Genomic DNA, 115343 nt, shown 5'->3' with positions numbered 1-115343 from the left:
TGGGGGGTGCGGGACCCGCCTCGAACCCGTAGAGGGATGGCCTCGGGTCAGCGGCCGGCCAGGAGAAGAAGAAAGACTGGTGAATTCCGATCAGCCCTGCGTCGACAGTCGGTCACACCGCGTGTGGGTGTGATGATAGCGGCCCTCTTTGACCTTTCAAGATTGACCAGCCGGTAATCTCCCTCGCCGGGCGAGGGCCCAACTCGCGCCCCGGAAGCGCTCCTTCCACGCCCCGGTCAGTCCTCCAGGTGGTCGATCTGGCGCAGTTTGTTGGTGGCGTCCAGTGCCGCGACCTTGTACGACTCGGCCAGCGTCGGGTAGTTGAAGACGGCGTCGACCAGGTAGTCGACCGTACCGCCGCAGCCCATCACGGACTGCCCGATGTGGATCAGCTCGGTGGCCCCCGTACCGAAGCAGTGCACACCGAGCAGCGTGCGGTCCTCGGGGGAGACCAGCAGCTTGAGCATGCCGTGGGAGTCGCCGATGATCTGCCCCCGGGCCAGTTCCCGGTAGCGGGCGATGCCGACCTCGAAGGGCACGCAGTCCTCGGTGAGCTGGTCCTCGGTGCGGCCCACGAAGCTGATCTCCGGAATGGTGTAGATGCCGATCGGCTGCAGGTTGTGCATGCGTCCGACGGGCTCCCCGAAGGCGTCGTACGCGGCCGCCCTGCCCTGTTCCATCGAGGTCGCGGCGAGCGCCGGGAAGCCGATGACGTCGCCGACGGCATAGATGTGCGGGACCTCGGTGCGGTAGTGCTCGTCCACCCGGATCCGGCCGCGCGGGTCCGCGGCCAGCCCCGCCTTGGCCAGGTCGAGTTCATCGGTGAGGCCCTGGCGTCCCGCGGAGTACATCACCGCGTCGGCGGGGATCTTCTTGCCGCTCTCCAGGACGGTCAGGGTGCCACGGGCGTGCCGCTCCACGGCGGCGACGGTCTCCCCGAAGCGGAAGGTGACGGCGAGGTCCCGCAGGTGGTACTTGAGCGACTCGATGACCTCTACGTCGCACAGGTCCAGCATCCCCGGGCGCTTCTCCACCACGGTCACCTTGCTGCCCAGCGCGGCGAACATGGAGGCGTACTCCATGCCGATCACCCCCGCGCCGACGATGACCATGGACCGCGGCACCCGCTCCAGCGTGAGCACATTGTCCGAGTCCATGATCGTGCGCCCGTCGAACTCGACGCTGTCCGGCCGGGCGGGCCGGGTGCCGGTGGCGATCACGATGTGCTCCGCGCTCAACAGCCTTTCGTGGCCGGTGACTTCGCGCAGGCCGATGGTGTGCGGGTCGACGAAGCGGCCCGTACCGGCGTAGAGGGAGACATGGTTGCGGGACAGCTGGCTGCGGATGACGTCGACCTCCCGGCCGACCACGTGCTGGGTGCGCGCGGTCAGATCGGCGACGGTGATGTCCTCCTTCAGCCGGTAGCTCTGCCCGTACAGATCGCGCTGGGTGAGACCGGTGAGATACAGCACCGCCTCGCGCAGGGTCTTGGAGGGGATGGTGCCGGTGTGGATGGAGACCCCACCGACCATGTCGGGGCGGTCGACGACGGCGACCCGGCGGCCGAGTTTGGCCGCGGCGATGGCGGCCTTCTGGCCGCCCGGGCCGGATCCGATGACGAGCATGTCGAAGTCGGGCACCTTCCGGAGTGTGTCAGCCCTCGGGCTCTCTTCGAAAGGGTGAACGGGAAACCATCGTCCCGAACGGAACCCGCATCCGCCTCGCGGGAGTTGCCCGACCCCGACTCCGCCCCCGACCCCGACCCCGTCGAGGTTCTCGCCGTACCGCACCCGCCGGAGGGACAATACGGCCATGGGCCGTCGACTCGACGATGTGAGCGCACCCGCCCGGCTGGCCGGACCCGAGGAGGGCATCGGCCCGGACGAACTCGCGCTCGCCGCCCGCAACCACGGACTCCCGCTGGAAGCCCTGCGCCACGACATCACCCCGCCCGGCCTGCACTACGTCCTCACCCACTACGACATCCCGTACGTCCCCGACGCCACCCGCTGGCGCCTGACGGTGGACGGCCTGGTCCGCCGCCCGCTCCGGCTCACCCCGGCCGACCTGCGGGCGTTCCCCGCGGTCACCACCCGGGTGACCCTGGAGTGCGCCGGAAACGGCCGTGCCCTGCTGGCGCCCCGCCCGGTGAGCCAGCCCTGGCTGGTCGAGGCCGTCGGCACGGCCGAGTGGACCGGCGTGCCGCTGCGGCTGCTGCTCGCCGAGGCGGGCGTGGACCCGGCGGCCGTCGACGTGGTCTTCACCGGAGCCGACCACGGAGTGGAGCGCGGGATCGAGCAGGACTACCAGCGCGCCCTGCCGGTGGGCGTGGCCCTGGGCGACGACCCCGAGGTGCTGGTGGCGTACGGCATGAACGGCGCCCCGCTGCCCCCGCAGCACGGCCACCCGATCCGGCTGGTGGTGCCCGGCTGGTACGGCATGGCGCAGGTGAAGTGGCTGCGGGAGATCACGATGAGTGCGCGACCGTTCACGGGATTCCAGCAGGCCGTGGCCTACCGGCTCCGGCAGCGCCCCGGGGACGAGGGCGAGCCGGTCACCCGTATCGCGCCGCGGGCCCTGCTGGTCCCGCCGGGCTTCCCGGACTTCATGTCCCGGACACGGGTGGTCCGGCCGGGACCGGTACCGCTGGAGGGCCGGGCCTGGTCCGGGCAGGCGCCGGTGACGGCGGTCGAGATCAGCACCGACGGGGGAGCGAACTGGCACCCGGCCGGCCTCGCCCCGGCGGACGGGCACCGCTGGGCCTGGCGCCGCTGGCACTGGACCTGGACGGCCACCTCGGGACCCCATGTCCTCGCCGCCCGCGCGACCGACGCCGACGGCCACACCCAGCCCGCGGACCAGCACTGGAACCGCGGCGGCTTCGCCAACAACGCGATCCACCGCGTCCGCGTCGTCTGCGTGCCCGCGGACGACGCCGGTGAGGGCAACGGCTGCCGGTGAGGGCAACGGCTGGTGCCCCCGCATCCGCCCCCAGGACTGCGCCGAGCGCCCGGTCCGCGTCTTCGGTGGAGTCGTGGGCCGGGCGCGTGCCGCGTCTCCGGTCGGTCGTGCCGAGCCGGTTTCCCCCCGTCTGTGAGTTGACCCCGGACGGCCCTCAGGGGAGCAGCTTCTCGATGGCTATCGGGCCCTCGGTCTCCAGCTTGCGCCGTGCCCATTCGAGATTGGCCGGTGTGATGTCCCGGCCGGTGGCGAGTACCAGATCCTCGGGCGCCACGCCCGTGCCGGGGCAGGTGTGGAGCAGGGCGTCCGGGGTCGCCCGGTCGTCGGCGGACCGGGACTCTTCGGGTTGTGACGTCGACATGATGCCTCCTCCTCCGGACCGGCCGCCCGCACCGCTGCCGGTGCCGCGAAACCGGCCCACTCTCACGATTCACCGCCGGAGCCCGCCCTGCATCCGGAAGAGCCCACGGCCCCCTTCCCTCCTAAGCTGGAGACAGTCCGCACGCCCCTATCCGGGAGGCTGCCGCGATGACCGAGACGCCGTACCAGGACGCACCCGGGAGTCCCCGCTATCTGCCGATCGCCGAGCACGGACTGATCGGCGACCTGCGGAGCGTGGCCCTGGTGGGCAGCAACGGCACGATCGACTGGTACTGCAGCCCGTCCTTCGACTCCCCGAGCGTCTTCGCGTCGATCCTGGACGCGGAGCGCGGCGGCTGCTTCGAGCTCGCCGCCTCCGTGCCGGCCCGTACCAAGCAGTTCTACTTCCCCGACACCAATGTGCTGATCACCCGGTTCTTCACCGACGACGGGGTCGGCGAGGTCCAGGACTTCATGCCCGTCACCGGAGAGTCCGCGGAGGCCGACCGGCACCGTCTGATCCGCCGCGTCCTGTGCGTCCGCGGCACCGTCCCCTTCCGGGTCCGGGTGGCTCCGCGCTTCGACTACGGCGCCGCCCCGCACACGCTGAAGCTGCTCGGCGACACGGCCGTCTTCGAGTCCCCGGAGATGGCCCTCGCGCTCACCTCCACGGTGACCCTGGAGAGCGACGGCGTGGACGCGCGCGCCGACTTCAAGCTCGCCGAGGGCGAGTCCGCGGTGTTCGCCCTCGACCGGGTCGGCGACGCCATAGCGCCCCGCGGCTGCGCCCGCATCGAGGCCGAGCACGAATTCGAGGCCACGGTCCGCTACTGGCGGCGCTGGCTGCACCAGTCCCGCTACCGCGGGCGCTGGCGGGAGATGGTGCACCGCTCCGCCCTCACCCTGAAACTGCTCACCTACGCGCCGACCGGCGCCATCGTGGCCGCGCCGACCACCAGCCTGCCCGAACAGCTCGGCGGCGAGCGCAACTGGGACTACCGCTATGTGTGGATCCGGGACGCCGCGTTCTGCGTCTACGCGCTGCTGCGGCTGGGCTTCAGCGGTGAGGCCCGGGCGTTCATGAACTTCCTGACCGGCCTCATCGGCCCGGGCGACGGCTCGTCCTCGGGCCCGCTGCAGATCATGTACGGCATCGACGGCCGCACCGATCTGCCCGAACGCGAACTCGATCATCTGGAGGGCCACCTGGGATCAGCGCCGGTCCGGGTCGGCAACGCCGCCGCCGACCAGCTCCAGCTCGACATCTACGGCGCCCTCATCGACTCGATCTACCTCTACGACAAGTGGGCCGAGCCCATCTCCAGCGACCAGTGGGACAACGTCTCCCGGCTGGTCGACTGGGTCTGCGACCACTGGGACCAGCCCGACGAGGGCGTGTGGGAGACCCGCGGCGGCCGCAAGAACTTCCTGTACTCGCGCCTGATGTGCTGGGTGGCGATCGAGCGCGCCATCCGGCTCGCCAACCGGCGTGGCCTGCCGGCCGACCACCGCCGCTGGCGGACGAGCCGTGACGCCATCTACCGGCGGATCATGGACCTCGGCTGGTCGCCGGTGCGCCGCGCCTTCGTCCAGCACGAGGGCGGCGAGGTCCTCGACGCGTCGCTCCTGATGATGCCGCTGGCGAAGTTCATCGCACCCACCGACCCCAAGTGGCTGTCCACCCTGGACGCCCTCACCGACGACCTGGTCTCCGACTCCCTCGTCTACCGCTACGACCCCCAGGCCAGCCCCGACGGGCTCCGCGGCGACGAGGGCACCTTCTCGATCTGCTCCTTCTGGTACGTCGAGGCGCTGGTGCGCGCCGGGCGGCTGGACGAGGCGCGGCTGGCCTTCGAGAAGATGCTCACCTACGCCAACCATCTCGGCCTGTACGCCGAGGAGATCGGCCGCACCGGTGAGCAGCAGGGCAACTTCCCCCAGGCGTTCACCCACCTGGCACTGATCAGCGCCGCGTTCAACCTGGACCGCGCCCTCGGCTGACCTCCCCGAGGTGAGGGGGCCTTTCGGCACCGCGGGGGGAGTCCAACGGGCCCATACCTACCCCGCCCGGCCCATGCCGCCGACGGTCGCCCGGCCTAGGCTCGCGGGGCGCGTGCCGTACACCGCCGCGCCGCACACTGTCCGCCGTAACCAGCGAGGCCCCCGGGTGAACCGTCGTCGTGATCTGCCCCTTGTCTACTCCTGCTCGGGTTGTTCGAGCGCGGCCCAGATGACCAACTGGATCGCCGTGCAGCTCGACCGGCGCGGCATCGCCGAGATGTCGTGCATCGCCGGTGTCGGCGGGGACGTGCCGAGTCTGGTCCGCAAGGCCCGCAGCGGTCGCCCCGTCATCGCCGTGGACGGCTGTGTGCTCCAGTGCGCCCGCAACTGCCTCGCCCGGCACGAGGTGCAGCCGGTGGTGCACCATCTCCTCAGCGACGACGGGGTGCGCAAGCGGCTGGGCGAGGACTTCGACCCGGAACAGGCCGAGCAGGTGCTCGACGGGCTGATCGCCCGCATCGCCGAGGAGACCGGCTCGGCGGCGCACACCTGACAGAAGCTCAGGCCCCCTCGGCGCGCCGCAGGGTGGCCACGCACAGGTGCGGGGTGACGAAGGGCTCCAGGCTCTTGGCGGTCAGCGGGGCCCGCAGCGTCTCCACCGTGCCCTGCATCAGGCCGAGATGGATCGCGCAGACGATGTCGGGGCGACGCTGGGCCACCTCACGGAACGGGCAGTGGTGCAGAAGCAGTCGCCGGTCGGTGGTTCTGGCCTCCGGCTCCGTGCCCGCCTCGGGTTCCCGCTCCCGCTCCTGCGCGTGCTCCTGCTCCTGCTCCTGCGCGTGCTCCTGCTCCTGCGCGTGCTCCTGCTCCGCTTCCGTGACGAAGCCCATGCCCTCCAGGGTCGCCACCAGCCGGCGCTCCCCTTCCTCCGCGCCGATCCGCTCGGTGGGCGCGGGAGGGGCGGTCAGGTACGAGCCCCAGGAACGGCCGGCCCGGGTCGCCGCGGCCACCGGGTCCTCCACCGAGGAGGACACGACACCGAGCAGAATGTCCGACAGCAACTGGAAACTGCGCGACCCGTCCGACCCGTCCGAGGCGACGGCCGAGTAGACGATCTTCGGTCGCCCCGGCTCACTGCGGGGCGCGCTGTCACGGACCGCCAGGCCGTCGGCGACCAGCGCGTCCAGATGGAAGCGGGCGGTGTTGAGGTGGACCCCGACCCGCTCGGCGATCTCGGCCACGCCCAGCGGGCGGCCGTCCTGCGCGCGCAGCAGTTGCAGGACGGCAGCGCGCCTTCCCCTTTGCACCGGAGCGCCGGTACCCGCGTCGGTGAGCTGTCGTCGTGGAGCCATGGAGAAATGATACGACCGCGAGGGTTAGAAACAATAAGTCTCGTTTCTAACCCTCGCGGCAGGATGGTGACGCGTCGGTCACTCCGGTGGCGAGACCTTGGCGTGCCGCAGTCTTCGGCCCAGCAGGGCGAGCAGCACGCCGTGCGGGAGGGCCACCGCCGCGAGGAGCGCGAGCTCCGCCGGAGCGTGGTGACGGAGTGCCTCCCCGCCCGCCAGGACGAGCGCGACCACGGACACGAACAGTGACACGGCCCGGTGGAAGCGGTGCACCTCCGAGTGCGGCCACGCGTCGCGGCTGACCGGTTCGGGGCTCTGCCCGGCCGCCCGGTGGTAGCCGGTGAAGATGCGCGACTCCCAGGCGCCGGTGCTCTGCCGGCCGTAGAGGTCGAGGCCGATCACGACCAGCAGGAGCACCCCCAGGTATCCGGCGGTGAGCAGGGTCTCCCCGCTCACGGGGCCACCGCCGCCGCGGCGGGCGGTTCGGGGGAGCGCCCGTCGTCCTCGTACGGGTCGTCGTCCGACCCGCTGCCCTCGGCCCCGGCCGGGGCGGGTCCCACCGCGGTGAACAGCAGGCTCAGCTCGGCGTCCGCCGGCTGCCTGGTCCGGCCGGCGCGATGACGCACGCCCAGCCAGGTCAGCCACAGCAGCGGCAGTACGCCGCCGACCAGGAACACCACGTCTCCTGGCAGGCGCAGCCACTCCAGGAAGACATTGGTGTCCCCCTGCAGATAGCCGAGGCTGCGCGCGTCCGCGTAGCCGCTCTCGACGACCTTGTACAGCTGAAGGGCGCCACCGGGCAGCAGCGTGGCGAACGACATCCACGCCAGGCCGAGGTTGAGCGACCAGAACGCCATCCGGGGCCAGCGGTCCGACCACCGGTTCTCGGGGATGAGGTAGCGCAGCGCGAACACCGCGAAGCCGACCGCCAGCATGCCGTACACGCCCATCATCGCGGCGTGCGCGTGGTTCGCCGTCAGGCCCGTGCCCATCTCGTAGTACGACACGATGGGCAGGTTGACCAGGAAGCCGAACACACCGGCGCCCAGGAAGTTCCAGAAGCCGACCGCGGCCAGGAACATCACGGCCCAGCGGTGCGGGAACGGTGTGCTCGACGGGCTGTGCCGGCGGGCGCCGATCTGCAGGAAGCTCCACGCCTCGACGGTGAGGAAGAGCAGCGGCACCACTTCGAGGGCGGAGAACGTCGCGCCCAGTGCCAGGTGCTCGGCGGGCTCACCCGAGAAGTACAGGTGGTGCATGGTGCCGATCACGCCGCCCGCGCCGTACAGCACGATGTCGAGGAAGATCACGGACAGTGCCACCCGCTCCCGGACGACACCCAGCAGCACGAACAGGTAGGCGACGGTCGCGGTGGTGAAGAGCTCCATGAAGTCCTCGACCCACAGGTGGACCACGATGAAACGCCAGAAGTCGGCCGCGGTGAACTGCGATTCGGGACTGGCCAGCAGGCCGACGGCGTAGAACGCGGGCAGCGCGAGCGCGGCCAGGAAGAACAGCCACGGCATGTTGGCGACGCTCTCCCGGCGCAGCCTGCGGCGCAGTCCGCGGAAGAGGATCACGACCCAGATCACCATGCCGCCGGTCAGCAGGACCTGCCACACCCGGCCGAGGTCCAGATACTCCCAGCCCTGGTTGCCCAGCGCGCTCCACAGGTTGCCGAGCCAGCCGCGCTGTCCGGCCAGTTCGCCCAGCAGGCTGCCGACGACCACGACGACCAGCGCGCCGAGCAGGATCCTGCTGAGCAGGGCCTGCTTGCGGGGCTCCCAGCCGCGGGCGATCAGCGGGGTGATGAAGATACCGATGGCCAGGAACGAGGTGACCACCCAGAAGATCGCCAGCTGGGTGTGCCAGGTGCGGACCAGGTTGTACGGCAGCCAGCGGTCGAGCGGGATGCCGAAGAAACTGCCGAGGTCGGCCCGGTAGTGCTGGGCGGCCGCACCCAGCAGCGCCTGGGCCAGGAACAGTCCGGCCATCGCGAAGAAGAACCAGGCCGTGGTCCGCTGCGCCGGGGTGAGCCGGACGCTGTCGGGCGCGTGGAAGCGCAGTTCCCGGTGGTCGCGCCGGTGCCAGCCCAGGAAGTTCCAGCGTCCGAAGGCGGCGAACAGCGCGCCGGTGCCCACGAGCAGGAAGATCAGCGACAGCACGCTCCAGGTCACGGCGTGACCGGTCGGCTTGTTGTGGACCAGGGGTTCCGACGGCCAGTTGTTGGTGTACGAGTAGTCGTGGCCGGGGCGGTCGGCCGCGGAGGTCCACGCCGTCCAGCCGAAGTAGGCCGTGACGTCGTGGATCTCGCCCGGATCGGTGATCGCGTCCGGCCTGAGGCCCTGCTTGCCGTCGGGCCGGCCGAGCAGGTCGGCGTAGTGCTTGGTCAGCTCGGTGAAGGCGGCAGCCTGGGCGTCGCTCCACACCAGGGTGCCGGTCGCCTTGTCGTAGCGGTTGGTCCGGTACTCCGCGGCGGTCCGCTCGTCGGCGTTCGCGACGCCGGAATCGGTGTACTGCTTGTGCACCATGGTGGCGCTGCGGTGCAGGTAGTCGGCCGTGAAGTCCGGTCCCAGATAGGCGCCGTGGCCGTAGATCGAGCCGTACTGCATCAGGCCGGCGCGCAGGAACACCTTCTGGCCGTCGCGGACGTCGTCACCGGTGAAGACGACCTGGCCGGAGGCGGTGACGGTCCGTTCCGGTATCGGGGGCTGGGCCTGGTAGGTCCGCATCGCCAGCAGCCCGAGGACCAAGAATCCGCCGAGCGTGACGAGGACCGCCGCCTGGACCCATCCCCGGGCGATCATCCGTGGCCGCTTGTCTTCACCGGGGCTGCCGCCCGCTGGTGATCTTCCCATCTCCTGTGCCTCCTCGAGATCCGGCACCCGTCGACGCGGGTGTCGCGCACTCCAGGGAGAGTAATACCAATCAGGATTGGTATTTAACAGGGGGCCTCGTCTAAACTGGCCGACAGGTGGCCACGGCGTGACGGCGGAGAGGAGAGCCTCTGAAGGGACGCAGGAAGGCCGGGAGGTTTCCCTCGCCACGGGATGCCTCGGTGCGGATGGACGGCGGAGCGCCCCCGGCGCGATACGGGGGTGCTCCCCGTGTCTGTGCTCCCCGCGTCCGCGCTCCGCCGGAGTTGTCACCAAATCGTCACAGCCCTTCGCGGCGCCACAACTCCCTCCGGGACCCCCGTGTCGAACCCGGTGTCGGCAAGACCAGCTGACCTGACGACCCATCAACATCCCACGGGGGAAACGAAGATGAGCAGCACCGCACGCCCTGCCCACCGCTTTGGAGTCTCCACCGCCGTCACCGCGGCCTCCTTCCTGCTGCTGGCCGGCGCCGGCATCCTGGCCGCGCCGTCCGCGTTCGCGGGCGTCCCGGGCGGCACCTTTGCCGCCGACCGCAACAGCGACTTCAACGGCGACGGCTACACCGACATCCTCACCGGCGTCCCGGAAGGCACCGTGGACGGCAAGGAGGGCGCCGGGTACGTCACCGTGCAGTACGGCGCCCCCAACGGCATCGGTACCAACACGACCGTGCCCAAGGGCCGTACGGCGGTCATCAGCCAGTCCACCAAGGGGGTGCCCGGCACCTCCGAGGCCTGGGACGACTTCGGGCAGGCCGTCGCCACCGGCGACCTGGACGGCGACGGCTACGACGACGCGATCATCGGCGCGCCCGGCGAGGACGAGGGCAGCGTCGCGGACGCCGGCCGGGTGACCGTCCTGTACGGCTCCAAGGCCGGCCTGGGCGCCGTGCGCACCGCCTCCGTCACCGCCGCCAAGCCGGCCGCGGGCGCCCGGTTCGGCCTCGGGGCGGCCGCCGCCCGGTTCACCGGGGACACCGACGCCGACCAGCTCGTCGTGGCCGACCAGAAGGTGGGCCTGCACGTCTTCACGTACCACGCGGGCGTCCTGCGACTCGTCGGCGCACCGCACTCCACCGGCCACAGGCTCCAGCCCGGGTATCTGACCACCGGTGACTACGACCACAACGGCTTCGCCGACCTGGTCGTCTCCGGCTACCGCCCCGACGACGACTACACCAAGGGCTGGTCCGCGTACTACGCGGGCGGCAGCGACGGCCTGACCTACCGGCGGGACCTGCCCGGCGGCCTGGGGACCGCCTCCGGCGACATCGACAAGGACGGCTTCGACGACCTGGTCGTCGGCCGGCTCAGCAGCGCCGACGACGAGGCGGAGGGCGACGCGGGCGGCAAGATCGGCGTGTACTACGGCGGCGAGGACGGCCCCGCGGGCGTGGACGGCCCCGGCACCGGCCCGCAGTGGTGGTCGCAGAACTCCCCGGGTGTCCCGGGCTCGTCCGAGGCCGGGGACGCCTGGGGCGCCGACCTGTCCGTCGCCGACGTGAACGGCGACGGCTACGCGGACGTGGCGGTCGGCGCGCCGGGCGAGGACGTGGGCACCGTCGCCGACGCCGGCGCGGTCTGGCTGCTGCGCGGCTCCCGCGAGGGCCTGACCGCGGCACATGCCCAGTCCTTCGACCAGAACACCCCGCACATCCCCGGCACCGCGGAGATGGACGACGCCTGGGGCGCCCAGGTACGGCTGGCGGACACCGACGCGGACGGCCGCGCCGAACTCCTCGCGGCGGCCCCCGGCGAGAACGCGGGCGACGGCGCACTGTGGCTCCTGCCCGCGAGCAACAGCGGCCTACTGGCCCCCGGTTCATGGTCGTACGCCGCCGGATCCCTCGGCGGAAACGCCCACGCGGCCCGCTTCGGCGCGGTGATCGACGAGTAGTAAGGGCGCCGCGATTCGTGTGCCCGCGCTTGCATGGTGGCAGGTGCGGGCGCTGTCGTTGGTTTCAGGGGGAGTGCGGGGGTGGTGGGTCGCCATCGGGCGATGGCGGCGGTGCCCTCACCGGGGGGCGGAGTTGCCCACGCCGGCCGTTTCGGTGCCGTGATCGACGAGTGGGCCGCGTGCCCGCACCGGGTCAGTAGCCGGTGCGGGTGCTGGCGTTGTTCTCCGGTGTGTCTCAGGTGAAGCGGGAGCTGGGGACCGGGCCCGAGGACGACAGGCGGGCCCGGTCGCCGCGCAGCCAGGTGGTGCGTGTTGCCGTGACGAAGGCCGTGAACGCCTCGTCCGAGTCGCGCGGAGCCTCCCCGTCGGCCTCGTCCGGGGTCGGGTCCGCGCCGGTGATCTCGGCGGCGAGTTCCGGCTCCGGGCGGTCGTCGGCCGGTGCCTGCTCGACGTCGCCGTCGGCCCCCTGGCGCAGCTGCTCGCCCCACGGTGCCACCACCGACTGGTGGAGCAGTGTCACGCTGTCGGCGGTGACGACCGGGGTGTCGGTCCAGGAGCTCGCGTGCTCGTGCAGCACCTGCCCCGGGGTCCGCTCGAAGAGCTGCCCGAGGATCTCGGGGCCCTCGTCCTCCCCGGCGACGTCGTTCAGGTCGTACGCCACGACGACGGTGTCCTCACGCCCGGCCGCGAACGGCTCCGCCGGCAGCCCCAGCACCTCGGCGGCGGCCAGACCGAGGATCCGCGAGCCCCGGTCGGGCAGCAGCGACACGGACCGCGGGCGCACCTCGGCGGCATCGAGCAGTGTCCGCAGCCGCAGCAGGCCGCGCAGGCACTGGTCGGGGGTGTCCTGCAGCCAGGCGTAACGCCCCGTCATCCCCGCGTCGAAGCCGTACGGGGAGAGCGTGCCGAGCACGGTGCCGCCGAGCACGTACTGCCAGCCGCGCAGATCGGTGAGGTCCAGCGCGGTCGCGGCTCCGACGGCGGCGGCGCGTTCCAGCATGCGGCTCTGCCGGGCCTGCGTGGGCAGCCACATGGGGTCCTCCGGGTCCCGCAGCAGCGCGTGCTGGCGCCGGGCCAGCGCGAGATCACCCGACATGATCGCGTTGAACACCAGGAGGTAGCGGTCCGGCCAGTCGGCGAAGTCGGCCTCGTGCCGGGCCAGTTCCTCGGCCGCCTCGCGGTGCCGCCCCTCGCGTTCGTACGCCGACACCAGCTCCCGCACGACGCCGAGGCGGCCCGGGTTGCCGCGCAGGACCTCGCGCAGGGCGGGGATCGCCAGGTAGGACAGCCCGCGTTCGACGCACGCGTACCCGAAGTCGAAGAGGGCCTGGGCATGTTCGGGCCGGGCCACCAGCGCCGCCGCGGCCTGCTGAAGATCGTCGAAGCCCGCAGCGCCCGCGGCCCGGCCGACCACGAGGGCCACCTCACCGAGGGGCTGCTCCTCCCCGCCGGCCCTCAACTGCCGCAGCGCCCCGGGTATGTCTCCGGAGTCCAGGCACTCCCAGGCCTTGAGCAGTTCGGGGGTCTTGGGGCGGCGATTCCTGCGCGAGAACATGACGGAGATCATCTCCGATCCCATGACCGGCCCTCAACACAATTCCGCGCCCGCTGCGACGGCCTCAGGGCAGGGCCTGCTCGGCCCAGATGACCTTGCCTCCGGGGATGTACCGGGTGCCCCAGCGCTCGGCGAGCTGCGCGACCAGGAAGAGGCCGCGACCACCCTCGTCCGTGGTCGCCGCGTAGCGCAGATGCGGTGAGGTCGTACTGCAGTCGGAGACCTCGCAGATGAGGGTGCGGTCGAGCAGCAGTCGTACCCGGATGGGCGCACGGCCGTAGCGGATCGCGTTGGTCACCAGCTCACTGAGGACCAGCTCCGTGGTGAACGTGAGCTCCTCCAGCTCCCACCGCGCCAACTGCCGTGTCACCGAGGCCCGTATCTCGGAGACGGCCGCCGGATCGGACGGCACCTGCCACTGCGCGACCCGGTCGAGCCCGAGCACGCGGGTGCGGGCGACGATCAGGGCGACGTCGTCGCCGGGCCGCTCCGGCAGCAGGTCGAGTACGGCCCGGCAGGTGTCCTCGGGCCCGTCGCCGGACTGCTCCAGGGCGGTGCGCAGCAGCTCCAGCCCCTCGTCGATGTCCCGGTCCCGGTCCTCGACGAGCCCGTCGGTGTACAGGACCAGGCGGCTGCCCTCCGCCAGCTCCAGCTCGGCCGTCTCGAACGGCAGGCCCCCCAGACCCAGCGGAGGCCCCGCGGGCACCTCGGGGAACTCCACGCTGCCGTCGGGCCGGATCACGGCCGGCGGCGGATGGCCGGCCCGGGCGACGGTGCAGCTCCGGGCGGCCGGATCGTAGATCGCGTACAGACAGGTCGCGCCGGTGACCGCCGCGGCGCCGTCCGCGGGTGTCTCGTCCTGGTCGATGCGGCCCACCAACTCGTCCAGGAGACTCAGCAGTTCATCGGGCGGCAGATCGAGGGCGGTGAAATTGTGCACCGCCGTGCGCAGCCGTCCCATGGTGGCCGCGGCGTGCAGCCCGTGCCCCACGACGTCCCCGACCACGAGGGCCACCCGGGTGCCGGACAGCGGCAGTACGTCGAACCAGTCGCCGCCCACCCCCGCCTGCGCGGGCAGATAGCGGTAGGCGATCTCCAGGGCGCTCTGCTCGGGCAGGCTGCGCGGCAGCAGACTGCGCTGCAGCGTCACCGCCATGCCGTGCTCGCGGGTGTAGCGGCGGGCGTTGTCGATGGACACCGCGGCGCGGGCGGCGAGCTCCTCGGCGAGGGCCAGCTCGTCCGTGTCGAACGGCTCGGGCTTCTCCGAGCGCCAGAAGTTGGCCACGCCCAGGACCAGGTTGCCCGCGCGCAGCGGCACGGTGATCAGCGAGTGGATGCCGTACTCCACCACCCGCTCGGTGCGTTCGACGTCCTGTGCGAGCCAGCCCGGCGCCTCGCGCAGCCGTGGCTCGACCACGGACCGGCCGGAGGTCAGGCTGTGGGCCTGCGGCGAGGACTCCACGAACCGGATGTGCTCGCCGACCGGGTAGAGCGGGGCGTCCTTGTGGATACCGCTGGAAGCCGCCCGGCGCAGCGCGTTCCCGGGCTGCGGCTCCTCCCCGCGCAGCACCGCGTCGTACAGGTCGACGGTGGCGAAGTCCGCGAACCGGGGCACGGCCAGCTCGGCCAGCTCCCCCGCGGTACGCGTCACGTCCAGGCTGGTGCCGATGCCGACACCGGCGTCGTACAGCATGTCGAGGCGTTCGCGTGCCACCTCCGCGCGGCCGGACAGGGCACGCAGTTCCGTGGAGTCGCGCAGTGTGGTGACGCTGCCGGGCGGGCCGCCGCGCGCGTCCGTGGGCCGCTGGTTGATGGCCAGCAGCCGGTCCTTGACGAGGTGCACCTCGTCGGTGGCCTCGCGTCCCGAGGCCAGCAGCTCCGCCGTGTCGGCGTCCAGGCCCAGCTCCCGCACATCGCGCCGCTCGGCGTCCTCGGGCAGCTCCAGCAGGCGGTTCGCCTCGTCGTTGGCGAGCAGCAGACGGCCCTCGCCGCTGACGATGAGCACGCCCTCCCGCACGGCGTGCAGCACCGCGTCGTGGTGTTCGTACATCCGGGTCATCTCGTGCGGGCCCAGGCCGTGCGTCTGCCGCAGCAGCCGTCTGCTCACCAGTGCCGTGCCCGCCGTGGCCAGGGCCATCGCCGCCGCGGCCGCGCCGAGCAGGAGCGGCAGTTGCTGGTCGGCGGTGCCGCCCACGTGCTCGGTCGTGATGCCGGACGAGACCAGGCCCACCACGGTGCCGTCGGCCGCCTTGACCGGGACCACGACCTGGACCAGCCGTCCGATGGTCCCGTTGATCTCCTCTTCGACGGTTCCGCCGGCCACCGCGGGCGCGATGGTCCCCACGAACTTCATGCCGATGCGGTCCGGCTTGGGATGGGTGTAGCGGATCCCCTCGGTGTTCATCACGACGATGAAGTCCACCCCGGACGCCTTGCGGGCGGCCTCGGCCTTCGGCTGGAGGATCGCCGTCGGGTCGGGACTGCGCAACGCCGCGACCGTGCCCGGTGCGTTGGCGAAGGTCTCGGCGACCGCGAGGGAGCGGTTGAGGGCCTCCTGGTTGATGTCGTGCCGTACTTGCAGAACCTGTGCCACCACGGCCGACGCGACCAGCAGCAGCACGATCACCACTTGCAGTACGAACACCTGTCCGGCGAGGCTTCGGCCGCTCACCGCCGACCACAGTCTCCCGGCCCAGGTGCGGCGCGGCCCGGTCTCCTTCTGCTGACGCGCGTCGAGCGCTGCATGCGGATCCCCGGGGCGACGGGTCGGCCGGGTATCGGGCCGGCCGGGCAGTCGGACCATGTGCCATGTCTACACTGCCCGGCCCCTGTAGGCGAGGGGCGTTGCACGAGGTGACCGCACTGATCCGGCGGATCTCGTGGCGGGTCAGCGGCGTTGCCGGGGCGCGGTGTGCCGGGTGGCGAGCAGCAGTGCCACGTCGTCGGGCCGGTCGGTGGCCTGCCGGGCCGTCGCGGTGAGCCGGTCGGCGACCATCGCCAGCGAGCGGCCGCCGCGCCGCCCGGCGAGCGTTCCGGCCTTCTCCAGAACCGTGCGCAGCGCGGCGATGCCCTCGTCGATGTCGGTGTCGGGCTTCTCGACGAGCCCGTCGGTGTACAGCGCGAGGATGGCGTCGGGCTCCAGGCGCAGCCGCGCCACCGGGTAGTGCGCGTGCGGGTCCACCCCGAGCACCACGCCGCCGGGTATCTGCAGCACATGGGTCCGGCCGTCGGGGGTGCGCAGCAGCGGAGGGAGATGTCCGGCGCGGGCGACCCGGGCCAGACCGGTGACCGGGTCGAGCCGGAGGTAGCAGCAGCTCGCGAACTGGCCGGGATCGAGGTCGATGAGCAGGCGGTTCGTGCCGCTCATGACCTCGTCGGGCGGATGGTCGCCGAGCGCGAAGGCCCGTACGGCGCTGCGGAGCTGGCCCATGGTGGCGGCCGCCTGGACGCCGTGTCCCTGGACGTCGCCGATGACCAGCGCCAGTCCGTCCCCGGCCTCGACGACGTCGTACCAGTCGCCGCCCACGTCCATGCCCTGGGTGCCGGGCAGATAGCGTCCGGCGGTCTCCACCAGCGGGTGCGCGGACAGCCGCCGGGGCAGCAGGGCCTGCTGGAGGCCGCGGGCGAGGGCGGCCTCGGTGTCGTAGCGCTGCGCCTTCTCCATCGCGTGCGCGATCAGCCCGGCGAGCGCGGTCAGGAGCGTACGTTCCTCCGCGCTGAAGCTGCGGGAGCGGTCGAAGCCGAGGATGCAGGAGCCCACCGGCCGCCCGGAGGCGATCAGCGGGAGGAAGGCGCGGGCGCCCTCGACCGCGTCCAGGGGTATGCCGGGGTAGGCGGCGGCCAGCTGCTGCATGGATTCGAAGAAGATCGGGCGGCCGTGGGTGAGCGTCTCCACACCCGGCAGATGCGCGTCGAGGCCGACGCCTTCGAAGGGCGCGAGGAAGCCCTGGGGGAAGCCGGTCTCCCAGGCCAGGAAGAGATGCCGCTCCTGGAGCAGATAGATGGCGAGGCGGCGGCCGTCGAACGCGGGGAGCAGTTCCTGGGTGACGACCGCCGACACCTGGCGGGCGGTGACCGCGTCGGTCAGCGCGATGGCCAGGGCGATCGGCCGGTACAGCGGGGCCATCGAGGGGCCCGCGGCCACGGTGGGGTCGGTGCCGGGCACCACGGCCGTCGCGGGGTCGACGGGCGTCAGGCCGACCGGGGTGTCCACGCGGTTCGCGGCCACGACGGTGCAGGTGAGGATGTCGGCGCCCGGATGGAGGGACAGCGCGAGCCAGTCGGGCTCGTCGTCGGCCGGGCGCCGGACGTGGAAGTACACCGGGTCCGGGGAGAGCAGGGCGCCGCGGAGGTGGTCCTCGTACGGGGTCTGGTTCAGCCAGGGCAGGGCCTCCCACAGGGGGCGGCCCAGCAGCTCGGCGCGGTCGGGGCCCAGCAGGCGTTCCGCGGCCGGGTTGGCGTACACGATCAGGCCCATCCGGTCCAGGCAGAACACACCCTGCGGGAGCAGGTCGGCCGCACCGTCGGCGGACTGCCCCGGACCCGGGTCGAGGACGATCCCGCTCACCACGCACGAGTCGGCCGGGCTCGGCGCGGGCCACAGCTCCAGCAGACGCGGGCTGCCGTCCTCGGCCCGCACCTGGAGCGGTGCGGGCGGGGGTTTTCCGGCGGCCGTGTCGCTCAGCGCGGCCAGCAGCTGATGGGCGTTCGCGGGCGCGACGGCGTCCGCCAGCGCCTGCGCGGTGCCGGCGAAGTCGCCCGGCCGCACCCCCAGCAGGTCGTGCAGCCGGTCGTCCACGGTCACCGCCGAGCTGGCCGGATCCCAGGTGAACCGGCCGATGCGCCCCACCGTGGGACGCGCCGCGGGCGGCCGCACGCACAGCGGCTCGTCGTCCCACAGAACCGACGGCTCGTCCCCCTCGGCGAGGCCGCGCATCCCGGCGCCCAGATCCTCGGCCAGCTGGCTGAGGATCTCCTGGCCGGGAATCTCGTCGACCGAGTCCTGGGCCGACGGGCGCAGCACCGTGAGCACGCCGTAGGGCGTCGACGGTCCCGGCACGGGCACGTAGACCGAGCCGAACTGGAACGGCAGACCGGCCGCGAACTGCGGATAGCGGCGCACCATCTCCGTGGCGTTCGGCAGGGTGACCTGAACGCCCAGCCGGTAGGCGTCGGCGACGGGGAACGGAGCGTTCACGTGCAGCCGCCACCAGGGGCGGAACAGTTGGCCGGGGAGCCCCACGAGTACCGCGAGGCGCAGCATGCCGGGGGTGCCCGAGCGCAGGTACACCCCCCCGACGCGGCCGTCGGCCGCGTCGAGTGCCCGGGTGGAGGCGTCGACCAGCAGCGCGGCCAGCATTCCGCGCGTCCGGCCTGAGTCCTCCCCGCTCCCAGCCATCGGTCCTACCTCGTCCGTACGCCGCCCGAGTGGGTGACACAGCAAGAATGCGTCACGACGCCCGCGGACCGCACCTGGGCGGACAGGACGCGACAGCCGCACCGGCACCCGTCGGGTTCGGCCTCCTCGCGAGGGCCGCCTGCCGGGTGGTCCTGAGCCGGGTGGGGTTCGTGCGACGCGCGACCGTGGGCGCGGGCCGTGTGTGGCGGCCTTCGGGGCCGTGATCGCCCTGTATGCCGCTCGGGATCCGGCCCCTAGGCTGGCGGGACTGGTCGGCCCAGTCATCGAGAGGAGGCCGCGTTCCGTGGCGGAGCCAGCTGACTTTCCCAAGCGCACGGACCCGGCACGCATACGTCTCACTCTGCGCACGGCGGACCTCGACGAGGCCCGTGCCGCGATCGGTGCCATGTTCTACGACACCGTCATGGACCTGCTGGAGCCGGGGGAGAGCCTCGACGCGGACTTCGAGATGGCCCGCCTCGGCCCGCTGACCCTCGGTGAGCTGCGCTGCGGCGCGGACGTGCGGATGCGCTTCGACGACCTCGGCGCCTACCACGTCGACGTCCCCCTGACGGGTCGCCTGGCCTGGCGGCAGGCCGCACAGGACGTGGCGGTGGCCGGCCCCGCACGGGCCGGGGTGTTCCAGCCGGAGGGGCGGACGACGCTGGAGCGGTGGGACCGCCACTGCCGGCTGCTCGCCGTGAAGATAGAGCCCCGAGCGCTCGTACGGCACCTGGAGGCGCTCACCGGCGACGCGGTCGGCCCCTCGCTGCGGCTGGCACGGACCATGGACCTCACCACCGGGCCGGGTCGCACCTGGGCGCGGCTGCTGCGGCTCGTGGTCGACGAGACCATCGACGACCGCGGGCTCCTGCGGCAGCCGCTGCTCGCCGCCCGGATGCGGGACTCGCTGCTGACCGGACTGCTGCTGGCCACCGACCACGCCTATCGGGAGGCCCTGGACCGGCCCGTCCCGAGCGGCTTCGCCCGGCCGGTCAAGCGCGTCGTGGACGCCATCCACGCCCGGCCGGAGCACCCGTACACCACCACGGAACTCGCGGACCTCGCCGGGGTGAGCGCGCGCTGGCTGCAGGAGGTGTTCCGCCGTCAGGTCGGCAGTTCGCCCATGACCTATCTGCGGGACGTGCGCATGGACCGGGTCCGCGTCGAACTCGCTGCCGCCGACCCCGACGCGACGACCGTGGGCGCGGTGGCCTACCGCTGGGGCTTCGGCCATCTGGGCCGGTTCGCCGAGAAGTACCGCGCCCGGTTCGGTGAACTCCCCTCGGAGACACTGCGCTCACGCTGACGGCACCGGGCAGGTCAGCGCGGCTACTCGCTCTTCACCGGGCGCAGCACCAGGTGGTTGTCCTCCCGGGCGGCCGCCATGGCGAACGGGAAGGTGTCCACCTCCAGGCACAGGTCCACGTCCTCGGCGTGGACACCGCCCCAGCCGCGGCGCACCCCGTCGGTGAGTCGTGCGGCGGCGTCCGAGCGTCTGGCCCGGCCGACGAACGGTGCGGCGTCGGTGGGGCCGGACACGGCCCGTGTCGCGATGTACTGCGCGCACGCCAGGTCCTCCTCCGCCTGTCCGCCGTCCCCCGTGACCACGTAGGTGACCGCGTCCGGCCGCGCGCGCCGCAGCACCCGCGCCGTCGCCTCCGCCACCACGAAGCTCGCACAGAGCAGGAGCCGGGCGTCGGCCACCGCCAGGGCGCCCACGGTCCCGGCGGTGGTCTTCTGCACCACCGTGCGGCCCGCGACGTCGAGCGACCGCAGCCGGGCAGGTGAGTTGGCGAGGTCGAACCCGGGCACCGGTGGACCGTCCTGGAAGGCCGGCCAGCCCGGGTTGCGGGCCTTCAGCTCCAGGGCCTCGTCGAGCGTGCCGGTGAAGACGATCTTCTCCGCCCCGCGCCGGAAGGCCCAGGCGGCCACGGTGAACGCGCGCATCACATCGACGACCACGGCGACTTCGGGCGTCGCGGAGAGACCGGACACACCGGTGAAGGTCGGTTGCATCACCCCATGGTGAGGCACCCGGGAGCGTGGCGGGTGCGCGAGTTCAGGACTCGGCCCCGTCCGTCGGCAGCGTGCGGGCGGCGCGCAGGGAGCGCAGGGCCAGCAGCAGGACGCCGATGTCGTCCAGATACACCGGGTCGGGCAGCAGGTCGGTCGGCAGCACCAGATAGAGGACGGCACCCCAGAAGACCCAGCGCGGCCCCGTCGGCAGTCCGGCCCGCCGCAGGGTGCGCCGGGCACCGACCAGCCGCACCAGCAGGCGTACGGCCACGACGAGCAGGGCCGCCGCGACCACGGCGGCGACCACGAGCACGGTCGTGGTGGTGTCCATGGGGCCTCCTGACCTCTACGACGCCTGGTCGGCCTCGCCGGTGTCGTCCCCGTCCCGCGAGGGATCAGCGGTGGTGGGCGCCGGGGGCAGCCCTTTGGCGGTGCCCTTCCACCGTTCAAAGGTACGTGTCAGCTGCCGGAACGGGGAGGCCGCCGGGGTGCCGGGCCGACCGGCGGGTGGGGCCGGCGTGTCCTTGTAGGCCGCCAGGGCCTCGTGGGCCCTCTCGGCGGCGTCCCGGTAGAGGTCCCGGGACCTGGTCATCGCCTCCAGCGCTTCGGCGTACATGGCCACGAGACTGCGTTCGCGGGCCAGCTCCTCCTCCAGGGTCAGCAGCGTCCACCGCTCGCGCAGCCCGGTCAGCGCCTCCTCGACGCCCCGCGGCATCGGCTTCGCCATTGCCTGGAAGCGCCGCAGCACGTCCAGCAGTTCGGTGGGTTCGGAGCCGTCCAGGAACACGCTGCGCACCGAGTACTCCGGGCCGTCGTAGCCGGCCGGTGCCGGATCGGGGGGCACGATCACGGCTCCGCCGCGCGGCACCCAGACGCCGAGGTCGCGCAGCGCCCAGTTGACGGCGCGCAGCTGCTGCGGCGCGGCACGGTGCTCCACCACGCGGTGCCGCAGCCCCGGCGGCAGCAACTGCGCCAGCGGCTGCCGGCCGCGCTCGTCCGGGGTCATGGCCTCGTGCACGACGACGTTGACGGACCAGGAGTCCCGCGCGGCGTTCCGGATGACGCGCCGCATGGCCTTGTCGTCGGACGGGAGCAGGCCGACACCGCCCAGGCGCAGGCCGGTCACGGCATGGTGGTGGTCCCAGGAGGCCTCGTCCTCGTCGGGCCAGAACAGGGTGGCGGGGGAGGGCCACCACTCGCTCCAGGGCTGCTCCGCCTCGGCCAGGAGCTGCCACACCCGCCCCTCTTCCTGTTCCTGCGGGGGCGCGAGCGTCAGGCGAGCCCGCACCGTCACCTCGTCGGCGACCCGCCAGCGCGCCTCGAAGACCCGCTCCGGGTCGTCCTCGCTCGTCTTGGGTTCCGTGAAGTCGTCGAGGACCTCGTCGTCTTTGAGCCGGCGCAGGTGCCGCCGCAGGACGTCCTCGGCGTCGGGGCCGATGTGGCGGCCGCGGGCGGGCCACACCGTGTCAGGGGTCGTGGGGCTGTCGGTGGCGGAGTTCGACATGGGCCAATCTGCGTCGAGGGTGGGTGGGCCTTCCAGTATCACTCTCGGCGATCGTGGCACGTCGTCGGGGGGTCGTCCGCGGCGGGTCGTCCGCGGCGGGTCCGGAGCGCCGAGGCGCCGCACCTTACGGGACCCGGCCCGGTACACACGGGAAGTGCGCGCCGCACTCGGGGTGCGTATGCCGCACTTCACGTGATCGTCGTTCACTCATGCCGATGACCTGTCCGGACCACGACAATGGGTGCGGTGAACGGGGCCCACCCGCCCATCCGCTTAGGGGAGGGCCCTGTTCGCTTGCCGTGCCACGTGTGGCCGTCGTCGCCCCTCAGTGCGGGAAGGCCCGGGGCGGCCGCTGCCGCGGCAGTTCGTCGCGGAACTCCGCGATGAGCGTGCTGATCTGCCGCATCAGGGATGTCTTGGCCAGGCGGTCGAGGTAGAGGTTGCGCCGGGCGAGTCCGGGCAGGTCCACGCAGAAGTACAGGGCCATCAGCGGGTTGACGAACAACTCGCTGTTCCTGGTCCGCTCGGTGAAACGCACGTCACCGAAGTCGCCGCGCACGGCGGCGGCGACGGACCCCTGGACAATGCTGGGATGGCTCGCGGTGGCCTGCTGGGCGTGGGCCACCGCGTCGAGGTAGAGGGCGCCCTCGCGGCTCTCCCTGGGGAGCGAGAACGCGCCCAGGTAGGCGCCCTCGCGGTCCAGGGCGGCCAGGTTCTCCAGGACCAGCGAGTGGTTGACGCCGTGATACGCGTCCACGCCGAAGCCCAGGCACGCCACCAGCCGGTGCGGGACCTCGTCGAGCCCGTCCACGGCGGCCAGGCTGGCCATGTCCTCCTCCGGAGTGCCCAGCCCGTGCTCGTCGCCCCGCATCAGGATGTCCGTCCCGCCGTCCACCAGCACGACGGCGTCGACACCGCCCAGATGCGCGAGGAGCGCGCGGTAGGCGGCCCGCAGCGGGCCGACACCCGTGCGGGCGAACGCGTACACGGTGGACGGCAGCTCCTGCGCCGCCAGCCACTGGGCGAGCGCCCGCTCCGGGAAGTAGTCGCCGCGCAGCGGTGTGTCCGGGCGGACCGCCGCGACGTCCTGGTCCACCCACACATCCAGGTCCAGGCCGTACAGGTCGGCGAAGGACAGGTTCGCCAGATGCACCTCCTTGCCCTCCGCCCGCAGGGCGAGGGCCAGCGGAAGTCCGGCGTAGACGTCGAAGCCGCCGCCCGCTCCGACGACGAGCACCCGCCGCGCGTCGCGCAGGCGGGTGAAGAAGGCGGGTTCACGAAGGGAGAACACCGCAGGACGTTAACAGACCTCCGGAACAGGGACGTTGGAGTTTTCCACAGGCCCGGACGGGCTGTCGGTGGCGCATGTCAAGATCGGTCGCATGCTCACTCACGCCCTGCTGCGCGCGGAACCGAACAGGTCCACGACGTACCCCGACTGGGTCAAGATCCACGACCCGGGGGCGGAGAGCGCCGCGCTCGCGGTGCTCGACGAGGTGCGTACGGCCGTGTCGTCCGCGTATCCGAAGACGGGGCGCTGTCTCGACCGGCTGGAGCGGCGTGCCCGCGCGCTGCCCCCGGCCCATCTGCCGTGGTTCTGCGCGCGGTGGACCCCGACACCGTGCGCATGCTCCTGGCCGCGGCCGTCGCCGCCCCGGACGACGAGGACCTGCGGGCGCAGACGACCGCGCTCCTGCCCCGGGTCGCCGACCCCCGGGTGCTGGACGGGGTGGTGCGGGCCGCACGGCCGGCCGCCGGTGTGCTGCGGCGCCGCGCGGACCTGGCCCGGCGGGTGGCCATCATGCGCGCCGGACCGGTCGTGGAACTCCCCGCCGACGTACCCGACACCACCCTCGCGCCCGCACTGTCCGGTCTGCTGCCCGACCTCCGTGCGTACGAGGCCCATGTCCCCGAGCGGCACGCCGGCACCCTGACCGCGATCGCCGCCGACGGCCGTCATCTGCGCGGTGAGATCGACGACGAGACCCGGCGACTGGCACCGCCCGCACGGCCGGCCGAGTGGCAGGTCCTCCTGGGCCGGATCGACGCCGTCGGCTGGCGGGCCGCGGTGGAGACCACACCCGAGGACGAACGCGGCGCGCTGTCGGCCCTGTTGACCACCTGGAGCGGCCAGCCGTTCGCCGACCCCGGCACCACCTGGCGCACCGGCCGCGCTCCCGAGCGGGAACCGGCCGCCTGCCGCGCGGAGGGACGGACGGTGGCGGGCGGCCCCGACCGCAGGGGCCTGGCCCGCTTCGTCCAGCCGGCGGCCGACCCGGCACCCGCCGAGGCCGAGGAGTGCGAGACCGTCACCGGCGACGACGGCGCAGTGGCAGACCCTGCACGCGCCCCATCTGCCGGTCGAGAGCCGCAAGTTGTCCACCCATCTGGTTGGAGTTGTGGGCAAGGACGCGCGCGGCCCGTTCACCCGGCTCCTGCCACCGGTGCCGCTGCACGAACTGTTCGCCCGGGCCGTAAGGGAGTGATGGACGAGTGGGGGCCGGCGGCACCTGCCGCCGGCCCCGCCGCACATCCGGTCCGGGAGTTACGCCCCGCTCTCCCGGAGCATGTCCTCACGCTCGACGATCTTCACGCGCTCGCGGCCCTGCGGCTCGCCCAGCGCCTTCTCGGCGGCGTCGAGGCGGTACCAGCCCTCCCAGGTGGTGAAGCGGACGTCCCGCTCGGCGAGGAAGGCGTCCACGGCCTGGGGCTCGGGCGAGGCGGGCGTGTGCAGACGGCCGCCCGCGAAGTCGTCCAGCAGGTTGGACACCGTCTCGTTGGCGTCGCCCTTGGTGTGGCCGATCAGACCGATCGGGCCGCGCCGGATCCAGCCGGTGACGTAGGTGGACTGCAGGTGCGCGCCGCCGTCCTCGACGACACGGCCGCCCTCGTCCGGGACCGTGCCGGAGTCGAGGTCCCAGGGCAGCTTGGGCAGCTTCTCGGACAGATAGCCGACGGCGCGGTAGACGGCCGTGACGTCCCAGTCCTTGAACTCGCCGGTGCCCTTGACGTTGCCGGTGCCGTCGAGTGCGGTGCGCTCGGTGCGCAGGCCGACGACCTTGCCGTCCTCGCCGAGGATCTCGGCGGGCGACTCGAAGAGGTGCAGGAACAGCTTGTGCGGCCGGTCGCCGACATCGCGGATGGCCCAGTTCTCCAGGGTCTTGGCGACCATGTCGGCCTGCTTGTTGCCGCGCCGCGTCTCGATCGAACCCGCGTCGTAGTCGATGTCCTCGGGATCGACGATGACCTCGATGGTGGGGGAGTGGTCCAGCTCCCGCAGCTCCATCGGGCTGAACTTCGCCTGCGCCGGGCCGCGTCGGCCGAAGACATGGATCTCCAGCGCCTTGTTGGCCTTGAGGCCGTCGTAGACGTTCGGCGGGATCTCCGTCGGCAGCAGCTCGTCGGCCGTCTTGGCCAGGATGCGGGCCACGTCCAGGGCGACGTTGCCGACGCCGAGGACCGCGACCTTCTCCGCCTCCAGCGGCCAGGTGCGCGGCACGTCCGGGTGGCCGTCGTACCAGGAGACGAAGTCCGCGGCGCCGTAGGAGCCGTCGAGGTCGATGCCGGGTATGGACAGGTCGCGGTCGGCCGTCGCGCCGGTCGAGAAGATCACGGCGTCGTAGAAGGCGCGCAGATCGTCGAGGTTGAGGTCCGTCGGGTAGTCGACGTTGCCGAACAGGCGGATCTGCGGCTTGTCGAGCACCTGGTGCAGGGCCGTGACGATGCCCTTGATGCGGGGGTGGTCGGGAGCGACGCCGTAGCGGATCAGGCCGAAGGGGGCGGGCATCCGCTCGAAGAGGTCGACGGACACGCCGGGCTCGGCGGCCACCTCGGACTTGAGCAGGGCGTCGGCGGCGTAGATCCCGGCGGGGCCGGCTCCGACGATGGCTACCCGCAGGGGGCGCGGCATGATCAGGTTCCCTTCGAGCGAAAACAGGCGACTCGTACGGGGAGCCTAAGCTGAGGCAGCCCTAAGTCAGTACGCGGGTCCGGTCTATGACCCCATAAGTCGATCTTATGCCCCTTGGGGAGACGCGCAGGTCGCGGGGCCCGCGCAGGCGGGTGGACACCGGTCATGGGCATGCCCGAGGCTGGGCCCGGGACCGGGATCATCCCGCTCCACGACGAACCGCCGGCCGGAACCTAGGAGTGACAGCGTGGGTGGACGCGGGGAGACGACCGTCGCGGTGACCGGCGGCAGCGGGTTCGTCGGCAGCCATCTCGTACGGCGTCTGCTGGAGCAGGGGTACCGGGTCCACACCACCGTACGCAACACCGCGAACCCGGCGAAGGTACGGCCGCTGTGGGACCTGCAGGAGGCGTTCCCCGACCGACTCGCCCTCTTCCAGGCCGACTTGCTGACCGAGGGCTCCTTCGACGAGGCGTTGCGCGGCTGCTCGGTCGTCTTCCATGTCGCCTCGCCGTTCTTCATGCCGGAGAAGATCGAGGACGGCCAACGGGACATGGTGGACCCTGCCCTGCTCGGCACCCGCAACGTCCTGGGCGGCGTGGAGCGGACGCCGACCGTGGCGACACTGGTCTTCACCTCGACGGTCGGGGCGATGTTCGGCGACTACGCGGACGTCCTCGACATGGACGAACAGGTGCTCTCGGAGCGCTACTTCAACACCACCAGCACGGTGGCCAACAACCCCTACCACTACGCCAAGACTGTCGCCGAACGCGCCGCCTGGGAGGCCGAGGCCGCCCAGGACCGCTGGCGCATGGTCTCGATCAACCCCGGCCTGATCCTGGGCCCTTCACTCACCCCGGCCTCGGAGTCCGGCAGCCTGTTCCTGCTCGACGAGCTGTTCAAGGGCTACTTCTGCTACGGCGCCCCGGACTTCAGCTTCACGACGGCGGACGTACGCGACGTGGCCGACGCGCACATAGCGGCGGCGGAGAACCCCGAAGCCAAGGGGCGTTACATCGTCGCGGCCGAGACCATGACGTCCTTCCACGAGATGTCCCGCATCATCCGCACCCGCCATCCCCGCGACCTCCGTCTGCCGCGCACCGCGCTCCCGCACTGGCCGGTGCGCGTCCTGGGCCCCGCCTTCGGCCTGACCCAGGACTACATCCGCAAACACCTCGGCATCCGCTTCCGGGTGGACAACGGCAGGAGCGTGCGCGAACTGGGCATCACCTACCGCCCGATCGAGGAGACCCTCCTGGACCACCACGAGAGCTGGCGCGCCCGACGCAGGTGAGCGGCACCCGGCACGACCGCGCCCCCACGCCTCACGCGGGCCGGATCACCTGGTGGATCGCCGACTCCCCGGCGCCGTAGATCGACTCCTCGCGGATGGACGAGCCCGGGCCCGGCGCGTGGATCATCATTCCGTTGCCGGTGCAGAAACCGACATGGCTCGCGTTGTCGAAGAAGACGACGAGGTCACCGATCTGGATGTCGGCCACCGCGATCGGCGTCCCCGCGTGGGCCTGCTCCGCCGCGGCACGCGGCAGCGCGACCCCGGCGGCCTTCCACGCGGCCTGGGTGAGGCTGGAGCAGTCGTACGAGTCCGGCCCCATCGCGCCCCAGACACACGGCCTGCCGATCTGCGCGCGGGCGAAGGCGAGCGCCTTCATGGCCTTGCCGCCGTACGCCGACTCCGACACGCCACCCGCGCCGACGGGGGCGGCGAAGGAACCGGTGTCCGTGAGGGCGCCGGTGGCGAAGGAGCCGGTTGCGTAGGGGTCGGTTGCGTAGGGGTCGGCCGTGACGGCGGGCATGTCCGTCTGCATGGGCAGGGTGCCGGTCGCGAAGGAGCCCGTGCCGGTGAGGGGGTCCGTGGCGAACGGGGTCATCGCCGCGCCGGGGACGGCCGGTTGGACGGGCAGGGTGCCGGTGGCGAAGGAGTCCGTCGTGCCGAGGGCCGACTGCGGGAACCAGGATTCCTGTGCGGGCGGCAGGGACTCGATCGCGGCGATCGGGGCGCTGCTCCGGGCGGCGTACCGGCTCAGGAGGTCGCGCGCCGCGGTGAGCTTGCGCTGGTTCTGCCCCTTGGAGTCGGCCGGTGAGGGCCGACGCGGCCCGGGGGCGGGCGCGGGAAGCAGCGCGCCGGGGGCCGCCTCCAGCTCCAGCCGCCGCTCGGGTGCGGCCGGCAGTGCCGCGACCGGCCGGGCGGTCAACTCGGCGATGGGACGGCCGGGCAGCTCCGGCACGGACCGGCCGGGCAGCTCCGCGATGGGCCGGCCGCTCAACCCGGCGGTCAGCTCCGGCGGCAGAGGCCGCGCGGCCTTCTCCAGCTCACCACCGGGGAAGCCACCCCGTGCCGGAGCGGCGCCGCGATTCCCGGACGAGCGCTGCTGGAGCCTCCGGTCGGCAGGCAGTACGGCGGGCACGGTCGGACCCAGCTTGGAGCGCGCCGCGTCGAACCACTGACGGGTCACCTGGTCGAGTTCGGGATCGGCGCCCCCGCCCGGCCGCTTGCGGAGCGGAACTCCGCGGCCACGGTTCCCCGCGGACATCGCGCGGGTCGCGTTGTAGTTCCCCGTGGCGTTCTCGGCCCGGTCGTAGAGGTTGTCGATCCGCTGCCGAACCTCGTCGCGGCTCTCCGTCGCCATGGGAGACGTACTCCTTCCGTACTCCACTCCGCCCCCCGAGTCAGCTGTCGGGTCCGGGCGGTCGAGCCGTGCGGCCTGGTCGTCAACCTAGCCAACTTGTGTGCCTCGCGTGAAGGTTGACGTGTGAAATGTCCGATACGTATTTGTGACATTCGCTTGGAGGTTCGGTACTGGGGGTCCTCGGTGACACAGAGCCGTACGACGATCAACACCGCGTCGTCGCCGGTGTCCCCGTTCTCTGTGAGGTTGCGATGAATCTCTGGGGCCGTTGAACACGGTCGCCTTCGGGTCCGTATGAGGCGGGGGATTTCCATGCCGAGCCGGCCTCGACGAGACCAGAGGTACTTCCGTGGGACGCAATACGCGCAGACGCCCGACAGGCGCACGACGCGCGACCTTCGCAGCGGTCGCACTGATGCTGGGCGGAGGGGGGTTGATCGCGGCGAACGTCTACGCCTCCGCCACCGAGAGCGGCTCGGACCAGTCGAGCCAGACCGGCCAGGTGCTGGCCGCCGGCGCGACGATCGACTGCCCGGACGTGGGCAGCCGGTTGACGGATGTGCCGGACGGGGCGAAGGAGAGCGTCGACAAGGAACTCGCCCTCCTCGACCAGCAGGTTGCCGCGGCCTACCAGCAACTGCAGCAGTGGGGACAGGCCAAGCAGCAGAACTCCGGGTCCGCCGACGACGCGATCATGAACCCGCTGAAGGAGAAGCGCACCGAGGCCATCGGGCGCATCTCGGACGCCATCGACCAGGTGGGTGACCGTCCGCAGGGTCTGGACGACATGGCGGCGTGCACACTGCAGCCTTCCGGCAACCAGAGCCAGACCGGCGGCGACACGGGGCAGGGCGCCCCCAGCCAGAGCCCGGCCGACGGCGGCCAGGGGCAGACCGGGGGCGGCCAGGGCAACGGCGGCCAAGGCAACGGCGGCCAGGCCGGCAACGGCCCCGTGGTCGCGGACTACGCGGACATCACCTCCGTCCAGCCCAACGCGCAGACCCCGGCCCCGCAGTCCGACGCCTCCCGCGGCACCTTCAGCAGCAGCTGCGGCGTCAACGCGAACGGCCTGTTCAACTCCGACAACGTGATCGTCGCCCCCGGAGTCTCCAACGGCGCCCACCACTTCCACGACTACGTCGGAAACCAGGCCAACAACGCCTTCGCCAGTGACGACGACCTGGCGAACGGCGACACGACGTGTGTGGACAAGGGCGACCGGTCCACGTACTACTGGCCCGTGCTGCGCCTGCAGAACGGCAAGCAGGAGCGGGACGCCGGCGCTCCCGGCGGCGGAACCGAAGGCAACGCCGGTCAGATCGTCACGCCCAAGCAGGTCACGCTGACCTTCGTGGGCAACCCCCGCAGCAAGGTCACGGAGATGCCGCGCCTGCTGCGCATCATCACCGGCGACGCCAAGGCGTTCGTCAACGGCCCCGCCAACGCCAACGCGTCGTGGAGCTGCACCGGGTTCGAGGACCGGCAGCTCAAGGACAAGTACCCGCTGTGCCCCTCCGGCAGCGACGTCGTGCGCACGTTCAAGTTCCAGAGCTGCTGGGACGGCCGCAACATCGACAGCGCCAACCACCGTACCCATGTGGCGTTCGCCGACGCCGAGGGCAACTGCCCGAACGGGTTCGAGGCCATTCCGCAGCTGGTGCAGCGCATCGTCTACGACGTCGACGCGCCGAGCCTCCAGGACGGCGGCCGGACGGTGCCGCTGTTCGCCGTGGACTCCTTCCCCGAGCAGCTGCACAAGCCGGTCACGGACCACGGCGACTTCATCAACGTCTTCGACGAGAACCTGATGAAGGAGATGGTCGACTGCATCAACTCCGGTCGCACGTGCGGTGCCGGCGCCGACCCCGGTCAGGACCCGAGCGGGAACCCCAGCGAGCCGCCGGCCTCCAGCCCGGCCTCGCCCGGCAATGGCAACGGTGCGGAGCCGGCTCCCGGCGACACCGCGACCGAACAGCCCACTCAGGCCCCGGCCGACCCGCCGTCCGCCGAGCCGACGGACGCCGGTACGGCGACGGCTCCCGCCAGTGAGCTGCCGCGGGTGTACAGCTCCTCGTCACCCACGCACGGCACCTCGGACAAGGGCCACTCCGGCAAGGGCGGTTCGCAGAACTCCGGCTCCGGCAAGGGCGGTTCCGACAAGACCGACTCGGGCACGAGCGGTTCGGACAAGGGCAGCGGAGGTCAGGCGACCCAGCCCGCCGAGATCGGTGAGCCGGCCCAGACTCCGGCCGCCGCGGCGAACAACCCGTCGGCAGCCGCCGTGCAGACCCAGCCGCAGGCCCAGGGCGGACTCGCTCAGACGGGCGCCAACCTGTGGCCCGCCGGGCTCGGCGCGCTGCTGGTGATCGCGGGCTTCGTGGTGCTGCGCCGGATGGGACGCCGTTCCGTGTGACGTCCGCCGCCGACGGTCGGCCGTCGTGGTCCGGGTGCACGAAGGGGCACCCGGACCGCTCAGGCCACGCGCAGCGTGCGCTTGGCGAGTTCGTACGCCGGGAGCATCGCCTCGTGCTCCTCCGTGTCCAGCCCGCCGAGGTGCAGCACGACCGGCCCGTCCGGAGTGCTGACGGCGAGGGCGCGTTCCTTCTTCACCTCGTCCAGGAGCTTGCTGGTGTAGAGGTACTCCACCTCGACGCCGGAGAGGTCGCCCGCCTTGAACGTGCGGTACTTCTCCTTGCTCGTGTTGTCCTCGGCCGCCACGAAGGCCCGCAGTACGGTGCGTGCGTCGGCGTCGGCCGACGAGCCGGTCCACACGCGCAGGAAGCCGATGTTCCCCGCGGGCTTGGCGTCGATCTCGCACGCGGCCGTCACGGGACCCTGGTGGAGGAGAGCGTCGGCGACATCCTCCGCGAGCTCGTTGTCGGAGCCGCCCGAACTGCCCGACGCCGCACCGGAGTCGACGGCCTTGGCCTTCCAGCCCTTGGCGAGGGCGAAGGTGACCGGCAGCTCACAGGCCGAGCCGGCGGCGCCGATGGTGCCACCGCTCTTGGCCGCCGCGCCCGTCGTCTCTTCGGCCCGAGCCGTCGCCGGAGGCTTCGGGTCCTGCTCCGGCGACTCGCCGCAACCCGTCAGCACACCCGCCAGCAACAGCACAGGGGCCAGTCCGCCCCGCACGGTCCCCATCGTGATCCGCAACACCGTCTCCCACCCCATCGATCCAGGTGGGACACTGTATCCAAGGGTACCGACAGCGCCGCACCGCCGTTTGCGGGCGGAAGGGCCGCCACGGCAGGGTTCGGGGTGTGGCTACCTTGCTGATCGTTCATCACACGCCGTCGCCCAACTGCCAGGCGATGCTGGAGGCCGTCGTGTCCGGTGCGACGACGCCCGAGATCGAGGGTGTACGGGTCGTGCGGCGGGCGGCGCTGTCGGCGACCGCGTCCGACGTGCTCGCCGCCGACGGCTATCTGCTCGGCACGCCGGCGAACCTCGGCTATATGTCGGGCGCCCTCAAGCACTTCTTCGACCAGGTCTACTACCCCTGCCTGGACGAGACCCGGGGCCGGCCCTTCGGCTACTACGTGCACGGCGGCAACGACGTCACCGGAGCCGTGCGGGGGATCGAGTCGATCACCACGGGCCTCGGCTGGCGGCGTGCGGCGGACGCGGTGACCGTGACCGGTGAGCCCGCCAAGTCCGACATCGAGGCGTGCTGGGAACTGGGCGCGACCATCGCGGCGGGACTGATGTCCGAGGGCTGACGAGCCGGACCCGGTCAGCCGCCGCGGCTCGCGTCGTGACCGGTCCGGCAGGACCGTTCCCGCATCCGGGTGGTAGCGCGTTCGCCTCTCGGCCGAACGGAGTGGCCCAAGCGGGCGGAAGCGCACGGGCCATCGATAATCACCGCTCATGCAGCTGGTGAATCCACGGCGTTCCCTGCGGCGGCCGCCGGTGGCCGTCACGGGTCTGGGGCTGGTCACTCCGGCCGGTGTCGGCAGGAACGAGGCCTGGGCGGGGCTCTGCGCCGGGATCTCCACCGCCACGGCCGACCCGGGCCTCCACGGGCTGCCCGTCGCCTTCTCCTGCCGGGTTCCCGACGTCGACGTACGCACCCTGCTGGGGCACCGGCTCAGCCGCCGCCTCGACCGCTTCACCACCTTCGCGCTGCTCGCCGCCCGGGAGGCCGTGGCCGACGCCGGGCTCCGCCCGGCGGGCTGGGACGGAGCGCGCGTGGGCGTCGTGATGGGCGTCGGTACCGGGTCCATGCAGAGCTGGCAGGCCGAGTTCGACCGGCTCGCGGACCTGGAGCCGGAACGGATCTCACCCCTCGCCCTGCCCCGCAGCGTGCCCAACATGGCCGCGGCCGAGATCGCGCTCGACCTCGGCGCGACCGGCCCCAACATGGCCGTCAGCACCGCGTGCGCCTCGGGCACCAGCGCCATCGGCCTGGCCCGCGACTGGCTGCTGTCCGGTCACTGCGACCTCGTACTCGCCGGGGGCAGCGAGTCGGCCCGGCTGCGGATGACCGCCGCCTGCTTCGCCCAGATGCGGGCCCTGTCCCGCCGGGCGGGCGAGCCGCGGGCGGCATCGCGCCCGTTCGACCGGGACCGCGACGGATTCGTGCTCGGCGAAGGGGCCGCGGTCCTCGTCCTGGAGCGCACCGAGGACGCCCGCGCCCGGGGCGTACGCCCGCAGGCCCTGCTGTCCGGCTTCGGCGCGTCCTGCGACGCCCACCACTTCACCTCCCCGCACCCCGAGGGCGACGGCGCGGCACGCGCCATCAGCGGCGCCCTGACCGACGCCGGACTGGCCCCCGAGGACATCGATCACATCAATGCCCACGGCACCTCCACACCTCAGGGAGACACGGCCGAACACAACGCGCTCCGCCAGGTCTTCCGCCGCCCGCCGCCCGTCACCGCCGTCAAGGGCACCATCGGCCATGCCATCGGCGGCGCCGGCGCCATCGAGGCGGCCTGTACCGTGCTGACGCTCCGGCACCAGGTCATCCCTCCCACCGCCAACCTCGACACGCTCGACCCGGCCATGGACCTGGACGTCGTGGCCAAGGCGCCCCGGTCGCACCGGATGGAGCACGCGGTGAGCAACTCCTTCGGATTCGGCGGGCAGAACGCCGTACTCGCCTTCACGGCCGCCTCACCGGTACCGCTCTAGGCCCAGCGCATGCCGAGGTCGGTCAGCTGCCGCATCCGTTCGGGGGCGAGCGCGGCGGCGCGGCTGCGCTGGTTGCTGATCCAGGCGCCGAGCTTGACCTGGCGGTCCTCGCCGGAGCCGACGGTGACGGTCTCCACGTGCTTGCGCGGGACACCGAGATGGCCCTCGCGCTCGAAGAACTGCGCGGCGGCGGCCAGGTTGACCGCCCATGTGGCCGCGTGCGACACACGTGGCTTCGGCCGTTCCTCCGCGGCGGCGGGCCCGATCCCCAGAACGTTTTCGCACAGCCACTGCTGACCGACGGTCAGCCCCTCCCAGCCGAGGCGCTGTGCGCCCACCCACCGGCCGAGGTCCTCTCCCTGTCGTACGGCCTCACCCGCGGCGGTGGGCAGCTGTCCGCCCTCCTGCAGATGGAGCCGGGTGAGATGGAAGCGGCGTTGCCACTCCACCGGCCAGGCGGGGCACCAGGCGGGGTCGATCTCGTCGAGCTGCTCGCGCCGCTCCTCGGACAGCGCACCCGCCGCCGGTGCCGCCGTCGCGTCCTCGTCCGGCCGCTCCTCGTCCTCGGCCGCCTTCCGCGCGGCGGCGCGTTGGTTCTTCAGCCAGATACCGATCCTGAACCCCTGGTGTGTGGCGTCATGGGGCGCCAGAAGGTGCCCGTGCTCGGCCGCCCACGCGCGGGCGGCGGTGAGCCCCTCCTCCCAGGCGAGGTCGAAGTGGGACCAGACCATGCCGAGCTGTTCGAGCAGACGGGCGCGGTCGTCGTCGAGGGTGCCGCGGGTACGGAAGCGGCGGGCGTCGGCGATCCACTGTCCGAGCGGGAACCCGGCGAGCGAGACCGGCCACCCCTCGGCCGCCGCCTCCTCGCCCCCGGGCACCCGGAACGTGAACGGCACCCGCAGGTCGCCGTGCACGCGCGCGTAGAGGCCGGCCGCCTCGACGCCGCGCCGCCAGTGCGCGTGCTCCGGGTTGATCACCCGCAGTTCGATGAAGGCGGCCAGCCGGGCCGGATCACGCGGGGTGGAGAACTTCAGCAGGGCCCTGGCCGGGGCGCTCACGCCCGGGAGTTCCGCGCCGCCGGGCTCCTCGCCCGCCCCGCCCACGTTGCGGCCCTTGGGGGAGTGGCTGGGCACCTGCGGCTCCGCCAGGCGCTCCACGATCCGCGCGTCATGGGCGCGCAGCGCCTCCAGGAGCCGGGCAAGGCCCGCATAGGCCCGGCTGGTGAGCATGTTGTCGGGTGTTTCGCCCGGCCCGAGCAGCACCGGCACCACCAGCGACGCGATCTTGCCCTCACCGGGCCGGATGCGCAGCGCGCGCCCCACGGCCTGCACGAGGTCGGGCATGGAGCCGCGGACGTCGGCGAAGTACACCGAGTCGCAGTGCTTGGTGTCGACGCCCTCGCCGAGCACCCGCACCGAGCTCAGGAACGCCCTGTCGGTCCGGCCGCCGACCCGGGCGAAGTCGTCCAGGACCCCGCGCCGGTGCTGGGGCGCGTGGTCGCCGCACAGCCAGTCGGCCCACACCGTACGCGGGTAGCGGCCGGGCTCGGCCGCGTGCAGCTGCGCCGCGACCGCCGGCAGACCCGTCGCGAAGGCCTCGGCCTCCCGCACGAGGTGGTGGAACACGAGCGTGCGCCGCAGCCCCTCCTCGCCGGCCGCCTTCACCAGCGCGGCCTGCAGAGCGGCGAGCCGGGCCCCGCGCATCTCGTCCGTGCGGCCCTCCATGCCGAGCAGCTGTGCGGCCTGCAGCTGGGTGTCGGTGACGTCCACGCACACGACCTGGTACGGCGCGCAGATCCCCCGGTCGATCGCCGCCGACAGCGTCAGCGTGTGGCAGCGGGCGCCGAAGGGGCCGTCCGGGTCGTCGTCCATGGAGGCGACCAGCTCACCGGGCACCCCCTGCGCCGGCTGGTCCTCCTCCGGCTGCCACAGCCGGGGCGTCGCGGTCATGTACAGCCGCCGCAGCGACGGAATCCGCGCGTTGTCGTGCACGACCGCCCACGGCTTGCCGATCCGCCCCGAGGTCCGGTGCGCCTCGTCGACCACGATCAGGTCCCAGCCCGGCAGGCCGGAGGCGTGCGCCCGCTCCAGCGTGCCCAGACCGAGGGAGGCGTACGTCGCGAAGACCGTGACCTTGTCGAAGGGGCGCACCCAGGCGACCAGTTCCCCCGCGTCCGTGGTGTTCGGGAACACCGCCTGGTCGCCCCGGAGCGAGGACACCCCGATCATCGGCCCCCGGCGGCCGCCCGCACGCCAAGCCGCCTCGGTCTGGGCGAGCAGGTCCAGCGACGGCACCAGCACCAGCACCCGGCCCGCGCGCAGCTCCTCGGCACCGCGGACCGCCACGAGGGTCTTCCCGGACCCGGTCGCCATGACCACCTGGGTCCTGAGCCCACGCGGGGGCAGGGACGCTCCTGTCGGCGGCTGGAGTGCGCGTACCACCGCGTCCACGGCTTCGCGCTGGTGGGGGCGTAGTCTCACGCAAGCGACCATAGTCCACCGGACACCGACACATCGGGCCCCGTCGGCGAGGCCGACGAGGCCCGTGGCGAGGAGAGCGAAGGGGCTGGATCCAGGAGGTCCGAGGCGGCAGGTCCTAGCCGGAGCGCCGGTCCCCCGGAGGGTGCGTGCCGCCGTGTCGTGCCGTGTGGCCGGTCGGTGTGACGGCAGCGGTGCGGCTGCCGGGGGTGATCTGCGCCGAGAACGCCTGGAGGGCGGCCGAGCTGTTGGGCGGCAGCACCGCCATCAGCCCGAGGTCCTGCGCCCGGGCCAGCGCCGGGGCCGCCTCGCTGCCCTCGGGCACGAAGGCCAGCCGCACATGCCCGTCGCCGGAGCCGCGCCGGTCCACCGGAGCGACGGCGCCATGCGTGCCGTCGGGCAGGGTCACCCACAGCTGGAAGTCGTCGTACCGGACGAAGTCCGCGCCCTTGACCGGCCAGGGGTAGTGGTGCTCGCCGGGCACCTTGGGCAGGATCCCCTGGTGGTTGCCACGGCTCATCGGCACGCAGGCGTTGAAGAGGGAGTCGGTCCACGCCTCGACGCCGTCGGCGTCCTTGACCGGGGTGCGCAGCAGTTCCTCCGCCTCCTCGTAGCCCAGGTCCCGCAGTGCGGGCAGGGTCAGCGGGAAGGCGTCGAGGAGTTCGGCCGCCTCCCGCCGGAGCCGGTCGACCTTCACCGGTTCCGCGCAGAACTGCATGCTCCACTCGATGCCCACCCGGGCGCGGTACATCCGCCAGCCCCGCTTCCCCTTGACCCAGAGGCTGCCGCCGTGGTGCATCTCCCAGTGCTCCGGGGCGGGCGGCCGCGGACCGTAGGGCAGGTCGTCGTCGCTCACCTCACGCAGGATCTGCTGTGCGGCCCGCTTCGCCGCGCGGAAGAAGGAGGACTCGAAGCGCTTGGGATGCTCGACCAGACGTATGCGCCAGGGATGGTTCTCCGATTCGACTCCGCCGAGCGGGAGCGTGACCGGTTTGCGGGACCTCCCTCGCGCAGGGGCGACGGTCATGGCTTGCCTCCTCGTGCCGACCGCGGGCTCGCGTGCGGCCCGCGGCGCGAACTACCCCTGACTTCATCGTGCGCCCGGAAAACGGGGACGTCGACTCGAACGGAGCAGTCCGGCGTGCGCGGCTCGGCGGACCGGCTTCGCACCGGTACCGCCCGCTCATACCGCCATCCGTGTCTCGGATCCCGGCGCAGAAGGGGCTGGCCGGGGTGTGTTGGTAACCCGGCTGGGCGGCCCGGATGGTGTGCTTCGGGGGCCTGACTGACGGTGGTTCATGTCGGGGCCGGGTGATTCCAGCTGATGGAGTGTCGGCTGCCCGGGCCACGGCGGAAGGACTCCCACATGCGTTCTGCCCGCATGATCCTGGCCACGGCGGCCGCGACCGCCGCCCTCGCGATCGCCGCTCCAGTGGCCCTTGCCTCCGGAGGTGACGAAAGCCATGACGACTCCTCCTACAGCAAGGAGGACAGCAATTCGCACGGCAAGGGCGACTCCCAGAGCAAGGGTGACTCTCACGGCAAGGGCGATTCTTACAGCAAGGAGGACGAGGACGACGGCAGCCGCGACGAGCCACGCGGCGGCATGCACACGGGTGGCGGTGCGCTCGCCATGCTGAGCAGCGACGACAGGAGCTCGGACAGCGGCGACAGCAAGTACGACCCCGAGACCTACAAGAACAAGGACTCCGGCAACAACAGCGACGAGGGGTCGGACAGCGACCGCGGCAAGGACTCGTGGGGCGACGACTCCGACAAGCCCAGCGGCGGCATGCACACCGGAGGCGGCGGCCTCGCCGCACCGGGTGGTGTCACCACGGGCGGGCTGGCGGTACTGGCCGTCGGTGCCACCGGCCTGTACGCACTGCGCCGCAAGAAGGCCGCCGAGCAGGCCTCCTGACCCGCGTCCGACCGAGCCGAGGCCGCCGCCGTGTGCGCACCGTGCCGGCGGTCGGCTTCCCCTCCGCCGCGACCGCTCGCTGCCGTGACCGCTGTGCTGCCGTGTCCTAGTGAGGTGGAGTCCGATGGCAGCTTCTCCGTCCGCGACCCCCGGCGAGCCGGAGCCCGGCGCACCGGACGCCCGTTCCGGCATGCGCATGGTGATGTGGGGTGTCGCGATCCTGCTCGTGGCCGCCAGTGCGATCGGCGGTCATGGCAAGCCGTCCGACACCTCGCAGGCGGGCGGGTCCTCGCCCACCGCGCACCCGGTCGGCAGACATCTGCCCCGCTCCTCGCCGACGCGCCTGCTCATCCCGAAGATTGACGTGGACGCACCCTTCACCACCCTCACCATCGGCCCGTCGGGGCAGCTCCTGCCACCGCCCGGGGACGATGTGAACCTCGTCGGCTGGTACGCCAGGGGAGTCTCGCCCGGAGAGGCGGGCACCGCCATCATCGCCGGGCACGTCGACACGACCACGTCCGCTGCCGTCTTCGCCGACCTCGGGGAGCTCGAGGCCGGGGACCACTTCTCGGTGGCACGGGCCGACGGGAAGAACGCGACCTTCGTGGTCGACAGCGCCGAGACCTTCGAGAAGGACCAGTTCCCCAGCCACCGGGTGTACGGCGACTCTCCCCGCGCCGAGGCACGCCTCATCACCTGCGCCGGGGACTACGACCGGGCGGTCGGGGACTACACCGAGAACCTCGTCGTCTTCGCCCACCTCGTCTGACCACCCGCCCCGCGCCTGCCCGTCCCCGAGGACGGCGGGCCGGGGCGGTCGCTTTTGTTCGGGTGGTCGGACTTTGAATGCCGCAGACGCCCCAGAAAAGCCAATGTTTGAACGTGCTGTGACGGTTGTGCGTAATCAATGGCGTGACCAGGCCCGTAACCGTCACCGTGGCGTATCACGTGATGCCGGGCCGTGAGGCCGACTTCCATGCCTGGGGGTGGGCCGTGCTGCGCGCGGGTGCCGGTCAACCGGGGTTCCTCGGGGGCGGCGTACTCGTCGACGGAGGCGCGGAGTGGCATGTGGGCCCGGGAGACCGGACGCCGGGTCATGGAGGGGTCCAAGACCTGGTTCGACTCCCGGACCGCCCGGAACCCGGCGCCCGAGGCACCCCGCCCGCCACCGAAACGGAAGCTGTGGTTCGTGAATATGAGCGCGGTTTTCCCGCCGTGAGGTGGGCGGCCACGCCGACGGGCGGCTGCTCGTCGCCGACTCGTGCCTGCTGCGCGACGGACGCATGCGGGGCCACGAGCGCCACCGGGAACGCTTCCTGCGCGCCTGCGCCGACTGCGAGGGCGCCAAAGGTCCGCCCCTGCGCCGGCTCGTGGAGTTCTGGCAGGACGTGACCGCGGCGCTGCCACGCGTCGGTGATTGGTTCTCCCGGGCCGAACTCAACTCTGGATCACAGCAGTTGAGGCTTCGTCTGCGGCCCGCCCAGCCCCTCGCGCAGGACGTACGGGTGTGGGCGACCGGGCAGCCCGATCCCCGCACTCTCCCGCGCCGCAAGGGACCGGACCTGCCCGCCCTGGCCCGCCTGCGCAAGCGGGCCGTCGCACACGGCGCCGACGAGGCCTTCCTGGTCGCGCCGACCGGGCTGGTGCTGGAGGCCGCGACGGCGAGTCTTGTGTGGTGGGAGGGCGACGTCCTGTGCCTGCCGCCGCCTCAGCTGCCCGTCCTGGCCGGTGTCACGATCGGGCTCGTCCAGGAACGCGCGCGGCAGTCGGGCGTGCGCGTCGCCCATCGCGAACGGACCCTCGCGGAACTGGACGGCAGAGAAGTCTGGGTGGTGAACGCGCTGCACGGAATCCGGCCCGTCACGGCCTGGCTGGGCCGGTCGATGAATGCGGGGCACGCAGTGCGCGCACCGGAATGGAGAGCGTGGCTCGATGAAATGATGGAGCCGCTTCCCCAGGCGCACTGAAATATGAGATGAAATCGCACCGGGCCTGATTCGGAAAAGGCCCGGCGCGATTCACTGTGCGCGGATTTCCGTGTACTGCGGATTTCTGTTTACTTCGGGGCGGGCTGATAGGCGCCCGGAACCATACGGGTCGCAATGGCGATCCGGTTGTACGCATTGATCACCGTGGCCGCCCAGATGAGTGCGGCGAGCTGCGGCTCGACGAACACCTCGGCCGCCTCCGCGTAGACCTCGTCCGGTACGTGGCCGTCCTGCACCAGCGTGACTGCCTCGGTCAACGCCAGTGCGGCACGCTCCCGTTGCGAGAAGAACGGGGTCTCGCGCCAGGCGTTGAGCGCGTAGATCCGCTGCTCCGTCCCGGCGCGCGCGTCCTTGGTGTGCATGTCCAGGCAGAAAGCGCACCCGTTCAGCTGTGACGCCCGAATTCTCACGAGCTCCAGTTTCTTGAGGGCGACGCGGGCGGGGGAGATGGTTGTTGTCATAGGCGCAACTCTGTATGCGGAAAGGGGAAAGCGAGCGGGGATGGGGAGAACCAGAAATCCCGGAGTGCTTTCGGTGCCCCCGGTGGGAGGCCGGGCGGAGTAGCTTGGGGGCATGTACGCCACGCGAGTTTCCCGGCATCTGCAGGCGCCGCCGGCCGTCGTCTACCGGGCCCTGGTCGACCCGGACGCGATCGCCGCCTGGCGCGTGCCCGACGGCATGACCGCCCACGTCCACGCGTTCGACGCCCGCGAAGGCGGCGCCTTCCGTGTTTCGCTCGTCCACGACGAGCAGGGCGTCCCAGGAAAGTCCGGCGGACGCACGGACACGTACCGAGGGCACTTCGCGCGCCTGGTACCGGACCAACTGGTCGTCGAGGAAATCGAGTTCGAGTCGGACGACGACGCCCTGCGCCGCCCGATGACCCTGACCACCTCGCTGACCGGGGCCGACGGCGGGACCGATGTCGTCATGGTGCACGAGGGGATCCCCGACGAGATCCCCCGGGAGGACAACGAACTCGGCACCCGCATGGCCCTCGACAAGCTTGCCCGGCTGGTCGAGCGGACCGCACCGGCGACCACCTGACCTCCTCTTCGGGCGCCGGGAGCCCGCCCCGCGTGCCGGGGGCGGGTTCCGTCGTGCGTGCTCAGGCTTCCCGGTGCGGGTGGTACGGCCGGGGCAGGCGCATGCCACGGTCGGCCATGATCTGCCGTACGTGATTGGGGTAGTTGGTGATGATGCCGTCGACGCCGAAGTCCATCAGCGCCTCCACGGTGGCCGGGTCGTCGCAGGTCCAGGGCACGACCTTGAGACCCCGGGCGTGGGCCTCGGTGATCATGGCGGCGTCCGAGTAGAAGCGGAAGCCCGGGTCGCCGACCTTGCCGCTCTGCGGGAAGCCGTAGTTGGGGGAGAGGGTCGTGACACCCGGGATCGTGGCGGCCGCCTTGACGAAGTCGCCGTCGTAGTCGTCCGCGTCGATCCCGCCCAGCCACGGCGAGGCTCCGGGCTGACCGACTTGCAGGAAGTCGTAATTGGTGAGCGCCACCAGGGGCCACTTGGGGGCGAGCCGGTGCATCACCTTCAGCGCGCCCCAGTCGAAGGACTGGATGGTGACCTGGTCCTCGATGCCCGAGCGGTGGATCTCCTCGTACACCCGGCGGACGAACAGCTCGCGCGGCGCGGTCTGTTCGGGGGCGCCGGCCTCGACCTTCGTCTCGATGTTCAGCTTGACCTGTTTGGCGTGATAGCTCTTGACCAGGTTCAGGACGTCCTTCAACTCGACCATCCGGAACCCCTTGACCACCTCCTGCTCGGGGAACCCGGGCAGCTGCTGGTAGCCGCAGTCCATGGTCTTGATCTGGGCCAGCGTCAGATCCTTGATGTACTTCCCGACGTACGGGTACATCGGGTCGCCGGGCGTGACCGGCGCGGTGTCACGGCACTTCACGGCGCTGATCTGCCGGTCGTGGTTGACCACGACCTTCTGGTCCTTGGTGACGTGGGTGTCCAGCTCCAGTGTGGACACCCCGAGGCGCATCGCCTTGCCGAACCCCTCCGGGGACTCCTCGGTGGTCATGCCGATACCGCCCCGGTGGGCCTGCAGATCGAAGCGGGCCTGGTGGGCCGGCACCGGCGGCACACCGGCAGGGCCGGACGTCGTCGCGTGGGCGGCCACCGGGAACGCGAACACCGGCACCAGCGCCAGGCCGGCGAGGATGCGTCTTGCGGACATGAAACCTCACTCGTGTCGGTTCGGGCGGACAGACGACGGTAGTCCCGCCCCGCACCTGCGGAAGGGCGTGGGCGTGATGCTCCTGTGAACGGCGCGTTGCGCGCCGCGGTCGGCCGCTCCCCGCGGAACCTGTGAGTCCGGCCGATTCGGCTGCCGCGCACGGGAGTTCGACGCAGCATGGGGCGACTCACCAGCCCCCCATTCGACAGGGACGACGTCGTTCTGAAACGAGCGGCTGCGCTAGCCGGCCCACGACGCTTCGGTCATCTGCTGGGCCTTACAGCCCCGAACTCGGCGACGTCATGCGCGGGCACCGCGCTCGGCTGCGAACGGGACCGTGGCGCGGGCCGGAGCACAGGTGCTGCCCGCCGGCGGAACCCGTGCGTACGCCGTCCGCGGGATCGACCGCGCACCGGTCGGCCGGCTCGTCGCCGAGGCGACCGCCGGGCCGCTGGTCGGCCGAGTCCCCGCGCGGTCGCGGCCGGGCCGCTCGCGCAGTCGTTCGGCGCGCTGCCCGCCCGACGAGCAGACTGCAGCGCGTTACGGACCGCTCCCGTCCGGAATCCCCGACCCCGTCCGGAATCCCTGCCCCAGCCCGGAATTCCCGCGCCGGCAAGGGGAACACGGCCCGCGCTAGAGGTTCACGCTCCGCATGCCGGCCTCGTTGTAGCGCTCGCCCGACACCTGCGGGAGTTCGGCGTCGATGCGGGACAGGTCTTCCTTGGTGAGTTCGACGTCCACCGCGGCGGCGTTCTGCTCCAGGTAGGTGCGTCGCTTGGTGCCCGGGATCGGGACCAGGTCGTCGCCCTGTGCCAGGACCCAGGCGATCGCCAGCTGTGCCGGGGTCACGTCCTTCTCCGCGGCGATCTCCTTCACCTTCGCCGCGAGCCGCAGGTTGGCGTCCAGGTTGTCGCCGGTGAAGCGCGGACCGGTGCGGCGGAAGTCGCCCTCGTCCAGGTCCTCGGGGGAGGAGAACCGGCCCGCGAGGAAGCCGCGGCCCAGCGGGGAGTAGGGGACGAAGCCGATCCCGAGCTCCCGGCACGTGGGCAGCACCTCGGCCTCCGGGTCCCGCGTCCACAGCGAGTACTCGGTCTGCAGTGCCGTGATCGGGTGGACGGCGTTCGCCCGGCGGAGGGTCTCGGGACCGGCCTCGCTCAGACCGATGTGACGGATCTTGCCCTCCGCGACCAGCTCCGCGAGGGCACCGACGGTCTCCTCGATCGGCACATCGGGGTCGACGCGGTGCTGGTAGTAGAGGTCGATGTAGTCGGTCCCGAGCCGCTTCAGTGAGCCGTGGACCGAGCTGCGTACATGCTCGGCGGAGCCGTCCTGCCGGCCGACGGTGCTCATGTCGCCCGGAACGGCGTCGTCCATCCGGTAGTTGAACTTGGTGGCGACGACGTACTCGTCGCGATGCCCCTTGATCGCCTCGCCGACCAGGCTCTCGTTGGTGAGCGGCCCATACAGCTGCGCGGTGTCGAGGAAGTCGATGCCCAGTTCGAGTGCGCGCCGGATGGTCCTGATGCCCTCGTCATGATCGGTGGAGCCGTAGAACGCGGACATGCCCATGCAGCCGAGGCCGATGGCGGATACCCGGAGGTCTCGCAGAGTGCGCTGTTCCATGGGAGTCCCAGCCTTTCCTTGCGGAATTGATCGTCGTGCCGTTACGTCCGGGACGTTAGGACTTGGAGTGCTCTCGAAGTCAAGGCGAGGGTTCGCGGTGTTCGTGCGCGGCCCGTTCCAGCTCGATTGCCTCCGCCTCGGCCACCCGCTGCTCGGCCGCCACGTCGATCGACCGGGTCAGCCACCAGTACAGCAGCGCCGAGACCGGCAACCCGATGAACAGGGAGATGTCCGCGCCGTCGAGCGCCTTGGCCGCGGGGCCGACAAAGAGGGTGCCCACCGAGAAGAAGGGAATCATGACGGCGAATCCCACCAGGTAGGAGACGATGCCGTGCAAACCCCAACGGCCGTAGATGCCGTACGGGTTGAAGATCTCGGCGATGGCGTAGTGCCCGCGCCGTACGACGTAGTAGTCCATGAGGTTCACCGCGGTCCACGGGATGAACAGATAGAGCACCAGCAGCAGGAAGTTGCTGAAGTTCTGCAGGAAGTGGGAGGTCGCGGCCAGCGCCCCGACCAGGGAGAGCGCCGCGGTGAGCCCGATGGTCAGCAGCCGCACACCGAGCGTCGGCCGCACCCGTCTGAACGAGTCGATCGCGCTGATGAGGGTCAGCGACCCGCCGTACATGTTCAGCGCGGTGACCGACACCAGCCCCAGGGCGGCGAACAGCAGCACAATCGCGCCGAAGCCGCGGAACACCTCGTCACCGGCGGCGTCGATCGACGCGATCGTCTCGAAGCCCTTGCCGGCTTCGGCGGCCAGCAGCGCCCCGAGGACCATCAGCCAGATACCGCCGAGTGCCGATCCGAAGTAGGTCCAGTAGAAGGTCTTGCGGACCGTCACATCCGGGGGGAGATAGCGCGAGTAGTCCGAGACGTAGATGGCCCAGCTGATCTGGTAGCCGGCGACCACGCCGAACTGCGCGAGGAACGGGGTCCACTTGAAGCCGCTCAGGTCGAAGGAGCCCGGCGGATAGTGCAGATGGACCAGGACGCCCACGGTGAAGATCCCGAAGACGACCAGGAAGGTGTACGTCAGGATCCGCTCGGCCTTGTGGATGATGTCGTAGCCCACCAGCGCGACGACCAGGGCGATCACGGTGACCACGGCCACCCACAGCTTGACGCCTCCGTGCAGCGTCGTGTGCAGGGCCTGGCCGGCGAGGATGGTGTTGAACACGTTGAAGCCCGCGTACTGCACATACGCGAACAGCCACACCAGCAGGGCCCCGACATAGCCGAACTGCGGCCGCGACTGGATCATCTGGGGCAGCCCGAGCTGCGGACCCTGGGCCGAGTGGAAGGCCATGAAGAACGTGCCGATGAGGGTGCCCGTGACGATCGCCAGGAGCGACCAGATGAGGTTGCCGCCCTCGGTGATGCCGATCAGTCCGACCGCCAGCGTGGCGATCTGCGCGTTCGACATGAACCACAGCGGGCCCAGGTGCCACAGCTTGCCGTGGCGCTCGTCCAGGGGGACGTAGTCGATGGACCGGATCTCCAGGCCCGACACCCGCGGCTGCGCTGAGGTGGTCACGGTGCCTCCCGAGTGCCCCCTGAGTGAGTGCTGGTACACCTCTGTGGCCACATTCCTCCGCGGGGCCCCACCGGTCAATCGGACCCGATCGGCCGGATGGTGCTGCCGGCCGAGTCCGGATGGTTCGACCATGTGAGTTCTGCGCAGGTGTGTGATGTGAGTTCTGCGCATGTCTGGGATGAATGGGATCATTGAGCGGGAAAGCGCTGCCCATGGCCTGATGGACGGGGTGGTGAGCGCAGTGGCCGTGGTTGATCAGAACGAGGAGGGATCGGCGACCGACGCGTACGTCGATCCCCTGGGAGAACCGTTTCTTCAGACGCGGTTCGCCCTGCCTACGGTGCCTGCCACCTTCCTGCGCCGCGAGCGTCTGGCGGGCCACCTCGACCAGGCGCTGCGGACGCCCCTGACGGTCGTCAACGGCGCGGCCGGGGCCGGCAAGACCCTGCTGGTCGCCGACTGGGCCGCGGGCATCGAGGAGACGGTCGCCTGGCTCACCAACGACGCGGGCGACCAGGGCCCCGGCATGTTCTGGGCCTATCTGCTGCAGGCCCTGCGCGCCGTCGGCGTGCCGGTGTCCGGCGAGGTCGGCTGCCCGGCGGACGCGACCCGGGTGGACCACAAGCTCCTGGCGCGGCTCGCCGCCGAGCTGAGCGGCCGCGAGCGCCCGGTGGTGGTCGTACTCGACGAGTACGACCACGTGAGCGCGCCGGAGATCGCGGACCAGCTGGAATTCGTCCTGCACCACGCGGGGAGCGGCATGCGGCTGGTCCTGGTCACCCGCACCGAACCGCTGCTGCCGCTGCACCGCTACCGGGCGGCGGACGCCATGACCGAGATCCGCAACGCCGAGCTCGCCTTCACCCCCGAGGAGGCGGCCACCCTGCTGGAGCTGCACGGTCTGGCCCTTCCCGTGGAGGCCGCCGGCTCCCTGGTGGACCGCACCCGGGGATGGGCCGCGGGGCTGCGGCTGTGCGCCCTGGCCGCTCAGGAGAGCCCCGATCCCGCGATGTACCTGAAGGAGTTCGAGGCCGACCGCAGCGCCGTCGCCGACTTCCTCCTCGCGGAGGTGCTCAGACAGCAGACGGACCGGACACAGGACCTCCTGCTGCGCGTCAGCGTCCTGGACCGGTTCTGTCCCGACCTCGCCGAGGCACTGACCGGGCAGGCCGGTGCCGCGTCCGTCCTGGCCGAGCTGCACCGCCAGAACGCCTTCGTCGAGCACCTCGGACACACCTGGTACCGGCTCCACCCGCTGTTCGCGGAGATCCTCCGGGCCCATCTGCGGGCGCGTTCGCCCGGTCTGGAACCGGAACTCCACCGGCGGGCCGCCGAGTGGCTGCGCGGCTCCGGCTCGCTGCCGGAGACCCTGGCCCATGGCGCGGCCGCGGGCGACTGGGAGTTCACCGCGGGCGCCCTCGTCGACGACCTGGCGATCGGGCAGCTCTTCACCGGCCTGCGCTGTGACGACCTGACCGAGCTGTTCTCCCGGATGGGACCGGAGACCACCAGCCCCGCGGCGGAGCTGGTCCGCGCCGCGCGCGACCTGTCCCGGCACGACCTCGACCGGGGCCTGACCCATCTGCGCCAGGCCGAGGAGCGGCTCGCCACGGACGGGTCCGACCTGACGGCGTGGCTGAGCTGTGCGCTGCTGGAAGCCCTGGCGGCCCGGCTCACGGGTTCTCCCCGCAAGGCCGAGAAGGCCGTGGAGACGGCCGCGGAGCTGCGCCACGAGATACCCGCCCACCTGCTGGAGAAGCACCCCGAGCTGACCGCCCTGCTGCTGACGCACCTGGGTTCGGCGCGCCTGTGGGCCGGGCGCTTCGACGACGCGTGCGCCGCCCTGTCCTCGGTGGTCGGCGGCCCCGGCGGAGCCTCGACGGCGCTGCCCCGGGAGGAGTCCCTGGGCCATCTGGCACTGATCGACTACCTCAACGGCTGGCCCGGCCGTGCCGAGCGCAAGGCCCTGGCGGCGATGACGGAGACGGAGCGGGTCGGCCTGCCCCAGCCGTCCGGCTGCGGTATCGGGCGGCTGGTCCTGGCCGCCGTGGCCGTCGACCGGGACGAACTGGCCCGGGCCCAGGCGTTCCTCGACGAGGCGGCCGACGCCAGCCCCGACGTCCAGGACCCCGTGACCGCGGCGGGCAGGTCCATCGCGGCGGCGCGTCTGCTGCTGGCGCGCGGAGACGCGCAGGCCGCCGTGGCGGCGGCCGACCCCGCCGTCCCCGCCGACGTTCCCTCTCCCTGGGCAAAGGGCCACGCGGCGCTCATCACATCCGCCGCCCACCTCGCCGAAGGGCGGCCCGACAGCGCCGCGGAGGTGCTGGAGCAGGTGCCCTACGACGACCAGCCGGCGTGCGCCGTGCAGGTGGCGCGCGCCCATCTCGCCGCGGGGCGCCGCCGGGAGGCGATCGATCTGCTCGACCACCTGTGCACCAAGGGCCGGTCCGGTCCCGCGGTCACCGTCCGGGCCGCGCTGCTACGCGCCCAGGCCGCCGACGAGGAGGGGGACACCGACACCGCCCGCAGACTCGTCGCCCAGGCACTCCGGGAGGCCCGGCGGGAGCGGCTGCGGCGGCCGTTCCTCGAAGCCGGACCACGCGTCCGGCGGCTCCTGTGCACGGCCCCGCTCCAGGGACTGACCGAGGGCTGGCTCACCTCCGACGGTCCACGGCACGGCGGGCCGCCGCGGATCACGGTGGAGCCCGCGCCGTTCATCGTGGAGGAACTGAGCGGACGCGAGCGCGACGTGCTGCAACGGCTGGCCCAGATGATGTCCACGGAGGAGATCGCCGCCGACCTGTTCGTCTCGGTGAACACCGTCAAGACCCACCTCAAGAGCGTCTACCGGAAGCTCGCGGTGAACCGGCGCAGCGACGCCGTGCGCCGGGCACGCGAACTGGGACTGCTGTGACTCCACCGGCAGCCCTGGGCACTCCACCTGCGTCCCTGGGCCGCTGAGAACCCGCGGAGACCACCATGGCCTCGTCCGAACGCGCCACCTCCCCGGCACGCCGTGCGGAGCGTCGGGCCCATGCCGACTACACGGGAGGCGTCTACGGCTCCATGCTCGCCGCCTCCGTGGTGGCCGGCGCAGGCCTCCTGGGCGCGTTCCCGCGCGTGGAGCTCGTGCTGTTGCTGCTGCTCACGGGCGTGGTGTTCTGGGTCGCGCATGTGCATGCCGAGCTGTTCGGGGAACGTCTGGCACAGATGGCCCTGGACCGCCGGACCATCCTGCACGTGTGCCGCAACGAGTGGCCCATCGTCAAGGCCGCCGTCCCGCCGGCCGCGGCCGTGGCCGTGAGCCCACTACTGGGCCTCGATCTGCAGGGCACGCTCTGGCTGGCGCTCGCGGTGGCCGTGGCCGGGCAGGTGGGCTGGTCGGTGGCGGCGGCCCGGCGCGCGGGTGCCTCCTGGCGGCAGTCGGCCGCCACCGCCGTGGTCAACCTGGTCCTCGGCCTGCTGATCATCGCGTTCAAGCTGGCCCTGAAGGCCTGAAGGCCTGAAGGCCTGAAGGTCTGAAGCCTCGAAGGCCTGAAGGCTCGAAGCTGCGAAGCCCTGGCAGGTCACCCGAACCGGGTGAGGCCGGATGCCACCCCGAGGCGGACGATCACAGACAGGGGGAACGGTCCGCCTGCCCCGGACAGCCCGCGGGAGAGCCGCCTCATGCGCTACGAGATCCGCATCGAAGGACACCTGTCCGAGACGTTGGCCAAGGCCTTCCCCGAGCTGGACCATGCGGCGCTGGCCGGTCAGACGGTTCTGATCGGCCCGGTAGTCGACGAGGCCCACTTCTACCGGCTGCTGAAGCGCTGCCAGTCGCTGGGGCTGCGCGTGCTGGAGATGCGGCGACTGCCGGAACGGCCGGCGTGACCGTCACGGCCTGCGTGACGGTCACGGGCTGTCCCGTCCGGCCCCTCGCCCGGCGTCCGGCTCGGGCGGCGGCTCCTTCGCCCGCCGGCGCAGCCCCACCTTCACCGCGCTCGTCAGGACCCGTACGGCGACGCCCGCGAGCAGCAGGCCGCAGGTCATCTGGAGCATCGTCATCACACGCCCCAGCTGCGAGACGGCGGTGATGTCGCCGTAGCCGACGGTCGCGAACGTGGTCAGCGTGAAGTACAGGGCGTCCGTCTTGGTCAGCGGCTCGCTGAAGGACCCCGGGCTGGTGCCGTCCAGCACGTAGTAGGCACTGGCGAAGAGCACCAGGAACAGTGCCAGCGTGATGACCAGGGCCTCGACGGCCTTCAGCCGTGGGTGGGGCGAGCGCAGGATGGCCCAGACCTCCCAGGCGAAGACCACCAGCACCGCCAGCACCCCGCCCAGCAGCAGCGCCGAGGTGGCGGTCATGCTGAGATCGCGCATGGGAAGCACGTAGTAGGCGGTGACCAGCGCGGCCGTGATGAGGACCGTACGCGTCACAGCCAGCAGCGTCGCCCGCGTCGGGCCGTCGAACGGGCCGCTCATCCTGTGCCTCCACGCTCCATCGCGACGGACAACTCCTCGTTCGGATCGTCCGGGAACCGGCGGGCGCGTCCGCCTTCCCCTCATCGTCACCGCGGTGCGGCGGGATCACCCGCCGAGGGTGACCCGGTGGGCGACGGCAGGGGGGACGCTGGCCGGGCGAGGTCCTCGCACACCGCCCCGTCGGCGGTCCGGGGGCGACCCGTCCGATCGCGTGAGGAGGAGCCATGACCGAGTCACGCGGCCCGGAGCCGGGTCCCGGACCGGAGCACACTCCCGACGGGGCGGCCTCCACCGAAGCGGGGAACGCACACCGAGCCGGTGCCCCGAGAGGGCGGGCACGATCACCCTCCCCGGGTGAGGCCGACCCGTCCTTGCCGTGGGCACGCTGAATTCGGCAGAGGCCGGCTGCCGGGCGAGCGCCCGGAACGGAGGAGACCAAATGAGCGCGCAGATGTACTTGGCGTACGACTATCCGCTGCTGAGCGCCTTCTGGACCATGCTGTGGTTCTTCCTGTGGATCCTGTGGTTCATCCTGCTGTTCCGGATCGTCGTGGACATCTTCAATGACGACTCCATGAGTGGCTGGGGCAAGGCCGGCTGGCTGGTGTTCGTGGTCCTGGTGCCGTTCCTGGGGGTGTTCGTCTACGTGATCGCCCGCGGCAAGAGCATGGGGCGCCGGGAGGTGGAGCAGGCACGCGCACAGCAGCAGGCCTTCGACTCCTACATCCGCGAGACCGCCAAGGGCGGCGGGGGCCGGCCCAGCAGCATCGACGAGCTGGCCAAGTTGTCCGAGATGCGTGCTCGTGGCGACATCACGGACGAGGAGTACGGCAGGGCGAAGGCACTGGTCCTGAGCGACTCCGGACCGGTGGGCGGCCCGAGCGGAACCGTCCAGTCAACCTCCGGTCGCTGAGCACATCCGACGATAGGGAAACGAGGCACGGGCATGACCGCTCCACGCAGCACGACGCAAGTGCAGACGACCAAGCAGCAATGGGCCGGCGGCCTGACGGCGTTCGCGGCCGTCATGCTGATGATCGCCGGGATCCTGGACGTCTTCCGGGGCATCATGGCGATCGCCCGGGACGACGTGTTCGTCACGACACCCAACTACGCCTTCAAGTTCGACCTCTCCGGCTGGGGCTGGGTCCACCTGATCCTGGGCGCGGTCGCCGTGATCGTCGGTTTCGGCCTGTTCCAGAGGTCGATGTGGGCGCGGGTCGCCGGCGTGACCATCGCCGGGCTCCTCATCATCGCCAACTTCCTCTCCCTGCCGTACTACCCGATCTGGTCGATCGTGATGATCGCCTTCTCGGGCTTCGTCATCTGGGCGCTGTGCGTGTCCCCGACCGAACAGCCGTCACAACCCGCCTGACACCCGCCCCACACCAGGACGACGGTGCCCCGGCCGTGATCTCGGCCGGGGCACCGTGGCAGGAAATGGACCGGATCAGACCGCCGGCGCCGGGTAGGTCGGGTACTCCACCCCGGAGACGTGCTGGACGACGCGGACGACCTGGCAGGAGTAGCCGAACTCGTTGTCGTACCAGAGGTAGAGGATCGCGTTGTCGCCCTCCACCTTCGTGGCGCCGGCGTCGATGATCGACGCGTGGCGCGAGCCGATGAAGTCGCTGGAGACCGCGTCGGGGGCCGTGGTGAAGTCGATCTGGCGCTTGAGCGGCGAGGTCAGCGACACGTCGCGGAGGTGGTCGAGGACCTCCTCACGGGTGGTCTCGTCCGCGAGCTGCAGGTTGAGGATCGCGATCGAGACGTCCGGCACGGGCACCCGGATCGAGCTGCCGGTGATCTTCGCCTTGAGGTCGGGGAGCGCCTTCGCCACGGCGGAGGCGGCACCGGTCTCGGTGATGACCATGTTGAGCGGCGCGGAGCGGCCGCGGCGGTCGGCCTTGTGGTAGTTGTCCAGCAGGTTCTGGTCGTTGGTGAACGAGTGGACGGTCTCCACGTGGCCGCGCAGCACGCCGAACCGGTCGTCCATCGCCTTCAGCGGCGGCACGATCGCGTTGGTGGTGCAGGACGCGCAGGACAGGATCTGCTCGTCCGGCTTGATCATGTCGTGGTTGACGCCGTGGACGATGTTCGGGACGTCGCCCTTGCCGGGCGCCGTCAGGACGACCTTGTCGATACCGGGGCGCAGGTGCTGCGACAGGCCCTCGCGGTCGCGCCACTTGCCCGTGTTGTCGATGAGGATGGCGTTCCTGATGCCGTACGCCGTGTAGTCGACCTCGGTCGGGTCGTTGGCGTAGATCACCTTGATCGCGTTGCCGTTGGCGACGATCGTGCTGTTCGCCTCGTCGACGGTGATCGTGCCCTGGAACTGGCCGTGGATGGAGTCGCGGCGCAGCAGCGAGGCGCGCTTCACGATGTCCTGGTCGCCACCGCCGCGCACCACGATGGCGCGCAGCCGCAGGCCGTTGCCGGAGCCGGACTTCTCGATCAGCAGCCGGGCGACCAGGCGGCCGATGCGGCCGAAGCCGTAGAGGACGACATCGCGGCCCTCGCCGCCCTCGATCTTGTTGGCGCCCGTGGCACCGGCGACGGCCTCGGCGGTGAACGCCTCCACCGTGAGGCCACGGTCGTCGGCCTTGTACGTCGCGGCCAGCATGCCGATGTCGATCTGGGACGGGCCGAGGTCGAGCGTGGTGAGAGCCCGCAGGAACGGCAGCGTCTCCGTGACCGTGAGCTCCTCGCCGTCGATCTGCCGCGCGAACCGGTGCGTCTTCAGGATGCTGACCACCGACTTGTTCACCAAGGAGCGGCTGTGGAGCAGGACCGTCACGTCCCGCTCCCGGTGGAGCTTTCCGATGATCGGGATCATGGACTCCGCGATCTCTTCGCGGTTCTTCCAGTCGGTGAACGAGTCGTCGTTGACAGTCACAGGAATCTCTTTCGAGCTAGGTGGCGCTCATATGCTAGCGCCACCCTGCTTTCATCATTCAAACGGGTCATCGGAGTGAACCTCTGGACCCCTGTGAGTGCCCCGGTCAGGGATTGATGCTCATCGGCCGGCAGTGCTGGAGCCCGCTGTCGACGGCACACTCGACCAGCGGCCCGCCCTCCTGGCCGATCAGCCTGGCGACGGGCTGATCGGACGCCCCCGCCCCCGAGCCGGCTGCCAGGACCGGCGCCGCGGTGGCGGCCAGAGCGGCGCCGGCCAGCAGCAGGACCGCCGGTACTCGCGTCGTGTGCTTCGTCACGTTCCGTCTCTCCTCACCGGGCGCCTCGCACGCGCCCACGGTGCTCGGGCGATACGGCCCGTCCAACGAGGTGGGACGCGTGCCGGACACGGCGCGGGGCCCCGCCTTGTGTGCCCCACGGCGGGATGAAACGCTTCCTGACCGGCGGCGGAGCCGAGGGACCCCGCCGGCGGAGCCGATGGACGAGGAGTGGACGGATGGAGCTGGAGCTTCGGCATCTGCGCGTGCTGTGCGCGATCGCCGATGCGGGGAGCGTGGGCCGGGCCGCCGCGGACCTGGGGTACTCGCAGCCGGCCATCAGCACCCAGCTCCGCCGGATCGAGGGGCACTTCGGTGAGCCCCTGTTCGAGCGCGGGGCCACCGGGGTGCGGCCCACACCGTACGGCGCCGAGGTGCTCACCCAGGCCCGCGACGTCCTGGCCCGCGTCGAGACGATCGGCCACCGTCCGGTCCCCGGTGCCCCGAAGGCGCGCAGGACCCTGCGGGTGGCGGCGACCAATTCGCCGGTGCTGTCGGGCGCGGTGTCCCGGTTCCGGGCCCGGCTGCCGGACGTCGACCTCTCGGTGAACAGCGTGTACGCCTCCTCGCGGATCGTCGAGCTGCTGGAGGAGGGCACGGTGGACGCGGCCATCGCCGCCGACTACCCCGGCATGGAGCTGCGGCACTCGGCCGCGGTGACGCACCGCGGGATCGTCACCGAGCCGACCTTCGTGGCTCTTCCGTCCGGCCACCGCCTGCGGCACCGCGCCCAGGTGTCGCTGGCCGACCTGGCCGAGGACGCGTGGTTCGTGACACCGGACGACGGCGCCGGGTGGCCGGGAGTCTTCTACACGGCCTGCGAGGCGGCCGGCTTCACCCCGGTGACCGTGCACGAATTCCTCGGTGACCAGCTGCAGTTGCAGCGGATGATCGCCGACGGACTCGGTGTGTCCCTCGTCCAGCCGACCATGCGGCCGATCCCGCAGGTCGTGGTCAAACCGCTGGTCGGTACGCCGTTGTGGTGCCGCTACGTACTGGCCTGGCGGCCGGGCGCGGTGGACCAGGAGCTGGCGGAGACTCTGTTCCGGTCAGCCGTCGCCGCGCATCGCGAACTCGTCGCGCAGTCACCGCACTTGAGGTCCTGGGCCGCGCGCACCTGGAGCGGTGCCGGCAAGTAGCCGAGGCCGCCGGTGCCGGATGTTATGGGCCGTCGTATGTCATGTGCTATGTCACATGCCATTGTTGGCGCACGCAGCCCTTGGCACAGTGCTGGACACGCCTCACCAACCCCCATAGAGGCGCATCCATCCGTGGAGGAGCCCAGATGCGCTATCGCTCCGCGCTGCCCGGACGCAAGGCCGGCGTTCTCGCCGTCTGCGTCACCGTCGCCGGCCTGTTGTCGACGCCGGCTCTCGCAGCGCCCCCCGCCCCGGCCGACAGCACCGCAGTCACCACCCCGCACAGGCCGACGCCGGCCCCGCCGCCGACCGGCTCGACCGTCCGCACCGCCGACCGTCCCGCCGTACAGGACCGGCAGCTCAGCCCCGCCCAGTTGCCACCCCTGCAGCCGGCGCCCGTCCGTCCGCGAACCACCAAGAAGGCGGCCTCCTGCACACCCGCCGACTTCGGCAGCAGAACCGGTGCCGCACTCGTCGCCCTGGTCAGGGCCTCGACCACGGAGTGCGTCAACACCCTGTTCACGGTGACCGGTTCGGCCGCGCACGATGTCTTCCGCCAGTCCCAGATGGTCACCGTCGCGAACGCCTTCACCCGCGCCGCGCGCACCTACCGCGGTGACAACGCCGACCGCGTGTGGCAACTCGTCCTGTTCCTGCGCGCCGGCTACTACGTGCAGTTCAACCACCCGACCGACGTCGGCCCCTACGGCCCGCGCCTGACCACGGCCACCACGAGCGGCCTGGACGCCTTCTTCGCCCGCCGGCACTCACGGGACGTCACCGCCGCCAACGGCGACGTGCTGGGCGAGGTCGTCATCCTCACCGACAGCGCCGACCAGCAGGCCCGTTATCTGAGCGTCTACCAGCGGATGCTCCAGGACTACGACAGCTCCTACGACGACGTCGCAGCCATGGTCGCGGCGGTCAACGACGTCTACACCCCTCTCTGGCGCGGCAATTGGAACCCGGAGTACGTCGACGCGGTCGCCGCGGACCCGAGCGTCGTCGAGACCCTCGACACCTTCGCGCACGACCACCTCGACCTGCTCGGCACCGACCGCGCCTACCTGGACTCCAACGCCGGGATGAACCTCGCCCGCTACGTCGAGCACCCGGCGCTGCAGGCGATCGTCCGGCCTCTGGCCAAGGACCTGCTGGACACCTCGGCGATCACCGGCCCCACGGCCGGGCTGTGGGTCGCGGTGGCGACGCAGGCGGACGCCTACGACCGCGCCAACTGCTCGTACTACGGCGTGTGCGACCTGCCCGGCCTGCTGACCAGGGCCGCCCTGCCGATCACCCACACCTGCGACTCCGCGCACACCATCCGCGCGCAGTCGCTCACCGCGGCCGACCTCGACGCCGCCTGCGCCAGTGTGCTGGGCCAGGACGCCTACTTCCACGGCCTGGTCAAGGACGACGGACCCATACCCGGCCAGTACGTGTCGACCATCCACCTCGTCGTCTTCGCCAGCCGGGCCGACTACCAGACCTACGCCGGGGCGATCTACGGCGTCAGCACGGACAACGGCGGCATCACCCTGGAAGGAGACCCGTCCGACCCGGCCAACCAACCGCTTTCGATCATGTACCAGAAGAACTACGACAACGGCTTCCCGGCCCGGATATGGAACCTCAACCACGAGTACACGCACTTCCTGGACGCCCGTGACGACATGTTGGGCGACTTCGGCCGGCAGACGTCGGTCCCGGACGTCTGGTGGATCGAGGGCCTGGCCGAGTACGTCTCCTACGGATACCGCGGAATCACCGATGACCAGGCAGTCGCCGAGGCCGGCAAGCACACCTACCGGCTGAGCACGCTGTTCCAGAACACCTACGCCAACAGCGATGTGACCCGCACCTATCCGTGGGGCTATCTGGCGGCCCGCTACATGTTCGAGAAGCACCCGGCGGACATCCAGAGCATGCTCGCCCGCTTCCGGGTGGGTGACTACCAGGGCGGATACGACGTCTACGCCACCGGCATCGGCACCCGCTACGACGACGACTTCGACCAGTGGCTCACGGCGTGCGCGACCGGCGCCTGCGCCACCCCGTAGTCCGATCCCTACGGACAGCGGCGGCGACCGGGAGGTTGCCGCCGCATCGTCCGTGCGAGTTGCTTATGCTCCATCACCAACCTGTGAATAGAAGGTGGTTGATGAGCAGAGCGAGGATGGCCTGTGCGGTGAGCCAGGCTCGCGGGCCGGTGAGGAGCGCACAGGAGGGCAGCAGCCACAGGGCGAACGGCAGCCAGATGCGTTCCGTCTCCGCCTTGCTCATGCCGGAGAGGTCGGCGACGAGCAGTGCCACCAGCGCACTGAACACGAGCAGGGCGAGGCGTGCGTCGGCAGCGACGGCCGGGTCGGCCACGTCGGCGGTTTCCCGCGACCGACGGGGCAGCAGGGCGGTGCGGTCGCGGACCAGAGCGCAACCGGCCCGGCCGAGACCGGCCGCGGTCGCGAATCCGACGGTCAGCACGGTGCAAGCCAGGTTCGCCCAGACCCAGTAGCCGTAGGGACGGATGCCGCCGACTCCTTGGTGGTAGCGCGTGACCAGAAGCCGGTACCCCTCCCACCAGTCGAAGCCGGCGAGGGTGAACAGCAGCGGCACCACGGCGAGGCCCGCCACGAGGAACGGCAGCCCTCGGAGAAGGTCATGGGCCCGGACCCGGCCGAGCAGCACCACGGCGGCACCGATCAGCGCGAACAGCGTGAGGCCGTACGAGAGATAGCAGGTCAGACCGAACAGCAGCCCCGCGCCGAACGTGGCCGCGGCCCGTGCCTTGGCCCCCGACCGCCCGGCCACCGCCACCGCGAGCAGCGCGACGGACCAGGCGGCCACGGCCGCGAAGTATCCGTCGGCCGACGTCCCGACCCACACCGCGGCCGGTGCCAGCACCAGGAACGGCGCGGCCCGCCGGGCGAGTTCCCGTCCCGCCAGCAGCCCCACCGTCACCAGCACGGCCGCACAGGCGGTGGTGCCGACGGTGATGCACCAGGCTCCCGCCCAGCCCCCGCCCCGCAGACCCGCATGGTCGAGCAGGACGAAGGTCACCGTCGCGGCCGGGGGGTGGCCGGCGATATGGGCGGGCCAGGGCGCGGGCGACTGGGCCAGGATGTGGTGGGTGAAGTCGCGCAGGGTGCCGGGGATGTCGTGGAAGCGGTCGACGACCCGGAGGTACTCATTGGTGGTGGTGAGCCGGCCGGCGACGCCCCGCTGCCAGCCGTCGACCAGCGCCAGCGACCAGGTCCAGGCGAGCGAGGCGCCCCAGGCCGACACGAGCAGCGCCCGCCACGGCAGCCGCAGGGCGAGACGCGGACCGTAGGCGATCACGGCCACCGCCACGACGAGGGCTGCCAAAGTGCCCGGCCCCATATGGGGGTCCCAGTCGGCGAACAGCGGAGGCCAGTGGACGAACAGGGTGCGATGGGCGTCCTGGATGTGGCGGCCGACGACGACGGCCGTCAGGACGAGCAGGGCGGCGGCCGCGACGGCACACAGGTCGCGGAGATGGGCGCGGGTCACACCGGAACGCTAGGCCGAAAGGCGGCCGGAACATCGGCGCATGGGCCGGACGTCAGCGTTTCGTCAGGAGTTGCGTGCCGGGTGCGGGGGTGCTCCCGCCCTACGGTCTGATCATGCGCGACCAACGGCTCCCCACCTCGCCCGGCTTCTGGCGCAGCTCCGTGCGCGGCCCCTGGCTCACCTCCGTGCTCGGCGTCGTCCTGCTCGCCGGCATCACCGTGCTGTTCGTGACCGGGCTGGTCTCTTACGCCGCCTACAACCCGGACCTGTCGCCGGTGAACGACATGACCCCCGACAAGGGCATCCTCGGCTTCTACCTCTTCTCCTGGCCGACGAGCCCGCACTGGCTCTACCGGTTCACCCAGGGCGTGCACGTCACCCTCGGGCTCACGCTGATCCCGGTCCTGCTGGCCAAGCTGTGGTCGGTCGTGCCGAAGCTGTTCACGCTGCCACCGGCCCGCTCCGTGGCCCACGCGCTGGAGCGGGTCTCCTTGCTGCTGCTGGTCGGGGGCGCGCTGTTCGAGTTCACGACAGGCGTCCTCAACATCCAGCTCGACTACATCTTTCCCGGCTCCTTCTACCCCCTGCACTTCTACGGCGCCTGGGTCTTCTTCGCGGCCTTCGTCGCGCACGCCGCGCTCAAACTGCCCACGGCCGTAAGGACCCTGCGCGGGCTGCGGGAGGAGGGCGAGCTGGTGTCGCCGAGGCCCGGTCCGCCCACCGTCTCCCGGCGTGGCGCGCTGTGGTTCGTCGGCGGTGGCTCCCTGCTGCTGTTCGCGACCAGCGCCGGCCGCAGCTTCGACCAGCCGCTGCGCGCGACCGCCCTGCTCGCGCCGCACGGCTGGGCCGACCCGGGCAGCGGCCCCGGCGGCTTCCAGATCAACAAGACGGCCGCGTACGCGCACATCACCGCGGCGGAGACGAGCGACGACGCCTGGCGGCTCGTGGTCACCGGCCGCACCGGAACCGTCCGGCTCGGCCGCGCCGAACTCGCCCGGCTGCCCCTGCACAGCTCCGCGCTGCCCATCGCCTGTGTCGAGGGCTGGTCGACCGGCGACCAGTGGTGGCGCGGGGTCCGCCTGCGCGACCTCGCGGCCCTCGTCGGACACGACGGCAGTCCGCCCGACGTGTTCATCGAGTCCCTGCAGCGCCACGGCGCGTTCCGCAAGGCCGCGCTGCGCGCCAACCAGGTGGCGGACCCGCGCTCGCTGCTCGCTCTGTACGCCAACGGCGAGGACCTGACCCTCGACCACGGTTATCCGGCGCGGATCATCGTTCCCGCGGCGCCCGGTGTCCTCAACACCAAGTGGGTGGCCCGGATGACCTTCGGAGACCTCGGATGACCCGCCGGATCCCGCTCGGCAGTCCGCTGCAACTGCTGCTGCTCGGCTGCTCGTTCGCGCTGGCCGGATACGCCGGGGTGCGCCTGCTGGCGGGTGACTGGCTCGGCGTGGCGCTGTGGTTCGTCGGCGCGGCACTGCTGCACGACCTGGTGCTGCTGCCGCTGTACTCGTCGGCCGACCGCGCCGTCGTCCGGGGCCTGGACGCGACCGATCGCCGGGAGTGGGCGATGTACGTCCGGGTCCCGGCGGCCCTGTCCCTGCTCCTGCTCCTGATGTGGTTCCCCCTGATCAGCGGTCAGATGGACAGCAGCTACCGGCTGGCCGCCGGCCTGTCGACGGACGGCTTCCCGACCCGTTGGCTGCTGGTCACCGCCGTACTGTTCGGCGGCTCGGCCCTGCTGCTGGTGCTGCGACTGCGCAGGGCGACGAGGCACCGGCCGCCCGAGACCCACTGAGCACCGGGCTTGAGTGCGGCGCTCATCGGCCCGCGACCGCCGTCAGCCGGGCCAGCCGGGCCGCGAACCGGCCGTACGGTGCCGCGGCGGCGACGGCGTGGGCGTCGGCGGCGGTGTCGACGTCGCGCAGCCGGGGCAGGTCGCGCACCCGCAGGCCCGCGGCGACCAGCCGCTCCCGCTGGACGGCTCCGGTCACCGGCGTCGACATGGGTACGCCCCGCAGCAGTCCGGGGTCGGGCTCGGCCAGCCCCAGGGCCCAGAACCCGCCGTCCTCGGCGGGACCGAAATACGCGTCGCAGCCGGCGAAGTCCACCGTGAGCAGATCCGGGGTCACCTGCGGTGTGTCCATGCCGATGAGGAGGGCCGGGCCGTCGCACCGGGCGAAGGCGCCGGCCAGTCGCTCGTCCAGCCCGCCCGCGCACTGCGGTACGACGGTGAAGCCGGGCGGCAGCCAGGGGCCGGGCGCCCCGTCCAGGACGAGGACACGCCGGGCGGCGGGAGTGGCCGCCACGGTGTGCAGGGTGTCCGCGAGGGCCGCCTCGGCGAGCGCCGCCGCCTGCTGGGCGGTGAACGGCGGCGTCAGCCGGGTCTTGACCCGCCCCGGCAGCGGTTCCTTGGCGATGACGAGCAGTGTGGTCACCGGGGGATCCCCTCTCGGACGGGCGGCTCGGCCAGCACGCGGCGCATGTCCCGTACCGCCTGCCAGGTGCCGCGCCAGGTGCCCGTCACCTTGGAGACGCCGGACCGCGGCCGATACGGCACGTCGTGCTCGGCGATGCGCCAGCCCGCGTCTGCGGCACGCACGACCATCTGGAGGGGGTAGCCGTTGCGCCGGTCGGTCAGGGCGAGGGTCAGCAGTCCTTCGCGGCGGGCGGCGCGCAGCGGGCCGAGGTCGTGCAGGCGCAGTCCGGTGCGGCGGCGCAGTATCAGGGCCAGCGCGAGGTTGCCCGCCCGGGCGTGCGGCGGCCACGCGCCCCGGCCCTGCGGCCGCCGCCGGCCGAGCACCAGGTCCGCCTCGCCGGCGCACACCTCGCCGACGAAGGGTGCCAGCAGCGAGGGGTCGAGCGAGGCGTCGCAGTCGCAGAAGCACACGATGTCCGCGGTGGCGGCGGCCAGGCCCGCGTGGCAGGCGGAGCCGAACCCGCGGCGGGGTTCGTGCACCACGGTCGCGCCCCGTGCGCGGGCGATGTCCGCCGAGCCGTCGGTGGAGCCGTTGTCCACGACGAGTGCGCGCCAGCCCCGGGGGATACGGGCGAGAACCCAGGGAAGGGCCTCGGCCTCGTTCAGGCAGGGCAGGACAACGTCGACGTCCGGGGAGGGAGGAGAGATCGTCACGGCCTTCACCCTACGAACGCGAATGGTGCATATCGGGCTTCCGCTCCTTACGAAACACGGACGTCCGGGGCCGGACCGCCCTGGTGGACCGCACGCGCGGGTGGAGTGGTGCGAGGCTGGACGCATGCAGCAGCCGTACGAAGCCGATGGCCCGGCGACCGAAGCCGATGAGCCGGCGACCGCCACGAGGCGGCCGGGCGAGGGCGCCCGCGTCCTGGTCGTGGACGACGATCCCACCGTCGCCGAGGTCGTCTCCGGCTATCTGAACCGCGCGGGCTTTGTCGTGGACCGGGCCCCGGACGGGCCCTCGGCGCTCGCCCGGGCGGGCGCGCACTGGCCGGACCTGGTGGTCCTGGACCTGATGCTGCCCGGCATGGACGGCCTGGAGGTGTGCCGCCGGCTGCGCGGGCACGGCCCGGTGCCGGTGATCATGCTCACCGCGCGCGGCGACGAGGACGATCGCATCCTGGGCCTGGAGGTGGGGGCGGACGACTACGTCACCAAACCGTTCAGCCCCCGCGAGCTGGTCCTCAGGGTGGAGTCGGTGCTGCGGCGCACCCGGCCCGGCGCCGGTACGGGCCCGCTCGGCGCGGCCGGCCTCCAAGTCGACCCCGGCGCCCGCCGTGCCACCAAGAACGGCGTCGAACTCGCCCTCACGCTCCGTGAGTTCGACCTGCTCGCCTTCTTCCTGCGTCATCCCGGCAGGGCCTACAGCCGCGAGGATCTGATGCGCGAGGTGTGGGGCTGGGACTTCGGTGATCTGTCCACGGTCACCGTCCATGTCCGCCGGCTGCGCGGCAAGGTCGAGGACGACCCGGCAAGCCCGCGCCTCATCCAGACCGTGTGGGGCGTCGGCTACCGCTTCGACTCCGGTGGACAGGAAGGGAGTTGACCGTGCGAGACGCCCTCCTCATCGCCCTGTACGCATTCCTCGGCGCCGCCGCGACCGGCCTCGCCGGAGCGCTCGTCCTGCGGCTGATCCGCAAGCGGTCCTTCACCGCCTCGCTCACCGTGGTGGCCTCCGTCGCCGTGTTCGCCATGTTCGCCGGGACCCTGGCCGTGGCGGAGGCGATGTTCCTGTCGGCGCACGACCTGAGCGTCGTGACGACCGTCGTCGCGATGGCGGCCGTCGTCTCCCTCGCCACCGCGCTGCTGCTCGGCCGCTGGGTCGTCGCCCGCAGCCGTGAACTCCAGCTCGCCGCCCGCTCCTTCGGCGACGACGGCGACTTCGCCGCGCCGGACGCTCCGGCGACCGCCGAACTCGCCGCCCTGAGCCGGGAACTGGCGGCCACCAGCGCCAGGCTCGCCGAGTCCCGCGACCGCGAGCGCGCCCTGGAGTCCTCCCGCCGCGACCTCGTCGCCTGGATCTCGCACGACCTGCGCACTCCGCTGGCCGGCCTGCGGGCCATGGCGGAGGCCCTTGAGGACGGCGTGGCCGCCGACCCGGACCGCTATCTCAAGCAGATCCGCACCGAGGTGGAGCGGCTCAACGACATGGTCGGCGACCTGTTCGAACTCTCCCGCATCCACGCCGGCACCCTTGCCCTGTCCCCGTCCCGGATCTCCCTGTACGACCTGGTCGGCGACGCCCTCGCGGGAGTCGATCCGCTCGCCCGCGAACTCGGGGTGCGGCTCGTCGGCGACCGGGTCGAACCCGTGCCGGTCGAGGTGGACGGCAAGGAGATGAGCCGGGTGCTGGGCAATCTGCTGGTCAACGCGATCCGGCGGACACCGGCCGACGGGACGGTCGCGGTGGCCGCCGAGCGCTGTCCGGACGGCGTCGTGGTGTCGGTGTCCGACGGCTGCGGCGGCATTCCGGAGGAGGACCTGCCGCGGGTCTTCGACACCGGCTGGCGCGGCACGCACGCGCGCACGCCGCCCGCCGGGGCGGGCCTGGGCCTGGCCATCGTCCGCGGGATCGTCGAGGCGCACCAGGGCCGGGCCGCCGTACGCAACATCCCCGGCGGCTGCCGCTTCGAGGTGACCCTGCCCGCGGCCGAGCGGTGACGCGCGGCGCGACGGTCACCGTGTGCCGGGCTCTTCCCCGCGCAGCCGCGCCCGCGCGAACTCGACCATCCCCGCCTCGAAACCGACCTCGGGCTTCCAGCCCAGCGCGACCCGCAGTCGCGACGAGTCCGCCGTGATGTGCCGTACGTCGCCCAGCCGGTACTCCCCGGTGACGACGGGTTCGGGGCCGCCGTACGCGACGGCCAGCGCCCCCGCCATCTCGCCGACGGTGTGCGGCTCACCGCTGCCCGTGTTGTACGCGGTGAGCGCACCGGCGGCCGAATCGGCCTCCAGCGCCGCCACATTGGCCGCCGCCACGTCCCGTACGTGCACGAAGTCCCGCCGCTGGCGGCCGTCCTCGAAGACACGCGGGGCCTCGCCGCGGGCCAGTGCGGACCGGAAGAAGGAGGCGACGCCGGCGTACGGGGTGTCCCGGGGCATCCCGGGCCCGTACACGTTGTGGTAGCGCAGCGACACGGCCGACCCGCCCGTCGCCCTCGCCCAGGCGGCCGCCAGATGTTCCTGGGCGAGCTTGGTCGTGGCGTACACGTTCCGTGGATCGACCGGCGCGTCCTCACCGACCAGCCCGGGGGACAGCTCCGCACCGCACCTCGGGCACACCGGCTCGAAGCGCCCCGCGTCCAGGTCGGCCACGGTCCGCGGCCCGGGCCGCACGACCCCGTGCCGCCCGCACGCGTAGCGCCCCTCCCCGTAGACCACCATCGACCCGGCCAGCACCAGGTTCCGTACCCCCGCGTCCGCCATGGCGGTGAGCAGTACGGCGGTGCCGAGGTCGTTGCGGGAGACGTACTCGGCCGCGTCGGCGAAGCCCTGGCCCAGACCGACCATGGCCGCCTGGTGACAGACGGCGTCGACGCCGGCCAGGGCGCGGGCGACCGAGGCCCCGTCACGCACGTCGCCGCCCGTGTCCGCCCGCACGTCGAACACCACGGGCTCGTGCCCGCGCGCCACCAGCGCCTCGACGACATGGGACCCGATGAACCCGGCACCGCCGGTGACCAGTACACGCATACCCACACGCTAGGTCCGCGCCACCACCGCACGACACGAGCGCGCCCGGCACGTCATCGCTCCGTAAGGACGGACGCCGTCGCCGTGGCCGCGTCGCGCAGCCCGGGCGGGGGCCGCCGTTCGGCGTCAGTCTGGAGAGGAAGGGACCCATCCGCAGCGAGGAGCGGGCGATGGCAGCGGAACTGCAGGACAGAACGGCCGTGGTCACCGGTGCGAGCAAGGGGATCGGACTGGCCGTGGCCGAAGCGCTGGCGGCGGCCGGGGCCCAGGTCGTCGCGGCCGCCAGAACCTCCACCCCCGGACTGGACGCGCTGGTGAAGAGCGGAGCCGCCCGCTGGATCCCGCTCGACCTGACCGAGCCGGACAGCGCGGAGCGGCTGGCGGCGGAAGCCGGGCTCCGTATCGATGTGCTGGTGAACAACGTGGGTGCGGCCCCCGCGCGCCCCGGCGGATTCCTCGCCGTGACCGACGCCGAGTGGCGGCAGACCCTCGATCTCAACCTGTTCGCCACGGTCGCGGTGACCCGGGCCGTGCTGCCGCGGATGCTGGAGGCGGGACGCGGCTCCATCGTCAACATCGGCTCCGTCAACGCCGAACTCCCGGACCCCATGGTCATCGACTACGGCGCGGCCAAGGCGGCCCTGGTCAACTTCTCCAAGGCGCTCTCGAAGGAGTTCGGACCGCGTGGCGTGCGGGTCAACAGCGTCAGCCCCGGACCGGTGGAGACGGAGCTGTGGCTGGGCGGGGGCGGAGTGGCCGACACCGTGTCGTCCGCGGCGGGACTGAGCCCCGAGGACGTGGTGGCACGAGCGGCGGCCGCCACGGTCAGCGGCCGTTTCTCCCGGGCCTCGGAGATCGCCGACCTGGTGGTCTTCCTGGCGGGCGACAGGGCCGCGAACATCGTGGGCAGCGACATCCGCATCGACGGGGGACTCGTGCCGACCTGCTGAGACGGGCGGGCGGCGCCGGGCAGGCCGTGGCACGCTACGGCCCTCCCCTCAGCCCTTCCCGCCTGCCCGGACGGCCGCGGCGATCAGCCGGTCGATCAGGGCGGTCAGCACGTCGCGCGACGACTCACGCTCCCGTGCGTCGCACAGCAGCACCGGGGTGCCCTCGGGCAGCGCCAAAGCATCCCGGACCTCCTCGGGTGTGTACGGGTGGAGCCCGTGGAAGCCGTTGACGCCGACCACGAACGGGATGCGCCGCCGTTCGAAGAAGTCGATGGCCGCGAAGCTGGCCCGCGGCCGGCGGACATCGACCAGCACCACGGCACCCAGCGCCCCCACCGCCAGGTCGTTCCACATGAACCAGAACCGCTGCTGCCCGGGGGTGCCGAACAGGTACAGCACCAGATCGCTGCCGATGGTGATCCGGCCGAAGTCCAGGGCCACCGTGGTGGACCGTTTCTCCTCGATCCCGTCGAGGTCGTCGACGTCGAGGCCCGCGGTGGTCAGCGGTTCCTCGGTGCGCAGGGGGACGATCTCGCTGACCGACGCGACCATGGTGGTCTTCCCGACTCCGAATCCCCCCGCGATCAGTATCTTGACGGTGTCGGGGGCGACGACCGCCCCGGCGGCGGAGCCGGGGCCCGTCCGGCGGATCTGGCTGGCCATGAGTGGCGGTGCCCTTTCGTCTTCGGTGGGTCTCACAGATGCCCGAGGCCGTCCCGCACCTTCTGCAGCAGCTCCAGATCGGGTTCCGCGTGGCAGAGGGGGTGCGGTGGGTGGGCGGTGATCCGGCCGGACTCCAGCAGGTCGCAGAGCAGGATGACGACGACGCTCACGGGCAGGTCGAGGTGGGCGGCGAGCTCGGCGACGGCGACCGGCCGAGCGCACTGCCGAAGGATCCGGGTGTGCTCGGGCTGCAGCCGGCCGGCCCACGCGGGCGGCGGATCCACCGCGGTCACCGTCGTGATCAGCGTGAAGTCGGCGCGGCTGGGCCGGGTCCGTCCGCCGGTCAGGGCGAACGGCCGTACGAGACGGCCCGCCGCGTCGCCCCCGCTCACCTCACTCGCCGCGTTCGGACACGACGAGGCCCGTGCGCGGTGCCGCGCTGAGGTGCTCGCCGATCTTCTTCACCAGCATGTTCATCTGGTACGCCACCACACCCACGTCGGCGCCCTGGCTGGTGAGGACGACGAGATGGGCGCCGGGTCCGGCGGCGGTCAGGATCAGATAGCTGTTGGCCATCTCGATGAGGGCCTGGCGCACCGGACCGCCGCGGAAGTCCATGCTGACGCCCTTGCTGAGGCTCATCAGACCGGACGCGGTCGCGGCCAGGCGTTCGGCGTCGTCGCGCAGGAACCCGGTCGACTTGCTGACCACGAGTCCGTCCTCGGACAGGACGACGGCGTGGTTCACCTCGGCGACCCGGTCGACGAGTCCGGTGAGCAGCTGGTCGAGCTGGGTGTGCGTGGCAGGGGTGGGGCGGGTCATGTCAGCGTCCTTCATGAGCGGTCGGCGGGCTGAGTCGAGGAGCGGGGTCCGGCTGCTCGGGCGGAGCCGGGAGCTCGGCTGCGGCGGGGACGTCCACCTCCGGGTCCTGTGGAGCGGTTTCCTCTGCCTGGTCGTACTGCGGATCCTTCTCTGCCTGGTCGTACTGCGGTTCGCCCTCCTCGTCACGTGCCTTGAGCGTGCCGCGCTGGAAGCCGGCCAGCGACGACGCGGCGCGTTCCGCGGTGAAGTCGTCCGGGAAGCCGTCCTCCTCGGCCGGCGCCGACTCCTCGCGCAGTTCGAGCGCCAGACTCGTCTGCGGCACGCGGCGCGGCAGCGGGACGGAGCTGCCGGACCGGCCGGCCCCACCGGACCGGGGCGGCTCCTCGCGGGCGTCGGCGGTCCGGGCCGGCTTCGCCTGTCGCGCTCGCTGGGGGAGGGGCGGCGCGGCCTCGGTCTCCTTCTCGTCCGCCACCCCGTCCGTGGCGTCCGGCGCGGGGGTCTCCCGTACGACGATCTCGTGCGGGACGAGGACGATCGCCGTGGTGCCGCCGAACGGCGACGGACGCAGGGTGACGGCGATGCCGTGCCGGGTGGCGAGCCGGGCAATCACGAACATGCCAAGCCGAAGGTCGTCGGCCAGGGCCACCACGTCGAACTGGGGCTCCACCGCCAACTGGGCGTTGAGCGAGGCGTAGTCCTCCTCGGACATGCCGAGCCCGCGGTCCTCGACCTCGATGGCCAGGCCCTTGGCCACCATCGCCGCGCGCACCTCGACCGGGCTGGGCGCGGGGGAGTACACGGTCGCGTTGTCGATGAGCTCGGCCAGCAGATGGATCACGTCCGCGACCGCGGGCGGGGCGAGGCTCACCTCCTCGTCGGTGCGCACGTCCACCCGCTGGTACTCGGCGACCTCGCCGACGGCGCTGCGCAGGATGTCGATCAGCGCGACCGGCTCGGTCCAGCTGCGTCCGGGCCGCTCACCGCTGATGATGACGAGGTTCTCCTCGTAGCGGCGCAACTGGCTTGCGGTGGAGTCGAGTTCGTACAGACCCTTGAGGACGTCCGGGTCGGTGTGCTGCCGTTCCAGCCCGTCGAGCCTGCTGAGCTGAAGGTTGACCAGGTTCTGGCTCTGCCGGGCGATACCGAGGATGACCTTCTGGAAGCCGCGCCGGATGTCGGCGAGTTCGACCGCGGTGTGCACGGCCGTGCGCTGTGCGGTGTTGAACGCCTTGGCCACCTGGCCGAGTTCGTCCTCGCCGTAGTCCAGCGGCGGTGTCGCCAGCTCCACGTCGATCCGCTCGCCGCGGTCCAGCCGGGCGACGACGTCGGGCAGCCGGTCCTCGGCCAGGCCGAGGGTGGCCATCCTGAGACCGTGCAGCCGCCGGGACAGGGAGCGGGTGATGCGCCAGGACATGCCGACGCACAGCAGCAGGGCGACGAGTCCGCCGACGCTCAGGGAGGCGGCGGTGACCAGCAGTTCGTGCGCCCTTTCGGCGCTGCGGTGGAGCAGGTCGGCCGTCCGCTGCCGGATGAGGACCGAGTACTCGTCGGAGACCTTGATCAGCGCGGCGCGCCACTGCTTCTGCACGTCCGGCAGGGCGATCCTGTGGTCCTTGCCCATGGTCGCGCGGGCCGCGAGCACCTGGCCCTCGATGGACTCCAGGGTCTTCCAGTCCGCGCTCTGCAGGATCCGCTCGGTCTGCCGCTTCGCGTCACCGGTGAGCGAGGGGACGATCTGGTCCTGTACGAGCCAGCGGCGGGCGTTCACCAACTGCGCGAACTCGGCCCAGGTCTTCTCGTCCATGTACCCGGTGGGCCCGGCCAGGGTGAGCTGTGTGTCCTCCTCGGACACCAGCTCGGCCGCGTGCTCCAGCGCGACGAGCGGACCGGCCTGCGAGGTGAGGTCGCCGTCGTCGACCTGGGAGAGCTCCTGGAAGCCGTGGATCTGGTCGTCGATGATCGAGGTGTACTGGCCGAGCGACTGTGCGGCGGTGATGTCGGTGGGGTCGTCCACCTGGCCGCGGTAGTACTCCAGGCTGCTCACCGAGGCGACGACCGAGTACAGCCGGTCCTTGATGCGGGCCGGTGCCTTCTTGATCGCGTCGGCCCGGTCGACCAGCTTGGCGACCGCCGCGTCGGTCTTCTTCCGCTGGGCGTCCAGTGCGGCCCGGGAGCCGTGCCCCGAGGCCACCCATACGGCCGACAGGCTGCGCTCCTGCTGCAGGGCGAGCGTGGCCTCGGTGCCCATCGCCCCGGTGGACCTGCTCAGCTGCGTCTGCGAGCGCAGCCGTAGTCCTTCGGAGAACATCTGTGTCGTCGTCACGCCCCACATGGCGGCGAGGGTGACGCTCGGCACGAGCGCCAGCAGGATCAGGGAGAGACGTATGGAGCCGAGACGGCGCCGGGCACCTGTCCGTGGAGACATCGTCGTCCTAGAGGGCGGTCAGCGGGGCGGGGGAGTGCGCGCGGAGCGCGGTGGGTCGAGGGCGGGGCAGGTCAACGTGTGCCATTGGCGGCGTACTTGGCCACCGCGGCCACGTTCGTCCTGGTCACGAATGCGGGGCCGGTGAGCACGGGGGCCACGCCGCCGCCGCTGACGTTGCCGTTGGTCCGGTACAGCCACAGCGAGTCCACGGCCAGGTAGCCCTGCAGATACGGCTGTTGGTCCACGGCGAACTGCACGTCCCCGCTCCGCACGGCCTTGACCAGGTCCTTGCTGAGGTCGAAGGTCGCGATGTGCGCCCTGCTGCCCGCCTGCTCGACGGAGTTCACCGCGGCGAGCGCGAACGGGGCGCCGTTCGTGACGACTTCGTCGATGCTCGGGTCCTGCCGCAGCCGGGACGCGATGGAGTCGGTCACGGCCTTGATGTCGGTGCCGTCCACATAGAGCATGTCCGTGCGGCCGGTGAATGTCTTCTTCACTCCGGCGCAGCGCGCCTCCAGGGCGATGTTGCCGCGCTCGTGGATGACACAGAGGGTGTGCGCGGCCTTGAGACCGTCCAGCTTGTCGCCGACCGCGCGGCCCGCGACGCTCTCGTCCTGGCCGAAGTACTCCAGGACTCCCTCCGACTTCCACACGTCTATACCGGAGTTGAGGGCCACCACCGGTATGCCCGCCGCCCTGGCCCGGGCGATCGGGCCCTTCATCGCCTCCGGCTTGGCCAGGGTCAGCGCGATGCCGTCGGTCTTGTCCCGGATCGCGTCCCGCACCAGTTCGGCCTGCCCGGCGGCGTCCAGGTCGCCGGCATAGGTCAGTTCGACGTTGTCCTTGGCCGCCGCTGCCTCCGCGCCCTTGCGCACCAGGTCCCAGAAGGTGTCACCCCGGTCGCCGTGGCTGACCAGGGTGATCTTGATGCGGGGGGTGCCCGCCTTGCCGGCGCTCGACTCCGACCGGGCGCCGTCGGATCCGGAGCAGCCGGATATGAGCAGACAGGTGACGACCAGCACCGCGGCCGGCATGAGGCCGTGCGCCGGTCTGCGGTGGGCTGGACTCGGGGGAGGAGTGTTCATGAGGGTGCGGCACCTCGCTGTGCGGCCGAGCATGAGGGGGATGGATCGCGACCCGCGGCACATATGTGTGCCGACCGGCGACTCTCCTGGCCGGAGCCAATCGTGTGTGACCGCAGGTAGTCAAGTGAGCGATCAGCGTTAGTGCGTTGTCGCTGCCGCATCGTGACGATCCGGGCGGTGCGCGCGAGTTGTGCGGGCGCGACCTGGGCCGCCGCTCCCTGGTGGGGAGCGGCGGTCGGGCGTGGCGGCGCGGTTATGCGCTGTAGCCGAGGACCGTCATCATGCCACTTTCCGAGTGGTACTGGTTGTGGCAGTGGAGCATCCAGAGGCCGGGATTGTCGGCGTCGAAGTCGACGACGAGCTTGCGGTGGGGGAGCACGATCGAGGTGTCCTTGCGGGCTCCGGCGTCCCAGAGGGCGGCGAGGGCGAAGGTGTGGCCGTGCAGATGCAGCGGGTGCCACATGTCGGTGGCGTTGACGAGGGTGAGCCGGACGCGTTCGCCCTGACGGACGGGGTGGCGTTGGGTGACGGAGTAGGGCTTGTGGTCGAAACCCCAGTCGAACCGTTTCATGTCGCCGGTGAGTCTGACGCGCAGTTCCCGGTCCGGCTCGCGTTTGCCGAGGTCCACGGACTCGTGCGGTCTCATACGGCGGGCGGGTACCAGCTCTCCGTCGAGTTCGGCGGGGTGGACATTGGCTGGCGGAACGGTTCTTCCCTTGCCGGTGCGCAGGAGGGCGATGCCCTGGCCGTTCTTGCCCTCGGCGAGGGCGACGAACGGGAAGACGCCGTCCTTGACGGTGACCAGGACGTCGTAGCGCTCGGCCATGCCGACGATGAGCGCGTCGGTGCGCTTGTGCTCGATCGGATAGCCGTCGGTGTGGGTGACGGTCATGGTGTGGCCGCCGAGTGCGACGCGGAAGGCGGTTTCGGAGCCCGCGTTGATGATCCGGAGCCGGATGCGGTCGCCGGGCTTGGCCTTGAACACGGACGGGGCCGACGGCACGCGTCCGTTGATGAGGTAGTGGGGGTAGGCCACACTGCCGCCCTCGCTGTGCAGCATGCGGCTGAAGGAGTGGGGGAGGAGGCGGGAGGGACCGGCGCCCTTCGGGCCCGCATGGCCGTGTTCGGCACCCCTGGCCACGCCCATGCCCTCCATCGTCACGTGCTTGCCCGGGGGGATGAGCTGCGTCAGGACGTTGTCGGGGGTGGAGCCGTTCACGCCGTCGAGCCAGTCGTCCAGGACGATCAGCCACTCCTTGTCGTAGGCGAGGGGCTCCTTGGGGTCGTCGATGACGAGGGGGGCGTACAGGCCGCGGTCGGGCTGCATTCCGACGTGGGAGTGCAGCAGGTACGTGCCCGGGTGGCTGGCGGTGAACCGGTAGGTGAAGTCCGTTCCGGCCGGGATGGGCGGCTGGGTCAGGTCGGGGACGCCGTCCATGTCGCAGCGCAGGCGCACGCCGTGGGAGTGGAGGGTGGTCGTGGTCGGCAGGCGGTTGGCCAGGGTGAGGCTGAGGACGTCCCCGGCGGTGACGCGGACCAGCGGCCCGGGCAGGGTGTCGGCGTAGCCCCAGGTGTTCACCCTTCGTCCGCCCAGATCCACGGTCACCGGTTCGGCGGTGAACTTGTACGTGCGCACAGGGCCGGACCCGCGCCTTCGCTCGGTGGCGCGGACCTCGGGACCCGAGGGCAGGACATATCCCTTGGGACCTTTGGGGACGAAGCCGCCACTGTCCACGCTCGCCCCGTTGCCGAGGCGGGGACTGGTTTGCGGGTCCGGGCCGGATTCGGTGCAGCCGGCGAGTACTCCCAAGCCGACGGCCGCGATCGGGGCACGGAGCAAGGTACGGCGCGAAGGTGTGTGCATGACTGAATAACACACGTTTTGTGGTGATATGTCCGTTAACCGGGGGCGACTCGTTCGGTGGTGTCGGCCGCCGCGGTCAGTCCCACAGGGGGACGGTCATGACCCGGTTGTATCCCTCCGGCCGGGTGTCGGTGTAGGTGAGGCTCAGTTGCGTGAAGTGCGCCATCCGCGGGTCCCTCTTCCAGGGCTCCGGGCGCTCCAGCCGGATGACCACCGGGTATCCGTGGAACGTACCTGCCGCGCAGTACGGCTTGCAGTCGTTCACCACGTTCACCCCCACGGCCGTCGCGGACGTCGGGCCCCACTGCGACCAGTGCATCGCGACCAGCCGGCTGTTGCCGTCTCCGCAGGCCAGGATGAAGTTCACGGGCTGCGTGTTCGAGTGGAACGCGCAGTCGACGAGCACCGGGGCCGACGGCTGCGTCACTGCCCGCGGGGCAGCCTGTACCGATGCGGGCGGGGTGGCGGAGGCCGTTGTCATCGACGCTGTGAGTACCGTGCCCGCCCCGAGAATGATCGCTGTGTACACCGCTGGTCTTGCCATCGTTGCTCCCGGTAGTGGGCGATCGCCTCTGTATCGACGCTACGACCGTCCCGGCCGATGCACCACTCGCACGGAGTAATGGGCGCCGACGTGGTGCGCCGTGCATGATCGGTCCGTGGACGGCGGCACGGAGTGTACGGGGGCATGGGCATGGCGGCACGGACATACGGCTATGTCGGACCGGGTGATCTGTTGGGGCTCGTGCGGCCGGGCGGAGAGGGCGAGGGCATACGCTGCGCGGCGGACTTCGCGCGATGGGTGTCGGCTCGCGGCGCGGTGGAACTGGCCGAGCCGTTCACCTTCGTGGTCGATCCCGAGGGCGTGCTGCGCCTCGCGCCGCGCCGCAGCGAGCATGTGGTCTGCGCCGGGGGCGGGCCGGTGCTCAGCGCCGGGGAGATGAGCTTCCGGGAGGACTGCGGACGGTGGGCGGTCGACGAGGTCAGCAACCAGTCGACCGGCTACTGCCCGGACGCCGGCTCATGGCCGGCCGTCGCGGACGCGCTGGACCGGGCCGGCCTCGTCCGTCCCGGTGGTTTCACCCATGAGGTGGTCTTCCGCCGCTGTGTGTCGTGCTGGCAGGTCAATGTCGTACGCGAGGACCACTTCGTCTGCGTCCTGTGCGACGCGGACCTGCCGCCCGACTGGAACGTCGCTCCGACGGAGCTCTTCGCCGCGCGCACGATCAGCTTCGTCGAGGGCGAGGCGCCCTCGTTGCCGGCCGCCGTCCGGCGTGCCATGGACCGTGTCTGGGACGAGGCGGTCCGGGCCGACCCGAGCCTCTTCGACGGTCCGGCGGTGGCGTGCACGGGTCTGCGGGAGGAGGCGGGGAGCCTCGTCCTCTCCTGGGCGAGAGCCACCTACCGGTACCGCGGCCTGCGCCGGGTACCGGGGGCGCCCTCGGTGTCCTCGGTGTTCGTCGCCCTGGTGCAGCCGACGGACGACGGACGTCTCCTGGTGGGCCGTATGTCGGCCTCGACGGCCGCCCCGGGCCGACTGCAGTTGCCCGGAGGCTCGATGGAACCGCCGCCGCACGGCGAGCCGCTCGACGTGGCCGCGCTCCGTGCCCATGCCGCGCGGGAACTGGTCGAGGAGACGGGCCTCGACACACCGCCCGAGGACCTGACCCTCTGGCTGGTCACCCGCGGAGAGCGCGGGAACGTCGGATTCCTGTTCCGCGCCCCGGCCCGGCCGGCCGAACTGCTGCACCAGCACTTCGCGGCTCTGGTCGCCGCGGAGACGGCACACGGGCGTGAGCCAGAGTTGGACCGGATCGTCCTGGTCGGCTCCGAGGCCGAGGCGGCCGGACTCGGCGGACCTCAAGTGGACTACCTGGGCGCGGTCGTGCGGCGGTTCATGGATGAACGCGGGTGAGCGGTGGCGAGACGCCCTCCGGGCAACCCCGGGGGTCACTCGATCGGAGCCATCCGGCCCCGATCGCCCTCCGTTGGGCGGCGCTTGGCGTGCGGCGGCGGCCGACCGCGGGTCAGATGGTCTGCGTGCAACGATCATCCATACACACAGCCATGGCCACAGCCACACGTGCCCGCCGCACACGTCTTGCCGCGGCCGTCGTCCCGTCCGCCGTTCTGGCGCTGCTCGTGCCGTCGGCGGCTGTACCCGCCTCGGCCGACGGCACTCCGGTGCGCGGCTCCGCCCATATGGGCATGGGAGTCATGACCCACGACGGCAGCAGCGGAACACCCGGCGACGCGCGCGCCGGTCAGACCGAAGGTGTCGACGTCGCCAGCTACCAGGGTGACGTCGCCTGGTCGAAGTTGTGGAGCAGCGGGGTCAAGTGGGCCTACACCAAGGCGAGCGAAGGCACGTACTACACCAACCCCTCCTTCTCCGACCAGTACAACGGCTCGCGGAAGGTCGGCATGATCCGCGGCGCCTACCACTTCGCCACGCCCGACACCGGCACCGGCGCCTCCCAGGCCGACTACTTCGTCGACCACGGCGGCGGCTGGAGCGACGACGGCACCACGCTGCCGGGTGTGCTCGACATCGAATGGAACCCCTACGGCGACGACTGCTACGGCAAGTCGCCGAGCGCGATGGTCACATGGATCCGTAACTTCCTGAACCGGTACAAGTCCCGCACCGGCCGCAACGCCGTCATCTACACCGCCACCAGCTGGTGGAACAGCTGTACGAACAGCTACGGCGGCTTCGGGGCGACCAACCCCCTGTGGGTCGCGCGCTACGCCTCGTCCGTCGGGGAACTGCCGGCGGGCTGGTCGACGCACACGATGTGGCAGTACACCTCCACCGGGGAGCTCGTGGGCGACCGCGACAGGTTCAACGGATCCACGGACCGGCTGAAAGAGCTGGCCACCGGCTGAACCGCCCGTCAACGCCCGTTCCGCAATCCTCCGTTCGCGCCCGGCGGCGTGTGCGCGCGGCGCCGGCCGTCCTCGTCGCTTATGTTCAGCCACGGATCCGATATTTGGAGTAAAAATGCCAAAAGCGGATGAACTGGTTGATGCGGCGGGAGGGGTGGCGGTCGTACCCGTCAGCCCACCGAGACGGCGGCTGCTCCCGCGGCCGTTCGTCGCCGGGGCCGCGACGGCAGCCGGCGCGGTGGCGGTGGTGTTCGCGCTCGCCGGAACCCAGTGGCTGAACCACCCGGCGGTCGAGGCCTGGCGCACCGTCTGCCTGGCCATCACCGTCCAGGCACTGCCGTTCCTGCTGCTGGGCACGGTGCTGTCCGGCGCGATCAACGCCTTCGTACCGGCCGACCTGTTCACCAGGGCGCTTCCCCGGCGCCCCGCCCTCGCCGTTCCGGTGGCCGGGGTGGCCGGAGCGGTCCTGCCGGGCTGCGAATGCGCCTCCGTACCCGTCGCGAACAGCCTGATCCGCCGGGGCGTCACCCCGGCCGCGGCCTTCGCCTTCCTGCTCTCCGCCCCTGCGATCAATCCGGTGGTGCTGACCGCCACCGCCGTGGCCTTCCCGGGCAGCCCCGCGATGGTCGCCGCCCGGCTGCTCGCCTCGCTCGTCACCGCCGCGCTGATGGGCTGGCTGTGGCTGTGGCTGGGCAAGGAGGAATGGCTGCGTCCGGCCGTCCGGTACGCGGGCCACCGGCACGGGCACAGCCGCTGGACCGAGTTCCGGCTCGGCTTCCAGCACGACTTCCTGCACGCCGGCGGCTTCCTCGTCCTCGGCGCCATGGCCGCGGCGACCTTCAACGTCCTGGTGCCGCGCTCGGTCCTCGACGCGTTCTCCGGCTCGCCCTGGCTCTCGGTGCTCTTCCTGGCCGCCCTCGCCGTCCTCCTGGCGGTGTGCTCGGAGGCCGACGCCTTCGTTGCGGCCTCGCTCACCGGCTTCTCGCCGACCGCCCGTCTCGTGTTCATGGTCGTCGGCCCGATGGTCGACCTGAAACTGATCGCCCTTCAGGCGGGCACCTTCGGCCGCGCCTTCGCCTGGCGCTTCTCCACGGCGACCACCGTGGTGGCGATCGCCGCGGGCGTCCTGATCGGAGGCGTGCTGCTGTGAAACGCCACGCCCAGACAGCGCTGCTGGTGCTGACCGGCCTCGGCCTGCTGCACGCCGCCCTGTTCACCGACCTCTATCTGCGCTACGTCAAGGAAGGCCTGCGCCCGCTGCTCATCGCCTCCGGCGTGCTGCTCACCCTGCTGGGCCTGGCGAGCGCGGCCCTGGACCGGGGGCACGAGGAACACGCCGGTCACGCGCACGGCCACGACCACTCCACCGCTCCCCGCGTCGCCTGGCTGCTCTTCCTCCCCGCCGTGAGCCTTCTGTTCTACGCCCCGCCCGCCCTGGGTGCCTACACCGCGGCCCACTCGAACAACAAGGCGGTCAGGGCGCAGAAGCGGTTCGACCCCCTGCCCGCCGGCTCCCCCCTGGCCATGACGCTCACGGACTTCACCAGCCGCGTCCAGCAGGACCGCAGCCTCGCCATCAAGGGCCGCAGCGTCCGGCTGACCGGCTTCGCCACCCCGGCCGGGCGGGGCGGCGGCTGGTATCTGACCCGGATCATCTTCACGTGCTGCGCCGCCGACTCGCAGACGGTCAAGGTCCGCGTGTACGGCACCCCGGCCCCGCCCGCCAACACCTGGCTGGCGGTGACCGGCGCGTGGCACCCCAAGGGCACCCTCGGCACGAGATCCGCGGAAGCGGCCCTCGACGTACGTCGACTCCAGCCCATGGCCCAGCCGGTCAACGCGTTCACGGACGACCTGCCTCTCACCCCGTCCTAGAGTCTGTCCGGCGTTCACCGCGAAGCCGGAGCCCGCCCCGGCCGACATACGATGGCCGTCCGGGAAACGGGCAGCGGCGGAAGGAAGTCAGGGCGTGACGGATCACCGGCGGCGTGCCCGGCGGCGGGGGCAGGGCGAGCTGGAGGCGATGGTCCTGTCGGCGCTGCGGGAGGCGGACGGCCCGGCGACCGCGGGCTGGGTGCAGGAGCGCCTGGGCGAAGACCTCGCCTATACGACGGTGATCACGATCCTGACCCGGCTGCTGGCGAAGGGAGCGGTCACCCGGGAGCGGGCGGGCCGGTCCTTCGCCTGGACGCCCGCGTCGGACCAGGCGGGTCTCGCCGCCCGGAAGATGCGCAAGGTGCTGGACGCCGAGAGCGACCGTGAGGCCGTTCTGGCCAGCTTCGTCACCGGTCTCGGCCCGGACGACGAGCGGCTGCTGCGCGAACTGCTCGGCCACACCGAGACGGAGAGGGACGGCTGAATCCTGATGGGGGTGTTCGTCTTTCTGCCGCTGATCCTCCCGCTGACGGCCTGGCCGATCGCACGCCTGGCCGAACAACACCTGCATCCACGCACCGCGACACGGCTGCTCACGGGGGTGACCGCGGTGATGGCGGCGTGCAGCACGGTCTGTCTCGGCCTGGTGATGGTGGTCGGCACGGCCCAACTGCCCGGCAACCCGCTGCCCGACGGCTGGTCGGATCCGGAGGTGCGTGACGCGGTTCCGTACGACGAGGTCGCCGGCCGGGTGGCGATCCCCGCGCTCTGTGCGGTGGTCGCGGTCTGCGGCCGGAGTCTGTGGCGGCACCGGCGCGTGCGCCGCCGTGCGCACCGCGCGCTCGCCGGGCTGCCGGCCACGGAGGTCGCGGTCCTGCCCGACGAAGTACCGTACGCGTATGCGCTGCCCGGCGGCCGCCGGGACCGGGTCGTGGTGACCACGGCGCTGCTGTCCTGCCTCGAACCGGCCGAACGCCGGGCCCTGTTCGCCCACGAACGCGCCCATCTCGCGCAGCGCCACCACCGTCATCTGCTCGCCGTCCAACTTGCCGCGCAGGCCAATCCGTTCCTGCGGCCGCTGCGTACGGCGGTGTCGTACACGGCGGAGCGGTGGGCGGACGAGGAGGCGGCTCGCAAGGTCGGCAGCCGCCGGACCGTGGCCCGCGCGATCGGCAAGGCGGCGCTCGTCTCTCCCGGTGCCCCGCCGGCCACCCTGGCCGGTCTCGCCGCCACCGGGCCCGTACCGCGCCGGGTCGCTGCCCTGCTCGGCCCCGCGCCGGCCGTGCGCCGCTGGCCCTCGGTCTTCACCTCGGTGGGGCTGGCGGCGTGGTGTGCGGCCGCGGGTGCCGCCGTATCGGCGATGTCGTCGGCGAACTCCGCCGTGACGATGTTCTTCATCCTGCACGCCGCGACACCCCTGTGAGCCCGCCCCGTCCCGTCGGCCGTGGCGGGCTCGTGCCGGTCAGAGGTCGAACTCGTGCGGCGGCAGTTCGAGGGTGAAGCAGGCCTCGCGGACGATCGCCTGCTCGTCCTTGTCGAAGTTGCCGTCGGCGCCGCCGATGACGATGCCGATCTGGATCACGGCACGGGCCTCGGCAGGCTTCTTCTTCGCCTTGGCGACCTCCTGCAACACGCTCACCTTGCCGAAGGCGAAGTCGGCCATCAGCTTGTTGAGGTTGTCCTCGAACCTGCGGCGCAGGTCGTCGGCCGGGAAGTTCTGCAGAACCTCGTTGGTGGCGATCAGTTGGGCCACACGCTGCCGCTCGGAGGGGTCCACGGTGCCGTCGGCCGCGGCGACCAGCGCGCACATCGCCATGCTCGCGTCGCGGAAGGCGCCGCTCTTCAGGTCGTTCTTCTTCGCCACCAACTGGGTCTGCATCTGAGATGCGGATTCCTTGACGCGGTCCCACAGGGCCATGCGAACTCCAGACGGTCGTGATTCTCTACAGTCTTGTAGAAATTATCAGGAGGGGTGCGCAGCCGGGCCTGATTTCCCCTCCTGTCCTCTTTCTCCCTTCTGTCGACGATCGGCGGCTCGCCGACGTTGCGGTGCGGTCCTCGTCCTCGACGAGAAAGGCGATGTCACCTACTCGAAGCGGCCTTTGAGAACCCGTGCCGCGGCCTCGCTCTCGGCCGCGGGGGGAGACAGCTCGCTCAGCGTGTCGAGGTCCGTGTCCTCGGCGAGCTCCCGCTCCCAGGCGTCGGCGAGCCTCACCTGCTCCGCGCGCGGCTGCTGCTGGACGAGTTCCCGGTCGTGTGGGCTCAGGGCGGCCAGGAATCGTTCAACCGTATCGATCGCCATCCTTGTTCTCCTTCGTCACGGGACGTGCCGAACCTGCCGGCACGTCCAAGCGTGATCGGCACCGACGGTTCACCGTCGGTGCCGTGGCCCACTCGGACCCGAACGGAGGAACGAACCCTTACGGAGGAACCCGTACGGCCGACCGTCGTGACGTGCGCTCGCCCGGTGTCAGTCGGTGTGCCTGCTCACCGCACTCGGCGGATCTCGCCCCGTACGCGGTAGAAACCGCCCGCCGCAGCGTGGACCGCATCGACCACATAGCGCGCACCCGCCTGCCGTATCTCCCGCGGGAACTGCACGTTCCAGCCGGGCTCGAAGCCCTCGGACACCACGTGGACCCGCAGTCGCCCACCCTGATCGACGCACTCCACGACCACCCCGCCCGCGGGCGGCGTGCTGACGGTCGCCAGAGCGGACATCGACGTCGCCGGGTTGTAGGTGGGCAGGGCGGCGGCCGACTTCACATCGACGGCGACGGGCACCGAGCCCTGCTGGGCGGCCGCGATGGCCGCCTCCGACGTGTCCACGCACACCAGCGACCCGTCGGTGGTGACCAGATACAGCCGCTCGTCGAAGTACTGCATCGACAGGGCCGAGCCGTTGCCCGTGCGCAGCTTCCACAGCCGGGTGCCCGACGCGTCGAAGCAGTACACGGACGAGGAGTTGTCGCCCGCGAAGACATAGCGGCCACCCGGGGCGGTGGCGCACGAGTACACCACGGCGTCACAGGTGTAGACGCCCTCGACCCGTCCGGTGGCCTTCGACAGACGCTGCACCACATGACGGTCCGTGCCCGCGTAGACCGACGTCGCCTCCTGCCAGCCGAACAGCACACCCCCGCGCGTGTCGGTGTGCCACAACTCGCCGCCCCCGTCCGGCGCGTAGGCCGTCACGCCCTCGGCGTGCCCGTGGTACACGGCGCGTTCATCGGCCCGCACCATCCAGCCCATTCCGCCGGACGACCGGCGGGACCACTGGTGTTCGTCCTCGTGGTCGATCACGGTGAGGCCGCCCGCCGCGTCCGAGACGTTCAGCACTCCTTCGTGGATGTCCAGCCAGAAGATGTCGACGTTCGCGGCGATCTCGTACGCGGCGAACGGCAGCTTCGAGGAGAGGTCGTACACACGGCCGTCGTCGCAGCCCGCGTAGATCCAGAAGTCGTCCGCGACCAGGCACTTCACGCCGTCGGGGAGCAGGTAACGGGCCATCACCTCGCCGTCGTGGCCCAGGTTGTAGACCTCGCCCGCCTGGTTGCCCACCCAGACACGGTCCTCGTCGACATGGATGCCGAACGCGGCCGAACCGGTGCGGAAGCGCCACAGCACCGGCGCCGTGGCGCGCGCCGTCGACGGCGCGGAGCCGACCTGGCGCCGTGTCACCGAACGGGGCGCACGCTGCCCGCGCACGGCCGCCGCGTATCCCTTGCGGACCTTCTGGTCGATCTTCTTCGCCGCGGCCGCCTGCGCCTTGGCAGGAGTCGCGAACGACGACGACTGCACCTGGCCGGACGCGCCGATGCGGCCGTAGCGCACGGTGACCGCGGTGCCGTCGACCGTCACCTCGTAGAACTTGTGCGCCCCGCCGCCGTCCTCGGACAGCTCCAGATACGTCGTCTCCGCCACGACCGGTCCCTCCCGTGCACGACCCCACCGGCGCCACCGCCCCGCGGCGCGCCCTTCGATGATCGAAACATACGGGAGGGCACTGACAACGGGTCCGTCAGAAGTCCGCCACCAGGAGCCGGTAGCCGACGTCGACGCTGTCGAGGGCGAGGAGTTCGGCGTGACGGGCCTGCCAGCGGCCGGTCGGCAGGTCGTCCGCGAGCCGGTTCAGGCCGGGCGCGATCAGGTCGTCGCCGGCCTGGGTGAACATGGATATCCCGGCGCGCACCTGAGGGTCGAGGTAGGCGTGGGGGCGGCGCCAGTACGCGGCACCGAACCCGTCCACGCAGTCGTGGGGGACCGGGACCGGCTCCTGGCGGGCCCCGCCGAGCAGTTCGACGAGCCGGTCGATCGGCACCGCGCGGGCGTCGTCCAGCGCGGCCGCCTCGGGCAGATACTCCCGTACGAGCCAGAACCGCTCGCGAAAGACGTCCTGATCCCAGGTCAGGACGACGATGCGGCGGCGGGCGACCCGGCGCAGCTCGGCGATCCCGGCCGTCAGGTCGGCCCAGTGATGGATGGTCAGCAGTGCCATGACGGCGTCGGCCGCGTCGTCACGCAGCGGGAGCCGTTCCGCCACCGCCTGCACGGCGGGGGCGGAGCCCGGCGGGCGCTGGGTGAGCATGACCTGGCTGGGCTCGACCGCGAGAACGGTTCCCGGCGGCTCGTACGAGCCGGTGCCGGCTCCGACATTGATCACGTCCGTCGTGTTCCCGAGTGCGGTGTGGATCTGGGCGGCGATCCTCGGATCCGGCCGTCGAGTCCGGGCATACGTGGCGCCGAGCGTGTCGTAGGTGGCCATGTCGCTCAGTATGCGAAAGGGCGGGGCTCCGGGCTGCCACATCGCAAGCCCTTGGCCGACGGCCGACTGTCGGACCCGCGTGCCACACTGCGCCGTATGTCACTTGCTGATCTCACGCTCGACCAGTGGCGGTCCTTCGACCCGTCAACCGCACGGCGCCTCGCCCAGGAGGCCGCCGGCCTGGTGCACGGCCGGGTGACCGCCGTCGAGACGGTCGAGCATCTGGGCGGCCCGCTGCACCGCGTCCGGATCGAGCGCGACGGGCAGGAGTTCGCGCTGGTCCCCGGGGGTCCGGTGACTCTGGGATTCGACCTGGAGGCCTGGCGTCCGACGCCCGAGCAGATCGCCGACTACAACGAGAGCGTGGAGCAGGGATTCGGCTACGGCCCCGATCTGCGGGCCCATCTCGCGGAGGTGCTCAGCCCCCGCCGCGGCGCCGTCCTGCCCACGGTGCTCATGGCGGTCGAGGACGAGGACCTGGACGAGGACCTGACCGAACTGCCCGCAGACGTGCCGGCCGCCCTCGCGGCTCGCGGACTGCGCATACCGAGCTCCGACGAGTGGGAGCACGCCTGCGGAGCCGGGGCGGACACCCTGTTCCGATGGGGAAACGACTGCCCCCTGGACCGCATCCCGTACGGGGACCGCACCGGGCCGCACGAGCAGCCGAACGCATTCGGCCTGCGCATCGCCTACGACACCTATCGTGCGGAGCTGACGAGCGATGCCACGGCGATACACGGCGGGGACGGTGGCGAGTCGGTGTGCGGTGGTTACGGCAATCTGCTGGCGTGGCTGCCGCTGGCCACCGCCAACCGCAACCCCTCCATGGTCGAGTTCGTGTACGGCCCGGAGGGTGACGGCGTCTCCGACGGGTGCTCCGTCCGGCCGGTGCTCACGCTGCGATGAGACCCGGCCGCCGCCCGTCACCGCCGGGGGTGGCCGCCGGCCTGTCCCCGCGGGCCTGCCAGGGCCGGTGCGTCCAGCATGTCCACGTCACTGGCCCGGACGTAGGCGAGCCGGTGGCCGAACTGGATCTCGTAGTACATCTCCTGACCCTTCACCACGGGGCTCGGTGTGTACTCGAAGGCCGACCTGTCGATGTAGGAGCCGGTGGTGTGGGACATCGTCACGTACCGCTGTCCCTCGCCGAGGGTGTACGGCAGCGGCGACTCGGTCGGCTCCGTGATCCCGTCCGGGTAGGCGTCCTCCTCCGGGAGGGCACGCCCGTACACCGGGACCTCGCTCAGACCTTCCTTCGGAGTCACCATCCGGCCCGCCGCACCGACGGCCGTGGGGTGCTTCTTCGGGTTCTTGAACCAGGCCTTCTTGCCCAGGTACCAGATCGCCGTCCAGTCGCCCCGGCGCTCGGCGACGGCGTAGGTCTGGCCGGCGGAGACCCGCGAACCCAGGTCGTTGACGTCCTCCGTGGAGTCCTCACCGTCCGGGCGCCGGCCCGGGTCCTGGATCAGCGGGGCGTCGTCGGCCGGCTCGGTGTGGAGGCGGACGGCGCTGGAACCGTGCGGAGCGCACGGCACACCGTGCCCGGCGCATCCGGTGTAGCGCGGCTTGTAGGTGGAGTAGTCCGGCAGCACGGTCACCATGGGGCTGTCCGCCCCGGCCGTCGCCCGCAGGGGCGCGCCCAGGAGGTCGAAGTAGTGCCGCCAGTCCCAGAAGGGGCCCGGGTCGTCGTGCATGTCGGGGATGCTGTCGGCCGTCGGGGCCGGCACGTTGTCGTGGCCGAAGATGTGCTGCCGGTCCAGCGGGACGCTGTACTTCTTGGCCAGATAGCGCACCAGACGGGCCGATGACCGGTACATCTGTTCGGTGTACCAGGTGTCGGGCTGCGTGAGGAAACCTTCGTGCTCGATGCCGATGGAGCGGGCGTTGACGAACTGACTGCCCGAGTGCCAGGCCATGTCCTTGGTCCTGATGTGCTGTGTGACGTGGCCGTCCTTGGAGCGGATGGAGTAGTGCCACGATGCCTCCGTCGGGTCCTGCACGGTCTGGAACATGGAGCGCAGGGACGCCTCGGTGTCGTGGATGACGATGTACTCGATCTTCTGGTCCTTGGGCCGGTCGCCCAGGTCGTGATTGCCGTACGCGTCGTCGTCGATCTCCGTGTACGGCGCGCTGAGCCAGGAGCAGGACAGCTCGGCCGGGCACTCGACCTCCTTGGACCGCGCCGCGCCGTTCTTCAGAGCGCGCGGGTGAACGTCCGGGCTGGCGGGCAGGGTGACGGACTGTCCGGCGTCGGTGGTGCGGTGCGCTCCCTGGTGGATCACTCCGAACACGTCGTTGGCGTAGGTCGCCGCCTCGGTGGTGTCGTCCAGCCCGGGGAAGCGCGCCACGGCCTCCCACCAGTCCGCCGGATTGTCGCTGAGCGGCTTGCCGAGCCGCCGCTGCGTCTCCGCCAGGAGCGCCGCACCGCCGCGCACATTGGCGGCGGTGTCCTTCCGCAGCCGCTCCTCCTTCTCCCCGGTCAGACGGGCGGCCTGCTGCAGGTCGGACGGCTGCCCGGATCGCTTGCCCCCGGGTTTGGCCGCCTGGGAGGGGGACGGTCCCGCGAGTGCCATGGCACTGCCGCGCGGCTGCGTCGCCGGGTCCGCCTTCTGGGCCAGCCGGGTGTCCACCAGATGCATCGGTCCAAAGCCGCCGCCGACGCTCGGTGCGCCCTTGTGGGAGTCCCAGCGCGACTGCAGATAGGACACGCCCATGAGCACACTCCGCGGCACGTCGTACTCGTCCGCGGCAGCCGTGAAGTCGTTCTCCAGCCGCCGGTCGGCCGCCACACCGCCCGGCGCGCCGGACAGCAGCGGAGCCAGCAGCGGGGCCATCAGTGCCGCCGATGCCGTCACGAGGACCGTCCGGCGGTGCCTGCGGACGGCACTGGGGACACGGGGGGAGAAGCGTTTCTTCATTGCAGGTGTCTCCAACCAGGCTCGTCGCGACAGGACGCGGCCAGGACAAGGGAGTTGCCCCTTATGCCACCCCTCGTACGATTCCGTGCCCGGCACGCCCCGTCGCGCCGAGGGTCACCGGCGTGGACCAGCAACCCGGCAGAGGCCACCCGGTCGGCGGCACCAAGACGGCTCCCGTACCCAGGGCGTGACGGTCAGTCCTGAACGGGGTCCACCCGCCAGTCGGGGTGCCCCGGCATGGGCGGGGTGTGCGCCCCGTACAGCCACGGGGTCAGGAAAGAGGCCAGGTCATGGCCCGCGACCTCGGAGGCCAGGGCGATGAAGTCCCGGGTTCCGGCGGCCCGCCCCCGGAACCTCGTCACCCAGGACCGCTCGATCCTCTCGAAGGTCTGCTCCCCGACCTTCTCCCGGAGGGCGTAGAGCACGAGTGCCGAGCCGTCGTAGCGCATGTTCCTGAACAGGGTCGGCCCGGTGGGTTCGGCGGGCGCTCCGTCGTCGTGCCGCCACTGGTCGTGCTGCTCGTACGCGGCCTGCATGGCGGACTCGAAGCCAAGGCCGCCGTGCGTGTCGGAGTAGAGGCGTTCGTAGTAGCGGGCGTGACCCTCACTCAGCCACAGGTCGGACCACCGCCGGACGGCGACGCTGTCACCCGTCCAGTGGTGGGTCAGTTCGTGTACGAGGTCCCGCTCGGCGTCGACCCGGTCACCCAGCAGGTTGTCCCTGGGTACGACGGACAGCGACTGTGTCTCCAGCGCCACCGGCAGGTCGGTGTCGCCGACCAGCACGCCGTAGCGGCCGAACGGGTACGGCCCGAGTCGCTGTTCCAGCCACGCGAGGTGCTCGGGGGTCAGGGACCGGTACGCCGCGGTGTCTTCGACCATCCCGCCGGGGACCACGTCCCGGACGGGCAGCCCGCGCGGGCCGGTGCTGTCGATGAACGTGAACCTCCCGATCGCCATCTGGACCAGCTGCGCCGCGACCGGCTGCTCGGAGTCGTACGTCCACCGGATGTGTCCGTCGGCCCGCCGGACATGCTCGACGAGCCGGCCGTTGGCCACCGCGCCGAGGCCGGGCGGCGTGGTGATGCGGAAGGTGATGCGCGCGCGCAGGCTCGGGTGGTCGTTCGCCGGGAAGACCATCTTGGCGCCGTCGGGCTGGGCGTAGATCAGGGTGCCGTCGGGCGTGGGCATCCAGCCGTAGTCCTGGATCGCGTCGTCGCGGTGCCGTTGTTGTGTCGGGTCGGCGGTGTAGGCGACGCGCACCGTGAACGCTCTGCCGTGCGGGATGGGCTTCGCGGGGGTGACGACGAGTTCGTCGCCGTCGCGGACGAAGGCCGCCGGTGTGCCGTCCACGGTGACCGTGTGCAGCGTGTTGCCGGCGAAGTCGAGGTCGAAGCGGGAGAGGGCCTGTGTGGCGGTGGCGCTGATGGTGGCGCTCGCGTCGAAGGGCGTTTGCGGTGCTCTCCAGTCGAAGTCGAGTGTGTAGTGGCGGACCTCGTAACCGCCGTTGCCGTCGAGCGGCATGAGCGGATCGCCGATGCCCCTGGCGCCGGGGGAGGGGACCGCTGCCGAGGAAACGGCGGAAGGACCGCCGGCGGGAATGCGGTGGCCCGTGTGGGCAAGTACGCCACCGAGGCCGACCGCGCCGGCGATCCCCGCGGCACCGGTGAGGACCAGGGCCAGGGCCGTACGGCGAGGTGTGAACGACACCTTCACCCTCGGCTGCCGACGGTCATGATCTCCATGGCCGCACTATGTCAGCAGATGGTCGTATTGACTGCTCACGCCTTCGTGTCCGGCGCTCCAATGGACCATCACGGCCCGCGGTTCACCCGGACGGGTTGTTCCCACGGCGACCGCGCGGTTCGAGCGGCTCGCCGCCATCCGTGCCCTCGCGTGGCTGACCGGCCCGGCCGACCGGGTCGGTGACGAGGTGTTCGCCGACCGGGCCGACAATCCGCTCCTCGCGGAACGGGACGACCTCCCGCCGGCCCTGGCCGCGGCCGACCCGGTACGGGCATCGCGTCTGGGCGAGCAGGCGGTGGACCCGCAAGCGGCAGTGGTGGAGGATCAGCCCGCGCTGACGGGACGGGAGTTCATGGTGGCCGGTCTCGTCGCGGACGGGCACCCCTCCTCCCCGATCTGTCTTTGACCCCCGGGCCCCGGAACCGCCTACAGGGTCCGGGCCACGAGGAGGGCGACGTCGTCGTGGTCGTCGGGGTGGCGTAGGCCGTGCAGGAGGAGGTCGCAGGTCTCCTCCAGGGGCCGGTGCGGCTCGTCGAGGAAGCTGAGGAGGACGTTCAGGCGGTCGTCGATGGGGTGCTGTCGGGTTTCGACCAGGCCGTCGGTGTACAGGACCAGCAGATCGCCGGAGCCGAGATCCGCCTTCGTGGTCTCGAAGGAGACGCCGCCGACGCCGAGCGGCACTCCGGTGGGCAGGTCCAGCAGTTCGGGGGCACGGCCGGGGCCGGCCAGCGCCGGCGGCAGGTGTCCGGCGTTGGCGATGTGGCACTCCCTGGTGTGCGGGTCGTAGACGGCATAGAGGCAGGTGACGATGTAGTGCTCCAGATCGCAGGTGATCTTGTCCAGGTGCTGGAGCACCGCGTTCGGCGGCAGGTCGAGGTCCGCGTAGGCGCAGGTGGCGGTGCGCAGTCGGCCCATGGTGGCGGCGGCGTCGATGCCGTTGCCCATGACGTCCCCGACGACCAGCGCGGTCTTGCCGCCGGCCAGGGGGAGCACGTCGTACCAGTCGCCACCGACCTCGCTGGTCGCCAGGGCGGGCTGATAGCGGGAGGCGAGTTCCAGGCCGGTGTGGTGCGGCGGATGGTCGGGCAGCAGACTGCGCTGGAGGGTGAGGGCGGTGTTGCGCACGCTCTGGAACCACCGGGCGTTGTCGATGGACATCGCGGCGCGGCTCGCGAGCTCACTGGCGAGGACGACGTCGTCCTGGTCGAACGGGAGCGGGTTGAGGGTGCGTTTGAGGTCCAGCGCGCCGAGGACCTCGCCGTGCGCGATCAGCGGCACCGCGAGATAGGAGTGGAGTCCGGCCCGGGCCAGCAGCTCGCTGACATCGGGGGAGCGGGCGATGCGCCGTAGATCGTCGCTGCCCACATGACGGACCAGGACCGGTCTGCCGGAGTGGACGCACAGGGTGACCAGACGGTCCCCGTCGTAGGCGGCCAGATCGCCGGGACGGTCGGCGGCCTGGAGCGCCACGGTGGGGCGGGCCGCTTTCAGGGCCAGTGCCCGGAAGAGCTCCGGGCCGTTCTCGGGTTTGCTGCTGCGGCGGAAGGCCAGGGCGGAGTCCAGCACGTCCACGGCGACGATGTCGGCGAGCTCGGGAATCGCGATGTCGGCCAGTTCATGGGCGGTCTGCTCCACTTCCAGCGTGGTGCCGACCCGGGTGGAGGCGTCGGCGATGAGTGCCAGACGGCGCCGGGCCCGGTCCGCCTCGGTGGCCGCGCGGTGCCGTTCCGTGACGTCCACGACCGAGGCGGCCGCGCCCAGGACGCGTCCGCCGGGGTCCTCCAGCCGGTAGAAGGAGAGCGACCAGGCGTGATCGTGGTCGGGGTCGGACGGGGGCCGGCTCACGTGGTACTGGTCGAGCAGCGGGGTGCCGGTGGTGAGCACCTGGCGCAGGGCGGACTCGATGGTGTCGACGTCGGAGAAGGGCAGGGTCTCTCTCAGATGGCGGCCGATGTGCTCCTCGGCGGGTATGCCGTCGATCCGCTCCAGGGCCGGGTTGACCAGGAGATAGTGCAGGTCGGGGTCGAGCAGGGCCAGGCCGATCGGAGACTGGTTGATCAGCCGCTCGCACAGGGCCAGGTCGGTCTCCACGCGCTGGAGAAGGGTGTGGTCGGCCGCGATGCCGAGGGCGTAGACATCGCCGTGATCGTCCAGCAGCCGCATGTTGCGGAACTCCATCAGGCGGGTGCTGCCGTCCTTGTGCCGGATGGGGAAGGCGCCGGCCCAGGCCCGGCCGGTGGCCAGTACCTCCGCGAACAGACTCATCACGGCCTGCAGGTGCTCCGGGCGGATCAGCAGCCGGGCCGCTTCCGTGCCCAGGGCCTCTTCCGCGGTGTAGCCGAAGAGCTCCTGGGCCTGCGGGGTCCAGAACACGATGCGTCCCTCGGTGTCCAGGACGATCGCGGCCACGCTCAGCACATCCAGCAGACCGGTCGGCCGGACCGTCCCAGGGCCCGAGACGTCACTGTTGCGCTTGAAGGATTCGGCTGTCATCCCAGATCCTCCTCGACCGGTCGGCAGGACAGGCCGGTCTGGACCGGCGTTGCCGCACGCCTGGGTTCTGGCTCCCGGTACTTCCATGCTGCCTCGGGGTTCCGCGGCTTGCCCAGCCACGCCGGGTCTGCATGTGCAGGTCAAGCCGGGTGGTGGCCGGCAGCCCGGCCGACGAACTGTGGATCACCGAACAGCCCGCCAGGACCGAGAGCATGCGCAAGTACGGGCTGCACTCCCTCATCTCCGTGCCGATGCGGGCGCGGAACACCGTCCTGGGCCTCACCACGTTCGCCCGCTCGGTCAATCCGGTCTCGTTCCAGCCCGACGACGTCCTGCTGTCCCGCGAACTGGTGGCGCGCGCGGCGCTGTGCGTCGACAACGCCCGCCGCTACACCCGGGAACACACGGCGGCGCTCACCCTCCAGCGCAGTCTGCTGCCCCAGGCCCTGACCGGCGGCACGGCACTGGAGGTGGCCTCCTACTATCTGCCGGCGGACGCGACCGGCGGGGTCGGCGGCGACTGGTTCGACGTGATCCCGCTCTCCGGTGCCCGGGTGGGCCTCGTCGTCGGTGATGTGGTCGGCCACGGCATCAGCGCGGCGGCGGCCATGGGCCGGCTGCGCACCGCGGTGCAGACCCTCGCCGACATGGAGATGCCCCCCGACGAACTGCTGGCCCATCTCGACGACCTCGTGCTCCGGCTGAGCGAGGAGGAGACGAGCGACGACGCGGCCGACCGGAGCAGCACCACTTTCCTCGGGGCGACCTGTCTCTACGCCGTCTACGACCCGGTCACGAAGCGGTTGTCGATGGCCCGCGCCGGACATCCGCCCCCGGTGGTCGTCACCCCCGACGGGCGGGTCGACTTCCCGGAGCCTCCTGCCGGGCCGCCGCTCGGGCTTGGGCGGGCTGGGGTTCGAGGCCGGCGAGATCGAGCTCGCCGAGAACAGCCTCTTCGGCCTCTACACCAATGGTCTCATCGAGGGCGTGGACCACGACATGGAGTCCGGCATGGCCCGCCTCGCCGAGGTGCTCGCCCGGCCCGCCGCCGACCTCGGCACCCTGTGCGCATCCGGGGTGGAGCAACTGGTGGCCGGGCCGCAACCCGACGACATCGCCCTCCTCCTGGCGCGCACCCACACCCTGGGGCCCGACCACGTGGTCTCGTGGGAGGTGCCCGTGGACCCGGCCGCCGTGGCGACGTCCGTGCGCGGGCGACCGGGCAGGTGGAGGCCTGGGGCTTCGGGGACCTGGCCATGACCACCGAGCTCATCGTGAGCGAGCTGGTCACCAACGCGATCCGCTATGCCGAGCCGCCCATTCGGCTGCGGCTGCTGCGCGACTCCCGGCTGACCCTGGAGGTCGCGGACGCCAGCAGCACCGCTCCCCGGCTGAGGCACGCCCGGAGCATGGACGAGGGCGGCCGCGGCCTGTTCCTGGTGGCGCAGCTCGCCCATCGCTGGGGTGCCCGGTACACGGCAGGGGGCAAGGTCATCTGGGCCGAGCAGGAGATCCCGTAACGACCTCCGGCAACGACTCCGGCGACTTTGCCGTCTCTTTACAACCTGCCCCTGTGCTGCCTCGTCTCTCCGCTCGATCTGTCACCCAGCCTCCCGGCCACCGGGCGGGCCGACGAAAGAGAGCGATTCGATGCGCCGAACTGTCCCCAAGGGCATGGCACTTGCGTGCACGGCGGTGCTGGCGAGCGCCGTGCCCGCGTTCGCCGACGGGGCGACCGCGACCCCCTCCGCCGCGCCGACCCGGGCGTCGAGCCCCGCCCCCACCGAGATGCCCAGCGCCGAACCCTCCCGGGGGACGGGCGCCCGGCCGACCACGGCGCCGGCGCCGAGCCAGGTCTCCGTGGTGCCTTCGGGCGCACCTGACACCGGAGTGCGGGCGGCGTCCTCCGGGTCCGGAACCGAGGGCGGTCTGATCGGCGGAGCCGCCGCCACGGTGCTCCTCGCGGGCGGCAGCGCGGTCCTCGTCGTACGCCGCCGGCGGGCGACCGGGGCATGACCCCGCTCTCCAGGCGCGCCTTCGTCACCGCGGCGGGCGCCTCGCTGCTCGTCGGCTGCGCGGGTCCGGCGGCCCACCGGGCCTCGACCGCACGCACCGCGAGCACGCCGGCGCCTCCCCCGGCCTCGGCCTCGGCGAAGACGGTGCGGGCGCTCGGGCGGTCGGTCCCGGTCCGGCTGCGGATCCCGGCCATCGGGGTCGACACCCCGCTCATCCGGCTGGGGCTGGAGCCGGACGGCACGGTGCAGGTACCTCCCGTCACGGCGCACGACCGGGCGGGCTGGTACCGGCACTCGCCGACGCCGGGGCAGGTCGGCCCGTCGGTCATCCTCGGCCATGTGACGGTCGGCGCCTACGGGGACGGGGTCTTCCGTCACCTCGCGCGGCTGCACCGTGGCGACCGGATCGTGGCGCGCCTGGAGAACGGCACGGCGGCGGAGTTCACCGTCGGCGCCGTACGGACGGTGGCCAAGGCGGACTTCCCGGCGGACGAGGTCTACGGGGACGTCGGCCGTCCGGAGCTGCGGGTCATCACATGCGGCGGTCCCCACACCGGCGACGGCTATCTCGACAACGTGATCGCCTTCGCCGCGCTGAGCTCCACGAACCCCTGACCGACCGCACGGATGCCGGGCCGGCGGAACGTACGCCGGCGGCCCGGCATCCTTCCCTGTGCATGCGACACGACCATGGAGAGCGTTGAAACGGTCCCGCGACAGGGCAGCGTCCGAGCTGTTCGCCGCCCTCTATCCGCGCCTCGCCGGCTGGTGCCGCCGTCTTGTCGACGACGACGAGACGGCCCACGAGGTCGCCTCGGAGGCGTTCACCCGGCTCTGGGCCCGCTGGACGACCGTGGAGGAGCCCCGCGGCTTCCTCTACGTCACCGCCGCCAACCTGGTCCGGGACCACTGGCGCAAGCTGGAGCGCGAGCGCAGGGCCATGCACCGCGCCACCTCGGAGGCGGCCGTCCGCCCCCACGACGAACAGGCCGACCCCTCGGTACGGCTGCTCGTGCAGTCGCTCCCGGAACGACTGCGCGTCCCGATCCTGCTGCACTACTACGCTGACATGCCGATCCGGGAGGTGTCCGCGCTGACCGGACGCAAGGAAGGAACCGTCAAGGCCGACCTCCACGCGGCCCGAGAACTGCTCCGCGCCCACTTGAGGAGAAGCCTTGACCACACGCTTTGACGAGGGCCCGGAGTTCGGACCCGACGACCCGCTCGCGGTGATCCTGCGACCCCCGTCCGACTACCTCGGCGCACCCCCGGGCCGGTACGAGGCGATCCGCCGCGCCGCGAGCCGCCGCCGACGGCTGCGCGCCGCGGCAGGAGTCGGCCTGTCCTGTGGCGTGGCCGCGCTCATCGCTCTCCAGCTCCATCTGGCGGCACCCGGGGCGCCCGCGTCGCCCGCGGTGCCGCTCGCACCGCCCCCCGCGAGCGGCCGTACGGCGCCGCCCACCCCGTCGGCGTCACCCTCCGATCCGGCGTCACCTTCCGAGTCGTCGCTGCCGGAGTCGGCCGGGCCGCACCCCAGCGCCACGCAGCGCTCCGACAACACCCGTGCCCCGAGCCGTGCGGCGTCGCCCACCCGTGGCCCGTCGGTGACACCGACCGAGGCGGGGGCCGAGCCGTCGAGGGCGCGGCCCTCGGCCGTCGCCACGCCCGACGGCACTCCCTGACTCCGGTCGACTCCGGGTGACACGACCACTTTTGACATCTTGATGGCATGCCCTGGTCAAATCTGTCACGCTTCCGGCAGCCGTTGCCCCGACCCCAGGGGCCGCGGTGGAACACTCCCCGAGCGAACAGCCCGACCCAAACGCGCAAACCCGAGGTCGTCCGCCGGCGCACCCCAGCCGGGCGGGCGGCCACCGAGCAGGCCGCAATCCCGGCCGCCGCAAAGGAGTTTCGTGTGAGACCGACCCCCCACAAGACCCTCGCCATGGGCGCAGCGGCCGTCGCCGCACTGGCCGCCGTGTCGCTTCCCGCCACCCCGGCCGCCGCCGCACCGCCCACAGCCCCGCTCGCCGCCGACTGCACCCCGGCCCAGGTGGTCACCAACGGCGGCTTCGAGAGCGGGACTTCGCCCTGGACCCCGTCCTCGTCCGGCGTGATCACCAGCCGCAGCGGGCAGACCGCCCACGGCGGCACCAGTTTCGCCTGGCTGAACGGTGTCGGCAGCACCCACACCGACACGCTCTCGCAGAGCGTCACGATCCCCTCCGGGTGCAGCACCGCCACCCTCACCTTCTGGCTGCACATCGACACCGCCGAGACGACCTCGTCGACCGCCTACGACAAGCTCACGGCGAAGATCGGCTCCACCACACTTGCGACGTACTCGAACCTCAACAAGAACACCGGCTACGTGCAGAAGTCGTTCGACGTGTCGGCGTTCGCGGGCCAGACCGTGAACCTCGCCTTCACCGGCACCGAGGACTCCAGCCTCCAGACGAGCTTCGTCCTCGACGACATCGCCCTCGACACCTCCGGCGGTTCGACACCTCCGGCCGACTCCACCCGGACCCCGGCCGCACCCTCGTACACCGTCAGCCTGAGCAGCGACAGCAGCGGCACGGTGTGGACCGGCCATGAGAGCGTGGCCTTCACCAACGCCTCCTCCACCGCGCTCAGCGAGGTGTATCTGAGGCTGTGGGACAACTACCACGGCACCTGCTCGGCCCCGCCGATCACGGTCAGCAATGTCACGGGCGGTACCGCGGGTGCCCTCTCCGTCGCCTGTACGGCTCTCAAGATCGACCTGTCGTCGCCGCTGGCGCAGGGGCAGACCGCCACCATCGGGTTCGACCTCGGCATCACCGTCCCGAGCGGCGCCGACCGCTTCGGCCACGACGGGGCCTTCAGCTTCATCGGAAACGCCCTGCCCGTCCTCGCGGTCAAGGACGGGGCCGGCTGGCACCTCGACCCGTACACCAACAACGGCGAGTCGTTCTACTCGCTGGCCGCCGACTTCAAGGTGACCCTCGACCACCCCAGCACCCTGCTCGTGCCGGCGACCGGCACTTCGCTCGACACCCCCGGCTCCAGCGGCCGTACGGTCACCACCGCCACCGCCACCAAGGTGCGGGACTTCGCCTGGGCCGCCGGGCCCTTCAGCAAGATCTCCGGCACCTCGACGGCCGGCGTCCCGGTGAACGTCTACTCCGTCTCGGGCATCAGCTCCTCCAGTGCCCAGTCGATGCTCACCACCGCCAAGTCCGCCGTGGACGCCCACGCGTCACGGTTCGGCGCCTACCCGTACGGCGAACTGGACGCCGTGATCGACAACAACTTCTGGTTCGGCGGCATGGAGTACCCGGGGTTCGTCCTCGACCTGGTCAGCACCACGGCGCTCACGCACGAGATCGGCCACCAGTGGTGGTACGGCATCGTCGGTGACGACGAGTACAACAGCCCCTGGCTCGACGAGGCGTTCACCGATTACGCCACCGACCTGGCCCTGGGCAAGACCGGCACCAGCTGCTGGAACAGCGTCTCCTGGGCCTCGTCCGCCGAGAAGATCACCAACTCGATGGCCTACTGGGACGCCCACTCGTCCCGGTACTCCACCGTGGTCTACGGCTACGGCAAGTGCGCCCTGCACGATCTGCGACGCGTCCTCGGCGACACTGCGATGACCAAGCTCCTGAAGGACTACGCCACTTCGCACTGGTACGGCGTCTCGACCACGGCCGAGTTCAAGGCGGCCGCCCAGGCTGCCACGAGCACGGACCTGACCTCGTTCTGGACCCAGCACCGCATCGAGGGCTGACTTACAGCGGCCGGCCGCGACCGGCGCCCCAGGGCGTCAGCCGCGGCCGGCTCACGCCGTGACCTCAGTAGCGGTGGCCCGGCCAGTGCGGGTCCGTCCAGCGGGCGGGCCCGGTGAGGCCGAGAAGCCGTATGCGGTGCAGCAGTTCCTCGGACGCTCCGTGGCCGCGGAGCCGGGCCGGAGCATGGCGGACCAGCCACGCGGTCAGCTCGGCGCGCATGTCCTCCCCGTTCTCCCATGCGGACCACGGCAGTTGGTCACCCAGCAGGTCGTACTCCCAGTGCGCCGCCGCGTCGGCAAGGTGACGGTCGGCAACAGGACCGGGCGACGTCTCCCACAGGCGCAGCCACGGGGTCAGCGCCCCCGAGGCCTCGGCGCACAGCACGAGGACCTCGTACCCGGGCACGGCGGGCTCCGGGGTGACAAGGGTGTACGCCCACCAGGCCTGAAGGAACTCCCGCACCGCCGCAGCCTGTTGGGCCGGCCACAGCTGCCAGTGACCCAGGGCGAACGAACGCCCTGCCGTCTCCATGCCGAACAGCGGCTCGATGCCCCCGTCGACGAGGCCCGAGGCGAACTGGGGCAGGATCCGGCGCAGCACGGACGCGTGGTCGCTCCAGTCGATGGCCTGCCAGGTGCGATCGAGGAGGTCGGGGTCCAGTGGTACGTCCGGCACCTTGAGCTGTGCGAGCTCCTCCGCGCTGCCCCAATGGCAGTCGCAGTGTTCGTCATGGACTCGGGCTTTCGAGGACTCCGGGGGCCCGCGCGCCCGAAGATCGCGAACTTACCCCAGGACGGTTCCCGCGGCGAGTCCTTTGTCCCCGGCCGCCAGGAGGCACGCGGTGAGTGCGGCAGTGTCGTCGTGCAGGCCGTGTTGACTGTAGGCCACCAGGTCGTGGTGGAGCCTTTCCAGGAGGTCCCGGGGCGGTAGCGGTCCCCAGGCGCGGACGCGTTCGACGAGGGGGTAGAAGGAGCCGTCCGGGGCGCGGGTCTCTGTGACTCCGTCCGTGTAGAGCAGCAACTGGTCGCCGGGGCGGAAGGCGTAGGTCTCGACGTGGTAGGGCTCCCCTACGAGCACGCCCAGGTTCAGCGGTGGAGAGGGCCGCCCCAGGTCCAGTTCGCGCACCTCGTCGGGACGGATGAGCAGCGGCGGCGGGTGGCCGCAGTTGACGACGCGGACGGTCTGCTCGTCGGGGTGGACCTCCGCGAACACGGTGGTGACGAACCGTTCGCTCACATCGCTCCCGGGGATCTGCTCGGCCCTGCGCGACATACTGGTCTCCACCCGGCCCACCAGGGCGGGGAGGTCGGGCTCGTCGTGCGCGGCCTCCCGGAACGCGCCGAGCAGGGCGGCGGCGGTCTCCACCGCGAGCAGGCCCTTGCCGCGGACGTCGCCGATGAGCAGCCGCACCCCGTGCACGGTGGGCACGGCCTCGTAGAGGTCACCGCCGATCCGCGCCTCCGCCGATGCGGAGAGATAGAAGCTCTCCAGCACCAGGTCGCCGATCCGTTGCGGAACCGGTCGGAGCAGGACGCGTTGCGCCATCTCGGCCACGAAGCGCACATCGGCCAGGGTGCGCTCCCGCCGGATCCGGTGGGCGGCCAGGATCGTTCCCAGGGTGCCCACCAGGGCGGTGCAGATGTAGGCCGCCACATAGTGCCGGTCCCACAGATATCCGACCTCACGGCCCGCGCAGCACGGGGTACCGGCCAGGATCCCCAGGAAGACGATGGCGAACACCGTGGTGAAGGCGACGACGGCGGGTCCGTGGGCGAAGGCGGCCACCAGAGGCAGTGCGATCAGCACGAAACTGACCGGCCACTGCACGGGCGTGATGGGCTCCAGCACCAGGACGCCCGCGACGTAGAGGACGGGAAGCCAACGCAGCCACGCGGGCTGGGGCGTTTGTGCCCCGGGGTCGGTCTGTGCCCGGGACTCACGACGGTCCGACTGACGCAGCCTGTACACACAAACTCCCGGACATGATCCCAACAGAAAGGCCAGCGTCCTGTGCCGGGCCGCGGCGCACCGGCGATTGCTCCACTCAATGGCATGTCCGGCCTGCATGCGTGGACCGCCATACGGGTGATCTCCAAGGCACGCCCAACCTGCCGGAAACCAGCGAACACGGGCCTGTCGCGCGCTGCCGTCGCGCAGGGCGATCGATCAGGAGTGGCACCCGCACGGTGATCGACTGAAACTGAAATCCACGGTTCGTGATCAGTAACGGGCGCAATGCCCAGTTGAAAACGTCCTCCGGGAGGTCGGATGGTCGAGCAGTCCTCCGGGGTCCATATATCCGGGACAAGCGCGTCAGTCGTCGACAGACTTGCGGAAGTACTGGCCGACGTCACCAGCGTGGAGCGAGTTCCCGTCGACGGTCACTTCTTCGACGACCTCGGTGCCAACTCGTTGGTGATGGCGCAGTTCTGCGCGCGGGTCAGGAAAATACCGGACCTGCCGTCCGCGTCCATGAAGGACATCTACCGGAACCCGACGATCAAAAGCCTCGCCGCGGCTCTCGCGGTGACGGACCCCGCTCCCGCCGCCTCGTCGCTTGCCTCGAAGCCGTCGGCGCCGCCGGCCGCACCGACGCCGGTGACGCTGGCCAGCCGACCGACCTATGTCCTGTGCGGAACTGCCCAGTTGTTGTTCTTCCTGACATACTCTGTGGTCTTCGGAGTGGTCACCGCCCGCGGCTACGAATGGGTCGCGACCGGTTCGGACCTGGTCGACATCTATCTGCGCTCGCTGGCCTTCGGCGGTCTCGGTTTTCTGGCGATGTGCGTGTTCCCGATCGCCGCCAAATGGATTCTCATCGGCCGCTGGAAACCCCGTGAGTTCCCCGTCTGGGGTCTGACCTATCTGCGCTTCTGGCTCGTCAAGGTGCTGCTCCACGGCAATCCGATGGTCCTGTTCATCGGGAATCCGCTGTATGTGCTGTACCTCCGGGCGCTCGGCGCACACATCGGCAAGGGAGTCACGATCCTCTCCCGGACCGTCCCGGTCTGCACCGACCTCATCACCATCGGGGCCGGCACGGTGATCCGCAAGGACTCGTTCTTCGTCGGCTACCGGGCCCACGCGGGCCGTATCCAGACCGGCAGTGTCACCCTCGGCCGGGAGGTGTTCATCGGGGAGAAGTCGGTCCTCGACATCGACACGGCCATGGGCGACCGGGCGCAGCTCGGTCACTCCTCCGCCCTGCACCGCGGTCAGCGGGTCCCGGACGGCGAGCGCTGGCACGGATCCCCGGCGGAGCCCACCGAGGTCGACCATGTGAGGGTCGCTTCTGCGAGGTGCGGCACCGCGCGCCGGGTCTGGTTCGGTCTGGGCACCCTGTTCCAGCTGTTCCTCCTCTACATACCGCTGGCCGTCGGCGGGCTGTACATGCTCTTCTCCGTGGTGCCGGCGCTCGGCTCACGACTGGGACCGGACTCGGCCGGACTCACCACGGGAGCTCTGCTCAGCGACGCGCTGCTGCTGTCCTTCGTGACGTTCTTCGGCTTCGTCGTCCTGGGCCTCGCCGCTCTGTTCACCGTTCCGCGGCTGGTGGCCAGGGCCATCAAGCCCGAGAAGGTCTATCCCCTGTACGGATTCCACTACGCGCTGCACCTGGCGACAGCGCGCATGACGAACATCAAGTTCTTCGCCTGGCTCTTCGGCGACAGCTCCTTCATCGTGTACTACCTGCGCGGTCTCGGGTACGACCTGTCCAAGGTCGAGCAGACCGGCTCGAACTTCGGCACCGAGGTGCAGCACGAGACCCCGTTCCTGGCTTCCATCGGCAGCGGAACGATGGTGGCCGACGGGCTCTCCATCGCCAACGCGGAATTCTCCAGCACGTCCTTCCGGGTGTCGCGGACCACGATCGGTCCGCACAACTTCCTCGGCAACAACATCGTCTACCCGGCCGGCGGCAGAACGGGCGACAACTGCCTTCTCGCGACGAAGGTGTTGATTCCCCTCGACGGTGAGATCCGCCAAGGCGTGGGTCTCCTCGGCTCGCCGAGCTTCGAGATACCCCGGTCGGTGGAGCGTGACTCACGGTTCGACGACCTCAGGACCGGCGACACCTTGCGCACCCGTCTCGCCGCGAAGAACCGCTACAACCTTCGCTCGATGGCCGTCATGCTCTTCGTGCGGTGGCTGTACACCTTCGCGCTCATGCTGTTCGCCCTGCAGTCCGTCGAGTTGTACGGCTGGCTCGGACATGTGGTGATCGCCCTGTACCTGGCCTGCACCCTCGCCTTCACCGCCCTCTACTACGTGCTGCTGGAGCGCTGCATCACCTCCTTCCGCGCGCTGCGCCCCAAGCTGTGCTCCATCTACGACCCGTACTTCTGGTGGCACGAGCGCCTGTGGAAGGTTCCGGACCACCATCTGAACATCTTCAACGGCACCCCCTTCAAGACCCTGATCTGGCGGATGACCGGTGCCCGCGTCGGCAGCAGGGTGTTCGACGACGGCTGCTACATGACCGAGCGGACGCTCAGCACCATCGGCGACGGGTGCACCCTGAACGCCGGGAGCAAGATCCAGTGCCACTCGCAGGAGGACGGCACCTTCAAGTCCGACACCACCACGCTCGGTGCCGGGTGCACGCTCGGCGTCGGCGCCCATGTGCACTACGGCGTGACGATGGGCGACGGCGCCGTACTGGCGGTCGACTCCTTCCTCATGAAGGGCGAGGAAGTCCCCCCGAACGCACGGTGGGGCGGCAACCCCGCCGTGGACATGCCCGACGCCTCCGAACAGTCCTGTGGCATCGGCCCGGCAGCCGCCCTGCCCGCGCCCAACGGCGCCGCGAAGACGATGAGTTGAGGAGGGCCATTCGATGGGAGCGCGCGTGGAAGCCGACCGGGAGTTCTGGAGCGGTGTGCTGACCGCCGGTGGATTCACCGCCGTACCGCGGTGGGTCCGGCAGCCGGTGGCCGGAGTGGCCGAATACGAGGCGGCGGTCCCGCAGGACGTGGTGGCGGCGGTGCGCGGGCTGGCCCGGGAGTCGGGGGTCCCGTTGAGCGCGGTGCTGCTGGCTGCCCATGCCAAGGTGCTGGCCGCGCTGTCCGGTGAGCGGGAAGTGGCGACCGGCTATGCCGCCGGGGTTCGGGGCGGCCCGCTGCCCTGCCGGCTGACCGTCGCACCGGGGACCTGGCGCGCGCTGGTGTCGCGAACTCATCACGTCGAGGCCGAGCTGCTGGCGTTCCGCGACTTCCCGGTGACCGAGCTGCGCCGGGAGTTGGGGGTGACCGGACCGTCGTACGAGATCGTGTTCGATCCCGCGGGGGCCGAGAACGGGTTGGTCGACGAGGCCGCACTGGGAGTCGCCTGGTGCGACGAGGGCGGGCGGCTGTTCGTGCGGCTGCGGTATCGCACCCAGACGCTGGACTCCGAGTGCGCGGCCCGGATCGGGGGCTATCACCTGGCCGCCCTGCGGTTGATGGCCGATGACATCGACGCCGATCACTCGCGGCAGAGCCTCCTGTCGGACGACGAGGTGCATGAACAGCTCGACGGGCTGGCCGGTCCTCACCGCAGACTCCCCGAGGGGCGGGCACACGTACTGTTCGAGCAGCGGGTGCGCGAGCATCCGCAGGCGGTGGCGGCGGTCCACGGCGAGCGCGAGTGGACGTACACGGAGCTCAATGCCCGCGCCAACCGGCTGGCGCGGGCGCTGCTGCGGCGGGGGCTGGGCCGGGAAGACGTCGTCGCGGTGGTCACCGAACGCAATCTCGACTGGCTGGCCGCGGTGCTGGCGGTGTTCAAGGCCGGAGGCGTGTACCTGCCGATCGAGCCGCACTTCCCGGCCGGCCGTATCACGGCGACCCTCTCGCGCGCCGAATGCCGGCTGGTGCTGACCGAGCCCGGCAGCACCGACACCCTCGACCAGGCCCTCGCCGGCCTGCCGGGAGTCGAGAAGCTGTTCATCGAGGCGGCCTGCGCGGAGCAACATGCCGAAGGCGACCTCGGGTTGCAGGTCACCGCCGATCAACTGGCCTACATCTACTTCACCTCCGGCTCCACCGGCGAGCCGAAGGGAGCCATGTGCGAGCACGCGGGCATGCTCAACCATCTCTACGCCAAGATCGACGACCTGGGCATCGCCCAGGGGCACGTGGTGGCGCAGACGGCACCGCAGTGCTTCGACATCTCCCTGTGGCAGCTGATCTCCGCGCTGCTGGTCGGCGGGCGGACGCTCCTGGTCGGGCAGGACGCGATCGTGGACGTGGAGCGGTTCCTCGACACGATCGTCCGCGGCCGGGCCGGTGCGGTGCAGGTCGTGCCCTCCTACCTGGAAGTCGTGGTGACGTATCTCGAACGGCACCCCCGGGAACTGCCGGACCTGCGGTGTGTGTCGGTGACCGGTGAGGCACTCAAACGGGAGCTGGTCCAGCGCTGGTTCGCGATCCAGCCGGGCATCAAGCTGGTCAACGCCTATGGGCTGACCGAGACTTCGGACGACACCAACCACGAGGTCATGACGGAGGTGCCCGAACGCGTGCTGCTGGGGCACGCGGTCAACAACGTGCGCGTCCATGTCGTCGACGAGCATCTGTCCCTCGTACCGCTGGGCGCGCCCGGACTGATCGCGTTCTCCGGTGTCTGCGTGGGGCGCGGGTATGTCAACGACCCCGAGCGGACCCGCGAGGCGTACCGGGACAACCCGTACTTCCCGGGGGAGCGGCTCTACCTGGGCGGCGACTGGGGGCGCTGGCATCCCGGCGGCAAGCTGGAATTCCTCGGCCGACGCGACAACCAGGTCAAGATCCGCGGCTTCAGGATCGAGATCGGCGAGATCGAGAACACCCTCCTGCGGGTGAAGGGCGTGCGGGACGGCGCCGTGGTCGTCGCCGAGCGGGCCGACCAGAGCAAGCACCTCATCGCCTTCTACACGGGCCGCCGTCAGGAGACCGAGGTACTGCGCGAGGCACTCGGTGCGGCACTGCCCGCCTACATGGTCCCCTCCGCCTTCCACTGGCAGTCGAGCCTGCCGCTGACCCCCAACGGCAAGACCGACAAGAAGGCCCTGACCGCGCTCGCCGAACAGACTCGGCCGACCGCCGAGAGCGAGGCCGCCGGGCGGCCCGACCGCTTTGCCCTCACCCCGACCGAGCGGAAGCTGGCGGCCGCCTGGGCGGAACTCCTGGGGGTCCCCGAGGAACGGATCGGCCAACGAGACCACTTCTTCGACTCCGGAGGCACCTCACTGTCGGCGGTGAAACTCACCATCGCCCTGGACCGCGCGGTGTCCCTCAAGGACATCACCCGGCACCCGGTACTCGCCGACCTGGCCGCGCTCCTCGACGGCGCCGGCCAAAAGCGCCAGGAACTGCTCCAGCCGCTGTCGGATGCCGGTACCGCGCCGGAGTGCGCCCTGGTCTGCTTCCCCTACGCGGGCGGCAACGCCGTCAACTACCAGCCCATGGCCACCGCTCTGGCGGGCAGCGGGACCGCGGTCTACGCGGTGGAGCTGCCCGGTCACGACCTGGCCGCCCACAACGAGCCGTTCGCCGCGCTCACCCAGGTGGCGGAACAGGTCGTCACCGAGATCACCGCACTCGGCCCGGCCAGGGTCCTGCTGTGGGGCCACTCCTCGGGCGCGGCCCTCGCCGTGGAGACGGCGAGAAGACTGCGGGAGCGGGGGACCGAGGTCTCCCGGGTGTTCCTCGGCGCGCAACTGCTCGGCACCGCCGCCGACCGCCGCGCCGCCGTCGACGAGCTGACCGGCCGCAGCGACGCCGAGATCGCCGCCCGGCTGACGGCCGACAGCGGCTACACCGAACTCGGTGAACTCAACGCACAGCACGCCCGGCACATCGGCGCCGCCTACCGCCACGACTGCGTGTCCGCGCACCGCTACTTCGCCGACGCCCTGGAAGACCCGCCGGCCGTGAAGCTGTCCGCGCCGGTCACCGTGGTCATCGCCGCCGACGACCCGAACACACCCGGCGCCCGCGACCGGCACCGCCACTGGCAGCTGCTGGCCGAGCACGTGGACCTGCACGAACTCGCCGACGGCGGCCACTACTTCCTGCGCACACGTCCGGCCGAAGCCGCGCGGATCGTCCTGGGCGCAGCCGAATCGCTCGCCTCCTCCTGAACCTCCAGCCCCAGATGGGCAACCGAAGGGAAACCGAGATGTCGTCCTCACCGCTGGCCGCACCACTCGACGTGGAGCTGAAACCGGACAGACCTCCGATCCTGCACATCGATTCCCCCGGTGACGCGGCGAGTTGGGCGGCCCAGTACCGTGAGGCGGTGCGCGCGCAGGTCACCGAGCACGGCGCACTGCTCGTCCGCGGCCTGGGACTGCGCGAGACGGATCAGGTCGGTGCCGTCTTCGGCGCCCTGTCGGGCGGTCTGATGGCGGAGCGGGAAGCCTTCGCCCCCCGAGAGGCGTACGGCCCGGGGCTGTACTCCTCCTCGGCCTGGCCGGCCAACCAGCCGATGTGCATGCACCACGAACTGAGCTACACCGTCGAGGTTCCCGGCCTGATGCTGTTCGCGTGTCTGACCGCGCCCGCCGAGGGCGGGGCGACCGCGGTCGCCGACGCCGAACAGATGCTCCAGGCGCTGCCCACCACACTGAGCGAGCGGTTCGAGCACGAGGGCTGGCTGCTCACCCGCAGCTACAACGACGAGATCGGGGCGTCCCTCGCGGAGTCCTTCGGCACCGACGACCCCGCCGCCGTCGAACGCTACTGCCGGGCCCACGCCATCGACTTCGCCTGGCAGCCCGACGGCTCACTGCGCACCCGGCAGCGCCGCAGCGCCGTGGTGCGGCACCCGGTCACCGGCCGGCGCTGCTGGTTCAACCAGATCGCCTTCCTCAACGAGTGGACGCTGGCCCCGGAGGTGCGCGAATACCTCGTGGACGTCTACGGCGACGAGGGGCTGCCGTTCAACACCCGCTTCGGAGACGACACTCCGATCGGCGAGGACGTCGTCCAGCTCCTCAACTCCACCTACGAGGAGCACACCCGCCGCGAGCCCTGGCAGGCCGGTGACCTGATGCTCGTGGACAACATCCGCACCGCACACAGCAGAGAGCCCTACGGCGGAGAACGTCAGGTGCTGGTCGGCATGGCCGAGCCCTGCCGCCTGACCGACTGCGTCCCGACCCCGGAGGCAAGCCGGCGATGAGCAACACACTGTCACCCGCCACTCGGCGGACCAAGCCCCACACGGCCACGACGCCGACGTTCGCGGTGATCTCCGGCGCACAGGTGCAACAGGCACTCGCCGGCCGCGAGAAGGAGATCGTGGAGCTCGTCGAGGCCACCTACCGGCTGCACGGCGCCGGAGACTCGGTCAACCCCCCGTCGTACTTCCTGCGCTTCCCCGACCGGCCCACCTCGCGGATCATCGCGCTGCCCGCCTCCATCGGCGGCGAGGACCAGGTGGACGGCCTGAAGTGGATCTCCAGCTTCCCGGACAATGTGACGGCGGGCCTGCCACGGGCCTCCGCGGTGCTCATCCTCAACGACCACGACACCGGATACCCGTTCGCCTGCCTGGAGAGCTCCATCATCAGCGCCACGCGAACCGCGGCATCCGCCGCGCTGGCAGCCGACTGGCTCAGCCGCAACCGGCCCCGCCCCACCCGTATCGGATTCTTCGGTACGGGCCTGATCGCCCGTTACATCCACACCTTCCTGGCCGGCACCGGCTGGTCGTTCGACACGATCGGCGTGTACGACGTGTCCGCCGACAGCACCGCCGGCTTCACCGGCTATCTGCGACAGACCGACACCACGGCACAGGTCCAGGTCCACGACACCGCCGAGGAGCTGATCCGCTCCAGCGACCTGGTGGTCTTCGCCACCGTCGCCGGCGAGCCCCATGTGACCGACCAGGCCTGGTTCGCGCACCACCCGCTGGTCCTGCATGTGTCCCTGCGCGACCTCGCCCCGGAGATCCTGCTCTCCTCGGCCAACATCGTCGACGACGTCGAGCACTGCCTGAAGGCGGACACCTCACCGCATCTGGCCGAACAGCTCACCGGCAGCCGCGACTTCCTCGACGGCACCCTCGACGACGTCATGTGCGCACGGCACATCCTGCCGACCGACCGGACGGTGATCTTCTCGCCCTTCGGACTCGGCGTCCTCGACCTCGCCGTCGGCAAGTACGTCTACGACGAGGTGGCCAGGGCGGGACAACTCCGCCTCATCGACAACTTCTTCCACGACCTGCGCCGGTACGGCTGAAACCCCACTTCTTCGGCCCTGGCACCAGGAGGCCCAAGTGCCCGTCATATCCGCGCCGCAAGCCTTCAACGAAGGCGGGCTCTACGTCGACCTCGAGTCGATCCTCGGGGTGCGTTTCTACCTGAAGTGCGAGGGCTTCAACTTCGCCGGCTCCATCAAGCTGAAGGCGGCGAACGAGATGGTGGAGAGCGCCGAGCGTGAGGGAATCCTGACGCCCGACTCGATCCTCGTCGAGTCCTCGTCGGGAAACCTGGGAGTGGCGCTCAGCATGATCGCCGCGAGCAAGGGATACCGGTTCCTGTGCGTGACGGACTCCCGCTGCAACCTTTCCACCCGGCTGCTGATGGAGGCGCTGGGCAGCGAGGTGCACATCGTGGCCGACCTCGACTCCAACGGCGGCTTCCTCGGCAAACGGATCGACTACGTCCGTTCGCTGTGCGCATCCGACGACCGGTACGTGTGGCTCAGTCAGTACACCAACCCCGGCAACTGGCGGGCGCACTTCCGCACCACCGCCCCGGAGATCGCCACTCAGTTCCCGCAGCTCGACGTCCTGTTCATCGGGGCGGGCACCACCGGGACCCTGATGGGCTGCGCCCGCTACTTCCGGCGGTGGCACCGCCCGGTGCGGATCGTCGCCGTCGACAGCGTGGGCTCGGTGGCCTTCGGCGGGGAGCCGGGCCGCCGGATGATTCCGGGCCTGGGCATGAGCATGCGCCCGCCGCTGCTGAACGAGGCGTACGTGGACGAGGTGATCCGGGTCGAGGAGGCCGACACCATCCGTATGTGCCACCGGCTCGCCCGGCGCGGGTTCCTGTTCGGCGGTTCCACGGGAACGGTGGTCAGCGGCGCGCTGGACTGGCTGACCCGGCACGACACCCGGGACATCACCGCGGTGGCCATCGCGCCGGACCTCGGTGAGCGCTATCTCGACACCATCTACCAGATCAACTGGCTCCAGGACCTGTACGGGGACGACATCCTCGACTACGAGGCCCTGACCGCCTCCCGCAACGCCAAGACAGCCTCACGGGAGTCGGCACGCCGACGCAGACCCTAGGCCCTGTCGTCAAACTCCCGCCTGCCCCGCGACGCCATGCACGCTCCCCCAAGCTCTTCGAGCAGGGGGACCCCCATGACGCCGCGGGGCCCGCCCTTCGGGCGGACGACGCGAATTTGACGACAGGACCTGGGCCGTCGTGAACTCACCCGATGTCGACCACCCGTGCCCACGCGGGTGGTCGGTCCGGCACGTAGTCGGGATCGTCCTGGTCCCACGACGGCCGGGTGCGAGGGAACAGACCCACCACGGTCCGGCACGGTGGACGTGTGGCCGGCCACGGGGTCTGTCCGTCGGTGAGGGCCACGATGACATCCGGCCGTGGCCGGGTGCGCAGGGCCCGGGCGAAGCCCGTGCGCAGATCCGTGCCGCCACCGCCCATCAGCGGTATGCCCTCACCACGGCACAGCGGGTGCACGATCCGGGCCGACGCGTCGCACGGCAACACGGTGACCAGGTCACGGCGGCCGCCCACGGCACGGGAGATCGCGGTGACCTCCAGGAGCGCACTGCCCAGTTCGGCGTCGCTGACCGACCCGGACGTGTCGATGACCACACAGACCCGGGGCGGCATGCGCCTCAGGCTCGGGAGCACCGTGCCGGGCACCGAGGCCGAGCGCCGTGACAGCCGGCCGTACGAGTAGTCCTCGCCCGCGCCGGAGCCGGATGCCGCCGAACGGACCGCGGCACCCAGCAACTCCCGCCACGGCTGCGGCGGATGGAAGGCCTCCTCCGCCCAGCGCCGCCACCCCTTCGGGGCGTTCCCGGGACGGCCGTTGATGCCCTGCGCCACCCGGAACCGGACGCCGTCCCGCTCCTGCTCGCTGAGCCCGTGCGCGCCGTCCGGACCCAGGTCCCACTCCCGGTCCAGCCCGTCGGCACCGCTGCCGCAGTCCAGCCAGGACAGGTTCTCCAGCCACGGCCCGAGCCGGAACAGACGCAGATAGTCCTCCATGAGCTCCCCTTCGGGCAGCCCCATCGACTCCGGTCGGACAGCGCCCTCGGGCCGGACCAGCCCATGACCGAACACATCGTCGTTGATCTCCAGATCCGCGGCGATGTTCATCCGCAGCCGTTCCCCAGGACCGGTCAGCCCGCGCTGCCGGGCGACCCTGTCACTGCGCCCGTGGTGGTCGCGCAGCAGATGTGACACCTCGTGCACCCAGACCCCGGCCAGTTCCTCCACCGGCATCCGGTCCACGAACACCGGCGAGACATAGCACCGCCAGTACCGGTCGACGGCCATCGTCGGCACCTGCCGCGACTCGACGGGGTGCAGGGCGAACAGCGCCGTCGCCAGGTAGGGCCGGACCCGGACGGCGTGCAGCCGGGCGGCGAAGAGCTTGTCGAAGTCCAGTGTCCCCGGCGCGTCCGTCGTCATCGGCCCCCCTCCGAGGTGAGCGCGGCGGCCCGGGCCGTGGCGTGGTCCGCACGCCGCGACAGCGACACCACTGAGGCGAGCCGCTCGATCGATTCCGGTACGTCCCAGTCCTCCTGCCGCAGCGAGGCGAGGGTGGTCGCGGGGACGACCACCAGGTCCGGGGCTCCCGTCTCCAGCGCCTGGACCAGCAGGGCCCACGCCGCGTCCCAGCGGGACTTCTCCGGGCGGTTGCGGACCGCCTCCACCACACCTTCGAGTGCGGCCTGGCGCCGGTCCCCGCGCTCGGGCAGTTCGGCACCCGCCGGGTCGGCGAGCAGGACCTCGGGATCCGGCAGGTCCATCCGGTCCAGACAGGCCAGCAGCTCCAGCCCCGGACCGTCCCCCACCGTGCCCCTGACCAGCAGCGAGAGCACCTCTCTGGAGGAGCCTGCCGCGGTCGCGAAGGCGATCAGGCACACCGTCATGTCCCAGCTGCGGGGCGACGGCCATGCGCCGCCCCGGCGCGTCTCACTGCTGGGCAGCCGGTGCACAAGAGCGGGCCGGGTGGACAGGAGCCCGCACACCGCACGGCGGGCCAGGTCGACGGCCTCGGGCAGCCTCCGCGGATCGAGCCGGGGCAGGGTCGCCCGGGGCCAGGTCCCGCCGAGGCCGCGCACCACGACCTCATGGTCGTGGGTCCACTGCAGATGCACGAACCGGTTGGCCAGCGGCGGGCTCAGCTCCCAGCCGTCGGCCGCCGAGGACCGCGGATTGGCCGCGGCCACGATCCGGACCCCGGGCGGCAGTCGCAGGGCGCCGATCCGGCGTTCGAGCACGAGACGCAGCAGGGCGGCCTGAACGGCCGGCGGCGCGGTGGACAGCTCGTCCAGGAACAGCAGCCCCCGGCCGGCCCGTACCAGTCGTACCGCCCAGTCCGGCGGGGCCATCGGTACACCCTGTTCGGCGGGGTCGTCCCCGACGATGGGCAGCCCCGAGAAGTCGGACGGCTCGTGCACGCTGGCGATCACCGTGGTCAGCGGCAGGTCCAGGGCCTCGGCGAGCTGGGTCAGGGCGGCGGTCTTGCCGATGCCCGGCTCACCCCACAGCAGCACGGGCAGGTCGGCGGCCACGGCCAGCGTCAGGGCCTCCAGCTGGGTGTCGGGGCGCGGTTCGGTCGTGGTGTCCCGCAGCAGTGCCAACAAGTCGCCGGCGACGTCGAGTTGGGAGGCGCCGACCGGGTCGGAGAGCGAGCCGGAGTGGGAGTCGGCCATGGCGAACGGGCTGTATGCAGGCATGTTTGATCACCTTTGGGTGTGTGGTGAGACGTGTGGGTGAGGGGAGGCCGGAGTCCGGAATCCGGAGTCCGGCCTCCCCCGGGTCGGGAGTGGCGGCGTGCGGGGTCAGCGAGCGATGGCGTGGCGCGGGTGCGCGCGGCGGCCACCGGGACGGCGCCCTTGCGGGCGGAGGCGGTCGGGCCCCGGTCCGATCAGGCCGGCCCTGAACAGCCCGTAGCTGATCCGCCGTTGTGCGGCCGCCTCCAGTTCGTCACGCAGCGCGCCACTGCGCAGCACCGCGTCGGGGCCCAGCAGCCCCTCGACGACGGCCAGCGCGCCGGCGGTGTCACCGTGGTCCAGGCGTTCACGCACACCCGTGAGACAGTCCGGATGACGGTGCGCCTCGTCGACGGCCCGCAGACAGGGGAGCGGAGTACCGGTCAGCGCGGCCAGCAGCTCCTCCCGCCGGACCTCGGCGGGATCGTGGTCCAACGCGGCCAGGACTCCGTCGACCAGACCGATCCGGTGCCGGGCTCCCCGGCACTCCACGATGCGCGGCTGTCCGGCCGGGTCAGCGCCACGGGGCGGACGAACCGGTGAACGGCCCGGTACCAGTGCCGAGCCGACCAGCGGGTGCAGCTGATCGACCTCGATCAGACCCGCGCGGAGCAGTTCGAGGTCGGGTGGCACCCAGGTCGCCGCGTCGGGCAGCACCGGCAGCCCGGAGTCACCGCCATGCCTGGACGCCGCCGCGATCCGCAGACCGGGCGGTCCGACGCCGCACCCGTCCGCGACCAGGTCCAGGGTCAGCCGATGCCGGCCGCCCAGTCGTACGGTCACGCCGCAGTCGGCCGGACGCCCCTCGTCGTGCAGCAGGATTCCCGCCTCGGCCGCCCACCGGTGGACGGCACAACTGCGGTCCTGCGGCAGCATCCCCAGCAGATCGGGGTCCCCGCCGGGAGAACCGTCCGCGGGCAGCCCTTCGAGCCCGGACCGCACTCTCAACTCATCGGTTCTGCGCGCGTCCCACAGATGGCGGTGCAGGTCGAGGCGGAACCGTGCGCTGGGATGGGGGTGCGGATGGCGGCGGGCGCTCGGCTCACTGTGGGACCCGTCCCACAGTGCGAGGCTGATCCGCTGCCCGGCATCCGCCCAGGCCGGGGGAGTACGGGCCACGAGATGCACCGGGTACGGGCCGTCACGCCCCGCCGTGTCGTACCGGGCCAGCGCGACGGTCAGGCCGGGGCGCAGCAGCCCGTCGGGAGCGATCCTCGGCATGTGCCAGCGCAACAGGTCCGGCGCCAGATGCCTTAGATCGGCCCGGAGTCGGGCCATGAGCTCCCGGCCGTGCGAGCGTGACACGGAACGCAGGTTGAGATCGACGTCGATGCATGCCCGCGGCGGCACAGGCCCCGGCCCAGTCCCCGGCCTGGCGGCGGGCGGTCGCGGTCTCGATCATGGTGGGCGGCACGGCGAACTCGCGCACGCGCAGCCAGAAGGAAGTACGGGAATCCCCGTTCGCGGTTCGGGTGAGCATCAGCACTCACCTTGTGCGGACGGGACCCCCGATCTGTCAACAGAGTGAGTGGTCATCGCGGCGAGCATAGCGCCGCCATGGCGATCTGTCAGGCGCGTTGTGCGCGCGGGGACGACAGGGCCGGGAACCACGGCGACCCCGCCCCGGCCTGCGAACCTGAGTCAATAGGACAGTTGCGGGTACCAGTCGCCGCGTCCGGCCGGTGTCAGATCGAGGAGGTGCCAGACAGGGGCGAGCAGATCGATGCCGCGCTCGGCGATGTCCTCGGCCATGCGCGGATGGGCGGAGTAGCGGTGCCGGACCGTGCCGTCGTCGTCGCGTGTGAAGACGGAGATGGTGGAGTCCTGCGCACCGTCCTCGTCCTCGCTGCCGAGGTCGTACTTGAAGGTGCTGTCCCCGCAGCTCAGCAGGCGTAGCCGGGACCAGCCGCGGTTGCGGGCGTGGCGGCGGAGGGCGGGCAGGTCGGCGGCCGCGGCGATGGCGAAGTCGGCGTTCTGGGTCACATGGTGGGCGACGCCGCTGAAGCCGTCGATCCACAGGGTGCACATCGGGCACGGCTCGGTCTGCAGCTTGCCGTACATGAGGTGGTAGACGATCAGCGGCCGGTCCGGGGAGGTGAACAACCCGCTCAACGTGACCTCGCGGACAGGAGTGTCGCCCGCGTCGAGATCGGCCGGGCCTTCGAGGAAGACGTAATCGTCGACGGCCGGCCCCTGGGGGAGTGCCCGCCGTCGGGCCGCGACCTCCTCGCGTTGACGCATGAGGTCGATCTCGGCCCGGCGGAGTTCCTCGCGGGCGGCGAGATAGTCGTCGGACTCGCCGGACAGTCGGGTCTGCCGCAACATCGCTTCCTCCTGGAATGGCCGGCCCCCCAGGGTCATCCCAGCCTACCTGGCGCGATCGGCGCCATCCGATAGGATCGGGCCATGCGCAGCAGCGACCGTGCCTCCGGCTTCCGTCCGCATCGCGTCGTGGTCCTCGCCCTCGACGGCCTGCTCCCCTTCGAGCTGGGCATCCCGCACCGGATCTTCGGGCGCCCCAAGGACGCGCGGGGGCGCCACCTGTACGAGGTGATCACCTGCTCCATCCGGCCGCCCGGCCCGGTCCAGACCGACGCCGACTTCGCCATCCAGGTCGGGCACGGCCCGGAGGTCCTGGCCACGGCCGACACAGTCGTCGTCCCGGCCTCGTACGAGCTGGGGCCGGTCTTCGACGAGGGCGTTCTGACCGCCGAGCTGGCCGCCGCGCTCGCCCACATCCGTCCCGGCACCCGGCTCGCCGCGATCTGCACCGGCGGGTACGTCCTCGCGGCGGCCGGCTACCTCGACGGCCGCCCGGCGACCACGCACTGGGCGGACGCCGACCGCTTCCAGCGGATGTTCCCGCAGGTGAAAGTGGACGCCGACGTCCTGTTCATCGACGACGGCGACGTCCTGACCTCCGCGGGGGTCGCCGCCGGCATCGATCTGTGCCTGCACATCGTGCGCCGCGACCACGGCACCGCCGTCGCCAACGACGTCGCCCGCCGCACGGTCGTACCGCCCCACCGTGACGGCGGTCAGGCGCAGTACATCCACCGCCCGGTGCCGGACCCGCAACTGGCCACCACGACGGCCGCCCGCGCCTGGGCGCTGGGCCGGCTCCACAAGCCGATCCAGCTGCGGGACATGGCCGAGCAGGAGTCCATGTCCGTACGCACCTTCACCCGCCGCTTCCGTGAGGAGGTCGGCGTCAGCCCCGGCCAGTGGCTCACCCAGCAGCGCGTCGAACGCGCCCGGCATCTGCTGGAGTCCAGCGACCTCTCCGTCGACCAGGTGGCCCGGGACGCGGGCTTCGGCACCGCCCAGTCGATGCGCCAGCATCTGCAGGCGGCGCTCGGTGTCACGCCCACCGCGTACCGGCGCACGTTCCGGGTTGCGTCAAAGGCGGCGTGACGCGGGCTATTCTCCTCGGCATGAGTGAGGGGGACAGCGGCAGACGGATCGTCGACGGCCGCTTCGAACTGCAGGTCAGGCTCGGTGGCGGCGGCATGGGCACGGTGTGGCGCGCCCACGACCTGCTGCTGCACCGCAGCGTGGCCGTCAAGGAAGTACGGCCACAGGATCCCGGTCTCGCCGAGTACGACCCGCAGGCCGCGCGGATGCTGCGGGAGCGGGTCCTGCGCGAGGCCCGTGCGCTCGCCAGGGTCGAGCACCCGAACGTCGTGACCATCCACCACATCGTCGACGGCGGCGGGGACTCGTACCCCTGGATCGTCATGGAACTGGTCGAGGGCGGCTCGCTCGCCGACCGGCTCGACCAAGGCGCCATGGCCCCCGCGGAGGCGGCCCGCATCGGCCAGGGCGTCCTGTCGGCGCTGCGCGCTGCGCACGCCGCCGGCGTCCAGCACCGCGACGTGAAGCCCGCCAACGTCCTGCTGCGCCGCGACGGCCGCCCGGTCCTCACCGACTTCGGCATCGCCGCGGTGCGCGAGTCGACCACGCTCACGGCCACCGGGGCACTGATCGGCACCCCCGACTACATGGCGCCCGAGCGCATCTCGGGCCAACCGGGCGGCCCCGAGGCGGACCTGTGGTCCCTGGCGATGATGCTGTACGTGGCGGTCGAGGGCCATCATCCGCTGCGCAAGGCCACGACACTGGCCACGCTGGCCGCCGTGCTCTACGACGACGTACCGCCTCCCACTCACGCCGGCCCCCTGACCGCCGTACTCAACGCCCTCTTGGTGCGCGACCCCGCGGCAAGGCCGGACGGCGAGACCGTCGAGCGTATGCTCGCCGCCGCGGCCCGACCCGCCCCCGAGCAGGCACCCACCTCGTACCCGCTCGCACCGCCGACGCCGACTCCGCCGTACGGTCCGGCGACCTTTGGGCCCCCTCCGGGTATGACCACGGCGGATGTCGCACTTTCCCCGGCCGAGAAGACCCTCAAGCGGCAGCGGCGGATACGGAGCGTCGTCATCGTCGGTTCGGTCGTCGCCGCGATCGTGGCCGGCAGCCTGATACGGGGGCAGCTGGCCGATGGCAACCACGACGACGCCTCGGACTCTCCCCGCGTCACGGGCACGCCGGCCGGAGCCACCTCCCATGCGACCGCGTCGACGACGAGCCCGGCGGAACACCAGACACCCGGCAAGTCGAAGGACTTGCTCACCCCCGACGGCATCCGCACCGCGCTGAAGGCCATAGAGGACGAGACGGGCCGCCACTCCTACGGTGACCTCACCGTCTACCCCGAATACGTCTCCGCGGAGGTCATGGTCTCCGGCAGCCGGACCCAGTACGACACGTACACCTACCGCACCGACGGGGGCGTGGAGAAGGGCATCATCAGCGGCTCCCTGATGGGCGGCGACCAGCCGGTCAGCCTGACGAACTTCAACTGGGACGCCCTTCCGTCCCTGCTCGCCCAAGCGGTGAAGAAGCTGAACGTCGACAAGCCGACGACCCGCTATCTGCTCCTCCGTCAGCCGAACACGCTGACCGACACCCAGGCGGCCATGGCGGTCTACATCAGCAACGACTACAACCAGGGCGGCTACCTGGAAGCCTCGCCGCAGGGCAAAGTGACCAGGACGATGCCCTACGACGGCTGACTACCGCACAGCTACGACCGCAGCGGCGAGCACAGCAGGGCGGCCGGGCCCTGGGAGCTGCCGAAGCGGGTGGTGAAGGCGATGCCTGCGGTGTACTCGTCGGCGGCGCACTGGCCCTTGTAGTTGCCGTAGGCGAAGTCGCCGCCTGCGGCATCGGAGGGGCGGTTGTCGGAACGATCGAACCAGACCGTACGACCCGTGCGGCCCAGCGCAGTGCCGGCGGGTGCGCACAGGGCCGCCGACACACGCTCACCGCGCCGGCTGTAGCCGATGACGAACTGCCCGGCCGGGCACTGGAGTTTGGTGTAGCCGCCGGCCCAGTCGCCGCCCGCGGGCACGTACCGTTCGTCGGTGACGACCGTCTGGGCGTTGCCCGAGGCGCGCAGGTCACCGGCGGTCGCGTCGGTGCACAAACCGCGGCCGGCGGTGTGACTGAGGCCGATGAGCCGGAGGCCGTCGGGGCACGCGGCCTTGTAGGCCCCGGAGTCCCAGTCGCCGCCGGCCCGCACGCGCAGGGACTGCACCTGGTCGCCGTGGTCGGTGGTGAGCATGCGCCAGGTGGCGGTGGGGGCGATGTACCCGGTGCGGGAAGCCGAGGTCATCAGATGGTTCCAGGCGGTGCCGCGCCAGTCGCCCTGGTCGAGGATGCCGTACCGGCGCCCCGCGCTGTCGTAGCGCAGCAGGGCCCAGTCGTCGTGGCCCTCCCAGCCGACCAGGGGCCAGTAGGCGAAGTCGGTGTCGTGGTCGGCGAAGTAGTCGGTGATGTTGCCGAACCAGGTGCGGGCCGCGGTGCCCGTCTCACCGGCTCCGATCCCGAACTCGCTGATCCACACGGGCGCGGTGTAGTGCTGCCCCTCGGTGGTGACGAAGAAGGCCTGATCGGCGAGGACTTGGTACAGCTGGTCGCGGGTCAGGTCCTGGTAGCGGGCATCGTGGGTCTCGCCGATTCCGGTCGCGCCGCTGTGCCGGGGGCCGGTGTAGCCGTAGAAGTGGGCGGAGTAGACCAGCTTGTGGGTGTCCACGAGGGTGTGCGAGAGCGTGCGCACGGGTGTGAGGGTCGGGCGGTCGTGCGGCAGCCCGTCTACGGGCACACCGGTCCAGTTGATGCCTTCGACGACGATGAGCAGGTTCGGGTTGCCCTCGGTGAGGATGCGGTCCGCGGCGAGTTGGGCCGCGGCGAACCAGTCGTGCCCGTCGCCCGAACCCCAGTTGGGGTCGTCCCAGACGTCACGGCGTACTTCGTTGTAGAGATCCGCGCCCACGACACGGGAGTTGGCGGCATACCGGTGGGCCATGAAGACCCAGTCGTCGGCCCACTGCTGGGTGGACTGACTGCTGTTCCAACGCTCGTTGCCGTCGATGCCGCAGCACCAACGGGACGTGTTGGTGTGGTTGTTGAGGACGACCGCGAACCCGTCCTGGGTGAGGGCGGTCACGACGGCGTCGTACACCTGCAGCGGTGTCCTGCCGCGCAGCTGCGCATTGGCCGTGACGGCGGCGTCCGGGACGGGCGTCGTCGAATGGATCATCTCGTTGGAGAACGGCAGCCGGATGCTGTTGATGCCGAGCGCGTGGAAGTCGGCGAGCAGCGCGGACAGGGGGGCGCGGTCCAGGCCGAGGGGTATGCCGTAGGAGTTCTGGCCTGCGTGGTGGTTGGCCGGATCGGTGACGCTGCCGCTTCCGGTCCAGGAGCCCTGGGCGCCGTCCCAGTTGGCCGACCGCAGCCGGAAGCGGTTGCCCTGGGCGTCGACGATGTAGCGGCCTCGGGTGGAGAGCGGCGGCTGCCAGGTGTCGGCCGCCGGGATCGAGGCTTGGGAGGCGGTCCCGGCGGCGGCCGGCTCCGGGGTGGCGGCGAGGGCCGTCGGGGCGGTGGCGAGGAGAGTGAGCACCGTGACGGTTGCTGTCAGGTACTGGACAAGTCTGAAGGTCGGCATCCGGTCCTCTGCGGGCGGGTGGTGGGGAGACTGACGAGTCGCCACCAGCGTAGGGATGGAAAGCGGTTCGGGTCGACGTCGGTTGCCCTCGACATGCTGTTCCCCGGTGGGTACGGGAGCGCATGCTCGTGAGACTCCCGCCCCCAGCGGCGTGGCACTCACCGCGGCACACCTGCTTCC

93 protein-coding genes and 4 pseudogenes are annotated in these 115343 nt (G+C 71.4%); 46 read left to right on the top strand and 51 right to left on the bottom strand.

The annotated features are described in order from the left end of the window. Positions 1 to 236 precede the first annotated feature (236 nt). Positions 237 to 1640, bottom strand: coding sequence for a Si-specific NAD(P)(+) transhydrogenase (gene sthA, locus ACFY1J_RS11845; RefSeq protein WP_390731147.1), 1404 nt, complete (start codon positions 1638 to 1640; stop codon positions 237 to 239). Between the two features lie 172 nt (positions 1641 to 1812). On the opposite strand from sthA, the gene ACFY1J_RS11840 reads away from it, so the two are divergent. Continuing rightward, the gene (locus tag ACFY1J_RS11840) at positions 1813 to 2961 is read left to right on the top strand and encodes a sulfite oxidase (RefSeq protein WP_390731146.1); all 1149 of its coding nucleotides are present in this window, start codon (positions 1813 to 1815) and stop codon (positions 2959 to 2961) included. A gap of 154 nt (positions 2962 to 3115) precedes the next feature. Here the strand turns inward: ACFY1J_RS11840 and ACFY1J_RS11835 are convergent, their stop codons facing one another. Then, positions 3116 to 3322: a hypothetical protein gene (locus ACFY1J_RS11835; protein WP_363301127.1), complete on the bottom strand. Its 207-nt coding sequence runs from the start codon at positions 3320 to 3322 to the stop codon at positions 3116 to 3118. A 167-nt stretch (positions 3323 to 3489) separates the two neighbouring features. On the opposite strand from ACFY1J_RS11835, the gene ACFY1J_RS11830 reads away from it, so the two are divergent. Together ACFY1J_RS11830 and ACFY1J_RS11825 are read left to right on the top strand one after the other, a co-directional pair. Continuing rightward, the gene (locus tag ACFY1J_RS11830) at positions 3490 to 5322 is read left to right on the top strand and encodes a glycoside hydrolase family 15 protein (protein ID WP_390705967.1); all 1833 of its coding nucleotides are present in this window, start codon (positions 3490 to 3492) and stop codon (positions 5320 to 5322) included. 73 nt (positions 5323 to 5395) lie between these two features. Then, positions 5396 to 5875, top strand: a complete 480-nt coding sequence (locus tag ACFY1J_RS11825; RefSeq protein ID WP_390705968.1) for a putative zinc-binding protein — start codon at positions 5396 to 5398, stop codon at positions 5873 to 5875. Positions 5876 to 5882: 7 nt separating this feature from the next. On the opposite strand, the gene ACFY1J_RS11820 is transcribed toward ACFY1J_RS11825, so the two are convergent. The 3 genes from ACFY1J_RS11820 to ACFY1J_RS11810 all read right to left on the bottom strand — a co-directional run bounded on the left by ACFY1J_RS11820 (position 5883) and on the right by ACFY1J_RS11810 (position 9529). Continuing rightward, positions 5883 to 6674 (bottom strand): helix-turn-helix transcriptional regulator, encoded by a 792-nt coding sequence (locus tag ACFY1J_RS11820; RefSeq protein ID WP_390731145.1) that lies wholly within the window; start codon positions 6672 to 6674, stop codon positions 5883 to 5885. Positions 6675 to 6752: 78 nt separating this feature from the next. After that, entirely contained in the window at positions 6753 to 7127 is a 375-nt protein-coding gene (locus ACFY1J_RS11815; protein WP_390705970.1) for a hypothetical protein, read from the bottom strand. After that, the gene (locus ACFY1J_RS11810; protein WP_390705971.1) at positions 7124 to 9529 is read right to left on the bottom strand and encodes a nitric-oxide reductase large subunit; all 2406 of its coding nucleotides are present in this window, start codon (positions 9527 to 9529) and stop codon (positions 7124 to 7126) included. Before ACFY1J_RS11810 ends, ACFY1J_RS11815 begins: the two co-directional genes overlap by 4 nt. Before the next feature lie 408 nt (positions 9530 to 9937). Between ACFY1J_RS11810 and ACFY1J_RS11805 the strand changes: the two genes are divergently transcribed. Beyond that, a complete protein-coding gene (locus ACFY1J_RS11805; protein WP_390705972.1) occupies positions 9938 to 11446 on the top strand; it encodes an FG-GAP repeat protein in 1509 nt (502 codons plus the stop codon). A 235-nt stretch (positions 11447 to 11681) separates the two neighbouring features. On the opposite strand, the gene ACFY1J_RS11800 is transcribed toward ACFY1J_RS11805, so the two are convergent. From ACFY1J_RS11800 to ACFY1J_RS11790, 3 genes are all read right to left on the bottom strand, one after another. Continuing rightward, complete coding sequence (locus ACFY1J_RS11800; RefSeq protein ID WP_390731226.1) at positions 11682 to 13001, bottom strand: tetratricopeptide repeat protein; 1320 nt, start codon at positions 12999 to 13001, stop codon at positions 11682 to 11684. A gap of 64 nt (positions 13002 to 13065) precedes the next feature. Beyond that, the gene (locus ACFY1J_RS11795) at positions 13066 to 15804 is read right to left on the bottom strand and encodes a SpoIIE family protein phosphatase (protein ID WP_390731144.1); all 2739 of its coding nucleotides are present in this window, start codon (positions 15802 to 15804) and stop codon (positions 13066 to 13068) included. Positions 15805 to 15888: 84 nt separating this feature from the next. Then, positions 15889 to 18399 (bottom strand): SpoIIE family protein phosphatase, encoded by a 2511-nt coding sequence (locus tag ACFY1J_RS11790; RefSeq protein ID WP_390705974.1) that lies wholly within the window; start codon positions 18397 to 18399, stop codon positions 15889 to 15891. 304 nt (positions 18400 to 18703) lie between these two features. Between ACFY1J_RS11790 and ACFY1J_RS11785 the strand changes: the two genes are divergently transcribed. Further along, the gene (locus ACFY1J_RS11785; protein WP_390705975.1) at positions 18704 to 19708 is read left to right on the top strand and encodes an AraC family transcriptional regulator; all 1005 of its coding nucleotides are present in this window, start codon (positions 18704 to 18706) and stop codon (positions 19706 to 19708) included. A 23-nt stretch (positions 19709 to 19731) separates the two neighbouring features. Here ACFY1J_RS11785 and ACFY1J_RS11780 read toward each other — a convergent pair whose 3' ends face one another. The 6 genes from ACFY1J_RS11780 to ACFY1J_RS11755 form a co-directional block, all read right to left on the bottom strand. Continuing rightward, on the bottom strand, positions 19732 to 20418 hold the full coding sequence (locus ACFY1J_RS11780) for a 2-phosphosulfolactate phosphatase (protein ID WP_390731143.1): 687 nt from the start codon (positions 20416 to 20418) through the stop codon (positions 19732 to 19734). A 43-nt stretch (positions 20419 to 20461) separates the two neighbouring features. Next, positions 20462 to 20749: a YkvA family protein gene (locus ACFY1J_RS11775; RefSeq protein WP_363301115.1), complete on the bottom strand. Its 288-nt coding sequence runs from the start codon at positions 20747 to 20749 to the stop codon at positions 20462 to 20464. A 15-nt stretch (positions 20750 to 20764) separates the two neighbouring features. Further along, positions 20765 to 21922, bottom strand: a complete 1158-nt coding sequence (locus ACFY1J_RS11770; RefSeq protein ID WP_390705977.1) for a hypothetical protein — start codon at positions 21920 to 21922, stop codon at positions 20765 to 20767. Between the two features lie 325 nt (positions 21923 to 22247). Beyond that, positions 22248 to 23213 carry a DUF1152 domain-containing protein gene (locus ACFY1J_RS11765; protein WP_390705978.1) on the bottom strand — a complete coding sequence of 322 codons (966 nt, stop codon included), beginning with the start codon at positions 23211 to 23213 and terminating at the stop codon, positions 22248 to 22250. Positions 23214 to 23312: 99 nt separating this feature from the next. Next, positions 23313 to 24305, bottom strand: coding sequence for a hypothetical protein (locus ACFY1J_RS11760; RefSeq protein ID WP_390731142.1), 993 nt, complete (start codon positions 24303 to 24305; stop codon positions 23313 to 23315). A gap of 162 nt (positions 24306 to 24467) precedes the next feature. Then, positions 24468 to 25832, bottom strand: a complete 1365-nt coding sequence (locus ACFY1J_RS11755) for an FAD-dependent oxidoreductase (RefSeq protein ID WP_390705980.1) — start codon at positions 25830 to 25832, stop codon at positions 24468 to 24470. Positions 25833 to 26079: 247 nt separating this feature from the next. Between ACFY1J_RS11755 and ACFY1J_RS11750 the strand changes: the two genes are divergently transcribed. Continuing rightward, positions 26080 to 27132 carry an NAD-dependent epimerase/dehydratase family protein gene (locus ACFY1J_RS11750; protein WP_390731141.1) on the top strand — a complete coding sequence of 351 codons (1053 nt, stop codon included), beginning with the start codon at positions 26080 to 26082 and terminating at the stop codon, positions 27130 to 27132. A 31-nt stretch (positions 27133 to 27163) separates the two neighbouring features. Here the strand turns inward: ACFY1J_RS11750 and ACFY1J_RS11745 are convergent, their stop codons facing one another. Continuing rightward, a complete protein-coding gene (locus ACFY1J_RS11745; RefSeq protein ID WP_390731140.1) occupies positions 27164 to 28489 on the bottom strand; it encodes a C40 family peptidase in 1326 nt (441 codons plus the stop codon). 415 nt (positions 28490 to 28904) lie between these two features. On the opposite strand from ACFY1J_RS11745, the gene ACFY1J_RS11740 reads away from it, so the two are divergent. Further along, a complete protein-coding gene (locus tag ACFY1J_RS11740; RefSeq protein ID WP_390731225.1) occupies positions 28905 to 30902 on the top strand; it encodes a DUF1996 domain-containing protein in 1998 nt (665 codons plus the stop codon). Positions 30903 to 30961: 59 nt separating this feature from the next. Here ACFY1J_RS11740 and ACFY1J_RS11735 read toward each other — a convergent pair whose 3' ends face one another. Then, positions 30962 to 31660, bottom strand: a complete 699-nt coding sequence (locus ACFY1J_RS11735) for a lipoprotein (RefSeq protein WP_390705983.1) — start codon at positions 31658 to 31660, stop codon at positions 30962 to 30964. A gap of 89 nt (positions 31661 to 31749) precedes the next feature. On the opposite strand from ACFY1J_RS11735, the gene ACFY1J_RS11730 reads away from it, so the two are divergent. Together ACFY1J_RS11730 and ACFY1J_RS11725 are read left to right on the top strand one after the other, a co-directional pair. Next, the gene (locus tag ACFY1J_RS11730) at positions 31750 to 32208 is read left to right on the top strand and encodes a flavodoxin family protein (protein ID WP_390705984.1); all 459 of its coding nucleotides are present in this window, start codon (positions 31750 to 31752) and stop codon (positions 32206 to 32208) included. Positions 32209 to 32356: 148 nt separating this feature from the next. Beyond that, positions 32357 to 33622, top strand: coding sequence for a beta-ketoacyl-[acyl-carrier-protein] synthase family protein (locus tag ACFY1J_RS11725; RefSeq protein WP_390731139.1), 1266 nt, complete (start codon positions 32357 to 32359; stop codon positions 33620 to 33622). On the opposite strand, the gene ACFY1J_RS11720 is transcribed toward ACFY1J_RS11725, so the two are convergent. Together ACFY1J_RS11720 and ACFY1J_RS11715 are read right to left on the bottom strand one after the other, a co-directional pair. Then, positions 33619 to 36114 (bottom strand): Helicase associated domain protein, encoded by a 2496-nt coding sequence (locus ACFY1J_RS11720; RefSeq protein WP_390731138.1) that lies wholly within the window; start codon positions 36112 to 36114, stop codon positions 33619 to 33621. The genes ACFY1J_RS11725 and ACFY1J_RS11720 overlap by 4 nt on opposite strands. A gap of 103 nt (positions 36115 to 36217) precedes the next feature. After that, complete coding sequence (locus ACFY1J_RS11715) at positions 36218 to 37126, bottom strand: DUF6424 family protein (protein WP_390705987.1); 909 nt, start codon at positions 37124 to 37126, stop codon at positions 36218 to 36220. A 339-nt stretch (positions 37127 to 37465) separates the two neighbouring features. Here ACFY1J_RS11715 and ACFY1J_RS11710 point away from each other — a divergent pair, with 339 nt between their 5' ends. From ACFY1J_RS11710 to ACFY1J_RS11695, 4 genes and pseudogenes are all read left to right on the top strand, one after another. Then, positions 37466 to 38020: a hypothetical protein gene (locus ACFY1J_RS11710; RefSeq protein WP_390705988.1), complete on the top strand. Its 555-nt coding sequence runs from the start codon at positions 37466 to 37468 to the stop codon at positions 38018 to 38020. A 124-nt stretch (positions 38021 to 38144) separates the two neighbouring features. After that, positions 38145 to 38792: a class F sortase gene (locus tag ACFY1J_RS11705; RefSeq protein WP_390705989.1), complete on the top strand. Its 648-nt coding sequence runs from the start codon at positions 38145 to 38147 to the stop codon at positions 38790 to 38792. 182 nt (positions 38793 to 38974) lie between these two features. Beyond that, positions 38975 to 39239: pseudogene (locus ACFY1J_RS11700) on the top strand (hypothetical protein); the annotation flags it as partial. 4 nt (positions 39240 to 39243) lie between these two features. Next, the gene (locus ACFY1J_RS11695) at positions 39244 to 39990 is read left to right on the top strand and encodes an aminotransferase class IV (protein ID WP_390731137.1); all 747 of its coding nucleotides are present in this window, start codon (positions 39244 to 39246) and stop codon (positions 39988 to 39990) included. A gap of 89 nt (positions 39991 to 40079) precedes the next feature. On the opposite strand, the gene ACFY1J_RS11690 is transcribed toward ACFY1J_RS11695, so the two are convergent. Further along, the gene (locus tag ACFY1J_RS11690) at positions 40080 to 40586 is read right to left on the bottom strand and encodes a carboxymuconolactone decarboxylase family protein (RefSeq protein WP_390731224.1); all 507 of its coding nucleotides are present in this window, start codon (positions 40584 to 40586) and stop codon (positions 40080 to 40082) included. On the opposite strand from ACFY1J_RS11690, the gene ACFY1J_RS11685 reads away from it, so the two are divergent. Next, positions 40585 to 41058: an SRPBCC domain-containing protein gene (locus ACFY1J_RS11685; protein ID WP_390731136.1), complete on the top strand. Its 474-nt coding sequence runs from the start codon at positions 40585 to 40587 to the stop codon at positions 41056 to 41058. The two genes, ACFY1J_RS11690 and ACFY1J_RS11685, sit on opposite strands and share 2 nt — an antisense overlap. A gap of 61 nt (positions 41059 to 41119) precedes the next feature. On the opposite strand, the gene ACFY1J_RS11680 is transcribed toward ACFY1J_RS11685, so the two are convergent. The 3 genes from ACFY1J_RS11680 to ACFY1J_RS11670 all read right to left on the bottom strand — a co-directional run bounded on the left by ACFY1J_RS11680 (position 41120) and on the right by ACFY1J_RS11670 (position 45365). Beyond that, positions 41120 to 42205 carry a glycerophosphodiester phosphodiesterase family protein gene (locus tag ACFY1J_RS11680; protein ID WP_390731135.1) on the bottom strand — a complete coding sequence of 362 codons (1086 nt, stop codon included), beginning with the start codon at positions 42203 to 42205 and terminating at the stop codon, positions 41120 to 41122. A gap of 633 nt (positions 42206 to 42838) precedes the next feature. Further along, on the bottom strand, positions 42839 to 43828 hold the full coding sequence (locus tag ACFY1J_RS11675) for an aldo/keto reductase (protein WP_390731134.1): 990 nt from the start codon (positions 43826 to 43828) through the stop codon (positions 42839 to 42841). Positions 43829 to 43907: 79 nt separating this feature from the next. Next, positions 43908 to 45365, bottom strand: coding sequence for a purine-cytosine permease family protein (locus ACFY1J_RS11670; protein WP_390705993.1), 1458 nt, complete (start codon positions 45363 to 45365; stop codon positions 43908 to 43910). A gap of 220 nt (positions 45366 to 45585) precedes the next feature. Here ACFY1J_RS11670 and ACFY1J_RS11665 point away from each other — a divergent pair, with 220 nt between their 5' ends. The 3 genes from ACFY1J_RS11665 (at position 45586) to ACFY1J_RS11655 (ending at position 49238) form a co-directional block, all read left to right on the top strand. Continuing rightward, on the top strand, positions 45586 to 48279 hold the full coding sequence (locus ACFY1J_RS11665; RefSeq protein ID WP_390731223.1) for a LuxR C-terminal-related transcriptional regulator: 2694 nt from the start codon (positions 45586 to 45588) through the stop codon (positions 48277 to 48279). Between the two features lie 65 nt (positions 48280 to 48344). After that, positions 48345 to 48863, top strand: coding sequence for a hypothetical protein (locus ACFY1J_RS11660; RefSeq protein ID WP_390705994.1), 519 nt, complete (start codon positions 48345 to 48347; stop codon positions 48861 to 48863). Between the two features lie 168 nt (positions 48864 to 49031). After that, entirely contained in the window at positions 49032 to 49238 is a 207-nt protein-coding gene (locus ACFY1J_RS11655) for a hypothetical protein (RefSeq protein WP_316754361.1), read from the top strand. A gap of 21 nt (positions 49239 to 49259) precedes the next feature. On the opposite strand, the gene ACFY1J_RS11650 is transcribed toward ACFY1J_RS11655, so the two are convergent. Then, the gene (locus ACFY1J_RS11650) at positions 49260 to 49829 is read right to left on the bottom strand and encodes a potassium channel family protein (RefSeq protein WP_390705995.1); all 570 of its coding nucleotides are present in this window, start codon (positions 49827 to 49829) and stop codon (positions 49260 to 49262) included. Positions 49830 to 50268: 439 nt separating this feature from the next. On the opposite strand from ACFY1J_RS11650, the gene ACFY1J_RS11645 reads away from it, so the two are divergent. Both ACFY1J_RS11645 and ACFY1J_RS11640 read left to right on the top strand, forming a co-directional pair. Continuing rightward, entirely contained in the window at positions 50269 to 50742 is a 474-nt protein-coding gene (locus ACFY1J_RS11645) for an SHOCT domain-containing protein (RefSeq protein WP_390705996.1), read from the top strand. Between the two features lie 33 nt (positions 50743 to 50775). Further along, positions 50776 to 51204, top strand: coding sequence for a hypothetical protein (locus ACFY1J_RS11640; protein ID WP_390705997.1), 429 nt, complete (start codon positions 50776 to 50778; stop codon positions 51202 to 51204). A 75-nt stretch (positions 51205 to 51279) separates the two neighbouring features. On the opposite strand, the gene ACFY1J_RS11635 is transcribed toward ACFY1J_RS11640, so the two are convergent. Continuing rightward, on the bottom strand, positions 51280 to 52725 hold the full coding sequence (locus ACFY1J_RS11635; RefSeq protein WP_390705998.1) for a glyceraldehyde-3-phosphate dehydrogenase: 1446 nt from the start codon (positions 52723 to 52725) through the stop codon (positions 51280 to 51282). Between the two features lie 106 nt (positions 52726 to 52831). After that, positions 52832 to 53044 (bottom strand): hypothetical protein, encoded by a 213-nt coding sequence (locus ACFY1J_RS11630; RefSeq protein WP_390731133.1) that lies wholly within the window; start codon positions 53042 to 53044, stop codon positions 52832 to 52834. A 197-nt stretch (positions 53045 to 53241) separates the two neighbouring features. On the opposite strand from ACFY1J_RS11630, the gene ACFY1J_RS11625 reads away from it, so the two are divergent. Together ACFY1J_RS11625 and ACFY1J_RS11620 are read left to right on the top strand one after the other, a co-directional pair. Then, on the top strand, positions 53242 to 54201 hold the full coding sequence (locus tag ACFY1J_RS11625) for a LysR family transcriptional regulator (RefSeq protein ID WP_390706000.1): 960 nt from the start codon (positions 53242 to 53244) through the stop codon (positions 54199 to 54201). Between the two features lie 146 nt (positions 54202 to 54347). Further along, positions 54348 to 56264, top strand: a complete 1917-nt coding sequence (locus tag ACFY1J_RS11620; RefSeq protein WP_390731132.1) for a collagenase — start codon at positions 54348 to 54350, stop codon at positions 56262 to 56264. 73 nt (positions 56265 to 56337) lie between these two features. Here the strand turns inward: ACFY1J_RS11620 and ACFY1J_RS11615 are convergent, their stop codons facing one another. Further along, positions 56338 to 57732: a hypothetical protein gene (locus ACFY1J_RS11615; protein ID WP_390731131.1), complete on the bottom strand. Its 1395-nt coding sequence runs from the start codon at positions 57730 to 57732 to the stop codon at positions 56338 to 56340. 113 nt (positions 57733 to 57845) lie between these two features. Between ACFY1J_RS11615 and ACFY1J_RS11610 the strand changes: the two genes are divergently transcribed. Continuing rightward, positions 57846 to 59075 (top strand): molybdopterin-dependent oxidoreductase, encoded by a 1230-nt coding sequence (locus tag ACFY1J_RS11610; RefSeq protein WP_390731130.1) that lies wholly within the window; start codon positions 57846 to 57848, stop codon positions 59073 to 59075. Beyond that, positions 59072 to 59530, top strand: a complete 459-nt coding sequence (locus ACFY1J_RS11605) for a hypothetical protein (protein WP_390706004.1) — start codon at positions 59072 to 59074, stop codon at positions 59528 to 59530. The genes ACFY1J_RS11610 and ACFY1J_RS11605 overlap by 4 nt, the downstream gene beginning before the upstream one ends. A 22-nt stretch (positions 59531 to 59552) precedes the next feature. Here the strand turns inward: ACFY1J_RS11605 and ACFY1J_RS11600 are convergent, their stop codons facing one another. Together ACFY1J_RS11600 and ACFY1J_RS11595 are read right to left on the bottom strand one after the other, a co-directional pair. Beyond that, entirely contained in the window at positions 59553 to 60170 is a 618-nt protein-coding gene (locus ACFY1J_RS11600; RefSeq protein WP_390731129.1) for a DUF2064 domain-containing protein, read from the bottom strand. Further along, entirely contained in the window at positions 60167 to 60874 is a 708-nt protein-coding gene (locus ACFY1J_RS11595; RefSeq protein ID WP_390731128.1) for a glycosyltransferase family 2 protein, read from the bottom strand. Before ACFY1J_RS11595 ends, ACFY1J_RS11600 begins: the two co-directional genes overlap by 4 nt. A gap of 115 nt (positions 60875 to 60989) precedes the next feature. On the opposite strand from ACFY1J_RS11595, the gene ACFY1J_RS11590 reads away from it, so the two are divergent. Further along, complete coding sequence (locus tag ACFY1J_RS11590; protein WP_390706005.1) at positions 60990 to 61757, top strand: response regulator transcription factor; 768 nt, start codon at positions 60990 to 60992, stop codon at positions 61755 to 61757. Positions 61758 to 61759: 2 nt separating this feature from the next. Next, positions 61760 to 62872: a sensor histidine kinase gene (locus ACFY1J_RS11585; RefSeq protein ID WP_390706006.1), complete on the top strand. Its 1113-nt coding sequence runs from the start codon at positions 61760 to 61762 to the stop codon at positions 62870 to 62872. 15 nt (positions 62873 to 62887) lie between these two features. On the opposite strand, the gene ACFY1J_RS11580 is transcribed toward ACFY1J_RS11585, so the two are convergent. Beyond that, the gene (locus ACFY1J_RS11580) at positions 62888 to 63904 is read right to left on the bottom strand and encodes an NAD-dependent epimerase/dehydratase family protein (protein ID WP_390731127.1); all 1017 of its coding nucleotides are present in this window, start codon (positions 63902 to 63904) and stop codon (positions 62888 to 62890) included. Between the two features lie 170 nt (positions 63905 to 64074). Here ACFY1J_RS11580 and ACFY1J_RS11575 point away from each other — a divergent pair, with 170 nt between their 5' ends. Next, positions 64075 to 64854 carry an SDR family oxidoreductase gene (locus tag ACFY1J_RS11575; RefSeq protein WP_390731126.1) on the top strand — a complete coding sequence of 260 codons (780 nt, stop codon included), beginning with the start codon at positions 64075 to 64077 and terminating at the stop codon, positions 64852 to 64854. 48 nt (positions 64855 to 64902) lie between these two features. On the opposite strand, the gene ACFY1J_RS11570 is transcribed toward ACFY1J_RS11575, so the two are convergent. The 7 genes from ACFY1J_RS11570 to ACFY1J_RS11540 form a co-directional block, all read right to left on the bottom strand. Beyond that, on the bottom strand, positions 64903 to 65517 hold the full coding sequence (locus ACFY1J_RS11570; RefSeq protein WP_390731125.1) for an ATP/GTP-binding protein: 615 nt from the start codon (positions 65515 to 65517) through the stop codon (positions 64903 to 64905). 32 nt (positions 65518 to 65549) lie between these two features. Beyond that, positions 65550 to 65909 carry a DUF742 domain-containing protein gene (locus tag ACFY1J_RS11565; RefSeq protein WP_390706010.1) on the bottom strand — a complete coding sequence of 120 codons (360 nt, stop codon included), beginning with the start codon at positions 65907 to 65909 and terminating at the stop codon, positions 65550 to 65552. A 1-nt stretch (position 65910) separates the two neighbouring features. Further along, positions 65911 to 66339 (bottom strand): roadblock/LC7 domain-containing protein, encoded by a 429-nt coding sequence (locus tag ACFY1J_RS11560; RefSeq protein WP_363301064.1) that lies wholly within the window; start codon positions 66337 to 66339, stop codon positions 65911 to 65913. A gap of 1 nt (position 66340) precedes the next feature. Continuing rightward, positions 66341 to 68764, bottom strand: a complete 2424-nt coding sequence (locus ACFY1J_RS11555; RefSeq protein ID WP_390706011.1) for a nitrate- and nitrite sensing domain-containing protein — start codon at positions 68762 to 68764, stop codon at positions 66341 to 66343. Between the two features lie 71 nt (positions 68765 to 68835). Beyond that, complete coding sequence (locus ACFY1J_RS11550) at positions 68836 to 69849, bottom strand: substrate-binding domain-containing protein (RefSeq protein ID WP_390731124.1); 1014 nt, start codon at positions 69847 to 69849, stop codon at positions 68836 to 68838. A gap of 253 nt (positions 69850 to 70102) precedes the next feature. Further along, positions 70103 to 71713: a multicopper oxidase family protein gene (locus tag ACFY1J_RS11545; RefSeq protein WP_390706013.1), complete on the bottom strand. Its 1611-nt coding sequence runs from the start codon at positions 71711 to 71713 to the stop codon at positions 70103 to 70105. 76 nt (positions 71714 to 71789) lie between these two features. After that, positions 71790 to 72140, bottom strand: a complete 351-nt coding sequence (locus ACFY1J_RS11540; RefSeq protein ID WP_390731123.1) for a hypothetical protein — start codon at positions 72138 to 72140, stop codon at positions 71790 to 71792. Between the two features lie 267 nt (positions 72141 to 72407). Between ACFY1J_RS11540 and ACFY1J_RS11535 the strand changes: the two genes are divergently transcribed. From ACFY1J_RS11535 to ACFY1J_RS11510, 6 genes are all read left to right on the top strand, one after another. After that, positions 72408 to 73628, top strand: a complete 1221-nt coding sequence (locus ACFY1J_RS11535; RefSeq protein WP_390731122.1) for an NUDIX hydrolase — start codon at positions 72408 to 72410, stop codon at positions 73626 to 73628. Between the two features lie 152 nt (positions 73629 to 73780). Further along, positions 73781 to 74602 carry a lysozyme gene (locus tag ACFY1J_RS11530; RefSeq protein ID WP_390706017.1) on the top strand — a complete coding sequence of 274 codons (822 nt, stop codon included), beginning with the start codon at positions 73781 to 73783 and terminating at the stop codon, positions 74600 to 74602. 115 nt (positions 74603 to 74717) lie between these two features. Continuing rightward, positions 74718 to 75752 carry a permease gene (locus ACFY1J_RS11525; protein WP_390706018.1) on the top strand — a complete coding sequence of 345 codons (1035 nt, stop codon included), beginning with the start codon at positions 74718 to 74720 and terminating at the stop codon, positions 75750 to 75752. Further along, positions 75749 to 76477: a TIGR03943 family putative permease subunit gene (locus tag ACFY1J_RS11520; RefSeq protein WP_390706019.1), complete on the top strand. Its 729-nt coding sequence runs from the start codon at positions 75749 to 75751 to the stop codon at positions 76475 to 76477. The genes ACFY1J_RS11525 and ACFY1J_RS11520 overlap by 4 nt, the downstream gene beginning before the upstream one ends. Before the next feature lie 94 nt (positions 76478 to 76571). Beyond that, a complete protein-coding gene (locus tag ACFY1J_RS11515) occupies positions 76572 to 76961 on the top strand; it encodes a BlaI/MecI/CopY family transcriptional regulator (protein ID WP_390706020.1) in 390 nt (129 codons plus the stop codon). A gap of 6 nt (positions 76962 to 76967) precedes the next feature. After that, a complete protein-coding gene (locus tag ACFY1J_RS11510) occupies positions 76968 to 77900 on the top strand; it encodes a M56 family metallopeptidase (protein WP_390706021.1) in 933 nt (310 codons plus the stop codon). Between the two features lie 39 nt (positions 77901 to 77939). On the opposite strand, the gene ACFY1J_RS11505 is transcribed toward ACFY1J_RS11510, so the two are convergent. The 4 genes from ACFY1J_RS11505 to ACFY1J_RS11490 all read right to left on the bottom strand — a co-directional run bounded on the left by ACFY1J_RS11505 (position 77940) and on the right by ACFY1J_RS11490 (position 81242). After that, complete coding sequence (locus ACFY1J_RS11505) at positions 77940 to 78395, bottom strand: tellurite resistance TerB family protein (protein ID WP_390706022.1); 456 nt, start codon at positions 78393 to 78395, stop codon at positions 77940 to 77942. A 168-nt stretch (positions 78396 to 78563) separates the two neighbouring features. Then, positions 78564 to 78779, bottom strand: coding sequence for a hypothetical protein (locus ACFY1J_RS11500; protein WP_363297960.1), 216 nt, complete (start codon positions 78777 to 78779; stop codon positions 78564 to 78566). Between the two features lie 185 nt (positions 78780 to 78964). Next, positions 78965 to 80401, bottom strand: a complete 1437-nt coding sequence (locus tag ACFY1J_RS11495; protein ID WP_390731121.1) for a WGR domain-containing protein — start codon at positions 80399 to 80401, stop codon at positions 78965 to 78967. A 97-nt stretch (positions 80402 to 80498) separates the two neighbouring features. Beyond that, complete coding sequence (locus ACFY1J_RS11490) at positions 80499 to 81242, bottom strand: class I SAM-dependent methyltransferase (RefSeq protein ID WP_390706024.1); 744 nt, start codon at positions 81240 to 81242, stop codon at positions 80499 to 80501. Between the two features lie 96 nt (positions 81243 to 81338). On the opposite strand from ACFY1J_RS11490, the gene ACFY1J_RS11485 reads away from it, so the two are divergent. Next, complete coding sequence (locus ACFY1J_RS11485; RefSeq protein ID WP_390731120.1) at positions 81339 to 82151, top strand: hypothetical protein; 813 nt, start codon at positions 81339 to 81341, stop codon at positions 82149 to 82151. A 17-nt stretch (positions 82152 to 82168) separates the two neighbouring features. On the opposite strand, the gene ACFY1J_RS11480 is transcribed toward ACFY1J_RS11485, so the two are convergent. From ACFY1J_RS11480 to ACFY1J_RS11465, 4 genes are all read right to left on the bottom strand, one after another. Beyond that, the gene (locus ACFY1J_RS11480) at positions 82169 to 84163 is read right to left on the bottom strand and encodes an N-acetylmuramoyl-L-alanine amidase (RefSeq protein WP_390731119.1); all 1995 of its coding nucleotides are present in this window, start codon (positions 84161 to 84163) and stop codon (positions 82169 to 82171) included. Positions 84164 to 84357: 194 nt separating this feature from the next. Then, positions 84358 to 85872 carry a M1 family metallopeptidase gene (locus ACFY1J_RS11475; RefSeq protein ID WP_390731118.1) on the bottom strand — a complete coding sequence of 505 codons (1515 nt, stop codon included), beginning with the start codon at positions 85870 to 85872 and terminating at the stop codon, positions 84358 to 84360. 118 nt (positions 85873 to 85990) lie between these two features. Next, positions 85991 to 86290: a hypothetical protein gene (locus ACFY1J_RS11470; protein WP_390731117.1), complete on the bottom strand. Its 300-nt coding sequence runs from the start codon at positions 86288 to 86290 to the stop codon at positions 85991 to 85993. 44 nt (positions 86291 to 86334) lie between these two features. Next, entirely contained in the window at positions 86335 to 88401 is a 2067-nt protein-coding gene (locus tag ACFY1J_RS11465; RefSeq protein WP_390706029.1) for a SpoIIE family protein phosphatase, read from the bottom strand. 179 nt (positions 88402 to 88580) lie between these two features. On the opposite strand from ACFY1J_RS11465, the pseudogene ACFY1J_RS11460 reads away from it, so the two are divergent. From ACFY1J_RS11460 to ACFY1J_RS11435, 6 genes and pseudogenes are all read left to right on the top strand, one after another. Next, positions 88581 to 89921: pseudogene (locus ACFY1J_RS11460) on the top strand (SpoIIE family protein phosphatase); the annotation flags it as partial. A 130-nt stretch (positions 89922 to 90051) separates the two neighbouring features. Beyond that, positions 90052 to 90417, top strand: a complete 366-nt coding sequence (locus ACFY1J_RS11455; RefSeq protein ID WP_390706030.1) for a sortase-dependent protein — start codon at positions 90052 to 90054, stop codon at positions 90415 to 90417. Continuing rightward, entirely contained in the window at positions 90414 to 91031 is a 618-nt protein-coding gene (locus ACFY1J_RS11450; RefSeq protein WP_390731116.1) for a class F sortase, read from the top strand. The genes ACFY1J_RS11455 and ACFY1J_RS11450 overlap by 4 nt, the downstream gene beginning before the upstream one ends. Before the next feature lie 85 nt (positions 91032 to 91116). Continuing rightward, positions 91117 to 91608 carry an RNA polymerase sigma factor gene (locus tag ACFY1J_RS11445; protein ID WP_316754406.1) on the top strand — a complete coding sequence of 164 codons (492 nt, stop codon included), beginning with the start codon at positions 91117 to 91119 and terminating at the stop codon, positions 91606 to 91608. Next, on the top strand, positions 91592 to 92098 hold the full coding sequence (locus ACFY1J_RS11440; RefSeq protein ID WP_390731115.1) for a hypothetical protein: 507 nt from the start codon (positions 91592 to 91594) through the stop codon (positions 92096 to 92098). Before ACFY1J_RS11445 ends, ACFY1J_RS11440 begins: the two co-directional genes overlap by 17 nt. Before the next feature lie 233 nt (positions 92099 to 92331). Then, positions 92332 to 94191, top strand: coding sequence for a M1 family aminopeptidase (locus tag ACFY1J_RS11435; RefSeq protein ID WP_390731114.1), 1860 nt, complete (start codon positions 92332 to 92334; stop codon positions 94189 to 94191). A 64-nt stretch (positions 94192 to 94255) separates the two neighbouring features. On the opposite strand, the pseudogene ACFY1J_RS11430 reads toward ACFY1J_RS11435, so the two are convergent. Both ACFY1J_RS11430 and ACFY1J_RS11425 read right to left on the bottom strand, forming a co-directional pair. Continuing rightward, positions 94256 to 94921: pseudogene (locus ACFY1J_RS11430) on the bottom strand (hypothetical protein); the annotation flags it as partial. 54 nt (positions 94922 to 94975) lie between these two features. Then, positions 94976 to 96160, bottom strand: a complete 1185-nt coding sequence (locus tag ACFY1J_RS11425; protein ID WP_390706035.1) for a PP2C family protein-serine/threonine phosphatase — start codon at positions 96158 to 96160, stop codon at positions 94976 to 94978. Positions 96161 to 96460: 300 nt separating this feature from the next. On the opposite strand from ACFY1J_RS11425, the gene ACFY1J_RS11420 reads away from it, so the two are divergent. Genes ACFY1J_RS11420 through sbnA form a run of 5 tightly spaced genes read left to right on the top strand, consistent with a single transcriptional unit; the run spans position 96461 to position 105463 of the window. Next, positions 96461 to 99016 (top strand): Pls/PosA family non-ribosomal peptide synthetase, encoded by a 2556-nt coding sequence (locus ACFY1J_RS11420; RefSeq protein WP_390731113.1) that lies wholly within the window; start codon positions 96461 to 96463, stop codon positions 99014 to 99016. A gap of 13 nt (positions 99017 to 99029) precedes the next feature. Continuing rightward, positions 99030 to 102293, top strand: a complete 3264-nt coding sequence (locus tag ACFY1J_RS11415; protein ID WP_390731112.1) for an amino acid adenylation domain-containing protein — start codon at positions 99030 to 99032, stop codon at positions 102291 to 102293. Positions 102294 to 102331: 38 nt separating this feature from the next. Continuing rightward, entirely contained in the window at positions 102332 to 103336 is a 1005-nt protein-coding gene (locus ACFY1J_RS11410) for a TauD/TfdA family dioxygenase (protein ID WP_390706038.1), read from the top strand. Next, positions 103333 to 104403: a 2,3-diaminopropionate biosynthesis protein SbnB gene (gene sbnB, locus ACFY1J_RS11405; protein ID WP_390706039.1), complete on the top strand. Its 1071-nt coding sequence runs from the start codon at positions 103333 to 103335 to the stop codon at positions 104401 to 104403. Before ACFY1J_RS11410 ends, sbnB begins: the two co-directional genes overlap by 4 nt. Before the next feature lie 37 nt (positions 104404 to 104440). Continuing rightward, the gene (gene sbnA / locus ACFY1J_RS11400) at positions 104441 to 105463 is read left to right on the top strand and encodes a 2,3-diaminopropionate biosynthesis protein SbnA (RefSeq protein WP_390706040.1); all 1023 of its coding nucleotides are present in this window, start codon (positions 104441 to 104443) and stop codon (positions 105461 to 105463) included. 145 nt (positions 105464 to 105608) lie between these two features. Here sbnA and ACFY1J_RS11395 read toward each other — a convergent pair whose 3' ends face one another. The 4 genes and pseudogenes from ACFY1J_RS11395 to ACFY1J_RS11380 all read right to left on the bottom strand — a co-directional run bounded on the left by ACFY1J_RS11395 (position 105609) and on the right by ACFY1J_RS11380 (position 110479). Beyond that, complete coding sequence (locus tag ACFY1J_RS11395; protein WP_390731111.1) at positions 105609 to 106844, bottom strand: VWA-like domain-containing protein; 1236 nt, start codon at positions 106842 to 106844, stop codon at positions 105609 to 105611. Next, the gene (locus ACFY1J_RS11390; protein ID WP_390706042.1) at positions 106841 to 108118 is read right to left on the bottom strand and encodes an AAA family ATPase; all 1278 of its coding nucleotides are present in this window, start codon (positions 108116 to 108118) and stop codon (positions 106841 to 106843) included. The genes ACFY1J_RS11395 and ACFY1J_RS11390 overlap by 4 nt, the downstream gene beginning before the upstream one ends. Positions 108119 to 108223: 105 nt before the next feature. Continuing rightward, positions 108224 to 109634 (bottom strand): annotated as a pseudogene (locus ACFY1J_RS11385) (hypothetical protein). Between the two features lie 161 nt (positions 109635 to 109795). After that, entirely contained in the window at positions 109796 to 110479 is a 684-nt protein-coding gene (locus tag ACFY1J_RS11380) for a DUF899 family protein (protein WP_390731110.1), read from the bottom strand. An 81-nt stretch (positions 110480 to 110560) separates the two neighbouring features. Here ACFY1J_RS11380 and ACFY1J_RS11375 point away from each other — a divergent pair, with 81 nt between their 5' ends. Both ACFY1J_RS11375 and ACFY1J_RS11370 read left to right on the top strand, forming a co-directional pair. Beyond that, complete coding sequence (locus tag ACFY1J_RS11375; protein WP_390706045.1) at positions 110561 to 111568, top strand: GlxA family transcriptional regulator; 1008 nt, start codon at positions 110561 to 110563, stop codon at positions 111566 to 111568. A gap of 20 nt (positions 111569 to 111588) precedes the next feature. Beyond that, positions 111589 to 113229, top strand: a complete 1641-nt coding sequence (locus ACFY1J_RS11370) for a serine/threonine-protein kinase (RefSeq protein ID WP_390731109.1) — start codon at positions 111589 to 111591, stop codon at positions 113227 to 113229. 11 nt (positions 113230 to 113240) lie between these two features. On the opposite strand, the gene ACFY1J_RS11365 is transcribed toward ACFY1J_RS11370, so the two are convergent. Next, on the bottom strand, positions 113241 to 115163 hold the full coding sequence (locus ACFY1J_RS11365; RefSeq protein WP_390731108.1) for a glycoside hydrolase family 5 protein: 1923 nt from the start codon (positions 115161 to 115163) through the stop codon (positions 113241 to 113243). Positions 115164 to 115343: the final 180 nt, after the last annotated feature.

It is taken from the genome of Streptomyces sp. NPDC001406 (assembly GCF_042895285.1).
Classification (GTDB): domain Bacteria; phylum Actinomycetota; class Actinomycetes; order Streptomycetales; family Streptomycetaceae; genus Streptomyces.
This window is presented reverse-complemented; position numbering and strand designations above follow the sequence as displayed.

Coding starts and splice junctions, on each gene's coding strand:
- ACFY1J_RS11840 (WP_390731146.1), top strand. CDS start 1,813: ATGGGCCGTCGACTCGACGATGTGAGCGCACCCGCCCGGCTGGCCGGA.
- ACFY1J_RS11835 (WP_363301127.1), bottom strand. CDS start 3,322: ATGTCGACGTCACAACCCGAAGAGTCCCGGTCCGCCGACGACCGGGCG.
- ACFY1J_RS11830 (WP_390705967.1), top strand. CDS start 3,490: ATGACCGAGACGCCGTACCAGGACGCACCCGGGAGTCCCCGCTATCTG.
- ACFY1J_RS11825 (WP_390705968.1), top strand. CDS start 5,396: ATGCCGCCGACGGTCGCCCGGCCTAGGCTCGCGGGGCGCGTGCCGTAC.
- ACFY1J_RS11820 (WP_390731145.1), bottom strand. CDS start 6,674: ATGGCTCCACGACGACAGCTCACCGACGCGGGTACCGGCGCTCCGGTG.
- ACFY1J_RS11810 (WP_390705971.1), bottom strand. CDS start 9,529: ATGGGAAGATCACCAGCGGGCGGCAGCCCCGGTGAAGACAAGCGGCCA.
- ACFY1J_RS11805 (WP_390705972.1), top strand. CDS start 9,938: ATGAGCAGCACCGCACGCCCTGCCCACCGCTTTGGAGTCTCCACCGCC.
- ACFY1J_RS11800 (WP_390731226.1), bottom strand. CDS start 13,001: ATGTTCTCGCGCAGGAATCGCCGCCCCAAGACCCCCGAACTGCTCAAG.
- ACFY1J_RS11795 (WP_390731144.1), bottom strand. CDS start 15,804: ATGGTCCGACTGCCCGGCCGGCCCGATACCCGGCCGACCCGTCGCCCC.
- ACFY1J_RS11790 (WP_390705974.1), bottom strand. CDS start 18,399: ATGGCTGGGAGCGGGGAGGACTCAGGCCGGACGCGCGGAATGCTGGCC.
- ACFY1J_RS11780 (WP_390731143.1), bottom strand. CDS start 20,418: ATGCAACCGACCTTCACCGGTGTGTCCGGTCTCTCCGCGACGCCCGAA.
- ACFY1J_RS11775 (WP_363301115.1), bottom strand. CDS start 20,749: ATGGACACCACCACGACCGTGCTCGTGGTCGCCGCCGTGGTCGCGGCG.
- ACFY1J_RS11770 (WP_390705977.1), bottom strand. CDS start 21,922: ATGTCGAACTCCGCCACCGACAGCCCCACGACCCCTGACACGGTGTGG.
- ACFY1J_RS11755 (WP_390705980.1), bottom strand. CDS start 25,832: ATGCCGCGCCCCCTGCGGGTAGCCATCGTCGGAGCCGGCCCCGCCGGG.
- ACFY1J_RS11745 (WP_390731140.1), bottom strand. CDS start 28,489: ATGGCGACGGAGAGCCGCGACGAGGTTCGGCAGCGGATCGACAACCTC.
- ACFY1J_RS11740 (WP_390731225.1), top strand. CDS start 28,905: ATGCTGGGCGGAGGGGGGTTGATCGCGGCGAACGTCTACGCCTCCGCC.
- ACFY1J_RS11735 (WP_390705983.1), bottom strand. CDS start 31,660: ATGGGGTGGGAGACGGTGTTGCGGATCACGATGGGGACCGTGCGGGGC.
- ACFY1J_RS11725 (WP_390731139.1), top strand. CDS start 32,357: ATGCAGCTGGTGAATCCACGGCGTTCCCTGCGGCGGCCGCCGGTGGCC.
- ACFY1J_RS11720 (WP_390731138.1), bottom strand. CDS start 36,114: ATGGTCGCTTGCGTGAGACTACGCCCCCACCAGCGCGAAGCCGTGGAC.
- ACFY1J_RS11715 (WP_390705987.1), bottom strand. CDS start 37,126: ATGACCGTCGCCCCTGCGCGAGGGAGGTCCCGCAAACCGGTCACGCTC.
- ACFY1J_RS11710 (WP_390705988.1), top strand. CDS start 37,466: ATGCGTTCTGCCCGCATGATCCTGGCCACGGCGGCCGCGACCGCCGCC.
- ACFY1J_RS11705 (WP_390705989.1), top strand. CDS start 38,145: ATGGCAGCTTCTCCGTCCGCGACCCCCGGCGAGCCGGAGCCCGGCGCA.
- ACFY1J_RS11685 (WP_390731136.1), top strand. CDS start 40,585: ATGTACGCCACGCGAGTTTCCCGGCATCTGCAGGCGCCGCCGGCCGTC.
- ACFY1J_RS11690 (WP_390731224.1), bottom strand. CDS start 40,586: ATGCCCCCAAGCTACTCCGCCCGGCCTCCCACCGGGGGCACCGAAAGC.
- ACFY1J_RS11680 (WP_390731135.1), bottom strand. CDS start 42,205: ATGTCCGCAAGACGCATCCTCGCCGGCCTGGCGCTGGTGCCGGTGTTC.
- ACFY1J_RS11675 (WP_390731134.1), bottom strand. CDS start 43,828: ATGGAACAGCGCACTCTGCGAGACCTCCGGGTATCCGCCATCGGCCTC.
- ACFY1J_RS11665 (WP_390731223.1), top strand. CDS start 45,586: ATGGACGGGGTGGTGAGCGCAGTGGCCGTGGTTGATCAGAACGAGGAG.
- ACFY1J_RS11660 (WP_390705994.1), top strand. CDS start 48,345: ATGGCCTCGTCCGAACGCGCCACCTCCCCGGCACGCCGTGCGGAGCGT.
- ACFY1J_RS11655 (WP_316754361.1), top strand. CDS start 49,032: ATGCGCTACGAGATCCGCATCGAAGGACACCTGTCCGAGACGTTGGCC.
- ACFY1J_RS11650 (WP_390705995.1), bottom strand. CDS start 49,829: ATGAGCGGCCCGTTCGACGGCCCGACGCGGGCGACGCTGCTGGCTGTG.
- ACFY1J_RS11645 (WP_390705996.1), top strand. CDS start 50,269: ATGAGCGCGCAGATGTACTTGGCGTACGACTATCCGCTGCTGAGCGCC.
- ACFY1J_RS11640 (WP_390705997.1), top strand. CDS start 50,776: ATGACCGCTCCACGCAGCACGACGCAAGTGCAGACGACCAAGCAGCAA.
- ACFY1J_RS11625 (WP_390706000.1), top strand. CDS start 53,242: ATGGAGCTGGAGCTTCGGCATCTGCGCGTGCTGTGCGCGATCGCCGAT.
- ACFY1J_RS11620 (WP_390731132.1), top strand. CDS start 54,348: ATGCGCTATCGCTCCGCGCTGCCCGGACGCAAGGCCGGCGTTCTCGCC.
- ACFY1J_RS11610 (WP_390731130.1), top strand. CDS start 57,846: ATGCGCGACCAACGGCTCCCCACCTCGCCCGGCTTCTGGCGCAGCTCC.
- ACFY1J_RS11605 (WP_390706004.1), top strand. CDS start 59,072: ATGACCCGCCGGATCCCGCTCGGCAGTCCGCTGCAACTGCTGCTGCTC.
- ACFY1J_RS11590 (WP_390706005.1), top strand. CDS start 60,990: ATGCAGCAGCCGTACGAAGCCGATGGCCCGGCGACCGAAGCCGATGAG.
- ACFY1J_RS11580 (WP_390731127.1), bottom strand. CDS start 63,904: ATGCGTGTACTGGTCACCGGCGGTGCCGGGTTCATCGGGTCCCATGTC.
- ACFY1J_RS11575 (WP_390731126.1), top strand. CDS start 64,075: ATGGCAGCGGAACTGCAGGACAGAACGGCCGTGGTCACCGGTGCGAGC.
- ACFY1J_RS11570 (WP_390731125.1), bottom strand. CDS start 65,517: ATGGCCAGCCAGATCCGCCGGACGGGCCCCGGCTCCGCCGCCGGGGCG.
- ACFY1J_RS11560 (WP_363301064.1), bottom strand. CDS start 66,339: ATGACCCGCCCCACCCCTGCCACGCACACCCAGCTCGACCAGCTGCTC.
- ACFY1J_RS11555 (WP_390706011.1), bottom strand. CDS start 68,764: ATGTCTCCACGGACAGGTGCCCGGCGCCGTCTCGGCTCCATACGTCTC.
- ACFY1J_RS11550 (WP_390731124.1), bottom strand. CDS start 69,849: ATGAACACTCCTCCCCCGAGTCCAGCCCACCGCAGACCGGCGCACGGC.
- ACFY1J_RS11545 (WP_390706013.1), bottom strand. CDS start 71,713: ATGCACACACCTTCGCGCCGTACCTTGCTCCGTGCCCCGATCGCGGCC.
- ACFY1J_RS11535 (WP_390731122.1), top strand. CDS start 72,408: ATGGCGGCACGGACATACGGCTATGTCGGACCGGGTGATCTGTTGGGG.
- ACFY1J_RS11530 (WP_390706017.1), top strand. CDS start 73,781: ATGGCCACAGCCACACGTGCCCGCCGCACACGTCTTGCCGCGGCCGTC.
- ACFY1J_RS11525 (WP_390706018.1), top strand. CDS start 74,718: ATGCCAAAAGCGGATGAACTGGTTGATGCGGCGGGAGGGGTGGCGGTC.
- ACFY1J_RS11510 (WP_390706021.1), top strand. CDS start 76,968: ATGGGGGTGTTCGTCTTTCTGCCGCTGATCCTCCCGCTGACGGCCTGG.
- ACFY1J_RS11505 (WP_390706022.1), bottom strand. CDS start 78,395: ATGGCCCTGTGGGACCGCGTCAAGGAATCCGCATCTCAGATGCAGACC.
- ACFY1J_RS11500 (WP_363297960.1), bottom strand. CDS start 78,779: ATGGCGATCGATACGGTTGAACGATTCCTGGCCGCCCTGAGCCCACAC.
- ACFY1J_RS11490 (WP_390706024.1), bottom strand. CDS start 81,242: ATGGCCACCTACGACACGCTCGGCGCCACGTATGCCCGGACTCGACGG.
- ACFY1J_RS11485 (WP_390731120.1), top strand. CDS start 81,339: ATGTCACTTGCTGATCTCACGCTCGACCAGTGGCGGTCCTTCGACCCG.
- ACFY1J_RS11480 (WP_390731119.1), bottom strand. CDS start 84,163: ATGAAGAAACGCTTCTCCCCCCGTGTCCCCAGTGCCGTCCGCAGGCAC.
- ACFY1J_RS11465 (WP_390706029.1), bottom strand. CDS start 88,401: ATGACAGCCGAATCCTTCAAGCGCAACAGTGACGTCTCGGGCCCTGGG.
- ACFY1J_RS11455 (WP_390706030.1), top strand. CDS start 90,052: ATGCGCCGAACTGTCCCCAAGGGCATGGCACTTGCGTGCACGGCGGTG.
- ACFY1J_RS11450 (WP_390731116.1), top strand. CDS start 90,414: ATGACCCCGCTCTCCAGGCGCGCCTTCGTCACCGCGGCGGGCGCCTCG.
- ACFY1J_RS11420 (WP_390731113.1), top strand. CDS start 96,461: ATGGTCGAGCAGTCCTCCGGGGTCCATATATCCGGGACAAGCGCGTCA.
- ACFY1J_RS11415 (WP_390731112.1), top strand. CDS start 99,030: ATGGGAGCGCGCGTGGAAGCCGACCGGGAGTTCTGGAGCGGTGTGCTG.
- ACFY1J_RS11410 (WP_390706038.1), top strand. CDS start 102,332: ATGTCGTCCTCACCGCTGGCCGCACCACTCGACGTGGAGCTGAAACCG.
- sbnB (WP_390706039.1), top strand. CDS start 103,333: ATGAGCAACACACTGTCACCCGCCACTCGGCGGACCAAGCCCCACACG.
- ACFY1J_RS11395 (WP_390731111.1), bottom strand. CDS start 106,844: ATGACGACGGACGCGCCGGGGACACTGGACTTCGACAAGCTCTTCGCC.
- ACFY1J_RS11390 (WP_390706042.1), bottom strand. CDS start 108,118: ATGCCTGCATACAGCCCGTTCGCCATGGCCGACTCCCACTCCGGCTCG.
- ACFY1J_RS11380 (WP_390731110.1), bottom strand. CDS start 110,479: ATGTTGCGGCAGACCCGACTGTCCGGCGAGTCCGACGACTATCTCGCC.
- ACFY1J_RS11375 (WP_390706045.1), top strand. CDS start 110,561: ATGCGCAGCAGCGACCGTGCCTCCGGCTTCCGTCCGCATCGCGTCGTG.
- ACFY1J_RS11370 (WP_390731109.1), top strand. CDS start 111,589: ATGAGTGAGGGGGACAGCGGCAGACGGATCGTCGACGGCCGCTTCGAA.
- ACFY1J_RS11365 (WP_390731108.1), bottom strand. CDS start 115,163: ATGCCGACCTTCAGACTTGTCCAGTACCTGACAGCAACCGTCACGGTG.